This is a genomic window from Nocardia sp. NPDC050406, from assembly GCF_044459025.1.
In the GTDB taxonomy this organism is placed as follows: Bacteria; Actinomycetota; Actinomycetes; order Mycobacteriales; family Mycobacteriaceae; genus Nocardia.
On sequence record NZ_JBITIM010000002.1, the window covers coordinates 1,429,425 to 1,543,428 of the forward strand.

Consider the following 114,004-nt stretch of genomic DNA (forward strand, 5'->3'; position numbering starts at 1 on the left):
GGCGGTGCGCATCGGCGAACTCGACCTCGAGGTCATCCACCTGCGCGGCCACACGCCCGGCTCGGTGGCGCTCGCCCTCACCGACGGCGCGGGTCGCACCCACCTGTTCACCGGCGATTCCTTGTTCCCCGGTGGAGTAGGGAAGACGCACAGCCCGCAGGACTTCACCTCGCTGCTCGCCGACGTGGAGTCGAAACTGTTCGCCCGCTTCCCCGACGACACCGTCGTCTACCCGGGCCACGGCGACGACACCACCCTCGGTATCGAGCGCCCGGCCCTGCCCGAGTGGCGGCGACGCGGTTGGTGAAGACCCGACAGCGCGGCTACCCCGACCAGACCTGGATGGCAGCCGACAAAGCACCCGAGCGGCGCACACACGGCGTATGGCGCTGGACCGCGCGCCTGCTCATCGGCGCGGTCCTGGCCGGACTCGTGGTGGTGGGCGGCACCGCCGTGCGCGTCTGGCAGGTGGCGCGTATCACCGACTACTCGAAGGCCGACGCCATCGTGGTGCTCGGCGCCGCCCAATACGACGGCACTCCCTCCACGGTCTTCGAGGCGCGACTGGACCAGGCGTACAACCTCTTCCAGAAGGGCGTGGCGCCGCTCGTCGTCACCGTCGGCGGAAAACAGATGGGCGACAACTACACCGAGGCCGCCTCGGGCAAGAACTACCTGAAATCCCGCGGCATACCGGCCGATCGCATCCTCGCCGTCGAGACCGGTTCGGACACGCTGAAAAGCGTGGAGGCCGTCGCCCAGGCGCTCCAGGCCCGCGGCAAGACCTCCACGGTGCTGGTCAGCGACCCCTGGCATTCGCTACGCACCCGCACCATGGCCCGCGACGCCGGACTCGAGGCGTGGACCGCTCCCACCCGCACCGGCCCGGCCGTCTACACGCGGGAATCCCAGGCGCACGGCATCTTCCGTGAGACCTTCGCGCTGCTCTGGTACCGGATCTCGCACTACTCGGCCGATTTCGCGTACACGGCGGAGCAGTAGAGCCATGAGCGCCGACGCCTACGCCGAGCACGACCGGGAACGCCTGGTCCCCGAGTCCGCCAAGACGGCCGGACTCAGCTGGTCCTCGGCCCCGGCGCGCCGCACCGACTTCTCCCGCGACCGCGCCCGGGTGCTGCACTCCGCCGCGCTGCGCCGCCTGGCCGACAAGACCCAGGTCATGGGCCCGCGCGACGGCGACACCCCGCGCACCCGACTCACCCACTCGCTCGAGGTCGCCCAGATCGGCCGCAGTATCGCCGATGGTCTCGGCTGCGACCCCGACCTCGTCGACCTGGCCGGAATGGCGCACGACATCGGCCACCCGCCCTACGGCCACAATGGCGAGAAGGCCCTGGACGAATTCGCCGACGCCTACGGCGGATTCGAGGGCAATGCCCAGAACCTGCGCATCCTCACCCGCCTGGAGCCGAAGGTCATCGACCCCGACGGCCACAGCGCCGGGCTCAATCTGACCCGCGCCGCCCTCGACGCCGTCGTCAAATATCCGTGGGGGCGAAGCGGTTCCGGTACCAAGTTCGGCGCCTACGACGTGGACGTCGAGCGCCTCGACTGGGTGCGTGACGGAGCGCCCGCCCGCCGCCAATGCCTGGAATCGCAGATCATGGACTGGTCCGACGATGTGGCGTACTCGGTGCACGATGTGGAGGACGGCGTCATCGCCGGACGCATCGACCTGCGCGCGCTGGCCGATCCGCTCGAACAGTCCGCGCTCGCCGAACTCGGTTCCGCACAGCATCGTTCGCTCTCGGTGGGTGATCTCATCGCCGCCGCCCAGCGCCTGTCCGAACTACCGGTGGTCGCCGCCGCCTGCGACTACGACGGTTCACTCGCCGCCTCGGTCGCGCTCAAACGCCTCACCAGCGAACTCGTCGGACGCTTCGCCACGGCGGCGGTGGAGGCCACGCGCGAGGCGTGGGGCGGTCGCCAATTGTCGCGCTACGCCGCCGATCTCGAGGTGCCGCGCATAGTCGCCGCCGAGGTCGCCATGCTCAAGACCGTCGCCCTGCGCTACGTCATGTCCGATCCCATTCACAAGATCCGGCAGAGCTCGCAGCGCGAACGCATTCGGGCGGTGGCCGACCAGCTGCTCGCGACCGCCCCGCACGGGCTCGACGCGGTCCTGCTGCCGTGGTGGGACGCGGCCACCGACGACACCGCCCGCGTCCGGGTGATCGTGGACCAGATCGCCTCCTACACCGAGAGTCGTCTGGAGCGGGTGGCCGCCACCATCCCCTAACCGGCCCCCAACCCGCCGGAAAACGGTCGAACCACTCCGCGTCTGTGTCACCCTGGATGGTGAGAGACCGTCGCGCCCAACCTTTTTCGACCCAGCGGGCGTGACGGAATTCGGCGAGCAGGGGACCCGATGCCGATGGTGCTCGATTCCATTGTCGACCTGGAGCGATACCCGATGGACAGCCGTTCGTCCGCGTTCCGGAAAACCCTGATGGCGCACTGCCGCGCGCAATTCCTGATCACGGGTGCTGTCCTATTGCCCGAGTTCTTGAAAAAGGGATTCATTTTCGATATTGCCCGCACTGTTTCGGGCTCGGGAAAAATGAGCGAAGGGGCGCGAGCGTGCCACCTAGGTTCCAATACCCGAATCGTCCGGGCTGAAACTTCTCCCTTGTTGAGAGCCGCTGCTCGACGCCGCTTCCGGCGTGGTGGGGGCCTCGAAGCCGTCATGTTCCGCAATTCCCAATCCAGAGTTCGACGCAACAATCCGGAGGGTCGAACTCCATTTAATCTGGACGGTTGACCATATGTCTCGAGCCGTGAGATGCGAAGTTGTTGCCAGGGATTCGGCTGTGCGATCCTTCACCCGGAGACATTCCATCGGGGGGAATGCGACCGATAGGCAATTCTCGAATGGAATTTCTCTAGAGGGGGATCAGTCGCTCATGGGCGATCAATTCCGCGTGCCGACCCTGGATGCGGCCGGGCTACGAATGGACCGAGCGGGTTTCGGCATCCGTTTGCGGGATGCGCTGCACGACACGGGGGTCTGTTATCTCACCGGTGCCGAGATCCGGCGGCTACCCGTCGCCGACGTGCTCACGGCCACCCGCGAGTACTTCGCCGGTGCGCCCGAATCCGGCGTGGTGGACTTCTCGCGCCTGCGCGAGGACGCCACCACAAGCGCACTGCGCCAAGTGGTTTCGGAATGGGCATGGGGACTCGCCGAACTCTCCACCGAACTGCTGGGCGCGCTGGCCCAGGCGCTCGGGCAGCCGGAGGACTGGTTCGACCGCCGCGTCGGACGGGAAGTGCGGCCACAACTGCTGCACGCGAGACCGAATCCCGAGGGGGCCGTCCACGGCGACACCGGATTCCTGACCTTCCTGCTGCCGGACCTGTTGTGCGGCTTGCGGATCGGCGACGATCTCGAGGTCGCACCGCGCGAGAACGCCGTGCTGTTGACGCTCGGCCCGGCGGCCGAGTCCGCCACGGCGGGCTACCTGCGCGCGGTACCGCATCGGATGTGGTCCCCGCACGCGCACAAGAGCCGGGTAGGCGTGACCGTCGCCGTGGGACCGAGCGGCGACGCGCCGAACTAGCCGTGCATCGACGAGGGGGAACTGGTGGCGGGCGGCTCTCGCTGTTCGCCGCCACCACTGCCCCCTCGTGGGATCAGGTGTGCATGGCGAGGTAGTGGGGGATGGTTTCGGGTGGGGGGCCGTCGGCGACTATGCGGCCCTCGTCGAAGACGAGGACTCGGTCGAAGTCGGTGAGCAGGTCCAGGTCGTGGGAGATGGCTATGACCTGTTGGGGGATCGTGCGCAGGAGTTGGGCTATGCGGCGCTTGTTGCGCAGGTCCAGGAGGGTGGTCGGTTCGTCGAAGATGACGTAGCGGGGGCGGACGGCGAGGACCGCGGCGATGGCGAGCATTTGCTTCTGGCCGCCGGAGAGCAGATGCGCCGGGTGGTCGCGGAATTCGGTGAGGCCGTACTCGTCGAGCACCTCGGTGACGCGCTGTGCGATCTCCGGCTTGGCGAGGCCGTGGTGCTTGAGGCCGAAGGCCAGATCCTCGGCCACGGTGGGCATGACGATCTGGACATCCGGGTCCTGGAAGACGAAGCCGACCAGTCGGCGGATTTCCCGGCCCTTCTTGCGGGTGTCCAGGCCGTCCACGCGCACGTGTCCGGTGCTGGGAATCTGCAAGCCGTTGAGCAGGCGCGCGAAGGTGGATTTGCCCGAACCATTCGATCCGATCACGCCGATGCGGTGTTCGGTGAGCGTGAGATCGAGCGAGCGCAGCACCTCGCGCTCACCGAAGGTGTGGCCGACCGCCTCGAGCTCGATCACGCGCGGGCCGGAATGAGGGGATAGGCCCGGCGCACGGCGACCGCGGCCAGTGAACCGATGACGGTCTTGACGATATCGCCCGGAATGAAGGCCACCGAGGTGGTGAACGCCTTGGTCAGCGGGATGTGCGCGGCGGCCGCCATCCACGGAATGCCGATGGCGTACAGCACGATCGCGCCGCCGAGAAAGTTGATCGCCAGCGCGATGGGCAGGTTGTAGTGCTTCCACACGCGTTCGGTGAGCAATCCGATCACCAGTGCGCCGATCGGATAGGCGAGCACGAATCCGCCCGTCGGCCCGAAGATCACCGACAGGCCGCCGCGTCCGCCGGGCAGCACCGGCAGGCCGACCAGCACCAGTACGACGAAGAGCAGGATCGCCAGTGCGCCGCGCTTGGCGCCGAGAATCGATCCGGCGAGAATCACGCCCAGGGTTTGCGAGGTGAACGGCGCGAACGCACCCGGCAGTTGGATGAGCGGGAAGAACCCGAGCACCACCATGATTGCCGCGAACAGCGCTATCTGCGCCAAATCCCTACTACGCACCGGAGCATCGTAGGGGAGCGGTGGTCGGGCTCTGGTACAGCGGTCCCGGTCACTGCAGCCCGCGTGCGTCCAGGGCCTCGCCGAGATTGTCCGCCATGCGCAGTGTCCGAATGAGCAGCGGAACCAGGAAGGCCGTACTCCGCTCGATCCCCCGAGCCCGCTGCGCGGCCCGCACCAACTCGGCCTGCTCCCGAATCACCGGAATGAACCGAATCGTCATGGCGACCAGCAGCCCCACCCGCTCCGGCCGCACACCAAGCGGTTTCAACGGCCGCAACACCCGCTCGACGGTATCGATCATCGCTGTCGTCCGAGTGGTGAGCGTCACCAAATTCGCCAGCAGCACCAGCGCCAACACCCGCTCACTCACCAGCACCGCACTGACCCAGCCCGTGAACACCCACTGCGCCACCGCGATCAACCCCAAGAACGGCGCGATCCCCACCACCTGCCGTCCGGTAACCCGCCAAGGAATCCGCGCCACCGCATACCCGCCGAGCACAACCCCCAACGCCACAGCCAGCCACACCATGGACGGTACAAAGAACAGCGCACTCCCCGCCCCCGCCAATACGAACAACTTGACCCCCGCGGGCACGGCATGCACCGGAGTCTTCGCATCGTGATAGAGGCTGAGCACCGCTGAATCCTGACACGCCCCCACGGTGCAGCCGTCCTGGGATGCTTGGTGATCTCTGGTCGGGGGTCGGAGCAGCCCCCCGGGGTCGTCGGTGCGAGCCTTCTGCAGCTCCCGGGGTCGTCGGTGCGAGCCTTCTGCAGCTCCCGGGGTCGTCGGTGCGAGCCTTCTGCAGCCCCCGGGGTCATCGGCGCGAGCCTTCTGCAGCCCCCGACTTGCCAACTCGCTTTTGGGGGTTCGGGGGCGAAGCCCCTGAGAGCTCCCCCGAGAGTTGGGCCCCGGCCTGTCCGGGTCGAGCGTGTCGGGTGCACGCGGCTAGACTCGCGGCGTGGCCGGACGACTTCCTGATCGTGATATCGCAGCGATTCGTGAACGCGTCCGGATCGAGGATGTCGTCGGCGAGTATGTCGCGCTGAAAGCCGCCGGGCCGCTGTCGCTGAAGGGGCTGTGCCCGTTCCACGACGAGAAGTCGCCGTCGTTCCATGTGCGCCCGCAGCACGGTCACTTCCACTGCTTCGGCTGTGGCGAGGGCGGCGATGTCTTCGCCTTCCTGCAGAAGATCGAGCATGTCGGATTCGTCGAGGCCGTCGAGCAGATGGCCGACCGGATCGGCTACAAGATCAATTACGAGGGTGGCGGCACCTCGGTGCAGCGCGACCGCGGCACCCGTGCCCGCCTGGTCGCCGCCAATGCCGCCGCGCACGAGTTCTACGTCGCCCAGCTCAACGAGCCCGAGGCCGAGGCCGCGCGCAAATACCTCACCGACCGCAATTTCGATGCCGCCGCCGCCCGCCAGTTCGGCTGCGGCTACGCCCCCGGCGGTTGGGACGCGCTCACGAAACACCTGCTGCGCAAGGGTTTCGAGTTCAAGGAACTGGAGGCCGCGGGCCTGTCGAAGCAGGGCCGCCAGGGCCCCATCGACCGCTTCCACCGCCGCCTGCTGTGGCCCATCCGCAATCTCAGCGGCGATGTGATCGGCTTCGGCGCGCGCCGCCTCTACGACGACGACCAGATGACCGCCAAGTACATCAACACCCCGGAAACGGTGCTGTACAAGAAGTCTCAGGTCCTCTTCGGCCTCGACTACGCCAAGCGCGAGATTGCCAAGGGCCATCAGGCGGTCGTGGTCGAGGGCTACACCGACGTCATGGCCATGCACCTCGCGGGCGTGAAAACCGCTGTGGCGTCCTGCGGTACCGCCTTCGGCGACGAACACCTCGCGATTCTGCGAAGACTGCTGCACGACGACAATTTCTGGCGCGGCGAGATCATCTACACCTTCGACGGTGACGCCGCCGGTCAGGCCGCCGCCCTGAAGGCCTTCGGCGGCGATCAGAAACTGGCCGGACAGACCTACATCGCCGTCGCCCCCGACGGTATGGACCCGTGTGAGCTGCGCCAGAAATCCGGCGACGGCGCGGTCCGCGATCTGGTCGCCCGCCGAGTCCCGTTGTACGAGTTCGTGATTCGCGGCCTGCTCGCCGAACACAACCTCGACACCCCCGAGGGCCAGGTGGAGGCGCTGCGCCGCGCGGTCCCCGTCGTCGCCCAGATCAAGGACAACGCCCTGCGCAAGGCCTACGCCACCAAACTCTCCGGCTGGGTCGGCTGGGACGATATCCAGCTCGTGGTCCGCCGTGTCGGCGAGGAGGCCCGCAAAATGGCCCGCGGCGGCGGCGCCCGCCCCGGCATCCCCGAACGCGAAGCGGCGCAATCGGTTACCGAACACCCCGCCGCCCGCCCCAACCCGCACGACCCCGTGCTGCTCCCGCAGCGCCAATCCCTGGCCGTCGCCATCCAGTACCCCGCCCTGGCCGGACCCCCCTTCGACGCCCTCGAGCCCGAAGCCTTCACCCACCCCGCCTACGTGGCCGTGCGCGCCGCCATCGCCGAAGCGGGCGGCGTCTCCCGCGGCATAGGCGGCGCCGAATGGGTCAACCTGGTCGCCGACCACACCCCCGACCTCACCCTGCGCGCCATGGTCTCCGAACTAGCCGCCGAACCCATCCCCGTGAAGACCGCCAACGACGTCCCCCGCTTCATCACCGGCGTCCTGGCCCGCACCCAGGAAGCCTGGATCGGCCGCCAGATAGCCACCCTGAAATCCAAACTCCAGCGCATCTCCTCCACCGACCAGCCCGAGGACTACTACGCCCTCTTCGGCGACTTGGTCGCCCTGGAGCAATACCGCAAGAGCCTGCTCACCCAGGCCATGGGCAACTCGGACGATTTCGCGATCGGTAGCTGACCGGGTGACTCGGTAGCGAACCGGACGGTCGTTCGTCTTTCGGTAGGCTGATCCCGCACGATCTCAGCTGGATGATCTCGACCGATCCGAGACCGGTGACGGCGGAGGTGGCAGGTGACCGAGATTTTCGTGGAGAGCGAATTCGCGCCGCTGCGGACGGTGGTGGCCGCGCAGAGCGAGGTGGCCATCCCGGCCTCGGTACAAGATTCGCCCGATATGCGCTTTCTGCCCGAGGATTCGTTGCGGCTCAACCCGATCGGGCAGGACATGCGCGATGGAGCTCCCGAACGACAGGCCGCCTGGGAACGGGAGCGCGAGGCGTTGTGCGCCGTGCTGGCACGGCACGGGGTGCGAGTGCTCCGGCCGCGAATGCTGACCGAGGCGGAGAAGGCCGCCGCGGGCGACGACGGCTACGCCAACTTCTTTGCCCGCGACCCGTTCTTCACCATCGGAAACCACGTGATCGAAGCCTCGATGCGGTTCCGGCACCGGCGCACGGAAGTGCTGCCGATGCGCGACATCATGCGCGAGCAGGTGTACCCGGCCGACTGCGGCTACGTCGCGGTCCCCATGCCGGAGATCGCCGAGCCAGGCGACCCGACGCTGGGACCCGGCCCGTTCCTGGAAGGCGGTGACGTCCTCGTCCTCGGCGAGCAGGTCTTGGTCGGGGTGTCGGGGCTGGCCTCCAACGCTCTCGGCGCTCAATGGCTGGCGAAGTACCTCGCACCCCACGGCTACACCGTCGAGGTGGTCCGCCTGGACGAACGCATCCTGCACCTGGACTGCGCCCTCGGACTGATCCGGCCGGGACTGCTGGTGGTGTGCGAGCAAGCACTGCTCGACGGATTACCGGAGACCCTGCGCGACTGGCGCCGCATCACCGTCGATTTCGACGCGGCCACCCGGCTCGCGACCAACGGATTACCGCTCGGCCCCGACGTTTACGTGACAGACCCGGAGTTCGCCTTCCTCGGCGAGAAACTCGAAGACCACGGCGTCCGAGTGGAATACGTCGACTTCGCCATCACCCGCTCCCTGGGCGGTTCGTTCCGCTGCAGCACCCAACCCCTGCTCCGGCGCAACTGACGACGGCGCGGCCGAGCTCAGCCCCGCAGCTGATCGTGCGGAACCAACACGGTGGTCCGCTCGTCCAGCGGCACCATCGGCTCCAACTTCGGCTGCGTGCTCAACTTGTCCGACAGCTTCTGCCGCCCCACCAGCACCAGCTTCCGAGTGACAGGACTCTCATTGATCGCACGGGCGGTCTTGCTGATCTGCTCATACCGAGCCCGTCCGGCCTTCGCGCCCAACACATACCCAGCCGCGACACCGATGATCAACCGAAGCATTACTGAGAGCTCCTCCCGTTTGCCTGTCCGCGCCTACATCCTGCCCGACACCAACCCCCGCTGTCGATCCGGCACCCCGCCCCACTCCCCACACATGTCCGCAGGTAGAACGGCGATTTGGGATCTAGCCAAAACGTACGCTAAAGTTTCAATCCGTTCGGCCAGCCAAGCCGAACAGGATCAATCCCCTATAGCTCAATTGGCAGAGCAGCCGACTGTTAATCGGCAGGTTTCTGGTTCGAGTCCAGATGGGGGAGCAAGAACAAGCCCCTGACCAGGTAATTTGGTCAGGGGCTTGTTTGTTTTCTCCATTGTGCTGGACCATTTCCGAAAGCATCAAACGTTCAGCGTCACAACGGTCGTCAGTGGGTCGCGTCCCTGCTCGAGTACCGCCGATGAGTCCGGTGCCCGCTGAGGCGACGCGATGTTGTGCCGCTCGGCGGTTCCCCCGCGAGTCGCCAGCTGTTTGGCGGCGGTTTCCGAATCCGGCGTCTCGGCGATCTGTGTGACGACCGCTTTCCGGAACGTGTACCGAGTCACGTCCGAAGCGCCTCATCCCGCCCCAGGGAAGACGGGCGGGCCAGGGAAGACGGGCGGGGCTTCAATATCTGGATGGTGAACGGCGGCAATGCGACAATCCGTTGTCCAGCATCGGTTTTCGTCCATTTCCGCCGAAGCAGCCCTTCCTGCTCGGCCTCGCGACGGTCGCCGAGACCGTGAATGTTGCTGGCTCCGTGGCGAAGTCGAACTGGTCACAGCATGCGGCCAGCACGCGGGTGTTCCCGGAATCTCCTTCCCTGCCAGGCACTTCCGAAGCTGAATCACCGCAACTGCCGAATTCGGCTACTGGACTTGGACTTGGCATTCCGATCCCCTCCGTTGTGGTGGGGGATCAGATTGTGTATACCGTCCAATCTGTCGCATGTGGTCGCTATTCTCCGTTATGTTGTTGAGCCGCAACGGTCTTGGAGGGGTGCGATGGTAGAACAGCTCGACGTAGGCAACGCCAAGGAGGGCATCGGCAGGACCGTCGACAGTATCGGCAAGGCAGCATCTCAGTTCGCCGGGCAGGTCGGCAGTGTCAGGGACGTTGCCAGAGTCAGGGTCGAGAAGCTGACGACGAAAGGGCCGGACCCCTACGAAGTGGCCGTGGCGGAGTACAACGGCGCCTTCACGGCGATGGCCGACAGGGGCTTGTCTCTGTTGCGTCAACGCGAACGTTCGACGGACCTGATCGAGCTGGTCGAGCAGTTGGTGAACAGCATCGCCAACACCCCGAAATCATTCGACACCGACTTCGACGAGATCGAGGTACATCGGAAACGGTTCCTGCACGCGGAAGATTTCGCTCAGAAAGAGCTGGAAGCGGCGCGGGTCTCAGCTGCCGGTGCCGGTGCCGGGTTCGCGGCGGGCACCGCGGTAGCGGGCTTGGCGCCTTCGGCGGCGATGTGGGTCGCCACGACCTTCGGGACGGCTTCGACCGGCACTGCGATCTCGACCCTTTCCGGGGCGGCAGCCAGCCAGGCGGCCCTGGCGTGGCTCGGTGGTGGCGCGCTGGCCGCCGGTGGCGGCGGCACCGCGGCGGGCACCACATTGCTCGCGCTGGCCGGTCCGATCGGCTGGACCGTCGCGGGCGCAACCCTGCTCGCGTCGATCGCTCTGTTCGCGAAGAAGAGGTTCGAGAATCGAGAAGCGAAGCACGAGGCGCTGATTGCGATCAAGCGCAATGCCACCCTCGTCGAGGGCATGGATGCTCAGATCGAGGATCTCCTTCAGCGGACGACCTTGCTCCGCGAAGGGCTGGTAAAGAGTTACAGCGAAGCGCTGGTGCACTTCCGCGCTGATTTCCACCTGCTCACCCCTGCGGAGCGGTCGGCTCTTGCTGCGTTGGTGAACAACGCGAAGTCGTGCGCGACCATGCTGAGCATGCGCGTCCAGGATGCCGATAGTGAGTGACGCTGCCGAGTTCGTCACGAACATCCAGGAACAGGCCGTTGCTTCCTGGGTGAGCTACCTCAACCAGCTCCGCGTAGACAACCTTTTGAGCGCGCTCAGCCAGCGGGACGAGCATCTTCGGGATGCGCTCGCCAGCGTCGACGAAGCCGTCAGGAAGATCGACCTCGAGGTGGTCGCAACCAACCGCGGCGGACAGCACGGCATGCACGGCTTCATCGCTGAGATCGCCGAAGTCGGGATCGGCAACGCCCGCAAGCAGATCCTCGGCCACGAGGCCGTCTACCAGTGGGTCAACGACAACGGACCCGTCGACCTGATGCGCGGAAGTGTCGAGATCCAGCAGAAGTTCGTTGCCGCCGGTGGCCGCTTCTCGCTGGGCGCGATCGCCGAGCACCTCCAGAAGTATCCCGAATACGTACGCAACGGTGGGAAGTACCAGATCCCCCGTGATCACTTCGAGGTGATCCAGCGGCTCCATGGCTTGTCGCCCGAGGAAGTGAGCAAGCTGCTGTCACGCAGTGGCGACGGACCTTCCCTCAGAGACTGGCAGCGGGTCCAGGTGTTCTTCCAAGGCGGATCGGTCGGGTTCGAATCGCTCGAACCCTCGGCGCTCGAGTACAACGAGGTGCAGCGCGGTGTCTACACCTCGACCATGGCGGCGGAAAAGGACTCGCTCCGCGCCACGGACCGGTCTCTGCGCGACGACGCCCACCGGCGCAGCGGACCGACGCTGCGAGAAGGAGGTACGGCCGCACTCACGGCCGCCGCGACTGCGGGCGGGACCACGTTCGTACTGGCAGTGGTCGCCAAGCGTCGAGAAGGCAAGCGGCTCAATGAGTTCAGCGGCCGCGACTGGATCGAGATCGCAGGCGAGACCGGCTCAGGTTTCGGCAAGGGTGGCCTCCGAGGACTGAGCATCTACGCGCTCACGAATCTCACCGCGACCTCCGCGGCCGTCGCCAGCTCGATCGTCACCACATCCTTCAGCATCGCCGAGCAAGCGAACAAGCTGCGCCGCAACGACATCGACGAACTCGAGTTCATCGAAACCTGCGAGCTCATCACCTTGGAGGCCGCGGTACGCGCGCTGTCCTCTTTCATCGGCCAAGCGACCATCCCCATTCCCATCCTCGGCGCCGTCATCGGCACCACGGTCGGCACTGTGATGTACAAAGCCGTCGCGTCGTCGTTGACGAAACGAGAGGCGGTGCTGATCCAGCGGTACCTCGACGAGCAGCGCACACTCGACGAGCAACTCGCCGCCGAGTACCAGGCGATACTGGACAGGCTGGACCGGAGCATGTCGGACTATCTCGGACTGCTCGAACGAGCCTTCTCGCCCGACGTGCAGGTCGCGATCGTCGGATCAATTGAGCTAGCGGTGGAACTCGGCGTGGCTTCGGACGAGATCCTGGATTCCGATGAGAAGGTCGACGCCTACTTCCTCGATTAGTGAGAGTGGCCGCAGCCGACGTGGCACATATGGCGGTGGAGGTCTGTAGGCCGCGATGGCGGGTTATTCGGACGCGCGATTGCGACTTTTCCGTAGCCTGGATGCGTGGAGCGTGGAACCGGTTGGGATTTCGCGGTGAGCGATGCGGTGGGTGGTCCGGCGGTCATCGGGTATCGCGATGTCGGGGGTGTTGGGTTGGATCTGAGGGTCGCCGGGGCGGCGGTGGTGACGCTGGTGGTCGAGTTCGGGGGTGGTGGGGTGGTGATCGAGGATGCCGAGGGGGTGCGGGAGGTCGGTGGATTTGTCGCGGGGCTTCCGTTGGGGGCCATGCGGATTCGGGGGGAGGGGGTGCAGTGTGTCGAGGTGCGGATGGCGCCGGGGCGGGCTTATTCGCTATTGGGTATCAGCCCAACGGATTTGGGGCGGGGAGTCGTGACGGTGGAGGACATGTGGGGGGTGCGAGGGGGGGCCTTGCGGGAGCGGCTCGCCGCTGCGGAGGGCTGGGGTGAGCGGTTCGCGGTGACGAAATCGTTTCTGGCGCGGAATGAGACGCCGTGGAGCGCTGATCCCGAGGTGCGCGAGGGGTGGGAGCGGATTCTCGCGTCGCGGGGGCAGGTGCGGATCGGGGAGCTCGCCGACATGGTCGGGTGGAGCCGTAAGCGGTTGTTGGCGCGGTTCGAAGCGCAGATTGGGTTGACGCCCAAGCGGGCGGCGATGCTGGTGCGGTTTCGGCATGCGGTCGACGAGTTGTTGGCGGGGCGGCCTGCGGCGGAGGTCGCGGTGGAGTGTGGGTATACCGATCAGGCGCACCTGTGTCGGGATGTCTCGATATTCACGAATGGGACGCCGGGGGCCGTGGCGGAGCGGCATTTGCCTGCCATTGCTCGGCAGCGATACCGGGCGTGGGGGAAATTTTTCCAATACCGGCCGGGGGTCGCCGCTCGATAGTGGGGCTATGCGCGACACCCTCGATTCGAGCAAGCTACAGACCGCACTCGACACTGTTCATCAGGCGGGTATGCCTGGGATTTTCGCGGAGGTGCGGGACGGCGCGGACTGCTGGCGCGGGGCGGCCGGGGTCGCCGATCTCGCCACTGGCCGCCCGGTCACACCCGATATGCGGCACCGCGTCGGGAGCATTACCAAGCCGTTCACGGCGGCCGCCGTGCTGCACCGTGTCGACCAGGGCGATATCGGGCTCGATACTCCGATCGGCCACTATCTGCCGCGGCTGGTTCCCGGCGAGCGGGGCGCGGCGATCACGGTCCGGATGTTGATCAACCACACCAGCGGCCTCGCCGAATACCTGCCGTACGCGTATCCGTCGCTCGCGGGATTTCCCGCCGTGGGCAAGACGACGCCGGAGAGCCTCGAAGCTCACCGATTCACCAAATTCGACGCGATCGAGCTGATCGAGATGGGCGTCGCGGCCCCTGCCGTCGGCGCACCGGGCGGCACGCCCGGGGTCTACTCCAATACGAATTACCTTCTCCTGGGCCAACTTCTGGAAGCCGTCACCGGCATCTCCGCCGAGAAGTGCATCACCCGTGACGTCATCGAACGCGCCGGACTGCGCGACACCGAACTCCCCTCCACACCGGAGATCGACGGACCGCATTCGCGGCACTACGAGGCGTGGTTCGGCATGATCGACCCGCCGCGCGACTACAGCGTCTTCGACATGTCGTGGGTGAGCCCGGCGGCCTCGCTGATATCCACCGTCACGGACCTGAACCGCTTCTTCGACCTGCTGTTCTCCGGCGAGCTCATCAGCCCGTCGGCGCTGGCCCAGATGCGCGGCACCGTCCCGGTCGTCTCCTTCGAGGGCGAAATCCTGGATTACGGTCTCGGCCTACAGAAGTCGACGCTGCCCGGGCTCGGCACCTACTGGGGGCACGAGGGCTCCGCCTGGGGCAGCGGTGCGATGTCGTGGACCAGCGCCGACGGCAGGCGGCAACTGTCCGTCGCGGTGAACCTCCAGCGCTGGCACCGCCTCGACGCCTCGCAGCGCCCGCTGCCCCACCCCATCGACGCCGCGCTGGCGGCTTTCGTTCGACTGGCCTTGGGCGGCTGAGGATTACGCGGAGGCCTGCATATCCGCCACGATCGCCGCGACCCGGTCGCTGGCCTGCGGCGCCCAGTGCGGGTGAGTGGTGACGTAGAGCCGATCCGCCTCCACGGCCGCCAAGATCATCTCGGCGGCGCGGGCCGCCGGGATGGCCTCGGCCGCGAGCTGTCCGACCGCGCCGAGGGCGGGTGCGAAACGCGCCCACTGGTCGGGAGCCAGCGAGGCCAACCAGCCTTCGGTGGGCTGCGGGGGAGTGGAATCACCGTCCGCGAGAAGGGGTTCGATGCCCTCGGTGATGGAACGCAGCATTCGGGTGTCGACCGGGCCGGGGCAGACCACCGTGGCCCCGATCCCCGGAGCCAGGACGCTCAACTCGCCGTGCAGCGTCTCGGTGAGGGAGACGACGGCGTGCTTGGTGGCGGCGTAGGGGGCATTGAACATGCCCGTGGTGACGCCCGCGAGCGACGAGGTATTGACCACGTGGCCGCGCCCGGCGGCGATCATGAGCGGCACAAAGGCGCGTATCCCATTGACGACGCCTTGAACATTGACGCCCCAAACCCGTTGCCACTCCTCGGGTTCCACCGCCCACACCGGTCCTCCTGCCGCCGTCCCGGCATTGTTGAACACCAGATCGACGCGACCGAAACGCTCCATCGTGGTGTCGGCGAGCCGCCGCACCTGCGCGGCATCGGCGACATCGATGGGAACCGACAGGGTGTCGGGGCCGAGCGCGGCGGCGACCTCGGCTACCGCGTCAGCCTCGAGATCGGCGAGCACCACCCGAATGTCGCGGGCGCGCAACGCCTCCGCGACGGCGCGCCCGATCCCATTGGCGGCACCTGTGACCACCGCGACCTGTCCACTGTGCAGTTTCATCTGTCTTCCCTTCCCTCCGAAGCGGTCGCGCGGTCGAACAGCGTGACCAGTTGTGTCGCATAGAAATTCACGTCGATCGTCGGATCCACGGCGTACCGAATACCGATGGTCTCGATGGCGGCGCGCAGCGTGACCGCCAGGACATGGGCATCGACATCGCCCAATTCCTCGGCACTCTGGCCCTCGCGTAGCGCCTGCTCGAGTGCGGTCAGCGGCGAGTCCGCGCCGGTGTCGTCCAGGAACGGCTCGCCGACGGCCGCGCGGGCATTGCTGTTGAGTTCGATGAGGGCGCGCAGCACGGCCGTCCGCTCCCGCATGAACTCCATATTCGCGGTGATGTAGGTCGCCAGCCATTCCCGGCGGTCGCTCGTGGCCGACAGCCGCGGCGCGATGAACTCCATCGCGGCGTCCTTCGCTGCCACCACCACCGCGCGCATCAACTCGTCCTTGCCGCTGAAGTGATAGGAGATCAGCCTCGTACTGCTGAGCCCGGCATGCTGGGCGATCTTCGCGAAAGAGGTGTGCGCGTACCCGTTTTCGGCCAACACCTCGATCGTCGCGGCCACGATCTGCTCGCGTCGCTGTGCCGCCGTCGGCGACAGCGCACCTGTTACTCGCATGAGTAACAAGTTACTTGTATGAGTAACTCCGTGCAACCGTGCCCCGCGACGATTCCATCCGATCGCCCGCGCGTGGCAGGATCGTGCGGCACAGCGGTTTTCACGACGAGTACGGGAGGTGGTTGTCATCCGTCTCCGATACGCGCACTACCGCAGGCGACGTCGGAACCTGATCGAGGTGCAGCGACAGGCCGCCCGATTGCGGCCGTTCACCATGGTCGAATTCGGTCGGATACTGGCCGAGGCGAGCGGGACTCCGGTTCGGATCGTGTCCACGACGAGCCTGCCCTCGGCCGTCGCGGGCCGGTGGTCACGCATCGGCGCGGGCGATCTCATCGAATACGACGCCGAGCTGCCCGAGATGGCGCGCATCAATACCGTGCTGCACGAGGCGGGGCATATTCTGCACGGCCACACCGGCGTCGAGCACCGGCTCGACGCCGGGCAGGCGCTGTGTTCGGTGCTCGGACCCGCCGCCATCGGGAATTTCGCGCGGGTCAGGTATCGGTCGGCGTACGACACCCGCAGTGAGCGCGAGGCCGAGAACTTCGCACGGCAGACCTTGCGCACCATCCTGTGGAGTGACGGCGACACCGGCCATACCGCCGAAATCCGTGCGGCGCTGGGTTTTCCGCGCACGAGGATCGAGTAGCCGTGGCGGGATTCCACACGGCGGTCGCGGCGCTGATCCTGGTCGGCGTCCTCGCGATGATGTGGCAGCTGCCACCGCAGGGAGCGCGGGGCGAGCGCGTCCCGGTGATCGTCCTCGCGCTGATCTCGATCAGCAACCTCCTGCTCACACCCGCCGCCGAGGCGCTGTTCGCGGGCGTCCGAGACAACACCTCCTACCTGCTGAGCCATCTGTGCGTGCTCACGGCGGTGGCCCTGACCACGGTGTATTGGGGTGACTACCTCGCGTCCGCATCGAGTGGCCGCCGCGCGCTGACCACCTGCGCCGGTTACGGATTCGTGCTCGTCGCCCTGGTGGTGCTGTTCGCGACCTCGCCGCAGCGGCCGCACGGCCTGGGGTTCGGCCGGGAATTCGCCGAGAGCCCGGGCATGCAGCTCTACTGGATTCTCCAGGCCATCATGATGATTCACGCGCTGTCCGCACTGGCAGGCGTGGCGGCCCGTGCCCGCGCGCGGGAACGCCACTGGCGGCGCGGGCTTTTGAGCGTTCTGACCGGCGTCGCCGTGCTGTTCGCCGTCTACGAGGTATGGGTGATCGTCGTCGTCACCGTCTGGCCCACCGTGCCGCCGCTATGGGCGCAATGGATCACCAGCACGTTCCAGATCGGGGCGACCATGCTGCTGGTCGCGGGCGCGATCGCCCCCGCGGTGCTGGGGGTGCTGCGCAGCGCCCGTCTGGCCCGGTCCTATATCGAACAACTTGCGCCCCTGCACGATTGGCTGACACGGCGCTACCCGCAGGTGCGGTTCCGCACGCGGCTCGTCCGGCGGGCCGAAACGCGCGTCACCGATATGCTCATCGAGATCAGCGATGCCCTACGGCTCCTGCAACGCGATGCGCCGACGGTGGCGGCCGCCTACGGCCTGGACCACGACACCCTCCGTGCCGCCGCCGACGGCAGCTCCCAGCACGCCGCCTACGAGCTCGGCGCGGCCCGCCTGTTCCGCTCCCGAAACCGACTGCCCCACACAGAGAATTTGATGCTGTAGCATGGCCGCGACATCGAAGGCGATCTCAGGGGGCGTGGTATGAGCGGGTCTGCCTTCTCGGACCGACTCGAATATCTGTTCCGAACGCTGCCCAATCCCAAGGGCCGCCGCTACACCGCCGACGAGATCGCGCGCCGATCCACCGAACTCGGCTACCCGATCTCGGCAGTCTATGTCGCACAACTGCGTTCGGGCCTGAAACAGAACCCCTCGCTCAAGCACGCCACCGGTCTGGCCGCCGCCTTCGGTGTGGACATCCGCCTGTTCACCGACGACGACGTCTGGCAGCGCGGCCGCGAGGAGATCGAGTACCTGCGCCTCAGCACCGCCCCGGGCCTGGAAGCCGTGGCATTCCGGGCCGTGGACCTGTCCCAGCAGTCCCTGGCCTCGCTGATCGACTACCTGAAGTTCCTGCGCGTCCAAGAGGGCCTGCCCGCTGACCCGCCGGACCTCCCCGAAACCTCATCGTGAACGGCTGACGTTCACACCGAACCGGTCACCGACGACGTCACATTCCATTCGTTCGGGTGGCCGTGTACCGACGGGTCGTAGAGGACCACGAACCAGAACTGCTGCGGCGACGACAGCGGGAACGGCCCTACGGCCAGTTCCTCGGAGGTGTAGCGGTCGTCGCTGACGGTACGGACCCATTTGGGAGTGCGGTCCTGTTGATCGAGCCACTTCTGATAGACCGAGCGGGATGGCTTGGCGGCCATGATCACCGACAGCAGGGGCAGTGCTTCGAGGTCCGCGGTCGTCGAGACGAACCGAAGCTCGCCCGTCATAGCTCTCGCCTCACCGGATCGGCCTGAGGGGGCAGCGTTCGATCCTCGGTATCGATATCGGCCATGGGTGCAATCCTGCCTTGTTCGGGACCGGTCGTTCCGGTGAATCGCGACGATCGTTGGGGGCCAGGCTCGTCGCGCCCATTGACGGCCCCGAATCCCGGGCGTACCGTCGGTTTTGACAAATAGTCGAAATTCGTCAAAGTGATGTGAGTATGGGCGTCAACGAGCTCGAGCGGGAACAGGCGATTCTGGACGCGGCGGCGGAGCTGCTGCTGCGGCTGGGATACAACAAGGTGACCATGGGCGATGTCGCGGAGAATGTCGCGCTGCATCGCGGGTTGGTGTATCTGCGGTTCCGGACGAAGGACGAACTCGTCGAGGCGCTGGTGCTGCGGGAGACCAATCGCTACGCCGACCGCTGGCAACAGCATCTGGAGGCGGACGCGCTGGGCGGCAGCGTGGCCAGCGTGTACCGGGCCATGGTGCGGGCGCTGCGGGAGCTGCCCTTGGCGGCGGCCATCGTGGGCCGCGACGAGACGGTGTTCGGGAAGTATCTGCGCAAGCCCGGCAATGTGTTCGAGCGCTTGCGCAACCCCATGGGAACGCAGCACTTTCTGGACGCCATGCGGGAGGTCGGGGCGGTGCGCGACGATATCGACACGCGCGCCGTGGCTTTCGTGCTCGACACGCTGACACCCGCACTGCGACAGACGTTTCCGGACGCGCGGGCCGGTGATACCGAACGCCCCTCGACCGAGGAGCTGGTCGACGCGCTCTCCGACATGCTCGAGCGCAGCCTGAACCCCTCGGCCGGACCGGATCTCGCGGCGGGCAAGCGCGTGCTGATCGAGAGCCTCACGCGCATTCGCGGCGATTTCGACGCCTCCTCGAACCGATCGGAAGGAGCGGCATCGTGACAGACACCGGTGCCCAGGAAGATCTACTGGTTCTGGAACTCCACGACCCGGCCGCGACGCTCGAACGCGCCGGTGGCAAGGGAGCCTCGCTGGCGCGCATGGCGGGCGCGGGCCTGCCGGTGCCGCCCGGATTCCATGTGACCACGGCGGCCTACCGGCGCTTCGCCGCCGCGAACGGATTGCGCGAGCGCCTGCTGGCCCAGACCGCGAACGTCTCGGCGGACGAACCCGCCACCTGGGAGGACGCCGCCGCGAAAATCGGTGCGCTGCTCGCCGACCAGCCGGTGCCCGAGGAGATCGACGCAGCCATCGCCGCCGCCTACGCGCGGATGGGTGAGGACGTGCCGGTCGCGGTCCGGTCCTCGGCCACCGCGGAGGATCTACCGGATATGTCCTTCGCGGGGCAGCAGGAGACCTATCTCGACATCCGCGGGCGGGCGGCGGTCGCGGATGCGGTGCGCCGCTGCTGGGCGTCGCTGTGGACGGCGCGGGCCATCGGATACCGTGCGCGACAAGGCATTGCGTCCGAGGATGTGGAACTGGCGGTGGTCGTCCAGGAATTGGTGCCCGCCGAGGCCGCTGGGATCGCGTTCACCGCCGATCCGGTCACCGGCGCGCGGGATCGGATCGTCATCAATGCCGCCTGGGGGTTGGGCGAGGCCATCGTCGGCGGTCAGGTCACCCCCGACACCTTCGTCGTCAGCAAGGCCGACCAGGCCGTTGTGTCCAGGGAGATCGGGGACAAGCGGGTCATGACGGTGCGTACCGGCGCGGGCACCGAGGAGCGCGATGTGCCCGCGGACCAGCGCACCCGGCCCGCGCTGGAGTCGCGACAGGCGGCGGAGCTGGCGCGCGTCGCGGTCCGTATCGAGGAGTTCTACCAGCAGCCCATGGATATCGAATGGGCGCTGCACGACGACCGGATCTTCATTGTGCAGGCGCGTCCGATCACCGCGCTGCCGGAGCCGAAAGCGCCTGCCCCGCAGTGGGAGTTGCCCGATCCGCACGGGAAGTACGTTCGTGGCAGCGTCATGGAGCTGTTGCCGAATCCCTTGTCGCCCTTGTTCGAGACGCTGGGGATTCCGGCGTGGTCGAAGGCGACCGTCGAGTACTACCACCGGATTCACCTGCCGTACTTCGATGATCCGCTCGCGGTCATCAATGGGTACGGGTACTACAACGTCGACTACACGCCGGGGCTGCTGGCGCGCATGGCCGTGGCGCAGCCGCGATTCCTGGCGGTCACGCTGCCGCGCAGATTGCGTGCGGCGCCGGAGATCTGGCACGCGGCCCATACGCGGTATCAGGAACTCGCGGCCCGGTGGGGAGCTCTCGACCCGGAGGCCGAATCGGCGTCGACGCTGTTGACGGGTGTGCGGGAGCTGGTCGCCGAAGCCGCCGAATACTACTTGGCCATTCAGGGCGGCATACTGCCCGCCGCGTACTTCAGCGAGTCGGCTTTCACCAAGGCGTACAACGCGATTCGCCGCGACGACGACCCACCCGCACTGGACTTCCTGCTCGGCTTCGACAGCAAACCGGTGCGAGCGGAGCAGTCGCTCTACGACCTGGCGCGCTGGGTGCGTACCCAGCCCGGGCTCGCCGACCGCGTCGCCGAGGCCGAGACCGCCGAATTGACGGGCCCGCCCGAGGGGGATGCGGCCTGGCGGGAGTTCCGCGACCGCTTCGCCGAACACCTGCGGACTTTCGGCGATATGGTCTACGACCTCGACTTCGCCGCGGCCGTGCCGATGGAGGATCCGGGCGCGCCCTTGCGCACGCTCGCCTACTTCCTCACCGAAGATGCCGCGAATCCCCATGCGCGCCAACGCACCGCCGAGCGCAAACGCGCGGCCGCCGAGGGAGCACTGGATCGTCGCGGTCTGCGCGCCGGACTGGTTCGACCGCTGCTGCACTGGGCGCAGGCCATGGCACCCATGCGGGAGGACGCACTGGCGGATGTGGGGCTGGGCTGGCCGGTGGTGCGGCGACTGCTGCGCGAGCTCGGGCGGCGGCTGGTCGCGGCGGACGCGCTCGTCGACGCAGGCGAGGTCTACCTGCTGCGGCTCGATGAACTCGACGCGGCGGTGCGAGCGCTGGACGCCGGTCGCGCACCGGAGGATTCACGCGCGATGGTCGCCGATCGACGGGAGACTCAACGGCAGCGCCGCGCCGTTGCCCCGCCGCATGTACTGCCTGTGGAGGGCGGCACGACATTTCTCGGGATGGATATCTCCCGCTTCCTGGGCGCGCACGCCGAGGAGACGGAGGACGCGATCAAGGGCACGCCCGGCAGCCCGGGGCAGGTCACCGCGCCCGCGCGAATCATCCACGGCCCAGAGGAATTCGATCAGATGCGCCGCGGCGATGTGCTGGTCGCCCGCATCACCACGCCCGCGTGGACACCGCTGTTCTCGTTGGCCTCGGCCGTGGTCACCGATGTCGGCGGCGCGTTGAGCCACAGTTCGATCGTGGCGCGCGAATACCATATTCCGGCCGTGCTCGGCACGGGGGCGGCCACCGAACGCCTGCGCACCGGGCAGCGCGTTACCGTCGACGGTGACGCCGGTCTGGTCACCATTGCCGAGCGGTGAGAGGCATGTCGACACCAGCGAACGAACTGCTGCCGGTCTGGCCGGATTCACCTGCGCCGCACCAGGACCCGCGACCGTACGGGCAGTTCACGAGTATCCCCGAAGTCCAGGGACACCACGACCTGCGCGTGTATCGCAATGTCACCCGTCCGGCGCTGGCCGTCCACCGGCCCGAGCGACCGAATGGGGCGGCCGTAATCCTCTGCCCTGGCGGAAGTTTCGTCACACTCACCGACAGCAGTACCGATATCGCGAAGAGCCTTGCCGCGCAGGGTGTCACGGCTCTTGTGCTCCGGTACCGGCTGTTACCCACTCCCGTGGACGACGCCGAATTCCTCAGCCATTGGGGTGATTACACCGAGAAGGACCGCATTGCCCAGTCACGTTCGGCGGCGCGGGATGCGATCGACGCGGTTCGGACTGTCCGCGGCCGAGCGGCCGAGCTCGAGATAGCCGAGGACCGTATCGGCATTCTGGGGTTCTCCGCCGGAGGGCTCCTGGCCGCGACCGCGGCCACCGGCTACGACGCGGACAGCCGCCCCGATTTCGCGGCCTCCCTGTACGGGGCCGCCTGGCACGACCACACCGTCCCGGCCGACGCGCCGCCGCTGTTCCTGTGCTTCGCCGCCGACGACGAGGGCCCGGGTGTGGTGGCGGGGAATCTGACCCTGCACCGTGACTGGCTCGCCGCGGGGCGGTCGGTCGAAATGCACGTCTACGCGCAGGGCCGCCACGGTTTCGCCGAGGGGCCGCGCGGGCTGCCCTGCGACACCTGGTTGGACCGCTACCTGGATTGGATGCGCGCGCTGGCTGCGCTCAGGGCCTGACCGGTGTCGGAGGGGCGCGCTAGCCTCGAATTATGTGCCGAAACATCACCGCCTTGCGGGGGCTGGAACCCGCGGCGACGCCCGAGGAGATCAACGCGGCCGCCTTGCAGTACGTGCGCAAGGTGGGTGGGTTGTCGAGTATTTCCGATACCAACCGTGCGGCCGTCGATGCGGCGGTGGCCGATATCGCGGCCGCCACCACGCGACTATTGGAGGCGCTGCCCGAACGCCGGGTGCCGCCCAAGACCATCCCGCCGCTGCGACGGCCCGAGGTGCGGGCTCGGATGCACGCGCACGACTGAGGGGGCCGTCATGGTGGAGCGGAAGCCACCGGAGCTGGATTTCGAAACCTGGATCGACAAGCAGATTCGGGAAGCCACCGAACGGGGCGAATTCGAGAACCTGCCCGGGGCGGGAAAACCGATCCCGGGGGCGGGAGCGCCGGTCGACGAGAACTGGTGGCTGCACGATTACGTGCGACGCGAGGGTGCGACCAGCGATGTGCTGCTACCCCCGTCGCTGCTGCTCCGACGCGATATCGAGCGATTGCCGCAGACCGTGCGGGAGATGAAATCCGAGGAACGCGTCCGGGACACGGTCAGCGAGCTCAACGAGCGGATCGTGCGATGGCTGCGCATGCCCGAGGGGCCGATGGTGCCCATGCGACCGGTCGACGCCGATGAGGTGGTCGCGCGGTGGCGGGAGGAACGGTCGGCGGCCGCGGCTGCGAGCAGTACGGCGCGTCAGGAACAGGCGGTGAAGGCTGTCGAGGCCGAGCCCGCGGAACATCCGGCGCGGTCTCGCCGGTGGTGGCGCTGGCGAAGCGGGCGCGCCTGATTGTGGCGCTGCGGGTGCCCAGCGTGGACACCGGCCAATCGCACGCCGGAATGGCGGTGGTGCGGTGTGTGATGGATTGACCCAGTGACGCGGGCGGGGGCGCAGTCAGGCGCGGGGGCGGTGGTGCCAGCAATCTCGGACGATTGCGTCGAGGTCGGAATTCTCTGGTGCCCAATGTAATTCATCGCGAGCCCGGGTTGGGTCGCTGATCAAGGCTTGGGGTTCGGGGGCGGCCGGGCCGTGGGTCAGGGGGACGGGGTGGCCGGTTACGCGTTCGACGGATGCCGCTACGTCCAGGACGCTGGAACCATTGCCGGTGCCGATGTTGTAGCGGCGGGCCGTACCCGGTGCGGGCGGGTGGGCGAGGCTCGCGGTGAAAGCCTTGGCGGCATCGGTGACGTGAAGGTAGTCGCGTACGGCGGTGCCGTCGCCGTTGATGGTCAGCGGGGTGCCGTTCGCGGCGGCGGAGAGGGCGCGGGGGATGAGGCGGGTCGGGTCCGGGTCGGCACCACCGGCGATGTTCAACAGGCGCAGGATGGTCGCGCTCATGCCCGCGGCCCGCGCCTGCGCCGCGATGGCGTACTCGGCGGCCAGCTTGCTGCTCGCGTAGGGATGCGGTGGATCATCAGGGCACGACTCGTCCATCGGCTGTCGCTCAGGTGTGCCGTAGATGGAACCCGTTGAGGCGAAGACCATTCGTCTGACACCGGCGTCGGCCATGGCCGCGAGTAGCGCGACGGTTCCCCCGGTATTCACGCGGAAGTACCGCAGCGGCTCGCTCAACGATTCGCGTGCGCGCCCCAGACCCGCAAGGTGGCAAACAGCGTCGACCCCATCCACGGCCCGGCGCAGCGACCCGGGGTCCAGGAGATCCGCGACCCGCACCTCCACCGCCCGCGAATCCACCGCTCTCGCGCTGGAAGCCATGCCCGTCGCTCCCGAAACCTCTGTACGCGCGCCGGAAGTCACGCTCGCCGCTCCTGAATCGACGGCACTCGCGCTGGAAGCCGAGCCCGTCGCTCCCGAAACCTCTGTACGCGCGCCGGAAGTCACGCCCGTCGCTCCTGAATCGACGGCACGCGTGCCGGAAGTCGCGCCCGTCGGTCCCGAATCCACTGTGCTCGCGCTGGAAGTCACGCTCGCCGCTTCCGAAACCTCCGCGCTCGCGCCGGAAACCAAGCTCGCCGCGCCCGAAGCGGCGGTATCCGCCTCCGAAGCCACCTCGGCCGCACTGGAATCCGCTGCGGCCGTCCTCGAAACGACCCCATTCTCACCGAGCGCCACCCCGGTCGCCCCGAGGGGCCCGGCACCGCCGGAGACCATCGCGACCGGCTCGTGCCCCGCCTCCAGCAGGGCCGCGACGACCGCCTGCCCCACATACCCATTCGCTCCGGTGACTAGGACGCGCATGCCAGTACCCCCGCGGCGACCGTATCGGCGATCGAATCCAGTTGTGCTGCTTCGAGTTCGAGGTGGAAGCCGAAGATGGCGTAGAACTGGGGGCCCGAGAGTAGGCAGTTCAGGATGAGGGGGTCGGGGCGGGTGGTCAGTTCGCCGCGGGCCGTCGCGCGATCGAGGATGATTCCTACCTGGTCGAGTTCCGCCGACAGGATGAGATCCCGGAAGCGTTCGGACAGTTCGGGGTTGGTCGCCACCTCCGCCATGATGTGCGGCCCGACCTCCCGTGTCGGCCCGCTGGACAGCACCCGGTACACCTCGTGCACCATGGCGCGCAGATCCGCGCGCAGCGATCCATGGTCCGGCGGCTCCGCGAACTCGGGCGGATGCACCACCGCCGCGAAGACCAGCGCCGCCTTGGACGGGAACCGCCGATAGATCGCGGGCTTCCCGACGCCCGCCGCAGCCGCCACCGCGTCGACCGTGAGCCCCGTGTACCCGTGGCGCGCGAGCAGCGTGCGGGTCGCCTCGAGCACGCTGTGATCTATACGGCTGTCCCGGGGCCGCCCACCCCGTTGCTTTCCAGTGGTCACCAGCGCATGATACGGAACATGAGTAACGTAACTACGGTATCGAAACCGCTTCCGGACCTTCCCGCCCTGGTGGACGCGCGTGCGGCCACGCTCTACGTGTGGGCGGGGCGCGCGCTGACGGCCATTGCCACACTGCATATCGCCTTCTTCGTCGTCGATACCAACGACCATTGGTCGGAGTGGGCCACCGGCGAGCTGTGGGGTGCGCAGGCCACTACCCGCTACGAATCCCTGGCCGACTTCTGGGCACTGCCGGGCGGCTTCGCCGCGCCGCTGATCGTGCTCGGACTGCTGATCACCCGCCTCGCGCGGGCCGGGCGCGCGGTACCTGCCTACGTCGGCTGGACGCTCACGGCCTGGGTCGTGCTCTGCGCACTGATCCTCATGCCCTCGGGATTCCTGCTGGGCCTCATCCCGGCGGGCATGCTCCTCACCGCCTCCTGGCGCAATTCCCGAGCCGTCGACGCCTAGCGCGCCACCGCGCTCATTCCAGAGCTCGGGCGTAAAGCCGCTGTGCCTCTTCGCGTTCGGCCGCTATCCGAGATCGCCGCACCGTCATGGCGGCCGCCGGATCGTCACCGGTCAGAATGGCGCGGTGCAGGGCATCCACATCGTCGATGGCCTCGCACGCACCTCGCCCCGCGGCGGGCGTGATGGCGTGATCGGCGTCGCCGCAGAGGATTACGGGCGGCTGCGGCGGCTTCGCGGAGTGCAGCGGCACGCTGCGCGCATTGGAGACGTGCAGGGTGTCGGTGTGCGCGAGCAGGGTGTCGATGATGTCGGTACTCGGCGCGGCCGAGCAGATCTCATCGGCCCATCCGGCGACGGCGTGGAATCCGGTGTGCTGCCTCGGCACCGGCGGCCGGGTGAGGCGGGCGAACCAGAACGCGGTGTCCTCGCTCCACAGATGTCCGAAACTGCTGACCGGTAGCAACCCCGCGCCGAGACGGCCGTCGAAGTGCAATGTATCCGGATCCGTAGGCAGCTCAACGGGTTTCGAGGTGGTGCCGTAGAAGATGACCTGCCCCGCGTATTCGGCGGCCCGCTCGGGCTCCAGGGCGGTCCGCGCCACGGAGTCGATACCGTCCGCCGCGACGATCAGATCGTCCACGGCCACAGCCTCTTCGCCGCCGAAGACCGTGCCGGTCACCGGATCCACCTCGGTGACCGGTGTCTCGTAGCGAATATCGGCCCCCGCCTCGCTGGCGAAATCGGTCAGCGCCCGCATGAGACCGGCCCGCGGATACAGCCGGTGCCCGCGGCTGCGCATCGTCCGCCGATCCCGGCTCAAATAGTGAAATCGAAAGCCCGACACCGGATATGACGCCGATTCCAGCGCGTCGAGCGGAACCTCGAGTTCGCCGAGCACATCGTGCGCGTGCCGATCCAACACCACGAAAGCCCCGTCGCGTCCGGCCGCGCGCCGCTCGAAGACGGTGGCGGGCCGCTCATGGCAGGCCAGCGCCCCGGCGAGGACCGTCCCGGCGATGCCGCCGCCGATGATCGTGACCATCGCTCCTCCTCACCGTCGCCGTACCGAACGCCTTGCCTCCGACCATAGCCGATTCAAATAACCAGGCGAATGCCCAGCTCACCCGGGGTGTCCCTGTCGAGCGTAGGCGGAATCGAACCGAGGGCTGGCGCACTCCGCGCATGTTGTCGGCTATGCGGCATACGCTCCGATTGTTCGGAAGGAGTGCGGTGATGGGTGAACGGGCGGCACGATGAGCAAGCGCGGATGGCTGCTGTTCCTGGCCATGGGTGTGATCTGGGGCGTGCCCTACGCCATGATCCGGGTGGCGGTCGAGGATTTCGATCCGGTGGTGGTGGCCTTCGGCCGCACTTTCCTCGGCGCGCTGGTCCTGCTGCCGATCGCCTTGTGGACCAAGGCGTTGGGCCCGGTACTGCGGCGCTGGAAGTGGGTGCTGGCCTACACCCTCGCCGAGATCACCGGCCCGTGGCTGTTGATCGGTCAGGCGGAGACCACGCTGAACAGCTCCACCGTGGGCCTGCTCATCGCGGCGGTGCCGTTGATCGCGGTGCTCATCGTGACGCGGCTCGGGCACGAACGGCTCGACGCGCGCCGGATCGTCGGCCTGGTCATCGGTTTCGCGGGGGTGGCGGCGCTGGTCGGTCTGGATATCGACGTCATGCATGTCGGCGCGCTGGCGGCCCTCGCGGTGACGGTGGTCGGCTACGCGATCGGGCCGATCCTCATCAACCGCAAGCTCGCCGATCTGCCGCCGATGGGCGTGGTGACCGGATCGCTGATGCTCGCCGCGCTGCTCTACGCGCCCTTCGCCGCCTGGCAGTGGCCGACGCGGATCACCGCGGATGCGACCTGGTCGGTGGTGGGCCTCGGACTGCTCTGCACCGCAGTGGCTTTCGTGGTGTTCTTCGCGCTGGTCGGCGAGGTCGGGCCTGCGCGCTCGACCGTCATCACCTACATCAATCCGGCGGTGGCGCTGCTGCTGGGCGTGAGCCTGCTCGGCGAGCCGCTGACCGCCGGTATGGCCATCGGCTTCCCGCTGGTGATTCTGGGCTCGATTCTCGGAACCGCCAAGGCGAGGGTGCCCGCCGAATCGGAACTCGTACGCGAATCCGGACAGACCACTCGATAGCGAATCGGTGGCAAACCGTCCGGGCGGTGTGAAATGCCATGTCCGGCGCGCCGGGCCGTCGTCGGTGCGCGGAATCCGGTTACCGTGGCTAGGTGGTAGCGCTCGTCATCGGCTTGGTCATGCTCGGTCTGTTCACCGTCATGGTCGTCAGGGAACCTCGGCGGTTGGCCAATGGGGTGGTGCTGCTCATCGCCCTGTGCTTCAGCCTGGTCGGACTCGTCCATGTGGACAGCGACCGGATTCTGAACCTGCTGGCCTCGCTCATCATTCTGCTGTCGCCGCTGCTGGTCCTGGTGCTGGCGGGGCTGCTCATGGCCAATGGCGTGCAGATGGTGCGCCGGGAGGGGCGGCGCGTCGCGAATCTGCTGTCGTTCGGGCTCGGTCTCGCATTGCTCACGCCGTATGTGCTTTTCGTCGTGGCGGTGCTCGGCGGTATCGGGTGGATCGCGGTCACGCTGGCTTCGATCACCCTGGTGATCAGCTATATCGGCTTTCTGCTGGTGGCCTTTCTGCTGTATTCGTTCTTCTATCTGTGTCTGCCGTATCGGCGGGGGATGGGCGCGATCGTGGTGCACGGCTCCGGGTTGATCGGCGCGCGCGTCCCGCCGCTGCTGGCGAGTCGACTGGATCGGGCGCTGGCGGTGTATCAGCGCGAGGTCGCGGCGGGATACCGGCCGCTCGTGATCACCAGTGGCGGTAAGGGTTCCGACGAGGCGCTGGCCGAGGCCGATGCCATGGCCGCGTATCTCGTCGACCGCGGCCTGCCCGAGCAGGCGATCCTGCGCGAGGACCGTTCCACCACCACGCGCGAGAATCTGCTGTTCACAAGGCAATTGCTGGCCGAGCACGGTATCGCCACCCGAATGCTGCTGGTCACCAGCAACTTCCACGCGCTGCGCACGGCGATTCTCGCGCGCCGCATGGGTTTGGACGCGGAGGTGGTCGGCTCACGGACGGCGTTCTACTATCTGCCCAGCGCCATTCTGCGTGAGTTCGTGGGGATTCTGTTCGAGCACCGGTGGGCCTATCTGGTGGCGTGCCTGGTGTTGGCGGCCATGCCGCCGCTGCTGGTACTGGCCGTGGCGCTCATTCCGGGCGAGCAGTAGCCCGGCGAAGTGCTCGTCGAGCAGCGGCACCGGATCGAGTTCGGACACAGCGTGTCCGGCATCGCAGTGGTCGGTGAGGTCCTTGCCGTCGCGGGCCTGGACGATGTGTATCCGCTCGACGGCGCCGAGCAGGGTGGCGGCCACGCGGGCGGCGCGGCGGTATCCGGGTGCGTCGCGGTCGGCGACAATGATCACCCGCCGCGCACCGCGCAGCCAGTTCGCGTGTTCGGGGTGCCAACCCAGTGCGCCACCGGCATTGCAGGTGGCGTAGCGGCCACAGTGTCGGGCGGTGAGCGCGTCGCGTTCGCCCTCGCAGACGAAGATGTCCGCGCCGGACTCGACGGCGGTGACGATATCCGGTAGTAGGAATGGGACGGGCGCGAATCCGCCTCGCCGCCAACCGCTTTCGGTCATGCGCTGCTGCCAGAAGCTCTTGGCGTGCCCGTATTCGTGCGGGATGCGCATGCGGTGTACTCGCCCCACGGGTCGACCGTCGGGGTCCTGGTACACGTAGACGGCGACGCGTCGCGGTGGGCCGATCTGGTGTCCCAGGTCGGGTTTGTGCGCGGCGAGGGGTAGCCCGGCGGCCAGTATGGCGCGGTCGGCCAGTGACGGTTCGGGTCGGCGCCGCGGCGCTGTCGCGGCGTGGGCGTGCGGGTGGTCGAAGAGATCCCGTACCCGCAGTCCGAGGCGTTCCAGGACGCGTTCGTCGGGGCATCCGGCGAAGCAGCGCACCACGGTCCGGCTCCGTCGCCGGTCGTAGAGGACTCCGAGGGAGGGGTGATGGCGGCGGCCGTCGGCCTCGTGGACGGGGCAGAGGTAGCGAATCCAGTCGCCGCTGCGGCGGCCGGGGCCGGTGGTTCGGTCCAGTGCGTCGGTAATGGTGTCCAAGGATCGGTGGGTGCCCATGGCCCGCTCCCTGTGGTGGTGACGGCCTTCACTTCCGGTGTACCCCGTCGCGAGGGGTGGCGCGACCGTCGCTTGCGAATGCACGTACCAGGGGTTTCGGGTGGCGATCCGACCCGATTTCGTGACCAACGGCAGATTTCGTGACCAACGGCAGATTTCGTGACCAACGACAAAGGCCCCCGGTCAAAGTGACTGGGGGCCTTGCGTTGTAGTCCCGACGGGATTTGAACCCGCGCTACCGCCTTGAGAGGGCGGCGTCCTAGGCCGCTAGACGACGGGACCAGGACATTCCTTCGATCTCTCGATCGGGGAAGCTCGGATAGCTTAACCGATCGTTCGCCCAATGCGAAATCGGCGCTCGCGGCTTGACCTCAACAGTACTTCGGGTTCGAGGGTGGAGGGGTCACAAGCTGGGCGAAACCGATAGGGAGACAAGACGATGCGTGCGGTACAGGTCAAGGAGTTCGGTGGTCCCGAGGTGCTGTCGGTGACCGAGATCGCGGATCCGGTGGCGGGTCCGGGGGAGGTCGTGGTCGACGTGGCGGCGGCCGATGTGATGTTCCTGGACGTGCGGCTGCGCGCGGGGTTGGGGACCGATTTCTTCCCCGTGTGGCCGCCGTACGTGCCGGGCGGTGCGGTGGCGGGAGTGGTGAGTGCGGTCGGCGAGGGCGTGGACGCCAGCTGGATCGGGCGGCGGGTGGCCACGGGTACGGCGGCGAGCGGGGTCGGCGGCGGTCTGCCGATCGGCGGATACGCGGAGCGGGCGCTCGCCAAGGCGGACGCGCTCACCGCGATTCCGGACGGAGTGAGCGCGACGCAGGCCGCCGCGCTGGTGCACGACGGCCGTACCGCCCTCGGCGTGATGGGGCGCGCCGCCGTTCAACCGGGGGAGCGGGTGTTGGTCACCGCCGCCGCGGGCGGCCTGGGCACCTTGTTCATCCAATTGGCCCGCGCGGCGGGCGCGACCGTGATCGCCGCCGCGCGCGGTGCGGCGAAACTCGCACTGGCACAACGCCTCGGCGCACACGCCGTGATCGATTACACCGACGCCGACTGGCTCGACCAGGTGCGCACCGCCACCGACGGCCACGGTGTGGACGTGGTGCTCGATGGCGCGGGCGGCGATCTCGGCGGGTCCACGCTGGCTGTCATGGCCCCCGGTGGTCGCCTCATCGGATACGGCAATGCCGCAGGCGGATTCGCGAATGTCGACCCGGAGGCCGCGACGGCCGCGAATGTCACCGTCGTCACCCTGATGGAGTTGACGGCGGCGGTGGTGGACTGGACCGCCCATTTCACCCGAGCCTTGGCCGAGGTGGCGGCGGGCCGACTCGAAGTCGTCATCGGTCAGACCTTCCCGCTGTCCGAGGCCCCGGCGGCACATGCGGCGATCGAATCGCGAACCGCCGTGGGGAGGACCTTGCTGACGGTGGAGTGACTAGCCGACGCGGGACGGCAGGGCGGCGAGGATCTGGTTGACGAGTTCGCCGGGTGGGAGGGTGGCGTCGAGGGTTATGCCGTTCTCGTCGTCGGTGAGTGGGCGCAGCAGTGCGAGCTGCGAGTCCAGCATGGCTACGCCCATGTAGTGGCCTTTGCGGGAGGTGAGGCGGCGCTCCAATTCCTCGCGCGGGGCCGCCAGGTGGACGAAGTAGAGGTCGGGGGCGGCTTCGCGGAGGCGGTCGCGGTACCCGTGTTTCAGCGCCGAACAGGTGAGTACCGCGGTGTCGCGCGCGGCCAGCCACCGGCCCAGGGCATCGAGCCAGGGAGCGCGATCGTCGTCGTCGAGCGGGGTTCCGGAGGCCATTTTGGCGACGTTCGCGGGTGGGTGGAAGTCGTCGCCCTCCCCGAACTCCACCCCCAGGGCTTCGGCCAGCAGGGTGCCGACGGTCGACTTGCCGGAGCCCGCCACTCCCATCACCACGATCAGCGGAGGTTGCGTGGTCACACTACGACCCTAGTGGGTCGTGGCCGCTATCTCTTCGCGGAGCCGTCGCGCGGTGTCCGCCGCGTGACTATCCGGTGCAGTAGTCGGGCGGCGGTGCGCGCGGTGCGATTGTCCAGGTCGAGGGTCGGATTGAGTTCCGCCACATCGCATATGGCGAGTTTCCCGCTGGCGGCGACCCGATCGCATACCGCCTGGACGACCTCCAGCGGGACACCGAAGGCCGCGGGTGCGCTCACCCCGGGCGCGACGGCGGCGGGCAGGACGTCCAGGTCGATGGTGAGATGGACGAGGTCCACGTCGGTCAGGAAGTCGTCGACGAAGCGTGCCGCGGCGGTGTGACCGCAGTCGTCGTCGAGGAGGTAGCGCACCCCGAATCGCTCGGCGGTGTCGAACAGCGCACGGGTATTACTGGGCTGACTGATGCCGAGGACGCCGTAGCGCAGCGCGCCCTGTTCGGCGTCGAGCATCTGCCGAAAGGGCGTGCCGGAGCTGGGAATCGGATCGGAGCGCAGGTCGAAGTGCGCGTCGAGGTTGAGCACGCCGACGCGAAGTCCCGCGCGCAGCGCGGATGTCGACCAGCCCAGATAGCTCGCGTAGGCGACCTCGTGGCCGCCGCCCAACACCACCGGGAAGTGTCCGGCGTCGAGTATCGCCGAAACCGCCGCGCCGACGGCCTGCTGACCCGCCTCGAGGTTGTCGTCGGTCACCGCCACGGTGCCCGCGTCGAAGGCGTCGAGGGGTGCGGCCAAAGCCATGGGCGACAACGCGTTACGCAATGCGTCCGGCCCCGCCGCCGCACCTGGACGACCCTTGTTGCGCCGCACCCCGGCATCGCTCGCGAAACCGAGGAAGACACACGACCCGATGGGGGCGTCGGCCCGATAAGGCCGGACAGCCTGATGCCATCGCAGGTGCTCGACGGTGTCGCCATCGACACGACCACCCCAGCCCGGAATCTGTGCCGCGCCACTCATGCGTGCACCATCCCGGACACGTGAAACCCTGCCCGCCAGACGTTTTCGACAAGTGGAACGCCCGGCCGATACGCGAGATGCAGATGTGAAGGCGCGGCCAAGGCGATCGCATCGGCCCGTGCGCCGAGACCCAATGTCCCGATATCACTGCGCCGCAGCGCCTTCGCGCCACCCGCCGTCGCCGCGTACACCGCCTCATCGGGTGTTATCCCCATCTCCCGCACCGCCAGCGCGATGCAGAACGGCATGCTGGTGGTGTAGCTGGTCCCCGGATTGCAGTCCGCGCCCAAGGCTACCGTCACCCCGGCATCGAGCAGCGCGCGACCGTCCGCATAGCGGCTGCGGGTACAGAACTCCGCACCCGGCAAGAGCGTTGCCACCGTGGAACTCTGGGCCAGCAGGTCGATATCCGATGCGCTCACGTAGGTGACGTGATCGACCGACGCCGCACCCAACTCCACCGCGAGGGCGACACCCGGCCCCTCCCGCAGCTGATTGCCATGCAGCCGGGGCACGAGCCCGTGCGCCATGCCCGCGCGCAGCACGGCCCGCGCCTGGTCGCCGTCGAAAGCTCCATGCTCACAGAACACATCGACCCACTTGGCCTGCCCCGCGCAGGCCGGAATCATCTCCTCGACCACCATGCGCACGTAATCGTCGGTGCGCCCGGCGTATTCGGGCGGAGTCACGTGCGCGGCCAGCAAGGTCACCTCCTCGGTGACCGCCGCCGCCACGGCAGCACTGCGCGATTCGTCGGCGACGGACTGCCCGTAGCCGGTCTTGCATTCGACCGTGGTACTGCCCGCGCGCAGCGATTCGTCCATGAGCCGCCGCGCATTCGCCAGCAGTTCGGTGTCGGAGGCTTTCCGGGTGGCCTCGATGGTGGTGCGGATACCACCCGCCGCGTACGACTCGCCCGCCATGCGCGCCGCGAACTCCTCCGCGCGCTCACCGGCGAACACCAGGTGCGCGTGGCTCTCCACGAACCCGGGCAGTACGGCCCGCCCGTCCAGGCTGTGACCGATATCCGCGCTCGGCGCGTCGGCGCTGTCGCCGACCCACACCACCGACCCGCCGTCGAAGACGAGAGCGGCATTGCGACGGATTCCTAGGGCCCCCTCGCCCAGTCCGGGGTCATTGGTGACCAGCGTGCCGATATCGGTCAGCACGGTGGAGCGTGCGGTCACGCGGTACTCCTTCCTCGCTCGGGAAATCACGCTTCCGACATGGGGATTCGCACACCGCGCTCGCGGGCGACGTCCCGGGCGTGCTGGTATCCGGCGTCCACGTGCCGGATCACGCCCATGCCCGGATCATTGGTGAGCACCGTCTCCAGCTTGCGCGCGGCCAGGTCGGTGCCATCGGCGATGCACACCTGCCCGGCGTGGATCGACCGTCCCATACCTACCCCGCCGCCGTGGTGAATGGAGACCCACGACGCGCCGGAGGCGGTGTTCAACAGGGCATTGAGCAGCGGCCAGTCCGCGATGGCGTCGGAGCCGTCGAGCATGCCCTCGGTCTCGCGATAGGGCGAGGCGACCGATCCGGAGTCGAGGTGATCACGCCCGATGGCGAGGGGTGCGGAGAGCTCGCCCGAGGCCACCATCTCGTTGAATTTCAGTCCGGCTCGGTGCCTTTCGCCGTAGCCGAGCCAGCAGATGCGCGCGGGCAGACCCTCGAAGGCGACCTTCTTGCCCGCCATGGTGATCCAGCGCTTCAAATGCTCGTTCTCCGGGAAGAGTTCGAGAATGGCGCGGTCGGTGGCCTCGATATCCTTCGGGTCGCCCGAGAGCGCGGCCCAGCGGAACGGGCCCAGCCCCTCCTCGAACAGCGGCCGAATGTAGGCGGGAACGAAGCCGGGGAAGCGGAAAGCCTTCTCGTATCCGCCCTTTCGTGCCTCGTCGCGAATGGAGTTGCCGTAGTCGAACACCTCCGCCCCGCGGTCGAGGAAGCCGACCATGGCCTCCACATGCTGGGCCATGGACCGCCGTGCCGCGCGGGTGAACCACTCCGGATCCGCCGCGGCGCGCTCCTTCATCTCGGAGAACTCCACGCCCACCGGCAGATACGCGAGGGGGTCGTGCGCCGAGGTCTGGTCGGTGACGATATCGATGGGCGCTTCGCGGGCGAGCAGCTCCGGGAAGATCTCGGCGGCATTGCCGTGCACGCCGATGGACAGGGGCCGCCGCGCATCCCGCGCCTCGATCGCCAGACGCAGCGCCTCATCCAGGTTCTCGGCCTCGATATCGAGGAATTTGCGTTCGATCCGCCGTTCGATCCGGGTGCGGTCGCAATCGACGCACAGGGCCACGCCCTCGTTCATGGTCACCGCGAGGGGTTGCGCGCCACCCATGCCACCGAGACCCGCGGTGAGCGTGATGGTTCCGGCCAGGCTGCCGTCGAAGCGCTTGCGGGCGATAGCGCCGAAGGTCTCGTAGGTGCCCTGGAGAATGCCCTGGGTACCGATGTAGATCCACGATCCGGCGGTCATCTGCCCGTACATGGTCAGTCCCAGCGCCTCCAGACGCCGGAACTCCTCCCAATTGGCCCAATCGCCAACAAGATTCGAATTGGCGAGCAGGACCCGCGGGGCCCATTCGTTGGTGCGGAACACCCCGACCGGCTTACCGGACTGCACCAGCATCGTCTCGTCGTCACGCAACGTCTTCAGCGTGCGCACCATGGCGTCGAAGGCTTCCCAACTGCGCGCCGCCCGCCCCGTTCCGCCGTAGACGACCAGGTTGTCGGGGTGTTCGGCCACCTCGGCGTCGAGGTTGTTCATGAGCATGCGCAGCGCACCCTCCTGCTGCCAGCCCAGCGTGGTGAGTTCGCTGCCGCGCGGCGCGCGCACCGGGCGGGCACCCGGCAGGGCGTCGGTCCGATCGTTCATGAGAGTGCTCCTTGTCTGTTCGAGTTGTCAGGGCCGCACGGGCTGTGTCACGCGGTCGGGGTAGATCATCTGCGCGGGCGGGTTGCTGGTTCGGCGCGCCAGCGGGTAGTAGATCGCGGCGGTCACCGCGATGCCGACGATCCACGAGATATCCGCGCCGCCAAGCGTTTCCGCGATCGGCCCGGTGTAGAGCTTCTGCGCCAGGAAGGGAATCTGCGCCAGCACGCCGACGGTGTAGGCCCCCAGCGCCGCCCAATTCCACCGCCCGTAACGTCCATCGGGGTCGTACAGCGCCGGAATGTCCACGCGCTCTCGGGAAATCAGGTAGTAGTCGACCAGGTTCACCACACTCCACGGCGTGAACACCATGAGCAGCACCAGGACGAAATTCTTGAAGTTGTCGAGGAAGTCGGCGCTGGCGGCAATGGCGACCATCACCGAGACACCGGTGAACGCCACGATATAGGCCGTGCGCACGCCGGTGGAGATGCGCGACTGCCCGCTGAAGGCGGTGACCGTGGTCAGCATGGACATGAACCCGCCATAGGCGTTGAGGCAGTTGACCGTCAGCTTGCCCATGACGATGACGAAGTAGATGAGCATGGCGATCCACGCGGGCCCCGCCAGCGCACCGACGAAGCCGACCTGATCGCCCAGGAACGCCTTTCCGGCACACGCGGCGATGAGCGCACCCAAGGTCATGGCCCACTGCGAACCGATCACGCTGCCCGCGAAGGTGGACCAGAAGGTCGCCCGCTCACTGGTCTCGCGCGGGAGATACCGCGAGTAGTCGGCCACATACGGCCCGAAGGTGAGCTGCCAACCCGCGCCGAGAGAGATGGCCAGCACGAACGTGGTCGCGTCGAAACCCTTCACGCCGACGAACGAGGAGACGTCGTATTCGGTGAACAGCCGGATGGCCAGATAGGTGAAGCCGAGAATGCCCACCACCGTGGCGATGCGGCCGATGGTGTGAATGAGCCGGTAGCCCGTCACCGCGATCACCGCCGTGAGCGCGCCGAACACCAGAATCCCGACCGTGGTGCTGTCGATGTGCAGGATCTTGCTGACCGCCTGCCCCGCCAGCACGCTGCCGGTGGCCGCGAAGCCGAGGTACATGAGAATGACAAGCAGCAGCGGGATCACCGCGCCGTAGACGCCGAATTGCGCTCGGCTGGAGATCATCTGGGGCAGTCCCAGGCGCGGTCCCTGCGCCGAGTGCAGCGCCATGACCGCGCCGCCGACCACATTGCCGATCAGCAGGCCGAGGATCGCCCACAGCGCGTCCGCGCCGAACACCACCGCGAGCGCACCGTCGACAATCGCCGTGATCTGCATATTCGCGCCGAACCAGAGGGTGAACTGACTGCGCGGGGTGCCGTGGCGCTCACCATCGGGAATGACATCGATGGTGCGTCGCTCGATGGCCAGACCGTCGGCCGGTTGCTCATATGTCATGGGCCTGTACTTCCGTGTGGGTGGTCAGCGACCGGCAGTGACGTGGAACGGTCCCGCCTATCGAGTGTGCGCTGAGTCACCAGATCCGAGATTGGATGTATAGTCCTGTATATACAGGTGGGTGTCAAGAGGTCGGATACCATCTCGGGTCGGCGGGTGGTCCGCTTCGCGGAGGGATGGACTTTCAATGGGGCAGGTCGCGGTGGTCGACACCGAACTCGCGGCGCTGTACGCGCGGGCCGGGGCCGAATCCGCGCCCGCGTACGAGCGCATCAAGCGAATGGTGTTGGCCCAGATCGAATCCGGCGACTGGACCGAGGGTGATCAACTGCCCTCGGAGAGCCAATTCGTCGCCGCGCTGGGCATTTCGCGCATGACCGTCAATCGGGCGCTGCGGGAACTGGCCGCCGAGGGCGTGGTCAATCGGCTCATGGGTGTCGGCACCTTCGTCGCGCCCACCAAGAAGCCCAGTGCGCTGTTCGAGGTGCGCAATATCGCCGACGAAGTGCAGCAGCGCGGGCATCGGCACCGCACCGAGGTGATCTTCCTGCGCCGCGAACCGGCCGATCTGGCCGCGACGCCGCTGCTGCGAGAAATGACCCGCGACACCGTTTTTCACTCGCTGCTGGTGCATTTCGAGGACGATGTGCCCATTCAGGTCGAGGACCGCTTCGTGGACCCGGCCGAAGCGCCCGGCTACCTGGAGCAGGATTTCACGCTGCGCACGCCCAACAGCTACCTCAGCGAGGTCGCGCCGCTGGTGCGCGGTGAGCATGTGGTGGAGGCCGTGCTCGGCACCCCCGAGGAGTGCCGCCTGCTGGTCATCCCGCCCGCCGAACCGTGCCTGCTGATTCGGCGTCGCACCTGGTCGGCGCGCGGATTGGTGAGTGCGGCGCGGCTGGTGCATCCCGGGTCGCGCAATCGGTTGGAGGGCGCGTTCGGCGCGTAGTCGCCTACGGTGGTTGTCGTGCGACAGCGACGGATGCGGACTCTGGCGGTCGTCTGCGGGGTGCTCGCGCTGGCCGGGTGCGCGCGGGAATCGACTCCGAGAGCGACGGGAACGACGACCGCTGCCCCGACTTCGAGCGTGGGGGAGCCGGTAGCGCTGCCCGCGCGGGAGTTTCCGGGGTTCCAACGCGTGGTGGTGCTCGACCCCGGCCACAATGGCGGCAACGCGGCCAATCCCGACATCATCAACAGCCCGGTGCCGGACGGTCGCGGAAATACCAAGGCGTGCAATACCACCGGCACCAGCGGCAATGACGGGTACACCGAACACGAATTCACCTGGGACGTGGCATCGCGTGTACGAGAACTGCTCTCCGCCCGAGGTATTCGCGTCGAGATGACCCGCGACAGCGATACCGGTGTCGGTCCCTGCGTCGACCAGCGCGCCGCCTTCGCCAATGGCACGGGTGCCGCCGCCATCGTCTCCATTCACGCCGACGGCGCGACCGGTGCGAACGCGCGTGGATTCCATGTGGCGCACTCCTCGCCGCCGCTCAACGACGCCCAGGGCGAACCCTCGGCACGGCTGGCCGCGACCTTGCGCGACACCTTGGTGAATTCCGGTTTCACGCCCTCCACCTATATCGGCGACAACGGCTTGAATCCGCGCGCCGATCTGGCGGGCCTGAATTTCGCCGAACGCCCGGCGGCGCTGGTGGAGTGCGGCAATATGCGCCATCCCGAGGACGCCGCGATACTCGAATCCCCGGACGGCCGAGCCGGACTCGCCGTCGCGATCGCCGCGGCCATCACCGCCTATCTCGGCTGAGTTCGACCCCGCGCGTCGCCCCGAGGGCCAGCGATTCTCGGCGTTAGATTAGCTCTGACGTTGCCGACGACCCGGTCCAACCGGCGGGCTTGGGAGGATTGTTGACCACGACCGAGAAGCGGCCGCGTTCTCGATTCACCGGTTGGCTCCTGGAGGACACGGGCGAGCAGTACGCCCAATTGCCCGGGCCGATGGTGCGCAAGCGCCCCAAAGAGCATCAACACTCCTGGTGGAAGGTCATGTGCCTGACCGGCGTCGACTACTTCTCGACCCTGGGATATCAGCCCGGCATCGCGGCGCTGGCGGCCGGTGTGCTGTCGCCGCTGGCCACCCTGGTGCTCGTGGCGCTCACCCTGTTCGGGGCTTTGCCGGTCTATCGCCGGGTGGCCCGGGAGAGTCCCCACGGCGGCGGCTCCATCGCCATGCTCTCCAGTTTTCTGCCGCGCTGGACCGGCAAGATCTGCATTCTCGTCCTGCTCGGATTCGCGGCCACCGATTTCACCATCACCATGACGCTGTCGGCGGCCGACGGCGCGGCGCACGTGGTCGAAAACCCTTTCGCGCCAGAGTTTCTGGACGGGCACCACCTCGCCATCACCCTGGTGCTGCTGGCCCTGTTGGCGGCGGTATTCCTGAAGGGCTTCAGCGAGGCCATCGGGATAGCGGTGGCGCTGGTCGCGGTGTACCTGTCGCTGAATATCGTGGTCGCGGTCGTCGGCATCGTCGAAATCGCGAAAGCGCCGCACCTGGTGAGTGATTGGACGACCGTACTCACCACCGAACACAGCAATCCGATCGCCATGATCGGGGTCGCCCTGCTCGTCTTTCCCAAACTCGCGCTGGGCCTTTCCGGTTTCGAAACCGGGGTGGCCGTCATGCCGCAGATCAAGGGCGGTGCGGGCGATACCCCGCGATATCCGCGCCAGCGCATTGTCGGCACCCGCAAACTGCTCACCACCGCGGCGCTCATCATGAGCTGCTTTCTCATCGTCTCCAGTGTCATTACCACCGTGCTCATTCCGGAGGCGGCCTTCCAACCCGGCGGGGAGGCGAACGGGCGCGCGCTGGCCTATCTGGCACACAAATACCTCGGTGACGCCTTCGGCACCGTGTACGACGTCAGCACCATCGCCATTCTGTGGTTCGCGGGCGCGTCGGCCATGGCGGGCCTGCTGAATCTGGTGCCGCGTTATCTGCCGCGCTACGGCATGGCCCCGGAGTGGGCGCGCCAGATTCGGCCGCTGGTACTGGTTTTCGCGACCGTCTCCTTCGGCATCACCTGGTACTTCGACGCCAGCGTGGACGCCCAGGGCGCGGCCTACGCCACCGGCGTCCTGGTGTTGATCACCTCGGCGGCGGTGGCGGTGACGCTGTCGGCCCATCGCAAGCGCCAGCGCGGGCGGATGCTCGGATTCGGGCTGGTGTCACTGGTTTTCGTGTACACCACCATCGACAACATCATCGAGAAGCCCGAGGGCATGCACCTGGCGATCCTGTTCGTACTGGCGATTCTGGTCGTCTCGTTCGTCTCCCGCACCCGCCGCGCCTTCGAACTGCGCGCCATCGAGGTGAGCTTCGACGCGGAGTCGGCGCGGGTGATCGACGAGCTGGCCGCGCGCGGCGAGATTCGCGTCGTCACCCACGAGGTCGGTCGGCGGCAGCCGCAGGAGTACCTCGAGAAAGAGGCCGACCAGCGGCGCGAGAGCCATATTCCGGACAGTGATCCGATCGTGTTCCTCGAAGTGATCGTCAAGGACCCTTCCGAATTCAGCACCGACCTGAGGGTGACCGCCGTCGAGGTGGAGGACTACAACATCCTCAGCGTCGAGGCGTCGGCCGTGCCCAACTCCATCGCGGCCATCCTGCTCGCCATCCAAGAGCGCACCGGCCAGTGTCCGCACGTGTATTTCGAATGGTCGGAGGGGAATCCGGTGGTGAATCTGCTGCGCTTCCTGTTCTTCGGCGAGGGCGAGGTCGCGCCGGTGACCCGGGAGATTCTGCGCCGCGCGGTACCGCGGCGATCGCAGCGCCCGCACGTGCACGTGGACTCCTGAAGCCACAGAAAACTAGCTGTTACTCCTAGTCGCATCAACGGCTACACTATTGCTACGCTCACGTAGCAACGATGGCTGCGGTGCTCGCGCAGCCGACGGGTTACAACGATGACCAGGAGTATCGATGAAGCTACTTCCGACTTTGGGCCGCCGCCAATCGGTGACCGATCCCGGTGAAGTGGCCCTGAACGCGCGCAATGTCCAGTTCGACTGGACGCAGACCCCGCCGGTCTGGATGACGGCCGAACCGATCGCCTCCCATGTGCTCAACGCGCTGAGCATGTTGCTGCCCGAGGGCGAGCGCATGTTCCTGGTGACCTTCGGCGAAGCGCTGCCGCTGGTGCGGGACGAGAAGCTGCGCGAGGCCATGATCGGCTTCATCGGCCAGGAGTCCATGCACGCCGAGAGCCACAACGGCGTCCTCGAGGACGTGCTGAAATCGCACGGTATCGATGTGGAGCCGTACGTGCGGCAGGCCGAGTATCTCTTCCGCAAGACCCTCGGCCCGCGTGAGATGGCCACCGAGGCCGCCCAGCAACAGCATCTGGTGGAGCGGCTCGGCTTCATCGCGACGCTCGAGCACTTCTTCGCCTTCCTCGGCGACTGGGTGATCAATGCCGATCTGGAGCAGTTCGACGCCGACCCGCAGATGCTGGACCTGTTCCGCTGGCACGGGGCCGAGGAGGTCGAACACCGCATGGTCGCGCACGAGGTGGCCGAGTACTTCGGCATCGGGTACGTGCGGCGCGGCGCGCTCATGGTGATCGTGTTCCCGATCTTCATCGCGCTGCTGCTGCGCGGCACCAAATACCTTGTGCACCAAGACGAAACGCTGCCCAACCACCGCTATCCCATGCTGGTGGCCAAGGTCTTCGGCTCGATGTGGCGCGGTGCGCTGCCGGGCATCCCGTCGCTGCTCAAGAGCGCGCTGTCGACCTTCAAGCCCGGGTACAGCCCGGAGACCGTCGGCTCCACCGCCCAGGCCATCGCCTACCTGGCGCAGTCGCCCGCGGCTCGCCGCGCCGCCTCGTGACGACCGTGCGGGAGATCCCTGCCGAACGCCCGCTCGACCTCTTCGGCAAGGGGCGCGGCGACCGTGCCACCCGGGTTCTCGAGGCCATCGCCGAGGCCCGGCTGCGCTGGACCACGGTGGTCAACCGGAAGGCTCCGGACGGCCGCGTCGACGACCGACGGATACCGCTGATCGTCACCGAGCGGCGGGTCGAGGCGCACGACACCGACGTCGTCAGCGTCATGTTCACCGCACCCGACGGGCGCGCGCTGCCCGAGTGGCGGCCGGGCGCGCACCTGGATCTGGAGTTGCCGTCGGGACGGGTGCGCCAGTACTCGCTGTGCGGGGATCCCGCCGACCGGCATGCCTACCGAATCGCGGTGCGGCGCATACCCGATGGCGGCGGCGGTTCGCTCGAGGTGCACGAAGCCCTCGCGGTCGGGACGCCGGTGACGGTGAAGGGGCCGCGCAACGCCTTCCCGTTCGTGCTGCCCGGCCACGGATCATCGGCCGCCCGAGTGCATTTCGTGGCGGGCGGTATCGGCATCACGCCGATTCTGCCCATGGTGCGCATGGCGCATCGGCTCGGCGTGGAGTGGACGATGGTGTACGTCGGGCGCAGCCGCGACACCATTCCCTTCCTCGACGAGGTGGAATCCTTCGGCGGCCGCGTCACCGTGCGCACCGATGACGAGCACGGATTGCCCACCGCCGCAGACCTTTTGCGTGGAGTCGGCACCGACACCTCGGTGTACTGCTGCGGGCCGGTGGTGATGACCCAGGTCATCGCCGACGCGGTGCGCGATATCGCGGGCGTGGAGCTGTACTCCGAACGCTTCTCGGCGCCGCCCGTGGTGAACGGCACCGCCTTCGAGGTCGAACTCGCCCGTGGCGGTGAGGTGATCGAGGTGCCCGCCGACAAGACGGTGCTCGAGGAAGTGCTGAAAGTCCGCCCGGGGCTGGCGTATTCGTGCCGCCAGGGCTTCTGCCGGACCTGCCGGGTGCGGTCGCTCTCCGGCGAGATCGACCATCGCGACACCGTCCTCACCGCCGACGAGCGTGCCGCCGGTGAACTGCTCATCTGTGTATCCCGCTGCGGCGGTGAACGACTGGTGCTGGACCTCTAGCACCTCATTTAGGAGACGATCGTGACCGATCAACCGACCATCATCCCCGCGTCCGACCGCATCGTCCGCAATGGCGAATTCGAGATCGCCGTCTACGAATACGGCGAACCGTCGGCCGAGACCGTCGTCCTGGTGCACGGCTGGCCCGACGACAATCACCTGTGGGATCGCGTGGTGCCGCTGCTGGCCCAGCGCTTTCACGTCGTCACCTACGACACTCGAGGGCACGGTCGCTCGACGCGTACCGACCGGACCGAGGACTACCAGCTGGAGCGGTTCGCCTCGGACTTCTTCGCGGTCGCCGACGCGGTGAGCCCGGACGCGCCGGTGCACGTGCTGGCCCACGACTGGGGTTCGGTGCAGGTGTGGGAGGCCGTGTGCGAGCCCCGCGCCGTCGAGCGGATCGCCTCGTTCACCTCCGTCTCCGGACCGAACCTCGACCACCTGGGTCAGTGGGTGCGCGGGGAGCTCTCGCGCGGCAAGGTGTGGGGGCCGTTCACGCAGCTGCTCTCCTCCGCCTACACGGGCCTGTTCATGACGCCGGGCGTGCCGCGCGTGGTGCTCAAACCCCTTGGCACCGAGAAGATGTGGTCGCGGTTCGTGGGGCTCATGAACGAGACCTCGCCACAGAACATCACTTTGGGACCGGAGTTCCGGCGGGACTTCTTCGACGGGATGCGCATCTACCGCGCGAATATCCTGCGCCGCATGACCGGACCGCGCGAGCGCCGCACCGAGGTGCCGGTGCAGCTGATCATCGCGCGCCGCGATGTGGCGGTGCGGCCCGCAGGCTACGACGACACCCAGGAATACGCGCCGAACCTGTACCGCCGGGAAGTCGGCGGTGGGCACTGGCTGCCGTTCTCGCATCCGGAACTACTGGCCACCTCGACCACCGAACTCATCGACTCGCTGCGCGGCGGGGAGACCACGCGCGGGCTGCGCCGCGCCGAAGTCGGCCGGACGCGACGGGAATTCGAGGATCAGCTGCTGGTGATCACCGGCGGCGGCAGCGGTATCGGGCGCGAGACCGCGCTGGCCTTCGCGCGCAAGGGCGCGGAGGTGGTGCTCTCCGACGTCAATCTGGACTCGGCCAAGGAGACCGCCGAACTCATTGCCCGCGAAGGCGGTTCGGCGCACGCCTATCAGCTCGACGTCGCGGACGAGGCCGCCGTGGCCGCGCATGCCGCCGCCGTGATCGCCGAGCACGGCGTGCCGGATATCCTCGTCAACAATGCGGGCATCGGCCAGGCGGGCGACTTCTTCGACACTCCCGCAGCGGAATTCGACCGAGTGCTCAATATCAATCTGCACGGCGTGATCAATGGCTGCCGTGCCTTCGGCAAGGCCATGGCCGATCGCGGGCTCGGCGGGCATATCGTGAATCTGTCGAGTATGGCCGCCTATACGCCGCAGCGCGGGTTCAGTGCGTACTCGACCAGCAAGTCGGCGGTCTTCATGTTCAGCGACTGCCTGCGTGCCGAACTGGCGGGCAAGGGAATCGGCGTGCACACTATCTGCCCGGGCATCGTGCACACCAATATCGTTGCCACCACTCGGTTCTCGGGTGTCTCCGCCGCCGAGGAAGCGCAGAAGCAGGCGCGCTATGACAAGCTCTACGCCGCCCGGCGCTACGGTCCGGAGAAGGTGGCGGCGCGGATCGTCAAGGCGGTCGAGAAGGATCGCGCCGTGGTGCCGGTGACGCCGGAAGCGCATCTGCAGTACCACTTCAGCCGCCTCGCACCGGCCGTCGCGCGCTTCGTCGCGGCGCGAGTCAAGTTGACCTAGGCGGTTTTTCAGCTCCCCGGTGGGTGTCCGGGGATACGGCCGGTTCGTCGCCACGGCGGCGGACCGGCCGTTTTGCTGTGCGGGTGCGGACTGGCGTCGGTGACGCAGGTGTGGCGGCGCTGCTTCGTTCGGCGCATCGGGGCCGCGGATCGTTCGGGGCGGGCGACGGCCTATCCGGAATAGTCGGTACCCAGTATCAGCGCTGCTCAATCACCCAGGATTGCGGGTCTGTCGAGTTCTCGTGCGCGCCGGTAGCTTTCGGCCATGGACACCATCTTGCAAGTCATCGTGACCGCCGCGGGCATCGGAGTCGTTGTCGCGGTGGTTGCCGTAATCATTCGGACCTTCGCCACGAGCGCGGAGGAGGATCGGGCTAATCGGTCGCGCAATCGGCGTAGAGGTTCATGGGCGGCCGGGGGCGGCGGCAGCAGCAGCGGTGTCGACAGCGGGGCCTCCGGTTGTGGCGGCGGGTCGAGCTGCGGTGGGGGAGGAGGCTGTGGTGGCGGTGGCGGAGGGAGCTGAGCCATGGAGAGTTACGTGACGTTCGTCTTTCCCGCGGTATGGATAGCGATCTTCGTGGCGATCGTGATCAGTGCCAGGCGGCGGGAACGGCGGCTGCGACGGTGGCGCGCCCAGTATGGCGGGGACGGGTACACCGGGAGTGGCCAGGTCGGCGGCGGGTTCGTCGACGGCGGTGGTGGTTGGGGTGACTCCGGCACCGGTTCGAGCTGCGGCGGGGGCAGCTCGAGCTGCGGTGGTGGTGGCGGTGCCAGTGGTTGTGGGGGCGGTGGGGGAGGAGGCGGGTGTTGACGGACTCCAGCTGTGGCGGGGGCGGCGCTCGGGGGTATCAAGCTCCCGAGCGCAGCGTCTCCTCGATGAGGCCGACCCGCTCGGCGGGAATGCCCCACGGCTTCGCTACGCCGACGCGGGTATCCAGATCCCACAGCACGCAGGTCTCTTCCGGTCGCGCCACCATCGACCAGGCCACCACGGTGCGGCCCAGCTGATCCGCCATCGGGTCCGCCGAACCGTTCGACCCCTCGCCGTCGGGGAAGTGGTGCAGGAATCGGCCGTAGGCGGCATCGCAGAAGCGCTGGTAGCGCATGGTGCACAGGATCAAGCCGTGCCAGGCCTCGTCCACCGCGTGCGAGGGCATGCCGATCACCTGATCGTCACGCAGCGCGGCTCCGCAACAGCGCAGCCACTGTCGCAATCCGGTCTCCACCAGGTCACGAGGTTGCCACGGACAGGTCTTGAAGACGGCCTCCGGAAGCGCCAGCGCATCGACCGCGCTGTTGATTCGGTCGATTCGGGAGCGGCTCAGGCGTTCACGCAACACAATTCACCGTACGGCGGCGCGGGCGAGTCGATCAAACCTCAGTTTCGGGGGCGAGCGTCGAAGGGACAGGAGCGGTTATGGGCGGATTCTTCTCGCAGATAGTGGTACCGGTGATCGGGGTGCTCGGCCTGGTCGTGGTCATCGGCATCTTCGCGGTCCTGCTGTGCGGATCGATGGAGTGGTTGGACACGGCGATGGAACGGGCCAAACGGCGCAGGCGCGGGGAAGTGGTGCGGCCTCGGGAACGGTGGGCGGTCTGGAAGCGGGCCTTCAACGATTTCCGGCGGCACCCCTACGAGGGGCAGGGCTCGGGTGCTGGACCGGGGCTCGGCCTCGGTCTGTGATGCGGGGTGTGGGACGGGAGGCCTCGTCCCACACCCGATCGATCAGCTCGCGACCGTGGCCTTGTCGTCGCGCGTGGCGCGCAGGCTGGTGAGCGTCACGGTCACCAGCACCACCACGATCACGCCCAGCGAGGCCAGCGTCGGAATGGTCGGCACCGAGCTCCAGACCCCGTGCGCCCAGTGCAGCACCAGCTTCACGCCGATGAAGGCGAGGATGATCGCCAGGCCGTAGACCAGGTGCACCAGTCGCGCCAGGGCGGCGTGCAGGACGAAATACAGTGCGCGCAAACCGAGTAGCGCGAAAGCGTTGGTGGCGAACACCAGGAACGGGTCACCGGTCACGCCGTAGACGGCGGGCACCGAGTCGACCGCGAAGACCAGGTCGGTGGCCATGACGGCGGCGACCACCAGGGCGAGCGGAGTCAGGGCGCGGCGGCCCTTCTCGATGACGGTCATCTTGGTGCCGCGGTAGTCGTCGGTGACCGGCATGAACCTGCGCAGCAGCCGCACCGACTTCATGGAGCTCACATCGACTTCGTTCTCGTGCCCGCCCAGCGCGTCGACGATCAGCTTGATCGCGGTGACCAGCAGGATCGCGCCGAACAGCAGGAACGCCCAGTCGAGGGTCGCCAGCGCGGCCGCGCCCAGCGCGATGAAGATGGCCCGCAGCACCAGCGCGCCGACGATGCCGTACAGCAGCACCCGCTGCGCCAGCGCCGCGGGCACCGCGAACGCCGAGAGCAGCAGCATGAACACGAACAGGTTGTCGACCGACAGCGACTTCTCCAGCAAATAGCCGGTGAAGAACTCCACCCCCGGTGTGGAACCCTTACTGGCCCACAGGTATACGCCGAACGCCACCGGCAACGCGATATAGAAGACCGTCCACCCCAACGCCTCCCGCATCGACACCTCGTGCGGGCGACGGGTGAGCACGAAATCGAGCACCACCAGACCCATCACACCGATGATCGTCACCGCCCACAAACCGGGCGTACCGACGGATTCGATAGCAGTGGAACTCGCGAGATGCGATACGGCGAGACTCATAGGACCTCCTCGGACATGGATAACCAGCCGAGGTCTCCTTCGCCCACCAGACCGCGGGCGATCATCCGGGGACCACGACCGCGTGATCCGTATTGACCGGAGTGATGCTTGAGAAGTACTCCCCTCGCGAGCCAGGGTAGTCGACCCTTAACTCACCTGTCCAGTTTGCCGCCCTCAGCGTGGCGTGCACACCACCACCGCGATAGGCCGCGACGTCTGCTTCTGATAAGCCGAATACCGCCCCCCATTCACCTTGTCCACCAACCCCCACCGCCGCGCATACCCCTCATCATCCGGATAGGTAGCCCGAGCCCGCACCGGAATCCGCCTCCTCTCCACCTGCACCTCACACTCCCCCTGAGCCTTCACATTGGCCAACCACCCCGGCGCCCGAGCCGACCCCCCATTCGACGCCGTAACCAAAAAATCCTTCCCATCCCGCGCATAGGTCAACGCATTGACCCGCTCCTTCCCCGTCTTCCGCCCCACAGTCCGCAACAACAACGTCGGATTCCCCAACAACAACCGATGCCCCACCAACCCCCCACTCTTCTCATAAACCCACTGATGCCCCCGCAACACCTTCACGAACAGCCCCGCCATAGGTCCTCCCACTCAGTCGCTTCCCGTCCCCTGGATCCTAGGCGCGCGCGTCGCCTGTTTCGCGGTGCAGTGTCGCGGATGCCTCGCTAGCTGAAGAATTGGGCCGCTTCGCCTTCCGGTGGGTGGTGCGTACTCCGGATCAGGTGTGCGCCTCCCGTGAACGGCGGTAGCTCAGTCGGGTTATCGGTCCAGCTCAGAGCCATGCGTGGGCTGAATGCGCGACGTCGGGTTTCGGTTAGTTTCGACAGCCTGGAACTGATAAAGTCTCGGGCCGACGCCCCTGTAGCTCAATGGGTTAGAGCTGCGGACTCATAATCCGTCGGTTGCCGGTTCGAGCCCGGCCGGGGGCACTCACAGCATCTGTAACGCCGCGCCCGGTCTATGACCGGGCGTTCCTCTTATGGCGGCGTCGAGTGAACCCTATGGCGTAGGTCACTCTCGGGCATGTCATGTTTCGGGGGTGGGTGGTGTCTTGAGGGCATGACGGAACGTAATGCGGGGTATCAGGTTGTTGTTGTGGGCGGCGGGTATGCGGGGGTGGTTGCGGCCAATCGGTTGCGGAAGCGGGGGGATGTGGGGATCACGGTGGTGAATCCTCGGGGGGAGTTTGTCGATCGGATTCGGTTGCATCAGTTCGTGGCTGGGACGGGGGGTGCGGTTATCGACTATGGGTCGTTGTTGGGGGAGGGGGTTCGGTTGGTGGTGGATACGGCTACTGGGATCGATGTTGGGGGGCGGGTGGTGCGGTTGGGGTCGGGGCGTGAGGTGGGGTATGACTACCTCGTTTATGCGGTGGGGAGTACGGCGGGGAGGGCCGGGGTGCGGGGCGTGGAGGAGTTCGCGTACTCGGTGGGGGAGATCGAGGGGGCGCGGCGGTTGCGGGATCGGTTGGGGGAGTTGGGGGTTGGGGAGCCGGTGGTCGTGGTGGGCGGTGGGCCTACGGGGATCGAGGTGGCCGCGGAGTTGGCGGAGCGGGGGCGGGGGGTCACGGTGGTGAGTGGTGTGGGGTTGATGCCCTCGCTGAGTGAACGCGGGCGGCGGTATGTCGCGAAGTGGTTGTCGCGCAACGGGGTCGAGGTGGCGGCGGGGGAAGTGGTTGAGGTGCGGGCGGATTCGGTGGTGCTCGCGGACGGGGGTGTGTTGCCGAGCGCGGTCACCGTGTGGGCCACGGGATTCGGGGTACCGGGGCTGGCGGCGGACAGTGGGCTGCGCACCGATTCGATCGGTCGAATGCTCACCGATGAGACGCTGACCAGTGTGGACGATGACCGGATCGTGGCTACGGGCGATGCCGCGGCGCCGTCGGGGCAGCCGCTGCGGATGAGCAGTCAGGCCGCGGGAGCCCTGGGGGCGCGGGCCGCCGACACCGTGTTGAGTCGGATCGCGGGGACCGAGCCCGCGGTGATCGACCTCGCCCTGACGGGAACGTGCGTCAGCCTCGGTCGGCGCGACGGTATCCGGCAGCTCGCCCGCAAGGACGATACGGCGGTGAACATCTATATCGGCGGTTGGATGGGCGCGCGGATCAAAGAGGGGACCTGCAAGCTCGGGGTGTGGAAGATGCGCCGGGAGGCCCGCAAACCGGGGTCGCTGTTCTGGCCCAAGGGCGGCCCGCGGCCCTCGATCGCCGCGTCGAAGGTCATCTCCGCATGAGCACCGACGAGCATGTCGAGCGGTTCACGTTGTTGCGGCCGCTGTTGTTCACGATCGTGTACGAGATCCTCGGGTCGGCGATCGAGGCCGATGATGTGTTGCAGGACAGCTATTTGCGGTGGGCCGAGGTGGATTTGGGGGCGGTGCGGGATACCAAGTCGTATCTGGCGCGGTTGGTTACTCGGCAGGCGTTGAACGCGTTGCGGGCCAGTTCTCGGCGGCGTGAGGACTATGTGGGGCCATGGTTGCCTGAGCCGTTGTTGCTGGATGAGCGGGATGCGGCGGCGGATGTGGTGTTGGCCGAATCGGTGTCCATGGCGATGTTGGTGCTGCTCGAGACGCTGAGTCCGGATGAGCGGGCGGTGTTCGTGTTGCGCGAGGTATTCGGTTTCGAGTACGGCGATATCGCCGCCGCGGTGGGTAAGTCCGTGATGACGGTGCGGCAGGTGGCGCATCGTGCTCGCGAACATGTGCGGGCGCGACGTAAGCGGTTCGAACCCGCGGATTCGGCTCAGGTCACCCGGGTCACCGAGCAGTTTCTGGCGGCGGCGGCCAGCGGTGACACCGAGGGGCTGCTCGCGCTGCTGGCTCCCGACGCGGCGTGGATCGCGGACAGTGGCGGCAAGGTCACCGCCGCCCGCCGACCCGTGGTGGGCGCGGAGCGGGTCGTCCGGTTCTTTCTCGAGCTCTTTCACAAAGCGATGGCGACACCGACTCTGCGGTTCGAGACGGCTCACTGCAACAGCACACCCGCCTTCACGGTCTACCGCGATGACCAGTTGGAAGGCGTCTTCCTCTTCGATGTCGTCGACGGCAAGATCGCCACCTTCTACGCCATCCGCAACCCCGACAAGCTTGCCGCAGTGACCATTCCGCGCACTATCACGCGCGGCCTGGACGCGGCGCACTGACAGGAGTGACCATGTCTTCCCGCACCATCGCCTACTGGGCCACCACTCTGACCATCGTCACCGAACTGGCCTCCGGATCGGTGTGGAACCTGGTGCCCATCGACTGGATCGAAATCCAATTGCACCACTTGGGATTTCCGCACTTCTTCGCCTACCTCATGGGCGCGTGGCAGGTCGCCGCGGCCATCGTGATCATCGCCCCCGGGCTCCCACTGCTCAAGGAATGGGCGTACGCGGGGTCGTTTCTGCTCTGGTCGGGTGCGGTGGTGTCGCATCTGGCGGTCGGCGACGGCCTCCAATCATGGGGCGTGCCACTGGTATTCGCGACCCTGGCGGTCGCGTCATGGCTGCTGCGCCCAGCCGACCGCCGCCTCCCACAGACGTATCGGCGGGGGACGACCGGCCAGGTCGACACGACGGCCACTCCGCGCGCCTGGGCCCTCACCCTCGGAGTGCTCGCCGTGCTCTACATCGGATCCATCGTCACCCTGCCCGCGGTCGACGACGTCATGCGTCAGAACGCGGTCGACCTCGGCTGGATCGACGAGTAGCCGAGCCCCTCACAGATCGAAGCGGGCACTCAGCCCCGAGCGAATGCGCTCCAGGATCTCCGGCGGCACCGTACCGAGGTACTCGGCGAACGTCGCGCGGTGGGCGACGGTGAGATCGTAGAGCGCGATGATCTCGGTGCTGCCGGGCAGCGGAATCGAGAGCAGCTCGTATTGTGTTGGCACTTCCCGTGATTCGCGCAGCGGAGCGACAATGATCTGCTGCCGGAACCGCGCCATCAGATCACCGTCCACGACGATGACGCGCGCCTCACGCCCGGAGAGCGGGCTGACGGTTTTCCAGAGATGACCTTGCTGCGGTGAGCTAGTCGGCATTGCCGAACAGGACTCGCTCGGTGAGATGCGCGGCATCGGCGTGGCTGGTGATGTCGGGCCCGCCGTGTTCGGATTCCCACCGGGCCAGCGCGCGCAACTCGTCCTCGACCATGCGCTGCCGGATGGCGCGGGCGACGTAATCGCTCATCTTGCCCTCGCCCGCGATCTCACGCAGCCGCGTGGCCAGATCGTCGGGGAGGACGATGCTCATCTTCGTGGCCATGCGCATGATGGTACGGCCGAATGGCTGCCGATATGGGCGGTTTCAGGGGCGGACCTCGGCATTCACCGCGGGCGGCGCGAGCGCTTCGGCATGCGGCGCGTCGGGGGAGAGCTCCGCGATCTCGGGCCGACCGCGGCGGTGGAACCAGTGCAGCACCGTGATACCGATCAGTCCGATCAGCCCGGTGGCAATGCCGACCTGATAGCCCGGCGGCCGCCAGCTCAGCACCAGATCGGCATTGTGGGTACCGGCGGGGATATTCGCCGCCACGAAGGTTCCCGCCACGGTGCGCACCGGAATCTCCTTGCCGTTCAGCGTGATCCGGTACCCCGGCCAGGACAGCCGGGAGAACACCAGGCGACCGCCGCCGTCCGAGGTCACCTTCACATGGCTGGTGTAGTCGTTGGCGGAGGTCGACGACGCGATGACATCGTCGGCGTCGGCGACAATGCCATTGCGGGTCGAGATGGGTCCGGATTCGCGCTCCAACACCCAGATATAGCGTTCGTGCCCGGGATAGTCGACGAACTTCCACCCCGCCGGAGCGGGCTGATTGCGGGCATCCGGATACTGCGCCCGTTGCAGCACAACGCGATCCACCTTCATGAGATCGACAATCGTGCGGCCCGTGGCCGGTTCGGTCGCGAAGGCCCGGCGATAGGCGTCCGCGCAGGTGCTGCCCGACCAGTCCATGCACAACATGCCCGCGAAGGCCGCATGGCCGATGGGCGTGTAGCCGTTGACGTAATCCAGGCCGAGGTCCTTGGCGTAATTGCCGATGGCGATGGACCCGTACACGCCCGAGAGGCTGCGCTCGTCGGGATGCACCAGCACCCGATCCGCGAGTTGCAGTGTGGTGCCGTGGAAGTCGGGGAACGCCGCGGTCATCTCGGAGCGGCGTTCGGCGAAGTTGTAGGACATCGGCGTGGACGGCGCGACCGCCACCTGCGCGAAGGCGATCGGGAAGATGGACGCGACCAGCGCCGCGCAGGCGACCGCCACGCCTCGACGCCGGGCCAGCCACAACACGCCCGCGCCCAGCGCGAGCACCGCCAGCACGGCGACGATGTGCCGCACGGCGATCAGCGGCGCGGCCGACAGCGAGCGCACGAACAGCACCCCGATCAGCCCGAGCGCCGCCATCGTTCGGCGGCGCGAGGAGGTGAAAACCCCGTAGCGGCTGAGCAGTACGCACACCAGCACGAGCAGCGCGATGGCCAGCATGGGCAGCACCCGCGCGGGCCACCGCAGCGGACCGATCGCCCCCGGCCCCGCCGTCCACATGAGCACCACCCCGGCGAACAGCCACACCCCGCTCAGCTCGCGCGCCGCCGCCCGCGCCGCCTTCCAATCGATGAAAGCCAGTGCCGGAACGAGGAACCAGACGATGTACACCATGGGCAGCGGCTGCACATGCCCCCACCACGCCGTGAACGCGGGCGTCGTACTCGGCAGGCTCGCGTTCAGCGACTCCGACCACGGCACCGTCAGGAACGGGTCGTTGTGGATCATGACGCTGCCGCGCCACGTCACCTGCGACGACAGCACCCCGGGCAGATTCGCGATCATGGCCGCCGACAGCGCGCACGCCGCCGCCAACGCCAGCCGGGCCGACGGCTGCCAGCGCCGCTGGTAGATCACCTCCCCGATCAGCACCATGGCGATCACCAGCGCGGCCTCCACCGCGGGAAAGGCGTACTGGACGGTCAGCGCCAGGTACAGGAAGACGAAGACCGACACCGGCCCGCCGCGCCCGCGCGCGTACAGCACCGCCGACGCCCAGGCGTGCACGATCCACGCGGTGCCCGTCTGCGAGGTGACCCAGCTGGCCTCGTCGAAGAACAGGAACCAGCCGCTGAACGGAAACGCCACGCCCGCCACCGCCGCCCAGGGCGCGGCCGCCCCGTAGGCCCGGCAGATCCGAAATACGCCCAACGCCGCGATGATCGCGAACACCAGCTTCACCAGTGTCGCGAAGATCGCCAGATTGTCCATGGACGGCGCGAGCAGGTAGATCAGCAGCTGCGGCGGATTGAACAGCCCGGCTTCCTCCAGGGTGTAGTTGCCCGCCATCCACTCCCACGGGACCAGCGCCGGAAAACGCCCCTCCCGCAACTGCGTTCCGAGCAGCACCCACATGCCGGTGTACTGGGCCTCGGTGTCATCGGTGTAGAAGTGCCGTGGATCCGCCAGCAACACCGCAGCGAATCCAATGGCAACGCCGATCGCGGTGAGCGCTCCCCACCGCCATCCATCGTTTCGCGATTCGGTTGTCGCACTGGTCCTCACGAACGCTGCATCGTAACCGGCGATCGTGAGCGAAGCATGACCAAGAGTGTCTGAATTGTCCGAATAGCCGGGAACATGTCCGAGACTGTCAGTGCTGGGCCGAATTTGTCATATCCCGCGGTACGAACCGGCGGCCGTCCCGCGCCGAACCACCGATGCGAGATTCCCACCCGCCTTACGATCGTGGCAGATCCGTCGGTGCCAGCGATTCGCGAAGGAGCGAACGATGAGCAGTCAGCCGCACGATCCCGCGCGCCTCCCGCCCGCCTGGCGCGGCGAACCCACCAGACACCGCCGCAAGCCGCTGCGGTGGCTGCGCGGACGCGTCACCCCCGCCGGGGATTACGGCTTCTTCGGCCCGGACGCGGTGGCGTGGCGGGTCTGGATGTACCCGACCAGCGCGGTCTGCGGCTTCTCCCGCTCGGTGGTGATCGAGGAGCTGGACCCGTTCCTGGTGGCCGCCGTGGACCGCACCGGCAAGATCTACCGGGATCCTCGGGCGCGCTACGACCACACCCTCGCCTACTTCTCGACGGTCATCGTCGGCGACAGCGAGACGGTGGTGAAATCCGCCGAGGTGCTGGTGAAGATCCACGCCACCCAGGGGCGCGGCATCGAACCGGTGTCGGGTCTGCCCTACGACGCCAACAACCCCGACAGTCAACTGTGGATCCTGTTGACCGCCTGGCACTCCATCCTCTACTGCTACGAGAACCTCGGCCCCGGACCGCTCACCGACGAAGAGGATCGGGAGTACTGGGCGCAGTGCGCCATCGCCGCCCAGTTGCAGACCTGCGATCCGGCCAAGGTGCCGCGCAGCCGTGACGGGGTGCGCGCCTATTTCGAGGAGGTGCGCCCGCGCTTGGCCGCCTCGGAGACGACCCAGGCCGCCATGCGCTACCTGCTCGAGCCCCGCCACATCTACCCGCCGTACCCGCGCATCCTGCGCCCGGGCGGCTGGGCACTGAACCGAATCTTCCGCGCCGCAAACCTTTCCACCATCCCGCACTGGCAGCGCGACTTGGCCGACCTGCGCCAGTCCTGGCTCGTCGATGTGCTGGTGCGGCCCCTGGCCAGGCTGATCTTCCGCCTCGTCGCCGCGAACGACCGCGTGAAATTGGTACTGCTCGCGTGGATTTCACCCTCCGCCGCACCCGTGCTCGCTCCGGCGCTGCGGCACGTGCCTCCGGAGCGGCCCGAAACCACCACCCCCGCAGCGGCTTTCGCCCGCTGGGCCGTGCCGACGCCGCTGGAGGTGCGCGCCGCGGTGGAGGCGGGCACGGCTCGACACCTCACTCTGGGGGATTGAGGGGCGCAGCGCCTCGGCCCGCGAGTCCGACCGCGGTCCCGCTACACCCGCACCGCCGCACGCCCTCGGTGGGCGCGCGCGAAGTGCCCGGGGGACTGGCCCTTCCACGACCGGAACGCGGAACCGAAGGCGGAGACGCTGGAGTACCCCAGCCGGTCGGCCACCTGCTCGACGGTCAGCCCGGCGACCAGCAGCTCCTCGGCCAGCATGCCGACCGTCTCATTGCTGAGCTCGCGGAAGGTGGTGCCCTCGTCGGCCAGACGGCGGCGCAGCGTGCGGACGCTGACGTCGAGATCGGCCGCGATATGGGTCTGATCGGTGACGCCGCCGCGGCGAATGAGCAGATTGCGGACCTGCCCGGCCACCCCGATGCGGCTGCGGCGGCGCTGCAGCAACTCCTCGCACTGCTGCTCGTAGTAGCGCGCCACCGCGATATTCGCCTGCGGCAGTGGGGTTTCCAGGGCGCTCGCCGCGAAGACCATCACACTGGTGTCGGCGTCGAAGCGCACGTCGTCGACACCGATCACCGCACCGAACATCTCGTAGATGGGATGCGGCGGCAGCGTCACGTGCACGCGCAGCACGGGCGGGCGCGTGGACATCAGATCCTGTTGCACGGTCGAGATGGCGCCGAGGTCGCGTTCCAGGGCGAAGGCGCGGATCTCCTCGGGTAGCGCGTGATCGTCGCGCACCACCCAGGCCTCGTCGCCCACCATGCGCATGGTGTGCTGCGCGACGGTGTAGGTGAGATCGGCATGGCGCAGCGCGATATCCATGGCGTGCCCGAGCGTGGGACTGCTCATGATGGCGAAACCGAGGACGCCGAGACTGGTGGTGTGGCACATGAGTCCGGCGAGCAAACCCTGTCCGGGTTCGTCGTCCACGCCGCGCACGATATTGCGAATGAGCGCGATCTCTTGGGCGTGCGTGATCTCGGCGGTCTGCTCGTGCAGGTCCGATTCGCGAATTCCGGTGTCGCGCAGGGCATCGGCCGCCGTCATACCCCTGGTGCTCGCGAAATCCACGAGCAGGGCGGCGCTGCCGATCGAACGCAAGCGCATCGTCGCATCGGCTCGGTCGGTGTCCATGCGCAAATCGTCCCAGAATCCGCCGCGTCGGTGGTTCGGATTCGATGACGATTCGGCCTTCGGTACGGCCGATATTCGCCGGTTCCTGGCCCATTGTGTGCTGTCGAGACGTTTCCGGCGAACGTACGGTAACTGTATGCCGCACCGCGAGCGGCGGCTCGGCCGTCCGGGTAGTCGCCCATCGTGTGCCCCCCGACTTCACCCGATCGCGGTGCGGTACTTCCATTCCCGATTCGTCTGAAGTGAGCTGGAATGCCGCATACGAGAACTGTCCGGGAATCCGCTCTCACCGTGCTCGCACCCACCGACGGCCGACCGGTCGGCACGGTCGCGGTGCACTCGCCCGAGCAGGTGGGAGCCACGGTGAGTAGCCTGCGCGAGGCGCAGACCCCCTGGCGTGCAATGGGTGTCGTCGGACGTCTGCACTGGGTGACGCGATTTCGCGACTGGCTCCTCGACCACGAGGACGACCTCTGCGCGTTGCTGGCGAGTGAAACCGGCAAATCGGTCGGCTCCGCGCGCAAGGAGTTCGCGCTCGCACTCGAAGCCATCGACTACCACCGCGGCCACGGCGCGGAATACCTTGGCGTACAACGCCCGCGGGCGCACAGCCTGCCCTCGCTCGCCGTGGGGCTGTCGGTCTCCTACCGCCGGTGCGCGGTGGTAGGGGTGATCGCCCCGTGGACCTATCCGCTGGCACTCGCCCTGTTCGACGCGGTCCCGGCGCTGCTGTCCGGATGCGCCGTGGTGGTCAAACCCTCCAGCGTGACACCGCTGACCGTGCACGAGATCGTGGCGGGCTGGGGTCGGATCGGCGCACCGGCGGTGCTCGCCAGCGCCATCGGCCCGGAGGCGGGCCCGGCGGTCCTCGACACGGTGGACCACCTGCATTTCACCGGCTCGGCGGATACCGGCAAGGTGGTCGCGCTGCGCGCCGCGAGCCGATTGATTCCGTGCCGTCTCGGCCTCGGCGGCAAATCCACGGCGATCGTCCTCGCCGACGCCGATCTCGACCGCGCCGCGGCGGCCATCGCATTGGGCGGGCTGGCCGAATGCGGGCAGGGGTATCACAGCATCGAGCGCGTCCTCGTCGAATCCAGCGTCTACCCAACGTTCGTCGACAAACTCGCCACCGAGGTCGCCGCGTTCGGGGCCGAGGATCCGGAGGACACCGATCCCTACGTCATGACCTCCGCCTCCCATGCGCGGTTCGTCGCCGACCAGGTTCGAGACGCTCTCGACAAGGGCGCGAGCCTGCGCATCGGCGGGGTGAATTCGGGAAACACCTTCGCGCCCACCGTGCTCGCCGATATCGATCCGACCATGTCGATCATGAACCAGCAGACCTTGGGTCCGGTGCTGCCGGTCATGCGCGTCGACACCGTCGCCGAGGCGATCGAGCGTGCCCTCACGCCCTGGTGTGGACCGAGCGTCAGCGTCTGGACCACCGACGACGCGACCGGCGGCTGGGTCACCGGGCGCCTCGACGCCCCGGAGACCGGGGTGAACGATGTGTCCGTGCATCTCACTCCGCCCGGCTTCGCCTAGGCCACGCGCGCTACCTCGGGTGACAGCAATTGCTACACTCGTGTATAAATCTGGTCGGCTGGTTTTCGAGCGATCTTGTGCAAAGGAGCACGCGATGACCACACAGACCGAGCGTCCGCAGTTCAACGCCCCGGTACGGAAGATCCGCGAGGTCGACTACGGCTTCTTCGGACCGGATTCGCCCACCTGGAGGGTGTGGACCGCGCCCACAGCGGTCCTGGGTTTCCAGCGCTCGGTCACCCTCGAGCACTTCGATCCGGATCTGACCGCGGCCGTCGCCGATGTCGGCGGCATCTACAGCGATCCGCGCGGACGGCTCGACCACACCTTCGCGTACTTCCTCATCGCGGCGGTCGGCGACAGCCGCATGGCCGTCGAATCCGCCGAACACCTCATGAAGGTGCACGCCAAGGCCACCGGAATCGAGCCGATCACCGGAAAGCGCTACAGCGCCAACAATCCCGACTCGCAGCTGTGGATCCACGTCACCGGCTGGCATTCGGTGCTCAAGTGCTACGAGATGTTCGGACCCGGCCCGCTCAGCCCCGCCGAGGAGCGTCGCTACTGGGCCGAATGCGTCGTCGCCGCGGAATTGCAGACCTGCAAACCGTCGGATGTGCCGACCTCGCGGGCCGAGGTGCGCGAGTACTTCGCGGCCGTGCGGCCGCGGCTGTGTAGCTCCGAGCGGGCCCATCGGGCCATGCACTACCTGCTGCACACGCCGATGGAAAAGGGCGTTCGACTATGGGGCGGAAGCCGTCTCATCGCTCCGGCCGTGATCGCGACACTGCCCAAGTGGATGCGCGAGACCGGCGGATTCGACCAGCCCGGCCTGGTGGACGCCGGTATTCGCCCGGCCGCCAAACTCGCCATCGCCGCCCTCGGCGGTGACAGCGCCAAGCTCAGGACGCTGCGCTCGGCCATCGGCCCGATGACGGCCCGGCTCTACCGCGAGCACCTCGAAGCCGGGATCCCGGAGAACCCGGTGACGGTGACCCCGGCCGAGGCCCGCGCCCGCTACGGCTCGGCCGGACGCCGCGCCAGTCGAAGCGCCTGAGCGAAACCGCAGCGCGCCTGAGCGAAACCGCAGCGCGCCTGAGCGAAACATCCAGCGCGCCCGGACTCTTCGCTCAGAGCACCGCCTGCGTCTGCGTCACCTTGGCGACGAGCTTGCCCGCATCGTCGTGGATCTCGGTCTCCACCACGATCACGGTGCGCCCCACATGCAGCGGGCGCGCGCTGGCGGTGGCGTAGCCGGAGCGCACGGCGCGCAGGAAATTCGTCTTGGACTCCACCGTGGTGGTGCCGACCTTGCCCTCCGGCAGGTTCAGGTACGCGCAGACCGCGCCGGTGGAATCGGCCAGCGCCATGAGGGTGCCGCCGTGCATGACTCCGCCCAGGGTGCACAGGGTTTCGTCCCAGGCCAAGCGGCTGCGCACGAGTTCGGGCCCGTGCTCGAGCACCTGCACGCCGAGGCGTTCGGTGAACGGCATGGACTGGTGGAACAGGGCGGTACCGGTGGTGTCGATCGTCGCGGTCATGGCATCGAGCCTGCCGCACGGCGCGCACCCGGTCGATTACCCGCGAGGTAAAGCGCGAACGCCCGGACACCTCGATACGACGTGCGGACCTGCGCCCAGCCCCCGTGATCGGATACGATTCGGATGCCTTTTCGGTCCAGAAACCGGCCGTGGAGTTGGATTTCGCGCGCCTATTTTCCCTCCGGGGAGATGGAACGGAGGCAGTCTTGTTGTCCCGCACTAACCGTCGGATCCCCCGGCAGCTCTCGAAACTCCCGCTGTACGCCGCTGACGGCGGTGCCCGTGCGGCGTGAAGCCTTCGACGACCGGGCCCGGACCCTGGCCGCGAACGCCGACCGGGCCTGGCCCGAGCCGCGGGTGCTGCTGATCGAGGACGATCCCGGCGACGCGCTGCTGGTCGAGGAATTGGCCATCGACGGCGCGCCCGGCTGGCAGCTGCACTGGGTGCGCTCGCTCGCCGAGGCGGCCGACTACCTGCGCACCGGCAGCCCCAATTGCATTCTGCTCGACCTTCATCTCCCGGACGCGCAGGGTCTCGAGGCCCTGGCCCGGGTACGCGGCCTCGCCGATGTGGCGATCGTGGTACTCACCGGACTCGACGAGGAGCACACCGGGATGGCCGCGGTCGCCGAGGGAGCACAGGACTACCTGATCAAGGGACGCGTCGAACCCGAATTGTTCGGGCGCGCGGTGCGTTACGCCATTCAACGCAAACAGGCCGAACGCACCAGCGCGGCGCTACAGGCCAGCCAGATGCGCGCCCAGGAGAACGCGCGCCTGGAACGCGGCCTGCTGCCCACGCCGCTGCTGCCCGCCGACAGCGGCGTCGCGGCCGTCACGCGCTACCGGCCGGGCCGCGCGCACGCCCTGCTCGGCGGCGACTTCTACGATGTGGTCCAGGACGGCGACGGCGTCGTCCACGTGGTCATCGGCGATGTCTCCGGCCATGGGCCCGATGCGGCGGCCGCCGGTGTCGCGCTCCGATTGGCGTGGCGCACTTTGGTTCTCAGCGGCATCACCGGCGAGCGGCAGCTGCGGCTGCTGGAACAGGTGCTCTTGGCCGAACGCGTCGACGTCGCGACCTTCGCCACCGCCACCTGCCTGGAACTGCATCCTGAGGACCGCTCGGTGCGTGTCCTGCGCGCGGGCCACCCGGGCATGCTCATGCGCTGCGACGGCGAGATCTCCTGGGTGGAGGTGCCCGGCGGCCCGGCCCTGGGCTTCCTGCCCGGCCGCGCCGGATGGCCCACCCACCGCCTCGCACTGCCCGCCGACTGTGGTCTGATGCTGCTCACCGACGGTCTCTTCGAAGGCCGTGTCGACGACAGCGGCGACCGCCTCGGCGAGGACGGGCTGCTGAAGGTGGCGCGCGAAGTGCGCGCCGAGAGCCCGGACAGCTTCCTCGACACCTTGATCACCGAGGTCGAGGCGCTCGCCGCCGGAACCGGCGGGCTCGACGACGATGTCGCGATTCTGTATCTGCACTGGACGAACGACGGGGAGAGTTGATGGCGTTGCTCGGCGGACTGATCGCCGGAATCCTGCTGGGGACGATGGTGACGACGGTGGTGGTGCGGCGGTCGTTCGTGGGCCCGCTGCGCGCTCTCACCGAATCGACGCAGCGGGTGGCGGCCGGGGATTTCACCCACCGCATCGATCCGCGCGGCCGGGCCGATATGGCGGAGCTGGCGGCGGCGATCGACCTCATGCGCCGACAGATCCTCGCCGAACTGGACTCCTCACGCGTGCAACAGGCGCAGGTCGAGGAGCAGCGGGCGGATCTGGACAGCCAGGCCCTGGAATTGCGGCGCTCCAATGCCGAACTCGAGCAGTTCGCCTATGTGGCCTCGCACGATCTGCAGGAGCCGCTGCGCAAGGTGGCCTCGTTCTGCCAGTTGCTGGAGAAGCGCTACGGCGATGTCCTCGACGAGCGCGGCAAACAGTACGTGCACTTCGCGGTGGACGGGGCCAAGCGGATGCAGGTGCTGATCAACGATCTGCTCACCTTCTCCCGGGTCGGCCGGGTGATCACCGGCCACGAACCGACCCCGCTGGACGAGCCGCTGGACCGGGCATTGAGCAACCTGTCCGAGATCGTCGAGGAGAGCGGGGCGAAAATCGTTCGCCCGGAACGGCTTCCCGAGTTGGAGGGGGAGCCGGTGCTGCTGACCATGCTGTGGCAGAACCTGATCGGCAATGCCCTCAAGTTCCGCAGCCCGGATATCGCTCCGGTCATCACCATTTCGTGTGACGAGACCGGCGACGGCTGGCTGTTCTCGGTGTCGGACAATGGAATCGGCATCGAACCCGAATTCGCCGAGAAGGTGTTCGTCATCTTCCAGCGGCTGCACGGCCGCGGCGAATACGGCGGCACCGGAATCGGTTTGGCGATCTGCAAGAAGATCGTCGAACATCACGGCGGCCACATCTGGATCGACACCGACTACACCGACGGCACGTGTTTCCGCTTCACCCTCGCCGCCCCCACCGACACCGCGGTCGGCGCCATGCCGATCGCCGAAGGAGCTCAGTCGTGACCACACCCGGCCAGCCGATCAACATCCTGTTGGTGGAGGACGATCCCGCCGATGAACTCATGACGCGGGAAGCCTTCGAGGACAACAAGATTGGCAACAACCTCCATGTCGCCCACGACGGGCAGGAGGCGCTGGACTTCCTCTACCGCGTCGGACCGCACGCCGACGCGCCGCGTCCGGATCTGATTCTGCTCGACCTCAACCTGCCCAAATACGATGGGCGCGAGGTGCTCGGCAAGATCAAGGCCGATGCCGAACTGGCGCATATTCCGGTGGTGGTGCTCACCACCTCCGCGGCCGAGGAAGACATTCTGCGCAGTTACCAGCTGCATGCCAATGCCTATGTGACCAAGCCGGTGGATCTGGACCAGTTCATGGCCGCCATCAAGCAGATCGACGAATTCTTCGTCCAGGTGGTGCGGTTGCCGCGGCAGTGACTCGGAAGCCCTGCCGCGGCAGGGCACTCAGTGCGAGGCGTTGAGCTCGTCGGCGGCCAACGCCTCGTCCAGGGTTTCGAACAGGGTGACCGCCTCGTCGAGACCGGTCACCTCGATGGGGCGGCGCACCTGCGGGGAGGCGGCGATGCGCAGCGGTCGCGGTGCGGCGGCCTGCGCGGCCGTCATGAGGGCGCTCAGACCCACCGAACCCATGAACCCGACCGTCGTCATATCGATGACGGGGACTCGGCCCCCGGCCAGCGTCTCTTCCAGCGCGGCCTGCAGCTGCGGGGCCGAGGCGATATCGATCTCGCCGGTCGCGGTCACCACCATCGTGCCGCCCCGCTCCGTCACCGCCACGCTCAGAGTTCGCGAAGTCCCGTTGTCGGTCACCATCGAGTCCTTTCGTTCGCGTCCATTGCTCCAGTCCATCATGTGCGGCCGTTTCCGGCCGCGCACACACCGCAGCGAACGGCCCGGAGTTGGTCGTCATAGGGCGTCTACCCGGTGATCGAGATTTCAATCGTGTGAGTTGCGACTCGAATACCTCACGGGTGCACGGGTATTGCTAAGAGCAAGAACGTGAGCAGGTGGCGAACGCGCCGCGAGCACCGTGCGGCAGGAGGGCGGCGAAGTCGATGACGACCCCGCAAGTGCGACAGAGGGAGATGCCAGCGCCACTACGCATGGGGCTGCCCGCCGTGGCCGCGAGCCTGGCCACGGTGCGGCGCTTCCTGCGAGAGTGGTTGCCGCGCTCGGGACTCGGGCCGGTCGAGGTGGAGGATGTGGTGCTGGCCGTCTCCGAGGCGTGTACCAACGCCGTCGAGCACGGCTACCGCGATCGGCCGGGCACGGTGTTCGTCGAGGCCGAGGCCACCGAATCCGATATCCACATTCTGGTGCGGGACCGCGGCCGGTGGGTGCCGCCGCACCCGGAGGTGAATTCACTCCGGGGGCGGGGGTTGGCGCTCATGCGGGCCCTGGTGCCGAAGGTGACGGTGCACACGGGGAATTCGGGGACCTCGGTGGAGTTGTGGGTTCCGCTGCCCGGCTGATCACCGGCTCAGCGTGAAACCCGGGTAGCCGCCCTCGCGTTCGGCGTCGCAGCGGCGGCGGTAATTGCCGAAGCCGCCGATGTAGGGCATGAACACTCGCTTCTTGCCGTCCACGTTCGCACCCAGGTACCAGGAGTTGGCACGCACGAACAGGGTGCCCTCGGCGACCTCGGTGAGGTGGTCGGTCCACTCCTCGGCGGCCTCGGGGCGGGCCTCGACACGGGTGATGCCGTTGGCGCGGCAGTGCTCGATGAGCGCGAGCACCCAGTCCAGCTGCTGTTCGGAGTGCAGCGCCATATTCGCCATGACCGACGGGGTGCCGACGCTGTTGACGCTGAACATATTGGGGAAGCCGGGGATGCCGAAGCCCAGGTAGGTGACCGGTCCGTCGGCGAAGGCATCGTGTAGTCGAATGCCGTTGGCGCCCTGGGGGTCGATGCGCAGCAGCGCGCCGGTCATGGCGTCGAAGCCGGTGGCGTAGACGATGACGTCGAAGTCCAGGAGGCGGTCGGCGGTGCGGATGCCGGTCGGGGTGATCTCCTCGATGGGTTCGCGGCGCAGGTTCACCAGCGAGACGTGGTCCTGGTTGAACATCTCGTAGTAGCCGACATCGGTGCAGATGCGTTTGGTGCCGATGGGGTGGTCGGTGGGAATGAGATCGGCGGCGACGGCCGCGTCGGCGACCTTGGCGCGAATCTTGGCCTCGGCGAATTCCCGCACGATGTCATTGGCCGCCATATCGCTGTTCTGGTCGGGGAAGACCTTGTTGAACAGCACGCCGCCCTCGTTCCAGCGCTGCTCCATGGCGGCGAGGCGCTCGTCCTCGGGCAGCTCGAGGGCCTTGGTCTGAATGCTCGGGTGCGGGGTGGCGGCGGGGGCGTAGTAGGACTTCTCGCGGCGCTGCGAATACGTCTCGCGGATGGTCTGCTGTTCTTCCTCGGTCCAGGGCCGGTTCGGCATGGGCACGCTGTAGTTGGGCGAACGCTGAAAGACGGTGAGGGCGGCGGCATCCCGCGCCAGTAGCGGCGAGACCTGGATGCCCGAGGAGCCCGTGCCGATCACGGCGACGCGCTTGCCGGTGACGTCCACGCCCTCCTCGGGCCAGCGCGCGGTGAACAGCTCGGTCCCCGAGAAGGTGTCCGCACCAGGGATATTCGGTCGAATGGGCTCGGACAGGCAGCCGGTGGCGAAGACGACGAAGCGTGATTCGACGGCGTCGCCGCGATCGGTCCGCACGGTCCACAGGGCGGTGTCCTCGTCGAATTCGGCGGCCGTGACCCGTGTTTCGAACCGGTAGTGCTCGCGCACCGCGAACCGATCCGCCACGTGCCGCAGGTAGGCGTGGATCTCCGGTTGGGCCGCGAACCGCTCCGTCCACGTCCAACTCCGCTGCAACTCCGGATCGAACGAGTACGAGTAGTCCACGCTCTCCACATCGCATCGGGCTCCCGGATACCGGTTCCAGTACCAGGTTCCGCCGACATCCGCGCCCGCCTCGATGCCGAGTACCCGCAACCCCGCTCGCGCCGCGTGATGGACGCCGTAGAGCCCCGCGAATCCGGCCCCGACCACCACCACGTCGTACCGGTTGACCCCGCTGTTGGACCGCATGCTCGCCCTCTCACCCATTCGTCCAGAGATATTTCGAATAGGCATATGGTCGAGGGCCGCGCGCCTGGCCGCGACCCTCTGTCTCACTGATCAGGAGCGCCCGCGAGGCGCGATTCGGAGGCGGGCCGAGTGGTGCTGGAGGCTATTCGTGCGGAGGTTCGCCGGTGACCACGTGGTCGGCGTGGTTGAGGCCCTCGCGGACCAGGCGGGCGAGGTGGCCGTCGCGCAGGCGGTAGATGATGCGGCGGCCCTCGCGGCGGGTGTGCACCAGGCCGGTGAAGCGCAGTTTCGCGAGATGTTGGCTGACCGCGGTGCGGGAGCCGCCGACCGCCTCGGTGAGGGCGGTGACATCGGCTTCGGCGTCGGCGAGGAGCCACAGGATGTGCAGGCGGGTGGGGTCGGACAGCATGCGGAAGGTGGCGGTGGCGGCATCGAGGTGCGCCTGGTCGGGGGCGATGGGGTGGACGAGGCTGGCGGCCGGTGTCGGAGTGCCTTCGCGCGCCATCGCTCACCTCTCTGCCGAAACCACCTCGCGGCCCGCCGGTGCGGACGCGGGCCACACCCGGGCGGCCGTCGTAGCCGCAAGTGTAGCGAGCACGGCCAGCGTCGCCGCCGAGGCGAAGAGCCCGGCGAACGCGCCCAACCATCCGGCAATGGGGTAGGTGACCAGGAACGCCGCGTGCGAGAGCGAGAACTGCGCCGTGAAAACCGGTGCGCGCGTGTCGGGGGTGGAGTGGGCGCGCAACAGCCGGGCGGAGGGGGTGCTGATCATGGAGGTGCCCGCGCCGAGCGCGAACCAGGTGAGCGCCAGGAGCGGCCAATTCGCGAGCGGGGCGAGCGCCGCCGCCGCGACCAATCCGAGGGGCAGCACACGGCTTCCGGTGAGCATGAGCCGTCGGTCGCCGATCGCCCGGAGCGCGCGCGGCGCGGCCAGTGCGACCGCCATGGATCCGAAACCGAAGCAGCCCAAGGCCGAGGCCACCTCGGTCGCGGACCCGCCGAGCAGATCGCCCACGTACACCACGGTATTCACGATGACCAGCGCCGATGCCGAGGCCACCGCGACATTCAGGGCGAGCAGACCGCGCAGCGGGGGATGGGTGAGCATGACGCGCGCGCCGTCGGTAATGCGCCGCGGCAGCGGTTGCGACCGGTCGGGTGTGGGCTGAGGCGGGAGCCGGGTGCCGAGCACCAGCATCGCCGACACCGCGAAACCCGCTGCGGTACCGACGAACAGCAGGTTGTAGCTCATGACCGTCAACAATGCGGCCGCGACCACCGGGCTCAACAGTGACTCCAGGTCGTAGGCCAGGCGCGAGAGCGACAGCCCGCGCGTGTAGTCCTCCTCGTCGACCAGCACGGAGGGAATCACCGACTGGAACGCGGGCGTGAATGTCGCCGACGCCGACTGCAGGACGAAGATGAGCACATAGACCTGCCACGTCTGGGTGACGAATGGCAGCAGCATCGCGACCAGCACCCGCACCGCGTCGGCCGACACCAGCAACGCGCGGCGCGGCACCCGATCCGTGAGCGCCGAAATCGCGGGGGCCCCACCGACATACGCCACCATCTTGATGGCCAAGGCGGTGCCGAGCACGGCACCGGCCCGATCGCCCGCGATGTCGAAGGCCAACAACCCGAGTGCGACCGTCAGCAGCCCGGTCCCGACCAGGGCGACCACCTGCGCGGTGAACAACCGGCGGAACTGGTTGTGGCGCAAGGGGTGGGTCATGGGGACCACGATAGGTGATTAGGTGCGCAGATGTGCACTTATTGTCTTGGCCTGAACGGTCGCACATCGCGAACAGACGCCAGTTTTCGCCCCCTCACCTCGAATATTGACCGCCTAGGCCAACTTTCACTCGGCGGGCGTCACCAAGCGCCGCGCCGCCTGAACCGTCGCCTCCCGCCGCGCCGCCATCCGACCCGGTGAATGCCGCGCATGAGTCGCCGCGGTGCGCGCCAGATCGGTGAGCATGGTCAACAATGTGGCGGGCTGGAACTCGCCGGTCACCACCCCCAGCTCCTGGGCCCGACGGATCTCGGCGAGCTTGGGGGCCACCACCCGGCGGATCACCTCCTGTGTGGCGGCATCGGGCGCGGGTTCGAGGTCCGCCCACGCCTGGAGTCGGGCATGGTCGGGGTGGGCGAGGTAGTGGTCGAACAGGCGGCCGACATACGCGGGGAGGTCATCGGCGGTCATGGCGGTCTCGACGGTGGTGCGGGTCATCCAGTGATCGGTGACGGCGGTGTAGAGCTCCTCTTTGCTCGCGAAGTACGCGTAGAGGCGGTCCTTGCTCGCGCGGGCCGCCGCCGCGATGCGATTGATCCGTGCTCCGGCACGCCCGTATTCGGCGAATTCGGCCTGCGCGGCCGCGAGAATCCGCTCCCTGGTGGCATGTCCGGCCGCGCGCATGGCGTCGATAGTAGCTTGCCGAACCAGTTGGTTCGGCACTAGAGTCGCGAACCAATTGGTTCGGCAAGAAATGGGAGGTGCGAACCATGGACGCGGTCGATCGGTTCGGCGAATTGCGGTCACGGGAGGCGGTCACGCCCGAGGAACTCGACGCGGTGTGGGCGGCCCTGCCCATCGTGCGCGCGGAAGACATTCTGGGCGGATGGGTCGGCGCGGCCTTCCAGACCGGGCATCCGCTGTGCCGGGCGCTGCCCGCCAGCCGCTGGCACGGCAAGCACTTCCACTCGGTGCTCGAGGCCCAGCCGCTCATCTGCCGCGCCGAGGACGGCACGCTGTTCTCCAATACCGAACTCGGCAATGGTGAAGCGAGCCTGTGGAATATCGAATTCCGCGGCGAGGTCACGGCCACCATGGTCTACGACGGCAAACCGGTCTTCGACCACTTCAAGCGCGTGGACGAGCGCACCCTCATGGGCATCATGAACGGCAAACCCGACCAGGTGCTGTGGCGCGGACAGCACTTCTACTTCCTGCTCGAACGGGACGCCGCATGAGAATCGAGGCGCTGCTGTCACGAGATCCGCTGTCGCCCTTCGCCGTCGAACACGTCGAGATCGACGCGCCGCGCGCTGGCGAGATTCTGGTGCGCATCGAGGCCAGCGGTATCTGCCACACCGATCTGGTGAGTCGCGCCGCGGGCAGCGCCGAGCGGCCGGTGCTGCTCGGGCACGAGGGCGTCGGCGTGGTCGAATCCCTCGGCGCGGGAGTCGATTCGGTCCGTGTCGGGGACCGGGTGGTGCTGACCTTCCGCAGCTGCGGAACCTGCGTCAACTGTGTGGCGGCGCGTCCCGCCCACTGCGTGAAATCGGTGCGGCTCAATCAGTTCGGGCCGCGGGCCGACAGGTCGCCGCGCATCACCGTCCATGGTGGGCCGGTGCTCGACGGCTTCTTCGGGCAGTCCAGTTTGGCGCGCTACGCGCTGGTGACGCCCGACAATGTGGTGGTCGTCGACCCGTGGCTGGACCCGGTGGTCGCGGCTCCGCTGGGCTGCGGATTCCAGACCGGCGCGGGTGCGGTGCTGAATGTGCTGCGGCCCGAGGCCAGCGAGGCGTTCGTCATCTACGGTGCCGGTGCGGTCGGGTTGGCCGCGCTGCTGGCGGCCCGCGCGGTCGGCGTGACCCGGATCGTGGTGGTGGAAACCGCTGCGGGGCGGCGGGATACGGCGTTGCGGTTGGGTGCGGCCGCGGTCATCGACCCGACCACCATCGATCTGGTGTCGGCGGTCCGCGAGGCCGGGGGCGCGGCGCGTCATGCGCTCGACACCACCGGTCAGCCGCAGGTGCTGGCCGCCGCCGTGCGGGCGCTGGCTCCCGGCGGCACCGTGGTGGCCGTGGGCTTGGGGCGAGGTGTGGCGGACCTCGATGTGAACGAGATCGTCTTGCCCGGCAAGACGATTCGCGGCTGCCTGGAGGGTGACAGTGTGCCGCGCACCTTCATTCCACGGCTGGTGGAGCTGTATCGCGCGGGGCGATTCCCCATGGACGAACTGGTGACGGCCTACCCGTACACCGATATCGAGGCCGCACTGGAGGACCAACGCGCCGGGAAGATCGTCAAACCGGTGCTGACCTGGTGATTACCAGCCCGTGTCGAAATGTGGCACGGGCGGTGCGGCGGCGGGCCTATCCTCGCCGGTATGGGGAGGAACCGCGCAGCCTGGCTCCTGGTCGCCGCCTCGGTGGCCGGTGGTTGTGCCGTCGGCGGTGACCCGCGGCCGACCCCCGGCCCGCTGGACTCGGTGGTGCGCGAGACCACCGCGCCGGGGCCGACCACCTCTCGGTCGGCGACCGATCCGCTGCCGCTCTGCGGCGAAATCGGCTCCGGCACAACACCTCGCGACTGTCGGCTGCAATCCCACGATGCCGTCGGCGTGACCTTCGAAGTGCGGCGCGGGGCGGCATCGACCATCACCATCGATGTGCTCGCCGACGGCGCTCGGGTGCAGACGCTCACCGAGCGCGATGTGCGGCACCCGTCCGATCCCTCGCTGCGCGATGTGGATGGCGACGGCCGCGACGAATTGCTGGTGCCGATCCAGTTGGCGACCGCGAACACCCGCTTCGCCGTGTACCGCGCGACCGAGTCCGCTACCGAGTTCCATCGGTCGGGGGAACTCACCGGCGTAGGAATCGACACCACGGAGGACGGCTACGTCGTGACGCCCGCGCGCGTCGACTACGCAAGTTGGGATATCGCATTCTTGCGTTTCACCGACGACACGTTGGATCCGGTGGTCACCGCTCAGGTCCGGTTGCTGCCCAGCGAGGGCGGGGCGCCGCCGGTCAGCGAGTGCACCCTCGTCGACGCGGGAGGTTTGCACAGCACCGGTCTGACCTCGCTGGAAGCGGCCCGCGAGCGCTTCTGCGCGGAACCCTCGGTACAACGGGTCATGCGTCGCTGAATATCCGGGGCGCAATCGGTAATTCCCCCGATGTCACTATCGTCGCCACCGGCGAGGATAGAGCGCGACAACAGAATCTGGCCGATTCGGCACACCGCCGACGCGGCCGCTCCGGGTAGTCGACCGACACTGCCTCGCCAATGACGTCGAGGTACAGCACAACGGCGTGCGACAGTCCAACGACCCCCGAGCGGAAGCAACGCCCCGGCTGCCGAATACGCCCGACCGAAAGTTTGTCGGGCCCACCCCGCCCATCGGGACGCGCACCCCCGATCGGGTGGGTTGGCTCGATCCCCGGGCACGGCATCCTCGTGATGCCGTCCCGTCGGCGATCGTTCGTCCTGCGTGTGTACCCCGCGGCGAACGATCCCGCGGGTGCGGCGGCCGACCACCGCACCCGCGTAGCCGCCGAGTCCACGAACCTTGCGTAGTCGCGTCGATGACCGCTTGGCGGCTCGCGCAACGAGTGTTGCCGCGCGGCGGTTGCCGTCGACGAGCGTTTCCTGGCACCGCCCACGGGTATTCGTCACATCGCTACCGCGACAGGCACCACCCCGACAGCTGCTGGCGGTTCGTTGCGCTCGCGGCGGCGAGATCGGTTGCGGCGGGGTCAGATTCGCGCGCCCTTCACGCGATTGCAGGCGCGGCAAAGGATTTGGAGGTTTGCCGCGCTGGTCGCGCCGCCGCGGCTGAGGGGGATGATGTGGTCGAATTCCAGGTAGTGGCTGTCGCCGCACTCCACGCATTTGCCGCCGTCGCGCTGCCAGACCTCGGCTTTGACCTCCTGGGGGATGCTGCGGGTATCGCGCTGGCCCGGGGTGAGGGCGAGGCGCTTCGCCACTCGGAGCGCGCCCTCGAGCAGGGCTGCCGTGTAGTCCGGGTCGGCGACGTCGAAGACCGCGCCGCCACGGGCCGAGGTGGCGGCGAGTGCTACGCGGCCGCGCTCCGAGGTCACCGAAACCACTCGGCCCCAAGGCATTTCGATACCGGTGTCCACGCCGACGAAGCGCAGCTTCTTGTTGCTGCCGATCAGCCGCCCTTCGGTGAGCTTCGGTCCGCGCGCCAGCTGTCGGATGTGAATGGCGGCGACGTCGAGGTGCACCTTCTCCTCCGGATCGAGGTGCAGCCCCACCGCCCGGATGACCGGCAGTTCGCCGCTGCGCAACCGTGACAGCGTCCGCCCCCGGTGCATGCGCCGCCGCAGATCCTCGATGAGCGGTCCGCTCAACTCCAGTTCGTTCACGGCCACGTCGAAGGCGTCCATCTCCGCCTGCTCGATGGTGCCGTCCGCGAAGGCGAAGGCCACCAACCGCTCCACGTGATCGTGCCCGATCGCCCGCAGCCGCTCGAGCCCCCGACCGCGCTCGATGCGCTGATACCGCAGCGCGGTCCACACGCCCTCCCAGTCGTCCCCACTCGCCCCGACCGTCCGCAACACCCGCTCGGCCCGCCCCACCCAGCCGATCAGATACTCGTCGATCTCCTCCGCGCACTCCCGACACCGCGTCGGCCGCCCGAACAGCCGCCACCGCCGCGCCCGCCCACACCGCGGGCAATGCCGTGCGTCCGCCGACGGCACCGGCCGCCGCGCATCACTCCACGCCTGCCCGTCCCACCACCGCAGCTGACTCGAATCCTCCGGATCCACATGCCAATTCGCCCGCTCCGCATCCGGCGGCGCGGGCACCGGCGCCGGAACCTCCCGCGACTCCCGCTCGAGGGAAAACCCCCGCCGAGCACGCCGCTCCCACGGAGCCGAACCAGACGCCCCACCCCGCGCGCCCCCACGCCCCTCCTCGTCGTCCGCGCCGCGTCGGTCGGCTCCTGTAGCGCCTTCGCTGGGACCCGAGGCCCTCCTGCGCCGGTCGGCTCCTGTCGCGCTTTCGCTGGGACCTGAGGCCCTCCCACTCTGTGGCGGTCCCGGTTCGTCCTCGCGTGCGCCGGATGTCCTGCCGCGCCGCGCCGTGCCTGCGCGCTCCGCATCCGGCTCTTCCAGGCCCGAGCGAGTAGCCCTACGCCATACCTGGTCGTCGCCACCCTCCCCGGCCTCATTCACATCCGGTTCGTCGGTATCGAGTTGATCGACCCCGCCCATTTCCCGCCGGTCGCCCGCACCCCGCCGACCAACGGCCTGTCCGCCCCGCCTCGCCCCGGCCCCGGGTTCCCGCTCCTCGCCCGGATCATCCACCGCCACCCCGAATTCGGTGACGATCCCGGCCAACCCGCTCGCCCACCCCTGCGCGACCGCGCGGAAGCGCCACTGCCCGTCGCGGCGGTAGAACTCGCCGAACATCATGGCCGCCACCGCATCCGAGTCGGCGATCTCGAACCATGCGACCGGGCGGTTGTGGTCGAAGACGGTGAGGATGAGGCCGGGGATATCGGTGAAGGACGCGCCCTCGACCGACCCGGTCACCACGATTCGCGCGATCTCGGATTCGGTGCGCGGCAGCGAGACCGAGAGCCGCGCCGTGCCGGGCGCGGGTTCCTGATCGAGCGTGACCGCCTGCGAGATGTGCCGGGGCGCGTTGAAGAACACGAAGTCCCGGTCCGACCGCACCTGCCCGTCCGCACCCAACAGCAGCGCGTGCGCGTCCACCTCGTGATCCGATTGCCACGAAAGGACAACGGTCAGAAGCGAAGTCGGCACGGGCGCATGGCCACCCTTGGTCAGTTTCATCAGCGTCGAACTATGCCATGTGCCTCCGACACGCCACGCCGAGAGACAAGACCGGTCGGTCTGATCCAGCGCGTGGTGGCGCGAGCCCGTGCTGACAGCTCGATATCGGCACGGGACTCGCACCATATTCGAGGCGCTCAATTCGGACATGGGGCCGCTATCTCGGGCACAGTGGACTCATGAGCAATCCCAAGGGAAGCGGCCGCAAGGGCCAGCCGGAGGGGACCGGCCGCCGGGGCCAGCCGCGCGCCAATCCCGGCGACCTCATCGCCGCCGCGCAGGCGGCCGTGGAGGCGGCGCAGAACGCCGCCGGTCAGGTCCTCGACGCCGCCCAGCTCACCGCCGGAACCGCCTTCGACACCGCCGTACGGCTACCGCCCTCCACGGTCCAACTCGCCGCCCAGCTTCCGGATCTCATCGACAATCTCTCCACCGCCATCGACCGCCTCAATCAAACGGTCGACCGCCTGGACCGCACCCTCGCCCTGGCCGACCCGGCCTTCCAGGCCTACGACCGTCTGCTCCCGCGCCTCGAGGCCATGGTCTCCTTCGGCGAAGAGGTCTTCAACCGCCTCGCCCGCCTGCCCGGCGTCTCGCTGTTGGGCCGCCTGGGCGTCCGCGACGAACCCGAACAACCGGAACCGAAATCCCGCCGCGACCGCCGAAAGTAACGCCCCAGCTCAGGCCGACGGCAGCGGACTGCGGGGTGCGACGCCGAGGCCCGGGAGTGCGCGCAATGCGGTGGCGGCCTTCCAGACCATCTCGTGATACTCGTCCTCGGGATCCGAATCGAGCACCACCGCGCCGCCCGCCCCGACGCGCCACCGATCGCCATGGCGGACGGCGGTGCGAATAACGATATTGAGGTCGGCCGTACCGCCCAGCCCGAGGAATCCGATGGCGCCCGAATAGATCCCGCGCGCTTCGGTCTCCAACGTGTCGATGATCTCCATGGTGCGCAGCTTCGGCGCGCCGGTCATGGATCCACCCGGGAAACAGGCTCGGACGCAGTCGATCACGTCGAGGTCGGCGCGCAGGGTGCCGCGCACGGTCGAAACCAGTTGGTGCAGTGTCGTATACGTTTCGACCGCCATGAGCTTGGGCACGTGTACGGTGCCGATCTCGCAGACCCGACCGAGATCGTTGCGCAGCAGGTCCACGATCATGAGGTTCTCGGCCCGGGTCTTCGGGCTGCTGGCCAGCTCCGCCGCGAGCCGTTCGTCCTCGGCGGCGGTGTGTCCGCGTGGCGCGGTGCCCTTGATGGGTTTGGACTCCACCGTGCGCGACCGGTCGATCTTCAGGAAACGCTCGGGGGAGGAGCACGCCACCTCGACCTCCCCGAATCGCAGAAACGCCGCGTAGGGAGCAGGATTGCAGCGGCGCAGCGTGCGGTAGACATCCAGGCCGTCGGTGTCGACGGGCGCGTACGCGCTGTCGGTCACACAGATTTCGTAGGACTCCCCGGCCCGCAATTGCTCCTGGCACGCCGCGACATCGGCGATGTACTGTTCGCGACCTCGGGTCAGCAGCGGCGCGACGGTCCGCTCGGTGGTGGCCAATTCCAGGGGACGCGGATTCTCCCACGTCGGAAGGGCTTCCACGGCCAGCCGTGTGGCGGTGAGCCAATCCCGCGCGGCCGCAAGGGATTCCGGATTCGGCTCCGCTAGCGCCAGCACATGCGTACGCCCCGCCTCGTGATCGACGACGACGAGGCGGTCGGCGAAGATCCACTGCGCGTCCGGCGTGACCGCGCGATGCGCGGCGGTGGCTCCGCAGTCCGCCTTCATCTCATAGCCGAAATACCCCACGTACCCGCCGACGAAATCGAAAGGCACCTCCGGGAATTCGATTCGCCGCCGAGATAGCTCCCCGGATAGGTACTCGAGTACCCCGCCCGCGACCTCGCGCCGCCCCGCAGCCGATTCCACCTCGACGCTGCCGCTCCCCACCCGATAGCGCACCACCTCGGCCAGCGGCCCCGACGCGTCCCCCAGGAACGAGAACCGGTCCAAGCCCGGCTCCACATGCTCACTGTCGAGCCAGAACGCGCTGGACGAATCGCGATGCAGGCGCAGGAACACCTCCTCGGCGTCCACGGCCCGATCCAGCACCACCTGCTCGACACGATACTCGACGTCACCCGAGACCGGTTGTGGGCGAACCGATTCCCCGCCCGCCGTGTCGGTCGCGCCGAGCAAGGCAGCTCCCTCCCGGTCGCTGCGCGCGGCCTTTCCCTCCCCGCCGCGCTCGGCCCACCACGCCGCCGTCAACTCCGCGAAATTCCGCAGCAGCGTCCGACCCTGTTCGCTCGCAATGGATTCCGGATGGAACTGCACCCCCCACTGCGGCCGGGTGCGGTGCCGCACCCCCATGATCACCCCGTCCGGCGTCGTCGCCGTGACCTCCAGCGCGTCCGGCAGCGGCCGGGCGGCGCAGAGCGAGTGATAGCGCACGGCGGTGAAATCCTGTGGCACACAGGCGAACAGGTCGCGCCCGTCGTGAGTGATGCGATCGGGATACCCGTGCCGGGCCTCGGGCGCGCGGGTCACTATCCCGCCCGCCGCGACCACAATGCCCTGATGCCCCAGGCAAACTCCCAGCAGCGGCACCTCCGCGCGGGCGATCACGGCCGCGGAGATTCCGACATCGCGCGGCACGTCCGGGCGGCCGGGCCCGGGGGAGATGACGATATTGTCGAACGAGTCGAGCGCCAGTGCGTCCGGATCGGCGATCTCGTCATTGCGCACGACCACGGGTTCGACCCCGTTCACCTCACTGATCAGCTGATACAGGTTGTAGGTGAACGAGTCGTAGTTGTCGATCAACAGCGTGCGCATTTGCCTGGCAGACTACGCCGTCGCATCCGGTGGGCCGCACTCCGACCTGCGTGAACATGGCCCGCGCCACTTCTGCTGGCATATGCCTTCAGTTCCACTGGACGGCTGCGGCACAATGTGGAACATGTCTGAAGCGCAGCCGGTCGAAGTGGATCGTGACGTCGTCGATTTCGCGATCGTCGGGAAATGGATGGATGAGCAGGGCTTGCCCGGCGGGGAATTCGAGGATGTGACCCCGCTCGGCGGCGGCACCCAGAACATCATGCTGCGCTTCCGCCGAGGCGGCGGCGAGTACGTGCTGCGGCGCGGACCCAAGCATCTGCGGGCCGCCAGCAACAATGTCATCAAGCGCGAATCCCGCATTCTCGCCGCCCTCGACGGCACCGGCATTCGCGCGCCCAAGGTCATCGCGGCCTGCCCGGACGAGTCGGTGATCGGCGCGTCCTTCTATCTCATGGAGCCCATCGTCGGGTTCAATCCGCAGAACGAACTGCCCGAGCTGCACGCGGGCGATCCGGAAGTGCGTCGTCAGATGGGTCTGTCGGCGGTCGAGGCCATTGCCCGGCTGGGCTCGCTCGACCACGAGGCGCTCGGGTTGGCCGACTACGGCAAGCCGGAGGGCTTCCTGGAACGCCAGGTTCCGCGCTGGCTCAAGGAGCTCGACTCCTACAGCGCCAACGAGGGGTACCCCGGGCCCGAGATCCCCGGCGTGCAGCGCGTCGGCGACTGGCTGGATCGCCATCGCCCCGCCGACTGGACCCCCGGCATCCTGCACGGTGACTGCCATCTCGCGAACATGATGTTCTCCTACGACGGTCCCGAGGTGGTCGCCATGGTCGATTGGGAGATGTCCACCATCGGCGACCCGCTGCTCGACCTCGGCTGGCAGATCGCCACCCGGCCCGAGCCCGGCACCACCGGCGCGGCGCTGGTCGGCACCCTCGGCGCGGTCGGCGGGGTGCCCACCGTCGAGGAGATGATCGCCCACTACGGCAAGTTCTCCGATCGCGACCTGAGCAATGTCACCTGGTACTCGGTGCTGGCCTGCTTCAAGCTCGGCATCGTCCTGGAGGGCACCTACGCGCGCGCGTTCGCGGGCAAGGCTCCGAAGCAGGTCGGCGATTTCCTGCACGCCATCACCTTGGAGCTGTTCGACAAGGCGCAGCGCTGGATGGAATGAGCTGAAGCCCTTGCCTTCTCCGCCCCCGTCCACCTCCGTGGGCGGGGGTGGAGGCGTTGGCGGGGGAACTTGTCGCGATATCGATGAGCGATGGCAGAATATTTATTGCCGCGTAGTATCTGCCATCGTAGGGTGTGGGCCATGCCGATCGTTCCCGACACCAAAGACTGGACCTGGGTCCTCGAACGCGCCTGCGCCGACTGCGGGTTCGACCCCGAGGCCACCACCTACGAGGCCGTACCCGGGCTGGTTCGCGACAGCGCCGTCCGCTTCGCCGAGGTGCTGCGGCGCGCCGGTGTCGAGGATCGGCCGGACGAATCGACTTGGTCGCCGGTGGAATACGCCGCACACGTGCGTGACGTGTGCCTGATCATGACCCACCGTCTCGATATCGCGCTGTCGGCCGCCGAGGTCCCCGGCCCGGCGATCGGCGGCTACGACACCGCGGTCACCGTGGACGACGGCATCCCCATGTTCGCCAACTGGGATCAGGACGTCACCGCCAGCCTGGAGAACTACGCCGCCCAGCCGAGCGCTGACGTCGCCGCCCAGCTGACCACCGCCGCCGAAACCGCCGCTCGCGCTTTCGAATCCGTCCCGCTCGCCGACCGCGCGCGAGTAGCCCGCCGCAGCAACGGTTCCCAATTCACCGTCGACACCCTGGCCCGCTACTTCGCGCACGACCTCGTGCACCACGTACACGACGTCCGAGGCTGATCACCAACGCGCGTCAGATGCAGCGGCGCAAGGCGTTTCGGAGATTGCGGGCGCGGGCGTCGTCGAGGACCGCGAGACCCAAGCGGTTCATGGCGTAACCGAACCCCAGACCTGTCGCGGGATCGGCGAAGCCGAAGGAGCCGCCGAGTCCGGTGGTGCCGTAGGCGCGCTTGTCGGTGCCGAAACGGAAGCCGCCGCACGACTTTCGGAAGCCGAGATGGTAGCGGCTGCGGGTGAACAGGACCAGGTCGTCGGCGGGGACATCGTTGGCGGTATCGGCGGCGGCCAGCCGGTCGATGAGGTCCAAGTCGATGGGTAGTTCGCCGGTGCGAGCCGCGGCCGCGCCGTACACCCGCGCCAGCGAACGCGCGGTGCCCACGCCGCTGGACCCGGGCAACTCCTTGGAGAGGAACTCGCGCCGCGCCGCGCGCTCGGGAGCGCCCGTGCGCGGGCTGCTGAGCGCGCGGTACGACAGCCCGCGCTTGGCCGCGAGCTGCGCGCCGATACGCACCGGCAGATCCCGCTCGTAGCGCAGAATGTCGAGGCCCGTGGTGCCCGACAGCACGGCGATATTGTCCAGCGACACCTCGTCGGGCAGTCCGATGTAGAAATCGAGCCCCAAGGGCGCGGCGAACTCCTCGGCGAACACCCGGCCCAGCGTGCGCCCCTGCGGATCGACCCGGCGAATCAGCTCGGTCTGATACAGACCCGCCGTGATGGGGTGGTACCCGTGCCGAGTTCCCGGCCGCCACAAGGGTTTCTGATCGGCCAGAATGCTCGCGACCCGATCCAGGTCGTCCAGCTCCCGCAGGCGCACCGTCCGATCCAGCGCCGCCAGCCCCGCCTGATGGTCGATCAGCTGCCGGACGGTGATCGACTCCTTGCCGTGCGCCGCGAACTCCGGCCAGTAGCTCGCCACCGGCGCCTCGTAGTCGAGCAGCCCCTTCGATACCGCCGACGCGACGACGAAGGCCGCCATGCCCTTGGTCGAGGAGAACACCGGGGCCATGGTGTCGCGCTCCCACGCCACCGTGCGCTTGCGATCCCGGTGCCCGGCCCACAGATCCACCACCGGACGGTCACCGGCGTACACCGACACCGCCGCGCCGATCTCGCCGTGCCGGGTGAAATTGCGTCGGAAGGCGTCGGCGACGGGGCCGAAACCGGTCTCCACATCGCCGTGGATCTGCGGGTGCTCACTCATGGTGCAACCGATGGTAACCGGACTGTTCGGACGGTTCCCCGGCGCGACGGCCGAGGCGCCCGCCGCATGGTCGCTGCCGCGGCGGGCCTGGATGCCGCCAGGTAGCGGGAGCTGGCGTGCCCGTGTCGACACGAGACCCTGCTACGCAAAAGGCCATCCCCACCGGGTAGCGTGCAGGCACGTGCCCGGACTCACTCGATTCACCGCGTCGTTGCTGCGCACCAAGCCCGTCGAGCAGCTCGAAGCCGACGGTGAGCACACCCCCTTGAAGCGCAGCCTCGGGCTCACCTCCCTGATCGCCCTCTCCGTGGGCGCGACCCTGGGCACCGGCATCTTCGTGGTGCTCGGCGCGGCCTCGCCGCTCGCGGGTCCCGCGGTGGTCGTGTCCTTCGCCCTCGCGGCGCTCGCCGCACTGTTCTCGGCGCTGTCGTACGCCGAATTGGCCGGTGCCGTACCGGTATCCGGCTCGGCGTACTCCTACACCTACGCCACCCTCGGCGAGATCGTCGCCTGGGTCTGCGGCTGGTGCCTGCTGCTCGAATACGGTGTCTCGGTCGCGGCGGTGGCGGTCGGCTGGGGTGCGTATCTCAACGAATTCCTCAGCGGCACAATCGGTTGGCGCATCCCCGACGCGCTCGCCTCCGCGCCCAGCGACGGCGGCATCATCAATCTGCCCGCCGCCATCGTGGTGCTCATCGCCATGGCCGTACTGCTGGACGGCATCAAGGAGAGCGCCCGCGTCACGACCTTCACCACCCTGCTCAAGATCTGCGTGATGATCTTCTTCGTGGTCGTCGCGGTCACCGCCTTCGACGCCGACAACCTGCACCCGTTCGCCCCCGCCGGAATCGCGGGCATCACCTCGGCGGCGTCCATGGTGTTCTTCTCCTTCATCGGCTTCGACGCCGCCTCCACCGCGGGCGAGGAGGCCAAGAATCCGCAGCGGGATCTGCCGCGCGCCATTGTGATTTCACTCGGCATCGTCACCGTGGTGTACGTCCTGGTGGCGTTGACCGCCGTCGGCGCGGTGGGCGTCGACGAGGTCGGCGGCTCCGGGGCGTCGCTGGCCACCGTGCTCGAACAGGTGACCGGCGCGGGCTGGCCCGCCACCATCCTGGCCGCCGGTGCCGTGGTCGCCATCGCGTCGGTCGTGCTGACCGTGCTCTACGGACAGACCCGCATCCTGGTCGCCATGTCCCGCGACGGCCTCATGCCCAAGGTGCTGTCCCAGGTCGGCCGCAAACGTATCCCCACCATCAACACGTTGATCGTCGGCGGCGTCGTGGCCCTGCTCGCGGCGCTCATCCCCCTCGGAGAGTTGGTGAACGCCACCAATATCGGCACCCTCGTCTCCTTCGGCCTCGTGAACATCGGCGTCCTCGTTCTACGCCGCACCAAACCCGACCTTCCCCGCACCTTCCGAACCCTGGTGCCCTTGGTCCCGGTCCTCGGCGTGGGCATGTGCGTCTGGCTGTTGACCCGCCTGCCGGGGGTTACCTGGCTGGCGTTCCTGCTGTGGTCGGGCTTCGGGCTGGTGGTGTACTTCGGCTATGGGCGGCGGCGGGCGGCGCTGGGGCGGAAGCGGGTCGACGAGCCGGTGGGGTTGGCCTGAGCGGTCATTATTCGGGCCGGGAGAGTGGATTTCGCTGTGTTGTCGCGAATTTCGACCGTTCAGGCTTAGACCCCCACCCGAACGACGATGACAGGCTAGACCCATGCTGAACCGTGGTGTGTTGGTAACAGGAGCCTCGAGAGGAATCGGTCGAGCCGTCGCGCTGGCCTTCGCCGAGAGCGGGGACCGGGTGGCGGTCCATTACGCGGCGGCTCGGGAGGACGCAGAAGAGACCCTGCGGCTGTTGCCGGGGGACGGGCATGTGCTGGTCGGTGGCGATATCGGCGTGCCGGAGGAGGCGGAGGCGATGGTGGCGGCGGCCGTCGCGGGACTCGGTGCCGTCCATGTACTGGTCAACAACGCGGCGGTGAACCTGCCACATCCGTTGGCGGAGACCTCCTATGCCGACTGGCAGCAGGCGTGGCGAAAGACCATGGAGGTCAATCTGTTCGGTACCGCCAACATCTCCTACTGTGCTGCCCGCCACATGATCGACCAGGGCATTCCCGGCCGCATCGTCAATATCGGCTCGCGGGGTGCCTTCCGCGGCGAACCCGACCACCCCGCCTACGGCGCAACCAAGGCCGGAGTCCACGCGCTCGGCCAATCCCTGGCGGTCCACCTGGCCCCTCACGGCATCGCCGTCGCCTCGGTGGCCCCTGGTTTCGTCGCCACCGAACGCGTCGCCAATCGCGTCACGGACGAGGTCCGCGCCCAAAGCCCCTTCCACCGAGTAGCCGAACCCGAGGAAATAGCCTCCGCGGTCCACCACCTCGCCTCCCCCCAAGCCACCTGGACCTCCGGCGCGATCCTCAACGTCAACGGTGCCTCCTACCTCCACTAGCGGGTTCAAGGTCACCAGTACCCGGTCGCGGAGCTCGTGGCGGGTCGATGGCGGGCGGGCGGTTCTCGTAGGCTCGGGGGGTGCGAGCGCTGGAGCAGATTCGACAGTGGCCGGTCCGGAACGCGGCGGCGGGGGTTGTGGTGGCCGGTAAGGGGGTGGTGGATGCCGAGGGGGAGCTCGAGCGGGTGTTCGCGTTGGCTTCGGTGACGAAACCTCTTGTGGCGTACGGGGTTCTCGTCGCGGTGGAGGAGGGGGCGGTGGAGCTCGATCAGGCGGCGGGGCCGCCGGGGGCGACCGTTCGACATCTGCTCGCGCATACGGCGGGGTACGCGTTCGACAGTCGGCAGGTGTTGGCCGAGCCGGGGGCGCGGCGGATCTACTCGAGCGCCGGGTTCGAGGTGCTCGCGGAATTCGTGGCCGAGCAGAGCGGGATCGCGTTCGACCGGTATCTGCACGAGGCGGTATTCGAGCCGCTCGGGATGCGTAATTCCGTACTCGCCGGACCGGCCGGACATGCCGGGCGCTCCACGGTCGCAGACCTCCTGCGGTTCGCTGAGGAATTGCTGAATCCGCGTTTGGTGAGCGCGGAACTGCTTTCCGAAGCAACCACAGTGCAATTCTCGGATCGCAATGGCATTCTCCCCGGTTACGGGTCACAGCGCCCCAACGACTGGGGTCTGGGATTCGAAATCCGCGATCACAAGATCCCGCATTGGACCGGCGGCGCGAATTCGCCTCGTACTTATGGGCATTTCGGGCAGGCAGGCACCTTCCTGTGGGTGGATCCGGAGATCCGCATGGCGTGTCTCGCGCTGGCGGACGAGAATTTCGGAGACTGGGCGCGCACGGCGTGGCCGACCCTCAGCGACGCCGTGATCGCCGAGTTCGCCTGATCGATTCCAGTGGTTCGCCCGGTCACGGGCGGGGGAGTGCGCGGAGTTGCGACACGTAGGGTAAGTAACACCCGTAACATCGGGCACTCCAGTAAACTCGGGCAACGCCCGGCTTGGAGGGTCGTTGGGGAAGACGTCCCCGTCGAAGCCGGAGGTGTTAGTGGTGCGTGCATCGAGTCAGTTCGCCGACGCGACGTCTGGTGTGGTGTACATACATTCGTCGCCAGCCGCGCTGTGCCCGCACATCGAATGGACGCTCACCTCCACCCTCAAGGCGCCCGCCAAACTGCGGTGGACCGCCCAACCCGCGGCCGGTGGCCAGTTGCGCGCGACCACCGACTGGTACGGACCGGTTGGCACCGCCAGTAGATTAGCCAGAGCATTGCGAGATTGGCCGGTGCTCTATTTCGAAGTCACCGAGAACCCCAGCGAGGGCGTCGACGGCGAACGCTATTGCTTCGTCCCCGGCCTCGGCCTCTGGAATGGCGCGACCAGCGCCAGCGGCGATGTCATCGTCGGCGAAATGCGCCTGCGCGCGATCGTCGCCGAGGCCCGCGAACAAGGCCGCTACTCGGCCAACGATATCGCCGCCGAGATCGACCGCGCCCTCGGCACCGCCTGGGACGACGCCCTGGAACCCTTCCGCCTCGGCGGCGAAGGAGCCGAGGTCACCTGGCTCCGCCGCGACGTCGGCTGACCCACCCACCGCCCGCACCAGCCACTCGACGCGCCTGCGAGCGCCACTAGGCCCGCCCATCACATCCGGCTAGCCCCCACTCGCTTAAGGCGCGCTCACCCGCTCACCCGCGCCACTGCGTCCGCTCACCGCGCCACTGCGTCTGCTCGCTCTCGCCCACTGCGTCTGCTCGCTCTCGCGCGCTCGGCCTGCACGCCCTTGCTCGCTAGGTCCGCTCGCCCTCGCCCGCTAGGTCCGCTCACCCTCGCCCGCTAGGTCTGCTTGCCCGCACCCGCTCGGTCCTTTCGCCCGCGCCCGCTGCGTCTGCTCGTCCGCACTTGCTGGACCCGCTCGCGTGGTCCGCTGGGCCCCTCGTGCCCGTGACATTCGTTCGCGGACCCACTGGCGGGCTTCCATCCCGCTTTGCGCCTGTGCGACCTGCGTCCGTTATGTTCGCGTCAGCGGCCACGTTGGTCTCGCGTCCGTTGGCGGCGGACCGCACGCAACACTTCCGCGCCCACTAAGTCGCTGTGGCAGCCGGAACCGACTCGCTTCCTACCGTCGAATTCGGCTCTGCTGTAAGGGTTTTCCCCGCAGCGCTCCCCGCGCCCATGGGATCCGGCTCCTCGAGCGGCTCTACGCTCTCGCCAGCGAGCACCCGCCGCATACGGTCCTTGTCGAGCTGGCCCTCCCAGTTGGCGACGACCAGGGCGGCGACGCAGTTGCCCAGGATGTTCACCGAGACCCGCATGGAATCCATGATGCGGTCCGCGCCAAGCAGGATTGCCACGGCGGCGACGGGGATCGAGCCGTGGCCGATGGCGGAAATGGTCGCCGACAGTGCCAGGAACGATGAACCGGGCACCCCGGCCATGCCCTTGGAGGTGAGCATGAGCACCAGGACGGCTGTGATCTGCTCGCCCAGGCTGAGATTCACGTCGAGTGCCTGTGCCAGGAACAGGACGCAGATCGACAGGTAGAGCGTGGCGCCGTCGAGGTTGAACGAATAGCCGGTCGGCACAACGAGTCCCGTGGTGGTGCGGGAGCAGCCCGCGTCGACGAGCTTGGTCATGATGCGGGGGAGGACCACCTCGCTGGAGGCGGTGCCGAGTGCCAGGAACAGTTCGTCCTTGATGTACTTCACGAACTTCCACAGATTCACCCCGGCGAAAACCCATGCGACAGCGCCCAATACGAGCAGAAACAGCGCCGCCGCGCCGTAGCAGCACGCGATGAGCTTGCCGTAGCTGCGCAGCGCCCCCAACCCGTACTGGCCGACGATATAGGCCATCGCCCCGAAGGCCCCCAGCGGTGCGAGTCGCATGATCCACCCGATGATCACGAAGAAGATCCGGCCGATATGGTCGACGAACTCCAGCACCACCGGCGGCCCGTGCTCACCGAACTTGGCCAGCGCCAATCCGAACAGCACCGCGAAGAACAGCACCTGCAACAGCGCGTTCTCCGCGAAGGCCGATATGACCGACGTCGGAATGATGTTCAGCAGGAATTCGACGGTATGCGGCAACTCCCCGTTCCCGGTCTTGGCGGCGATCCGCTCGGATCCGTGCGCCAGCGTCTCGGCATCGATGCGGAAACCCGCCCCGGGCTCGACGAGATTGCCGACCAGCAACCCGAACAGCAGCGCGAAGGTGGTGACGACCTCGAAGTAGATCAGCGCCTTCACGCCGATCCGCCCCACCGATTTCAGGTCGCCGACATGGGCGATGCCGAGCACGACCGTGCAGAACACGATCGGCGCGATCACCATCTTGATCAGCTTGATGAACCCGTCCGCCAGCGGTTTCAGATCCGCGCCCACCCCCGGCCACAGCCGCCCGACCACGATTCCAGCCACGATGGCGACCAGCAATTGCACGAAAAGCGAGCGGTACCAAGGCGATCGGGCCTGGCCCGCACCCGTCGCGGGTGGACTGGATGTGTCGATCATGACTAGCAACCTAGGGGTCGGGTATGCCGTCTCCATGACACCCGAGTTACCGCCGCGCTACCCGACAACGTCGCCCGCGCCATGTGCCGACCGCGCATCCGACGCACAATTCCGGACTATTCGGACGAACCGAGCGCGTCGCTGGCAGGATTCGCGCGCACAGCGACGACAATCTCCTACCGAGGATGACGCGACGAGAGGAGTGCTTGTGCGGCGTGCGATCGAATCACTGGTGTTCATCGGTCTCGTCGGTGCCGTTGCCCTCACCGCGGGCTGCGGCGACGACTCGAAGCCCCAGGCCGCCGACACCACGACCGCGGCCCCGACCTCCGCGAAACCAGCCCCGGCCGTCCTGCCCGGCGAGCCGGTCGACTGCGGCACCGGCCCGAACGGCTTGGCCGTCATCGCCCACACCACCAAGGGCGTCGACTTCTGCTCGCACGCCGTGGCCGTCGTGGATGCCTATGCGGCACAACGCGAAAAGCAACCCGACGGCGATATCGCCGTCACCGTCGACAATATGCGCTGGGTCTGCGGCGAACGCCAGGGCGACCCCAACCCCTACCAGGAGTGCGCCAGCCAGAACGAGTCCGCCGATATAGTCCGCCTAGCCTCCTGACCCGGCGCGCACCGCCCAGCGGGGCCGAACCTGTTCCGCCCCAGGCCAATAGCGTGTCACCACGGCTGCCTAGTCTGTACGGGTCGATGTCGGTACCAGCGATGGTGGCCGAGAGTTCCAGAGATCCGAGAGCATGACTACCCACACCGCCTTTCCCCTGCCGTTTCACACCTCCCACTCGTGGCCAGCCGTCCCGCCCCGAACGCTGCGGGAACTGGACATGATGCGCCTGAGCGCCCAGATCCGCGCCAAGCCACAGTGGTTCGTCAAAATGCGCGACGAGGACATTGTCGCCAGGTGGACGCGGGAGGCGACCGCCGCGGGACTGACCGAGGCCCAAATCCGTTATGTGCTGGCGGAATTGGAGTACTACGCGCAACTGCGCGACGAGCGCACCGGCCTCGAGGTGGCCGCTGTCGACGGGGTGTGGCAGTCGGACACGGTGATCGACGAGGAGCTGAGATCTAGCCTGCGCGAGGCGGTTCGGGTGTTGGAGGAGGTGCCCGAGGCGGAGCTGGACTGGCATCCGGGCTCGGACGGGCAGGTGCTCGACCTGGTGCATCCCTCCCTGTTCTGCCTGGTGCGCGGCGTGAGCCCCGTGGATGACTCCGTATGGCAGAACCCGAATACCCGAGTCGGCCGCTATTCGTTCTCGGAGAAATTCCAATGGCTGCCCGCCGATGTCGAGGTCGACGCGCAGGGCAATGCCGTCTTCGCCTCCTACGTCAACAATGTCCACCCCGTGGACCATCGCGAGCTCGAATCCGTCCTGCCGATCCTCTTCGCCCGCATGCTCCCGCTGTTCGAGAAGGTCCTCACCGACCTGCGCAATCCCCGGCCGCCGCGCATCGAGGCCGACCCCTGGTCCTGGTACGACAACGACCCGAACAAGCCGGTCGAACCCACCGAGGACGACGACGAAGCCGAGAGCGCTTGGGAGGACGCCATGGACCAGTGGTGGGAAGACCGCCGCCCGGTCCTCCCGGACGCCCCCGAATTCACCGCCCCGCCGCCGCCCGACGACTCCGCCCGCGTGGACCTGCGCGACCACCGCCTCCAGGTGATCGTCAAGGTCGCCGCCATCCACCTGACCCCCGACAAGCCCGAATACCCCGGTGGCAGTTGGCATGTCGAGGGCATGCTGAACGAGCGCATCGTCTCGACCGGCATCTACTACTGGGACAGCGAGAACATCACCGACAGTCAGCTGAGCTTCCGGGCGGCGATCGACGATCCGCACTACGAGCAGAACGACAGCACCGGCATGAGCGACGTCTACGGCCTCGACGACGAGGACCCGCTGAACCAGGTGCTGGGCTCGGTCGACACCACCGCGGGCCGCTGCGTGGCCTTCCCGAATATCCTCCAGCACCGCGTGGCCCCGTTCCAGCTGGCCGATCCCACCCGGCCGGGCCACCGCAAGATCCTGGCGTTCTTCCTGGTCGACCCGTCCACCAGAATCGTCTCGACCGCAGACGTACCGCCCCAGCAGCCCTGGGCCGAGACCACGACCATGACCCGGGAACAGGCCGAGCAGTTCCGCGAGGCGCTCATGCGGGAACGCAAGTACTTCGTCGACGAACACAACGAAGAGCTCTACGAACGCGAGTTCTCCCTGTGCGAGCACTGACATAGCGAAGGGGCGGCCTCCGTGGAGACCGCCCCAATACGCTTGCCGCGCAGTGCTCTACAGCGGAATGTTCTTGTTGTGCTGCGGCCGAGCCGGAGCCGCGGCCAGCGCCGCCGCAATGGTGGAGCGCGTCTTGGCCGGGTCGATGACCTCGTCCACGACACCGATGGCGACAGCGCGCTGCACGCCACCCGCGATGGCCTCGTGCTCCGCGGTCAACCGGTCGAGCAGCGCCTCGCGCTCCTCCTCCGGCGCCGCCGCGATGGCCTTCTTGTGCAGGATGCCGACGGCTGCCTTGGCGCCCATGACGGCCACTTCGGACCCCGGCCACGCGTAGACGGCCGTGGCGCCCAGCGAGCGAGCGTTCATGGCGATGTACGCGCCGCCGTAGATCTTGCGGGTCACCAGCGTGACGCGCGGAACCCGGGCTTCGGCGAAGGCGTGCAACAGCTTCGCGCCGCGACGCACCACGCCCTCCCACTCCATGGAGACGCCGGGCAGGTAGCCGGGAACATCGGTGACGACGATCATCGGAATGCCGAAGGCATTGCACAGGCGCACGAAACGCGCTGCCTTCTCGGCACTTTCGGAGTTCAGGCAGCCGCCGAGGCGAATCGGATTGTTCGCCAGCACACCCACGGTGCGGCCGCCGAGGCGACCCAGACCGGTGATGATGCTGCGCGCGTAGCCGCCCTGCAACTCCTCGAACGAGGATTCGCCGTCCACATTGTCGAGCAGTTCGTGGATGATCGGCTTCACGTCGTAGGCGCGCTTGGCCGACTCCGGCATCATGGCCTTGAGATCGACATCGCCGTGCGCCGCCGCGGCCAGATCGAATTCGCCCTGTTCGGCGAACATGGAGACCAGGCGACGGCCACGGTGCATGGCATCGGATTCGTCATCGGCCACGATATGGCAGACGCCGGACTTCTTGCCGTGGGTGACGGGCCCGCCGAGGGTCGCCATATCCACGTTCTCGCCGGTCACGCTGCGCACCACATCGGGTCCGGTCACGAAGACGCGGCCCTCGGGAGCCATGATCACGATATCGGTCAGCGCCGGACCGTAGGCAGCGCCACCGGCCGCGAAGCCGAGCACGACGGAGATCTGCGGGATCTGGCCGGACGCGCGGACCATGGCCTCGAAGACCAGTCCGACCGCGTGCAGCGCCTCGACGCCCTCGGCGAGCCGAGCGCCGCCGGAGTGCCACAGACCGACAATGGGAAGTTTCGAGTCGATGGCGGTATCGATCGCATCGACGATGTGCTTGCAGCCCTCGACACCCATCGCGCCGCCCATGACGGTCGCGTCGGAGCAGTAGGCGACGGTGCGAACGCCGTCGACCTCGCCGATCGCGGCGAGCACGCCGGACTTGTCGCGGGGGTGGAGGGGCAGAACGGTTCCGGGATCGAAGAAGCGCTGCAACCGTCCCAGCGGATCACGGGGATCGGTCGTGGTATCCGCGTGCGCGGGGGCCATGATGGTCATCGCAAACTCTCCTCTGAAGGAAGGTGCGGTCGCTGAGAGCGGCTGCGAATGTCGAAGTCCCGGTGGATCTTCGGGTGCGGGATCTCCCCTCCGGAGAGCCACCGGGACCGCTTGTCTAACGACCGGCGGAAGCGCTGGGCACGGCTCGTCCCCGCCGTAGCGGGGACTCGTGCCGCTTCCGAACCCTGGTGTCAGTACCGGCCGAAGGCGAGCGCGACATTGTGCCCACCGAAACCGAAAGAGTTGTTGATCGCGTACTCGATGTCCTGACGGCGAGCCTCGCCGTGCACGACATCCAGGTCGATCTCCGGATCCTGGTTCTCCAGGTTCAGCGTGGGCGGCACGATGCCGTCGCGAATGCTGAGGACCGTGAGTACCGACTCGAGCGCGCCGACGGCGCCGATCGAGTGGCCCAGGGCGGACTTGGGTGCGTAGACCGAGGCGTGCTGAACGCCCGCCTTGTGAATCGCGTTCTTCTCCGCGGTGTCACCGATGGGGGTGGCAGTCGCGTGCGCGTTGACGTGGGTGATGTCCTTGGCGGACACACCCGCGGTCTGCATGGCGCGCTGCATCGCACGCGCCGCGCCGGAACCTTCCGGATCCGGGGCGACCAGGTGGAACCCGTCCGAGGTGATACCCGCGCCCATGAGCCGGGCGTGGATGGTGGCACCACGGGCCTTGGCGTGCTCCTCGGTCTCGACGACCATGAGCGCACCTGCCTCACCGAAGACGAAGCCGTCGCGGTCCTTGTCGAACGGCCGCGAGGCGCCCTTCGGATCGTCGTTGCGGGTGCTCATCGCCCGCATCATGGAGAACGCCGCGATCGGCACCGAGTCGATGAAGCCCTCGACACCGCCGGTGACGACCATGTCGGCGTCACCCATCACGATCATGCGCCACGCGTTGGCGATGGCCTCCGAACCCGACGAACACGCCGAGACCGGAGTGACCACTCCCGCCCTGGCCTGGAGTTCGAGACCGACGACAGCGGACGGACCATTCGGCATGACCATCTGAACGGCCAGTGGCGAGATCTTGCGGTAGCCACCGTTCTTCAGCTTGTCGACCGAGTCGATCAGCGCGTCGCCGCCGCCGAGACCGGTACCGATGGCCACACCCAGCCGCAGCGGGTCGACCTCGGGAGAACCGGCGTTCTTCCACACCTCGCGACCGAGTACGGTCGCCAGCCGCTCGACATACGCCATCCGGCGGATCTCGACCCGGCTGAGCAGGGTGTCCGGCGAAACCTTCAGGTGGCCGCCGATGCGGACCGGAAGGTCGTACTCCGCGACGAAGTCGTCCTCGAGGACGTCGATGCCGCTTTCGCCGTTGAGCAGGCCCTTCCAGGTCGCATCAACGTCGCCTGCGATCGATGTGGTCGCCGCCATGGAGGTGACGACGACGTTGGGGAAATTCCCGTTTCGGGTGGAAGGAGTGGTCACGATGTCGGCCTTTACTCGCTGCCGAACTTCGACTTGAGCTCAGCGGCGGCCTCGGAGTTCTCGGCCTCGAGCTTCTGGATGTAAGCCACGGCGTCGCCGACGGTCTTCAGGCTGGCGAGATCCTCGTCGGGGATCTTCACGCCGTACTTGTCCTCGGTCTGCACGGCGATCTCAACCATCGACAGGGAGTCGATGTCCAGGTCGTCGACGAAGGACTTCTCGATGGTCACCTCGGAGGGCTCGATACCGGTCACCTCTTCGATGATCTTGCCGAGCTCTTCGACGATCTGTTCCTGGGTCAGAGCGGCCACTGTGTGGCTCCCTTCTTGTTCTTGTTGTGGGGTCCGATGGATTTTCTTGCGTTCGCGGCTGTAGACCGATGTCGCCGTTGACATTCGGGCCGAGGGCCGCAGGCCAAGCTAGTCCTTGGTGGTGAGTTCGGCCAGCGCGGGGAGATCGGCCGGGGTCTTGAGCGCCAGATTCGGCGTACCCTTCAGCTCCCGCTTGGCGATACCCACCAGCGTGCCCGCGGGCGGCAATTCCGCCACTGCGGAAACACCGTTCGCGCGGACGGTTTCGTTACACAGGTCCCACCGCACGGGGCGGGTGACCTGGGCAGCGAGCTTGTCGATCGCATCCTGGCCGGAGGCGACCGGCTGGCCGTCGAAGTTCGACAGCAGCACCCGGGTCGGTTCGCCCGGGGTGATCTTGGAGATGGCTTCCGTCACCGCGTCCTGGGCCGGAGCCATGAACGAGGTGTGGAAGGCACCGGCCACGGGCAACGCGCGAATCCGGGCCTTTTCGGGCGGATTCGCGGCGAGCTCCGCGAGGGCGTCCAACCGGCCCGCCGCCACGATCTGACCCACCGCGTTGCGGTTGGCCGGAACGAGCTCCAGCTCTTCGAGCCGGGCGAGCACGGCGGCTTCGTCACCGCCGAGCACCGCGGACATACCGGTCGCAACGAGTGCGCAAGCCTTGGCCATCTCCGCACCGCGGAGGGCGGCCAGTGCCACCGCGTCATCGGCGGAGAGCACTCCGGCGACGGCGGCGGCGGCGAGTTCGCCGACCGAATGACCGGCGACGATCGTATCCGCGGGAAGCAGTTCCTGCGGGATTTCCGTGAAGGCCAAAAGGGCGGCCGCCACGACGAGCGGTTGGGTCACCGCGGTATCGGTGATCTCCTCGGCCGTCGCGGTGGTGCCCAACCGCAGCAGGTCCAGACCCGAGGCCTTCGACCAGAGCTCGATGCGGTCCACCGCACCGGGCAGTTCGAGCCACGGGGTGAGCATGCCGGGTGTCTGAGAGCCCTGTCCTGGGGCGAACAACGCGATCACGCCTCTAAGAGAACACTGTGAGGGCGGTCTCGAGAGATGTCGGCGCGAATGAAGGTTTAGGGGTGCTTTTGTGTGGTGTCCACAAAAGCGCAAGTGAGTTGCCCGGATCGCCCGATTCCCGAATGTCGTTACATCCCATCTTTCGGATCTGTGACGGGAGCAACATCTGGGGCTGAAGTAGGTGATTCGTTACGGGTTCGTGTCAGACGACCTATGGTGGCGGCGATTCTGAGCACGTAGGCATCCCGCGGATTCATCGGATCCCGTCCCGTGATATCGGCGATTCGCTTCAACCGATAGCGGACGGTATTTGGATGAACGTACAGCTGGCGGGCGCAAGTCTCGACGGCTCCACCGCAGTCCAGGTAGGCGTCCAAGGTGTCGGACAGCGCTGCCCCGGCGGCGGCCAACGGTAGCACAAGAATCTCGTTGAGGGCGTCCACGGCCGCCCGATCTCCGAGCAGTGCGCGTTCGGGGAGAAGTTCGGAGGCGTGCACCGGGCGGGGAGCGCCGCGCCAGCCCACGACGGCCTCCATTCCGGCCATGGCCTCCACCGCACTCACGTGGGCCGCGGAGAGGGTGCGGGTGGTCGGTCCGATCACCACCGGGCCTTCGGAGAAGACCTCGGTGAGCAGATCCGCCAGGAAGGGGGACGGGTACATGGTGTCGCCCAGATGGCCGCTGACGACCATCACCAGGCGCGAACCCTGGACGACGGCGAGCGCGGCGCGGCCGTGCCGTCCGGCGATACCGTGCACCGAACCCACCACGGTCATCTGGTCATTGGGCGGCGTGCCCACCAGCACCGTGGCGGGGGCGGTGGCGTCCCAGTTCAAAGTGGCGGCGCGGGAAAGCATTTCGGGGCCGGTGTCGCCGCGCACCACGGCGTCCACGACGAGCGCCTCGAGGCGGGTGTCCCACGCGCCGCGCGATTCCGCGGCGCTGGCGTACACCGAGGCGGCCGCGAAACCGAGCTCACGCCCGTATCGCAGCACCGCCTCGGTGAGCGCCACCAGCTGCCGGTCGTTGCGCGCCAACGCGGGCAGCCACTGTTCGAAGAACTCCATGGCCACGCGGACCATGTCCACGGTCTGGCGCAGCGTGAGCCGCCGCGCCAGATCGTCCGGGATCACCTGGAAGGCGTCCAGGCTGAAGCGGATATCGCTCTCGGGATCCTGCAGCCATTCGAGGAAGTTCACCACCGCCGTCTGCACCAGCATCTGCACCCCGGCCCGTTGGGCGGCATCCAGATTGGCGAAGAACGGCAACCGCTCCTGCATGGACGCGACAGCCTCGGTCGACAGGCGACCGGAGAACTGCTTCACCCGCTTGAGGAGCGTGTCCGGGAGCGGGTCGCGGGTCTGCCGGTTCGGGGAGAGCGCGCCGGTGGGGAGATACACCTCGTGTTCGGAGGAACTCTCGGAAATCCGGCGCGGTCTCGGCGGTTTACGTTCCACGATGCCTATCGTCCGTTATGCGTCGCCGCCCTCGGAACCCGGTGCCGCCTTCGGCGCGGCGTTCACATCGGCGATGGCGTACTTGCTGGCCGCCTCGGCGACCTTGGCCTGATCGATCTTGCCCTGGGTGGCCAGACCCTGCAGGGCCGCGACCACGATCGACGCGGCATCCACATTGAACACGCGCCGGGCGGCCGGACGGGTGTCGGAGAAGCCGAAACCGTCCGTGCCCAGGGTGATGTACTCGCCCGGCACCCACTGGCGGATCTGATCCGGGACCGCGCGCATCCAGTCCGAGGCCGCCACGAACGGGCCCTGTGCCTTGGACAGCACCTGGGTCACGTACGGGACGGTCGGCTCGGTGCCGGGATCGCGCAGCTTGGCGATCTCGGCGGCGAGCGCCTCCTTGCGCAGCTCGCCCCACGAGGTCACCGACCAGACATCGGCCTGCACACCCCACTCGTCGGCCAGCATCTGCTGGGCGCGCAGACCGTCGGGCATGGTCACGCCCGCCACCAGGATCTGCGCCCGCAGCTCACCCTCGCCGCCCGGCTTGTAGAGGTAGATGCCCTTGAGCAGGCCCTCCACATCCAGGTTCTCCGGCTCCGCGGGCTGTTGCTGCGGCTCGTTGTAGAGGGTGATGTAGTAGAAGATGTCCTCGCCACCGAATTCGTGGTGCTGGGACTGCGCCTCCGGATCGGTGCCCGGCAGCGCCTCCTGATAGCCGTTCGAGGTGACGCCGCCGCCGTACATGCGCCGCATGCCGTCGCGGACGATATGGGCGATCTCGAAGGCGAACGCCGGATCGTAGGGCACGCACGCCGGGTTGGTGGAGGCCAGCAGCAGCGAATGACCGTCGTTGTGCTGCAAGCCCTCACCGGTCAGCGTGGTTCGCCCGGCGGTTGCTCCGAGTACGAAACCGCGGGCCATCTGATCCGCTGCCGCCCAGAGCCCGTCGCCGGTGCGCTGGAATCCGAACATCGAGTAGAAGATGTAGAGCGGGATCATCGGCTCGCCGTGGGTGGCGTAGGAGGTGCCCACCGCGGTGAACGACGCCGTCGAACCGGCCTCGTTGATGCCCTCGTGCAGGATCTGCCCGACCGAGCTCTCCTTGTAGGCAAGCATCAACTCGGCGTCGACCGATGTGTACAGCTGGCCGTTGCGGTTGTAGATCTTCAACGAAGGGAACCACGAGTCCATACCGAAGGTGCGGGCCTCGTCGGGGATGATCGGCACGATGCGCTTGCCGATCTCCTTGTCGCGCAAGAGCTCCTTCATCAGGCGCACGAAGGCCATGGTGGTGGCCACGCTCTGCTTGCCCGAACCCTTGCGGATCGAGCGGTAGGGCTCGTCGCCCGGAAGTTGCAGGGGCTTTGCTGTCGTGCGCCGTTCGGGCAGGAAACCGCCGAGGGTGCGGCGGCGATCCAGCATGTACTGGATGGCCGGATCGTCCTTGCCGGGGTGGTAGTACGGCGGCAGGTAGGGGTTCTCCTCGAGCTCCTTGTCGGTGACCGGGATGCGCTGCACATCGCGGAACGCCTTCAGATCGTCGAGGGTCATCTTCTTCATCTGGTGCGTGGCGTTGCGCGCCTCGAAGTGCTTGCCCAGGCCGTAACCCTTGATGGTCTTGGCCAGGATGACCGTCGGCTGCCCCTTGTGCGCCAGCGCCGCCGCGTAGGCCGCGTAGATCTTGCGGTAATCGTGGCCGCCGCGCTTGAGGTTCCAGATATCGCCGTCGGACAGGCCCTTCACCAATTCCTTGGTGCGCGGGTCGCGGCCGAAGAAGTGCTCGCGCACGTACGCGCCGTCATTGGCCTTGTAGGTCTGGAAGTCGCCGTCGGGCGTGGTGTTCATGAGGTTCACCAGCGCGCCGTCGCGGTCGGCCTGCAGCAGCGAGTCCCACTCGCGGCCCCAGACGACCTTGATGACATTCCAGCCCGCGCCGCGGAAGAACGACTCCAGCTCCTGCACGATCTTGCCGTTGCCGCGCACGGGACCGTCGAGGCGCTGCAGATTGCAGTTGATCACGAAGGTGAGGTTGTCCAGGCCCTCGTTCGCGGCGACCTGGATGAGGCCGCGCGATTCCGGCTCGTCCATCTCGCCGTCGCCGAGGAACGCCCACACATGCTGATCCGAGGTGTCCTTGATGCCGCGATCGTTCAGGTAGTGGTTGAACCGCGCCTGGTAGATGGCGTTCATCGGGCCCAAACCCATGGAGACCGTGGGGAATTCCCAGAAGTCGGGCATGAGGCGCGGATGCGGGTAGGACGAGAGGCCGTGGCCCGGGCCGCCGTGCGAGTACTCCTGCCGGAAGCCGTCCATCTGGTCTTCGGTGAGGCGGCCTTCCAGGAAGGCGCGGGCGTAGATGCCGGGGGAGGCGTGGCCCTGGATGAACACGTGGTCGCCGCCGCCGGAGTGGTCCTTGCCCCGGAAGAAGTGGTTGAAGCCCACCTCGTAGAGCGCCGCCGAGGACGCGTAGGTCGAAATGTGGCCGCCCACACCGATTCCGGGGCGCTGCGCGCGGTGCACCATGACGGCGGCGTTCCAGCGGATCCACGCCCGGTAGCGGCGCTCGACCTCTTCGTCGCCGGGGAACCAGGGCTCGTTCTCGGTGGGGATGGTGTTGACGTAGTCGGTGGAGGTGAGCGCCGGAATGGCGACGCGCTTCTCACCGGCGCGTTCGAGCAGCCGCAGCATGAGGTAGCGGGCGCGGCCGGGGCCCTCCCGATCGAGCATTTCGTCGAAGGACTCGAGCCATTCGCTGGTCTCTTCCGGATCGATGTCCGGCAGGTATGACGCCACCCCCTCGCGGATCACTCGAACCCGGCCCCCGGCCGGGCTTTTTCGGGCCGGGCCGTTGGTGGGGCTCGGCGAAGATGTGGGGTGCATCAGGTCGGTCAAGACATTTGCTCCTCGTACATGGGGTGGGACAACTGATAGGCGTCATTACCCCGGGCAACCCGCTTGGTTCCGCGGCATACCCGTTCACGATGGTTTGGGGCGCATCTCACATCCTCCAGCACGATGCGTCCCCGGTCATCATGTCAGTTGGGAATCCAGTACGGTTCGGTAGGGAACCGTCTAGGCAGTGGAACGGGGAGGATCGATGAAGCTGCTGAGCCCGCGCGGGTTCGGTGTGACATGTGCGAGCCTGGCCGTAGCCGCTGGTCTAGCCGTTGCGGGCTGTGCCGACAGCATCGACGGCACACCGACGGCCAACCAAGCCGAGGCTACGTCCTACAAGGCGGAGGCGGCATCCTCTTCGGCCGCGGCGACCTCGTCGAGGAGGGCTGCCGCGGAGGCGAAGGCGATCGCCGACAACTGCGATCCGTTCCGCGACACCACCGGTCCGGCGGTGAGCCGCTACAACGAATTCGTGGACGCGCACGACGCCAACGCGGGCGACTACGCGGCCAAGCGCGACACCGCGGTGAACACCATCGAGGACGCCGCGAAGACCGTCGAGACTCGGGTGGCCACCGCGGGCGACACGCTGCCGCCGGATCTGGCGCAGAAATTCAACGACTACGTCACAGCGGCTCGGGCGCTGGCCGCCGAGGCGCGCAAAATGAGCTATACCTCCCCGGTCGGGCCGCTCAACGATGCCAGCAAGAAGGTGAACGACGCCCTCAACGCGGTCCGCAACGCGTGCCCCGCGCGATAACGGCCTCGAGAATTTCGGCGGCGATTTCGGCCCATCGGCTTGCGCTGAGGGCCTCGACCATGTTCGCTTGCAACTACCTATTGTCTGGAATTGAGGAGGGCACCACCGTGGTCGCCGCGGCGGACGCGCACAACTACGCTCAGAAACTTGGCATTTCGCACGGCATGGCCGTTCAAGAACTGGGCTGGGACGAAGATACCGACGACGACTTGCGGGCCTCCATCGAGGACACCATCGGATCCGAACTGCTGGACGAGGATACCGATGAGGTCGTCGATGTGGTGCTGCTGTGGTGGCGGGACAGCGACGGCGACCTGGTCGACGAGCTGCTCAACGTGATCACGCCGCTCGCCGACGACGGCATCGTCTGGGTCCTGACCCCGAAGACCGGACAGCCCGGCCATGTCGATCCTGCCGAGATCGCCGAATCAGCGCCGCCCGCCGGATTGACCCAGACCTCCTCGGTGGCTCTGGGCGATTGGTTGGGCAGCCGCCTGGTGCAACCCAAGACGCCCTCGAAGCAGCGCTGAAACAGCCGTCGCATAAGGTTTTCGACTGGCGGACAACCTTGCCGCCCGCCAGAGAGCCCGACTCCGATGGAGGTTTCATCGCATGCCGCTAGAGGTCGGCACGGTCGCCCCGGACTTCACCCTGAAGGACCAGAACAACCAAGCCGTCACCCTGTCGGACTACCGGGGCCGGAAGAACGTGCTCATCGTCTTCTACCCCCTCGCCTTCACCGGCATCTGCCAGGGCGAGCTGTGCAAGGTGCGCGACGAACTCCCGAAGTTCCAGAACGACAACGCCGAGATCCTCGCCATCTCGGTGGGCCCCCCACCCACCCACAAGATCTGGGCCGCCGAACAGGGCTACACCTTCCCCCTGCTCTCCGACTTCTGGCCGCACGGCGAGGTAGCCCAGTCCTACGGCGTCTTCAACGACAAATCCGGCTACCCCAACCGCGGCACCTTCGTAGTAGACAAGGACGGCATCATCCGATTCTCCGAAATGAACGGCCCCGGAGAGCCCCGTGACCAGCAGGCTTGGGAGAAAGCCCTCGCCGCGCTAGATTCATAACCCGTCGCGCCGGTTTTCCGGTGCGGAAGGGCGTATAGCTCAGCGGTAGAGCACTGGTTTTACACACCAGCGGTCGGGGGTTCGATCCCCTCTGCGCCCACAGTCGAAAGCCCAGGCCATGTCTGGGTTTTCGTGTATCAGCTTCGATCTTGGGAGCGATTCGTGTTGGCATCCATGTAGCACCGGTAGTTGGCTATTTGTTGGCTGTAGCGGCCGATCCGCCCACGACGATGACGATGTTGTGAGGATTGGCGTCGGCGTGGGGTTTCTCGGAGTCCGGATTGGCGTGTCCAATCGTGGATTCGGTGGCGGCGTCGGTCCCTTCTCGATCGGTGGTTCGGCTGGTCGACGACGTAAGCGAAGGCGATCTCGCTCGCCTCGACCTTCGCACCGCTCGACTCGAATCGCGCCCCGCAGTTCCGCGCAGCCTGTTAGAGAAGATCGAAAGCTCGTCTGGATTGTGTTGCTCATCCTGTGGGTCCCTCTCGGTTTGCTGTTGATTCGGATCCAGCGTCAGGAATGGCCAGCGCGTATTGTTCGCGGAACACATGATTCGATCGCGAAGTCTTGGAAGCCTATGACTGCTTCGGCTGGCACCGCGTTCGGCGTGGCTGCGTGTGTGAACAATGCCGTGAACGGCAGGTATCCAGCGGCCATGCCAGGCGCTGTGATGGCCGCTGTGTCCCTTGGTTTGTTGGTGTGGTTCCGCTGGAAGGATCGTGCTGTCACAGCGACCGAAGGCCGGGCTATTTGGCTTCCCGCGCAGCCGGTCATCAACCTTTGCGGAGAGGACCTCGGAACCTTGGGTGATCCGGCGGGGCTCTCCGGAGCTGGTGATGTGCCACGGTTTCCATGGAGATGGGATCGTCGACTCTAGTTGAGCGCTCGCCGTACCTGGTCCTGTTGGCTGTTACCCACCTTGGCGTAGCGCTGAGTGGTTCGAAGTGACGCATGGCCGAGGTTCTTGCGTTTGTTGTAGCGAGACGCCTGCTCGCACGAGGCGGCCAGCGTAGGTATGTCGAAGGTCGTGCGGGCGGACTGGACCCCATCTCCACTTGATTTCGCTGTCTTCAACCAAAGCAAACTCATGTGGCGGCTACGAATCGTCCCTGAAGTTTGTCATGGTCGAACGGGCGATTGTCGTTGTGCGCCAGCAGCAAACCGCCGCGAACGGTTCGACATCCACAGGGGCGGGTCCGCCGAGATCGCTCTTGTTGATCGCCGTCGCGAGAACCTTCGTCAAGTCCTCTCCGACGGGTATTCCGCGCTGCTCATAGTCTTTGGGAGACTTCATTCGCTTGGCAGCCTTGTCCCCCATGCCCACTCGATGCTGATTGTCTTGCTCTTGAGGTCGATGTGTTCGCGATGTAGGCCCTGGGCTTCGCCCATCCGCATGCCGGTACCGATGAGGAATCCAGGACGAGTTGATCAAACTCTTCGCGTGGGGCTCTGAGAGCGGCGGATTCCGCATCCTCTCGCGCGGTGAAGTTCTACCCGAGTGGGGGGCACATGGCGCGGGGAGGGGTGATGGTCATGCTGGCCGATGCTCACGTCATCGACCGATCGGCGCTGTACGCGGTGATCGGACCGCGCTCGCGGACCTGCGGGATGTCGGGGTGATCGTGGGTGACATCGACGTGGCCGACGAGCAGATCGTGTCCGCGATCAACACCCGCTGGGCTGCGGTGTTGACCGACACCGAACAGGACGCGGCTGACACGTCGGAGTGTCAGCACGTGTTCCGGCTGACGATGGACAGATTCAGTGACGAATGCGTGTATTGCGGTCTACGCGTCGCAGGTTGATGAACCGGACTTCACCGATCGGGGAGTCGACCATGACCCGCAGTGAGAAACCGGTCACGCGTGAGGAATTGGCGATCAGCCGGGAGATCCAGGAACAGTAGGACCACGGCAGCAGCTTGCGGAATCTGCGAAATGAAATTCACTGAGTGAACCTGTCGAAGTGGTGGATGCACACGGACCGTCAAGGCTTCCACATCCGGCTGTGTGGATGCCTCGGCGGGCCGACAGGCAGTGCCGCGAACTCGACCAAGACGTGCTCGCACTTAACGCACCCGGCTCGAAAACCTCTGAGCCAGTGGCAGCTTGGCCCTGCAGGCTGCTGACACGGAAATCCCCTGAACCACCCGCCCTGTTCGAAATCCCGCTACTATCAACGCGTTTCGCATGAACGAGCGGCTGCCCATCACCGTCGCAGGCTGGTGTTAGAGCAGCCGCGGAGCTGGCTGAGCCTGCGGCCGGACGTGGAGTGCGATCCGTTTTCGAGCATTGAGGGGCGACATTGGAAATAACAAGGGGGTGGTGAAATGCAAACTACTGACATAGCTTTTTGGGTTCCGCTCGCGATTCTCGCAACTTTCCTCACACTCTGGTTGTCAAACAGTATTCGACGCCAGCGGGATCGAAGTTTCGCCGTGGACCCCGCAAGGGAATATCGCGGATTTAGATACGAACGGCAGTCCGCTGCGCTGCATGAAGCGTTGGAACTGAACTCTTACGATCCGAAGATGCATTCAAATCCCGCTGTGCACCTCAGTTCTATTGTTCGCTTCGCCCCCAGCGCCTTTCGCGTTTCCGCTCGCGATATCGCTTGTCAATACCGACAAGGGCGAGTGATATCCATCGATATCGGATATATGGACGGTGAGCAATCGGCACGCATAATTGACTTCTGCAGTGGGATTGCTGCTGGATCCGGGGGATGGTTGGTGCAAATTTCCGACGACGTTGTTGTATTAACGCCGCAGGTATAGTTGTTTGGCTAGAACTAGGTGGACTAATAGTGACTGCTGAAATCAGCGACAGAGATTTTGCTCAATCGAAGATTCTACTGAATCATCGAATTCGGAGAAATCAACGAGATCTTGCGATAGCGAAGCCGAGGAGGTCTTGGTCTAACTACTCCATTGCGCTAGGCCCGATCCTGGCCTTGATTCTCTATTCAATGTGGTGGGTCCCTCAGATGAGCCCTGCGCTTCTTAAGGCAATCTACATCCCCGCAATACCGGTATCGATTGCATTCTGTGTTGCATCTTACTATTTGAAGACCCATCCGGGTGGGCCGAAGGAGGTCGCCGATTCGGATGAGTTTACGGAGGAGGCCGAACCTAATCAGAATGCACGCGTGTCGAATCTTGGTGATTCCGCAGGGCGGCGCTCGCCATTCTTTCGGCGTATATTCTCGAATGACGGGAGAAGAACTATTGATCAAATAGAGCTAGCTCTTGACAGAGCTCTAGATGCTCGAAAATCCTTATACTCGCTAGCGTCCGTTCCGATTGATACTCGGCGATCCTCCTACAAAGAGGATGCGCGTGCCGATGTTGACGAATTTCGAGAGGACAGTTCCAGATATCGTAGGATAAACAATAATCTGCAGGTGGTGTTAATTGTAGGATCCTTGGCTGCGACAGCGGCATCAGGAGCCTCCGGCGAGTTCGGGTTTCTTAGGTGGGTGGTTCTTGCTGTTACGTTCATGGTCGGAGTTGCAAGCGGCCTTATGGCCTATTTCAAGTTCAAAGAACGCAGCTTCTATCTGCAGCAAACCGCAGACGATATCGAATATGAAATAGACGCCTTGGATATTGGTGTTGGCCGCTACAAGCACATCGAGGATCCACACGAGGCTCTCAAGGAGTTTTCTTCTGAGGTGCATCGACTAAAGGCAGAGCAAAGAAAGAGAGAGCAGAATCTTGAGCAACCGCCAGATCTCAACAGTCCGACGGAATAGTCCGCTACCAGTCGACGAGGCGATCCGGTGGTGGATTCTGCAGGTATCGATGGTGCGGACTTCACCATGTTTGCCGGATAGGTGACTCCCGGTCGCTACAATCCCTTATGTGAGCAACAGTGCACTGCTTGGTCCCCTCCTTAGTGGAGCATTTGCCTTCATCGGAGTGGTGTTGGCTCAATCCGTTGTTATTTGGGCGCAGAAGGATAAGTTTGAGCGCGAGGATTTTCGCCGTTTTCATTCTGATAAGAGAAGGCTGTATGGCGATTTCTTGGTACGTATTCGCCGAAGCAAAATGCAAGTCAGTCGCGCTATAGATGACGACGATGTTACCAGGCTACCAGATCCGCACGCTGATGAAGTCGATACGGAACTATTAGTTGAGGAGATTCGACTGATAGGCACTGGTGCCACCGTCGAAGCTGCATTAAAAGTGGAGGCAAGCTATCTCGCCTTTATGCTCAATGTATGGAAATCTGCCATGGACAATGGGGGTGACATTATTATCGATTCGGAGGAGATCGATGAGTACGAGGAGCTTATTCGGAATAGCGAGATGGAGTTTATTGAAGTTGCGCGCCGAGAACTTCTTGTGGCCCCGCAGAAGCTTCGGGTCCGAAGTTTTTCTCCGCCGAATCTTTTCGGTCGATTGTTGATGCGGAGCTCGCGGCGCGGTGGATGAGTCCGACGCCGATGTCACGCCGCACGTGGAGCCGGTTGGGCACGGTAGAAACCCGTTCTGTTCAGCGTTGACAGGGTGGGCTTCGAGTTTGATGGGCAAGCCATCGCGGTTCTATGCGCTGGTCTCCGCGGCGGGTTTCCGGGCTGAGTGCTTCCGCAATTGAATCCGTGCGGGGGCTCTGCGGCCTCACCTTGTCGTGCTTGCGATACGACGCGGGTTGTGGCAGCTTCGCCTCGTTTGAGAGTAGTTCTCGATGCAAAACGTGGTGGCAGAAGGTTCCCTGGCGTAGGGAAACATAGGGGGAGACAGTTGTCTAGACAAGAGTTCTTGTGACCATACTTGTCCTCAGCTATGACACTGCAAGACAGCTGATCTGCAGGGACGTTCTGTTGTGAACGGGCAGGCTGCGGCGGTTTCAGGAGACTCGACACTAAACTGGTTTTACACACCAGCGGTCGGGGGTTCGATCCCCTCCGCGCCCACAATTGAAAATGCAGTTCAGGCACCATGTTCCGGTGGGGCAGTTTCCATCCGGAACTAATTCCGTGGGGCAAACGTGGGGGGCGAACCGTCAGCCCAGCGCCTGCCGCTGACTTTCGCCCAGACTGGCATAGCGCTGAGTGGTCCGAATCGAGGCGTGCCCCAAGAGCTTCTGCACCTGTAGGGGCACCGGGAACCCGGACAGCGGCTCAGCTGCTACGCCGCCATCTGTTGAAGGTTCTGCAACCCGCTGGAAACTGACGCCGAATACGGCTCGGAGCCACCCGAGGTCGCACCCCGACCCCGGCCGGATAGGCGACATAGAGCCCATCGGCTTCACCGGCGGCACGGACCATCAACCGCCTCAACATGCTGTCACTGAGAAAGCCGGTATCGGTGCGCGCATCCGCGTCCAGCGCGGGCTCACCAATTCCGTGCACCCCCAACGTGACCAGATCGGGGCGGCCGACACCTTCGGTCGGTCCTCTCCGCAGCCGCACCCGCGGCGATACTTGCGATCACCAGCGCGCCGTTCCTCACGGTCTGAGCGCAGCCACCGCGGGGACGTTGGCTATCCCAGGCTTCCGCAAATGCGCTCGTACGCGCGTGCTCTGTGCGGACATCCTCCGGTCGCTTCGTCCAGCCGTAGGCTTCGGTGATCATCGATCAGCCAGACCAGATGCTCAGGAGTGGATCCGGCACTTGCACGTGCCTCCGGGATTGGTCCTATCGAGAAGTGAATGAAAACCGGTACATTCGCGAGGAAACATGCAGGTGAAGAAGTGTGCTCCCCGCGCGTGCGGGGATGAGCCCTGGTGGGGGTATATCGTCGGTCGCCACAACTGGTGCTCCCCGCGCGTGCGGGGATGAGCCCATGCCCGGCCAGTTCGCCACCAGCTCGAAGATGTGCTCCCCGCGCGTGCGGGGATGAGCCCACCAACCTGGCCCGCGAGCAACGCGCCACCGAGTGCTCCCCGCGCGTGCGGGGATGAGCCCTCTCGACCGCACCGGCCAACCGATCGAGGAGACGTGCTCCCCGCGCGTGCGGGGATGAGCCCCGCAAGGGGCGTCAGCCAAAGATCACGACGCTCTGCTCCCCACGCGTGCGGGACAGGACAATAGGTTCGCCACAGCCCATGCCGCGACCTCCAACGAACTCGCCATGACTGCCGACGTGGCTCCCGCAACGTCGACGAAACAACTGGACACCAGCGGTAGCCGATGCCGGAGAAGTCATCAATCATGAACGTGTCATTTGGTGCGCCATGCACACCGATTAGCCGTAGCCGCCGTCAGAGGCGGAATCGTCAAAATCGCTGCCTTGCAACCAATTCTGTCAATGCACGGTGCAAGTGTTGGGGGAGGCTGATCGAGTTTCTCGTTTAGATGTAGAACCAGTGGATGCGGCGGCAAGCCCAGCAGACGTAGCAGGTTGCATCGCGGTTGGCCCAGTCCATGCCCATAGCGGTCATGCCCGTGGTTTGCAGTTTCCATTGGCGTTGCTCGAACGTGGTGTGCCCGCAGGTGTCGCAGGTCAGCAGCTGGCCGTTGAGGAGAGGGACGGGCTGTGGGTCGGACATATCGGCGATCCTAACTAGGGTAGGAAACTCTTGTTCTGGCGCATTGAACCGGATACTTCAACCACGATTCGGGAACAACCGGTTTACTGCCCATCGAATTCTCGTGACCTTCGGGCATCGGCTCGCCGGTTTCGTCACGGCCTATTTGCCGCCGAGGATGTCACCACGGTGGTGCTGCAATTCGTGACCCACGGGTCTCCTCGACCCAATCCTCATAACTTACCTCGTCAGACTCGGCCGCACCTCCCGTTGTCAGGCCGTCGCTCTGTAGAGCGAACTCCACCTCGGCCGCAGCCCGTTGTTCTTCTTCGGCTCGCGCCCACATCTCTCGATATTCATGCGGAAGTTCATGGCCGCCGAAATCGCTCAAGTTCAATCCTCAGCTTAATGGCATGTCAGGGGTTTGTTCCCTCGCCGCACTGCCTATCTCGGTTTTCGAAGTAATCGTTTCGAATCTGCTTCCCCGTATTTGCATCTCCGTCGACCATGTCCAATAGTGACGTCACGTCGGCTCGGTTCTGTTCAGCTTCACTGAGCGGTATCCCGCCGACGAGAGAAGTCCAGGGTTTGAGAGAACCGTTTTCGAATAGGTTCGGGAATTGTTTCCGAAAATCGGCGGGAATCTCCATTCGGCTCAGAGCTTCGTAATTCAACTTATTGAAGTCTGGTCGTTGTTCGGTGCATATCGCGGGCTCCGGACTCACTTCCTCGTTTTCGGTACAGGAAGCCGTAATCGCGGCGATTATCACGATAACTGCTACAGCCCAAGTGTGGCGGCGGGTTGGTGCGGTTGTGCTCATCGTCCTCACTTCTTCGGCCGTCCAGGCAAACCTTCGGCGGTGTCTTCATAAGCTTCCCCCATCCGGTCGCCGCTATCGATAGTTCCATCCAAGTTGTCAAGCAAGTTCACGAGAGATTCCTTCCTGGTGTTGACCTCGCCAAGCGGTCCAGTGACGATAGACTCCCACGATTTAAGTGAACCGTTCTCGAACAACTGAGGGTACTGTCGCTGCGTTTCCAGCGGCACGTCCGCCTGACTGATTACGTTGTGAATCCGGAACACTTCATCGCGCCGGGTCAGTTGAGGTTCAGGGCTCGGATCTGGACTTTGTCCGATCATCGATTCTTTGACGGGGTCCATTTGACCATCCATGAGGTCCCACATTATATCGCCAGCGTAAGGTATTCTCTTGACAGCGATGGCCGTAACAGATTTGCCGGTATTGAACCATCGCTCCTTATCCTGATACGCATCCTTGGCAGCCTGATCCGCAGCTTTACCGTCGTCTTTTGCTTCCTCCAGTAATCCGGCATCGATAAGTCCGTCTATCCGTCCGGCGGTGATCAAATTAGCTACCGAGCTTTGATTTCCGATGTTATTCGCAAATTCCACTTCGTTGGCCCGCGCGAGGATCGCGGCCTCGCGAGCGAAAATCTGGCCAGCTTCGTCGTTTGTGTTCATCACCGAGAAGATGTGCCGCGCTCCACGATACGACAAGTTGTCCTTATCGGGGTTGACCCAGCTGGTGCCGTCGGGATTTGATTCGATGTTGAAGCCCACCGTGTTTGGCCGGTCCCCACCCGCTAGTTCCTCGATGAACGGGCTCATGCTTGTCGCTAATTGCTGGACCAGCCGAGGGTTTCGTTCCCCGACAGACTCGCTGTTCTCACCCTCCAGATTCATCAGCGTCTTCCAGCGCTCATCGTCGGCCATATATTGGCCCACCGCGCTCATGATGTTGCCAGCGCGTTCGGCCGTGGCGACATCGACCTTGTTGTTTGGGTCTTCGACGGTGGTATCGGTCAAGTCAGTGAACGCGAAGAGTTTGGCGGCGACGCTGTCGTCTGGCCAGTCCGTGGTGAGGACATTGCCGATGAAGCGCTCGCCCTTCTCTCCCTCGGTGACGACATCGCGCAGTGCAATCTTGTCGTCGCCAACGGCGTCAAAAATGCTCTGTGCTGCAAGGGAAGTGCCGTCGAGCCCCTGCGCCAGCGGGTATTGCTTGGTGATCTCGTCGCGGGCTTCCATATATAGGCCCGCCTTCTGCAACAGCGACCTGTCCAAGTCGCTGCCCTGTCGAAGCGCGCTGTCGCTGGCTCCGGCGATCTGCGCCAACGCCACGGTCTGGGCAAGATCGTCGGTCGAGGCCACCGAATTTGGGGAGATAGCGAACAGATCGGAGTTGCGGTTCAACGAGTTTCGCATCTGAGCCGGAAGCTGGCTGAACCCGCCGACACCGCCGTTGGGCAGATCTTTGTCGTCACCCTGCACCGGCCCTGCCGCGACTCCCTTGGTGGACACCAGTTGCAGGGAGTTGGCCAAGCCGTCTCGCGCCGAGGACGGCAGTTGATTCATGATCTGCAGAATCTCTTGCGGGCTCTTGCCATCAAGCGACCGCGCGATCTGATTGAGGTACTCCATTTGCGAGGCCGGGATGACAGCGGTGTCGCCCGCACGCAGGGCATCGATCTGCTCCTGCGTCAACCGACCCGCTTCGACCAGTCGCATCAGTGCCGCGTCACTCAGCTGGGCGGGGTCATCGGCCAGGACTTTACCGTCCCCGGCCCCCTGGTCCGCGCCCAAGGCCCCAGCCGATGCGAAGGCCACCGCCAACGAGCCACGGGCGGCCTCCAGCGCGTCGCGAACCGCTCCGTCAGCTGTCATTGCCGCCAGCGTGTAGTCCTTCAAGTCGCGGGCCAGGTTGTCCACCGCTGTTTGATCGGCGTCGGAGGGCGCGGTCACCGCGAGGGTAGGACCAACCTCCCAACCGAGACTTTCAGCCTCGAGCAGCAGGTTTCGCGCCCGCTGCAACGGCTCGTTGATCTCGCTGTAGCCCTGCCGGGCACGGGTCGCCACGGCGTCGAGCTTGTCGCTCAGAGTCTGCATGGTCGTCAGGTCGCCGGTCGCCCGGGCTTGCGCGGCCTCGGCGGCCTTGCCTTCCCAATGGGCTCCGTTCACCTGAGTGACCGCGTTGCGATACTTGGTGAACGTGGCTTCCAGGTTGTCGCCGATCCAAACCCAAGTGGAGGCAAACCGATTGAGCACTTGCGGATCGACGGTACGCAACCACTCCAGCGGATCCTTCGCGGTCACGCCGTAGTCTCCACCGTCCAGTCACCGGTAGCTTTCCGGTACAGGTCGACGAAGGCGTCGGCCGCAGATTCGTCCATGTTGGCGAACTGCTTGGCGGCGTTGATCATGACGTCGCCGGTTTCGCTCAACCGCTCCTTCGCGGTCGGAATCAGGGCATTGTCGATGAGCTCGGTCATGATCTGCGCGGCCGCCACACCGGAGAGCAACGGCTCGTCCAACCACACAGTCGCGGCGTTCTTCGGCTTCGCATTCGCCGCCTCAGCCGCCAAACCGTGCAGCGTATTGCCTAGGTTCCCGAGAATCTCCAGATCGGTTTTGAACGTCACAGAACCCCCTTGCCCCCCTAGACCGGCAAGATCTCCCCCGGGGCGGAAAGTTATACGAGGTGACCAGATCGGTCAAACCGGTCGAAAGTGCTCGGCCATTCGAATCAGCCATTCGCGCATTGTCTGCAGCGAGGGCGGGTCCTTCGACTGCCCCTTTCCTCGCCGACAGTCGTCAAGCGGGAGGTCTGCCGACGCATACTCATGCTGCGGTTAGGAGCGCTCTTGGTTTGGCTCAGACGAGACTTCGAGCCAGAGCGTTGCGACGGCCGCAACTCGGTCAGGTCGGCTCGTGTGACAACGGCCGCGTCTGGTCGACATCGGTAGCGTGGCCCAGGGGTAGACCGCCGAGTTTGTGTGGCGAGTATCGGAAGGTGAATGAAAAACTGTACATTCGCCTGGAAACATGCAGGTGAAGAAGTGTGCTCCCCGCGTGTGCGGGGATGAGCCCAGATCCAGGGACGCGTGGTCGGGCCACTGCCCGTGCTCCCCGCGTGTGCGGGGATGAGCCCATGCTGAGCTGCCACGACATTCCGGTACCCGAGTGCTCCCCGCGTGTGCGGGGATGAGCCCATGTGCCCGTAGACGGTGGAGTAGAGGCCTTCGTGCTCCCCGCGTGTGCGGGGATGAGCCCCCGATCGGCCTCGTGGTCGTCGCTATCGCCGCGTGCTCGCCGCGTGTGGGGGGATGAGCCCTGCGAATTGAACTCGCCCGCAGCGTCGCTCAGGTGCTCCCCGCGTGTGCGGGGATGAGCCTCAGGAGACCGAGACTTTCGCCGTGAAGTCGATCTGCTCCCCGCGCGTGCAGGGTGAGCCCGACTGACCGATCTGTCCCAGCAGCCCACCGAAGTGCTCCCGCGCGAGCGGGATGAGCCCATTGATGGGCCGAAAGTGACGGTCGAGGTGGTGCGCTCCACGCGCCGTGCGGGGATGAGTGGTGGCCGAGCTCGCGCACCATCTTCTCCGACTGGTATGCCTCGCAACGCCCGTCACATAACTGCCGATAGGAAAGCGACTTTGCGCGGCATCGAGTTCTGGGTCGGCTTCATTCATGGCTCGATCGTCTTCGAGGCCGCCACCGACCCGTCCGCCGCCCGCATCGACCCACGCACATTGGTGTTCCGCCAGATGCCCATTCCGCACGGCCACGCCTTGGCGTTGGTAGATCCGCCCAGCGGATTCGTCCACGAGTGGCTCGCCGAAGAACGCACCGCAATCGCGGGCTGGTGTCACCACCAACCGGAATTCGACTACGCCAGAGGGCTTCTCGCCGCAGAACCCTGCTTCGCGCTCGCCTCCGGTGCGCGCAGCGAAGCGAAAACCCAGTCACGCCTGCGCTTCTCACCGACTGACGAATGGATGGTGGTGGATGCCAGGTGGACCCGCATCAAAGGACGCGGCCGCCCGCAAGCCCTCATCGATAGCACCCCAGTCGCCCCGAACCCCGTGCCGCTGATCAGAGGATGCCGCATCTGCCAGGATCTCGTGCACCGTCCGACGCCTGCGGCCTGGGGAAGCGAGTTCGATGAGCCGCCTCCAGAGCCTGGACAATCGTGACGCGATGTATCACGACGGATGCAGAGAGCACCGATCACCCACAGAACACGTTGCGGATGAGATGGGAACCCCCGCGCACGCGGGGAGGACCAGACGCAGTCGGGACAGGCCCGCCTGGACGCGGGCTCACCCCCGCGCACGCGGGGAGGACGCCACCTCCCGCACACCGGCGGGCGGGGGGAACGGCTCACCCTCGCGCACGCGGGGAGGACACACCGTTATCGAGTGTCAGCACCAAGCCGTGCGGCTCATCCCCGCGCACGCGGGGAGGACCTGGACTTGGACTTGTTCGCCGATTCCAGCGAGGGCTCACCCCCGCGCACGCGGGGAGGACTGATCAGCGGGCGAGTGATCACCGGCCACACCGGGCTCACCCCCGCGCACGCGGGGAGGACGGTGATGACGACCAGGAGGGCCGTGAGTGCTCGGGCTCACCCCCGCGCACGCGGGGAGGACGAGATGCGAAGACCGATGTCTCGGGCGGTCTTGGGCTCACCCCCGCGCACGCGGGGAGGACGTTCGAATCCTGACGAGAGAACTCATCCCGAAGGGCTCACCCCCGCGCACGCGGGGAGGACTCCAGGCAGACGTGTAATCCGTTGGCCGCCTTGGGCTCACCCCCGCGCACGCGGGGAGGACGACATGGCCAGTGTTCCCGCGCACGTTCGGCGGGGCTCACCCCCGCGCACGCGGGGAGGACGAACTCCGTGCGCTGCGCCGAATCGGCCAGGAGGGCTCACCCCCGCGCACGCGGGGAGGACTCGATCACACCCATCGGTGCGCGGATCTCGGAGCGCTCACCCCCGCGCACGCGGGGAGGACACTTCTTGACCAGCGGTTCTACATGCCGATTGGGCGTTTTTCATTCACTCTCGGTCGATGGATCGCGATTGCTGCGCGGGCGGCCTGCTTTGCGGTATCTGCTGGCTTTGCTCCATCCGCCGCGGGTGCCAGTTGGTTGGGAGGTGTTGGTGTGGGGACGGCGTATGAGGTGGATGCCGTCGATGTCGACGGGTTCCCATTCGTGGCGGTGGACCTTGAACGCGAGTCGTTGTTTGGAGCGGGTGGAGTAGATCATGATGGCGCGGCCATCTCGGGACAGCTCGATCACTCGCTGCCATGCCAGGTCTCGCACACGGGTGTTCAGGAAACCGACGAAGACGCCTGGGCTGATTTCGAGGAGCCAGCGGGTGAGGTGTCTGCGTAGTCCGGCCGGACAGTCAAGCGGTGCCGCCAGTGACGTTGCTTTCCCGGCCGACCGGCCGAGCTCTGTCACCGCATTGCGGAAGCAGACTTCTCAACCGTTCGTGGGTACGCGAGTTGTTCAGTTGTCAATGTGCCTTACGAAGATTGACCGCACCCGTCCGGGCTCTGTTGCCGCAGCCTCCCATGGAGTCCGATCGTCGAGTCGATCATAGGGTCGGCGCGGCTGCAATAGTCCTGCCGCGCTTAGGGCTCCGGCTAGGTGCCGCATTCCATCGCGTGGTGATGGCGGCGAATACGCCTGGGAAGACGTACGGCGGGCAGCGCTCGGTGCCGGGCCGTGGGTCGATTGTCGGTTGTGTCGGGTAAGTCCGCAAAAGCTCTGTACAGCAACAGGTTTCGGCCATACCCTGGGACGCGTGCCTGAACTGTGGGGGAAGTGGAGTGGCCTGCCGGGGCGGTATCCACTGAGGTGGCATCTCTTGGATACTGCGGCGGCCGCCCATGTTTTGTGGGAAGCGCATTTGTCCGAGGGGGTACGTGCGTGGATCGGTGCCCAGCTTCGCCTGGGGCCGGAACAGACTCGTCGGTTCGTTACATTTCTGGCTGGTCTGCACGATGTGGGTAAGGCATGTCCCTGCTTTCAGAATCAGTCGCCTAAGCCTGGTGAGGCCAATTGGATTCACCATGCGGAGGTGTCATATCTGACGCTGACGGAGCTGTTGCGGGAGCCTGGTCGCGAATACCGGATCCTGATGCTGTCGAGTCCGTACCGTATGGCGGAGTTGCTCGGCGGGCATCATGGATTCTTTTGGTCGTCTGATAGGAGGACGGTTCGTAATCCGGCTGTGCACCGAGTGAATCAACTGGGTGATTCACATTGGCAAAATGAGCGGCGGCGATTGGTTGAGGATCTCAGATCGCTGTTGGGGCATCCCGAGTTGCCTGCTGAGATCAGCGGTCAGGTCGCTGCGGTATTGGCTGGTCTGGTGATTCTCGCGGATTGGGTGGCTAGCGATGGGGAATGGATCAGTACCTCGCAATGGCGTGCCAGCCGCGACCCTTTTGCGCGCTGGGACCATACCGTACGTGGGTTGCGAGATCGCCTGCCTGCCTTGGGATTATCAGTTCCTGAACTGGCGGACATAGTGACTACCGACATGATATTGGGCAAGCAGCCCAACGCGCTGCAAGCATCGATTGAGAGGGATTTTCGTCCAGACGCTCCTGGGCTGCTGGTGATCACCGCCAGTACGGGATATGGCAAAACGGAGGCGGCGTTCGTTGGAGTTCACCGTTTCGGCGCGGTCACCGGTCGTCCGGGCATGGTGGTTTGTTTGCCTACGCAGGCGACGACGAATGCCATGTGGGGCCGCGGGACTGCGTTCGCAGGAAGAGTTGCGGCATCGGATCGGCCTGTGACGCTGGCGCATACGATGAGTGCCTTCTATCAGCCGTACCGGGACTATTGTGCGGACGATGAAGTACTGGAGTGGCTCAATGGCCGACACAAGCCGCTACTAGCGGGCATGTCGGTGGTGACAATCGACCAGGTGTTGATCGCGGCATTGGCCACCAAGTTCAACATGTTGCGGCTGTGGGGGCTTCTAGGCAAGACCCTGGTGGTGGACGAGGTACACGCTGCGGATCCCTACATGCAGGCACTGTTGGCTCGTCTGCTGTCGTGGTGCGGGCATCTGGGCATCAGCGTGATCCTGATCTCGGCGACGTTGCCGCAGCACATCACTCGTGCAATGACCGCTGCGTATCTCACAGGAGCGGACCCTGTTCCGGAGAATCCGCCCGTCATTGAAACACCGTCCTATCCCGGGTGGTTGTTCACCTCATGCCAGAGGAATGTGCAGCGTCCCAGCGCTGCCTCGGTGGAAGAAATGCGTGAGCACAGTAGGCGAGACGCGCGGATCAAACGTTTGGAGTACAGGCGTGGTACGCGGATCGATCGGATTCTTCGATACATCGGATTCGCCGTAGACGGTGGCGGATGTGTGTCGGTGGTGTGTTCCACCGTGGCCTCTGCGCAGCACACCTTCGAACGGGTACGGGCATTCTTGAGCGCGCGGCCCTCCTCTGCAGAGCTGGTGCCGTTGTGGCTGCTGCATGCACGGTTTCCTTACCACCAACGACGCAGGATCGAAGGCGAGGTCATCACCCGGTTCGGTAAGTACCCCACCGAAGACCACTCTCGGCCGAGGACCGGCATCGTCATCACGACCTCGATCCTCGAACAATCCCTCGATGTCGACTTCGATTTGGTGATCAGCGATCTGGTACCCATCGCGCACTTGCTCCAAAGGCTGGGGCGAGTATGGCGGCACCCCCACACTCGACCGAGCTGGATCCCGAAACCCGCACTGGTGGTGTTGGATCCGGCTCTCGAACGCTTCCCTGAGGAGTGGACGAGCATATATCCCGAATACGAACTCGCGGCGACCCGTCGGATGCTGGAAGGGGATGGGCTCGATCTCGTGGTGCCGCATGATGTCGACAAGCTGGTCCAGCATGTCCATAACCACGATCTGCCGCCGATCGATGACGAAGCCAAAGCCGCATGGGCCGAGCGCCAGTCGACCACCACGCTGCACAAGGCGCTGGCTGGCTACGTCACCATTCCTGCGCCCCACATGGTGGGAGGGCTGCACGAACTGACGAACCGGCAAGTGAAAGAAAAAGACGTGACGACTCGCCTCGGGGTGGACAACATCTGGTTGATCCCGCGTTACACCAGCGATGACGGCCGCTATTGGCTCGATCCCGAACACAGCACACCTTTTCCGAGTCACAAACCCGGTCACTCGGAAGTGATGTCGATGATCGATGCCTCGACACGCTGTCCCGCCAACTGGGTGCAGGGTTGGGGCAACCCCTACGCGGAGTTCTGGAGGCGCACACCGCTGTTCGATGCTTTACCTTTCCCTGCTCCGGCCCACGGTGGCCTTCGTTTGGACTCCGCACTCGGTCTGGTAAACGAGGCTCAACATGACTATCTGTGATCTCCGAAGCGAGCCCATCCTTCCGGTGCTCACCTCCGGCGAAGACACTGCTCCGTCCAGAGTAGTCGTCAGTGTGGGTCTGCGTGAGCTCATGGTGAACGCGCACACCTACACCGATCTGGCGATCACGATCTCACCTGCCGCGGCGGGCATGCTGCGCGTTCTATATGTCATCGCGGCACGTGTCACCGGAATCGACAAGGCGCGCACCCGAGTTCAATTCGAAACCTTGCGAGCCGACGCAGCGGAGCGGGGACGGTTCTCGCCTGAGCGGATCGACGCCTACCTGTATCGAAGCGATCTCGACGGTCGATGGAATCTATTCGATCCGGTATC

General features: G+C 66.6%; 105 protein-coding genes, 5 tRNA genes, 1 pseudogene and 2 CRISPR repeat arrays (2 of these 113 only partly in view). Of the genes and pseudogenes, 66 read left to right on the forward strand and 45 right to left on the reverse strand.

Annotated elements, in window-relative coordinates; all coding sequences use genetic code 11:
• The 5 genes from ACIBH2_RS19770 to ACIBH2_RS19790 all read left to right on the forward strand — a co-directional run.
• A protein-coding gene (locus tag ACIBH2_RS19770; RefSeq protein WP_397119335.1) for an MBL fold metallo-hydrolase crosses the window boundary here: on the forward strand, positions 1-307 show its 3' portion. Its footprint begins 389 nt before the window's first position; only the last 307 of its 696 coding nucleotides appear in the window; its start codon lies off the left edge, out of view; its stop codon occupies positions 305-307.
• Between the two features lie 35 nt (positions 308-342).
• Positions 343-1,002: a YdcF family protein gene (locus tag ACIBH2_RS19775; RefSeq protein ID WP_397120907.1), complete on the forward strand. Its 660-nt coding sequence runs from the start codon at positions 343-345 to the stop codon at positions 1,000-1,002.
• A gap of 4 nt (positions 1,003-1,006) precedes the next feature.
• Positions 1,007-2,260, forward strand: coding sequence for a deoxyguanosinetriphosphate triphosphohydrolase (locus tag ACIBH2_RS19780; RefSeq protein ID WP_397119337.1), 1,254 nt, complete (start codon positions 1,007-1,009; stop codon positions 2,258-2,260).
• Positions 2,261-2,389: 129 nt separating this feature from the next.
• Positions 2,390-2,782 (forward strand): hypothetical protein, encoded by a 393-nt coding sequence (locus tag ACIBH2_RS19785; RefSeq protein WP_397119339.1) that lies wholly within the window; start codon positions 2,390-2,392, stop codon positions 2,780-2,782.
• A 142-nt stretch (positions 2,783-2,924) separates the two neighbouring features.
• On the forward strand, positions 2,925-3,581 hold the full coding sequence (locus ACIBH2_RS19790) for a 2OG-Fe(II) oxygenase family protein (protein ID WP_397119341.1): 657 nt from the start codon (positions 2,925-2,927) through the stop codon (positions 3,579-3,581).
• 73 nt (positions 3,582-3,654) lie between these two features.
• Here the strand turns inward: ACIBH2_RS19790 and ACIBH2_RS19795 are convergent, their stop codons facing one another.
• Genes ACIBH2_RS19795 through ACIBH2_RS19805 form a run of 3 tightly spaced genes read right to left on the reverse strand, consistent with a single transcriptional unit; the run spans position 3,655 to position 5,514 of the window.
• On the reverse strand, positions 3,655-4,329 hold the full coding sequence (locus ACIBH2_RS19795) for an energy-coupling factor ABC transporter ATP-binding protein (RefSeq protein ID WP_397119342.1): 675 nt from the start codon (positions 4,327-4,329) through the stop codon (positions 3,655-3,657).
• Positions 4,326-4,874: a biotin transporter BioY gene (locus ACIBH2_RS19800; RefSeq protein ID WP_397119343.1), complete on the reverse strand. Its 549-nt coding sequence runs from the start codon at positions 4,872-4,874 to the stop codon at positions 4,326-4,328. The genes ACIBH2_RS19795 and ACIBH2_RS19800 overlap by 4 nt, the downstream gene beginning before the upstream one ends.
• A 49-nt stretch (positions 4,875-4,923) precedes the next feature.
• Positions 4,924-5,514 carry an energy-coupling factor transporter transmembrane component T family protein gene (locus ACIBH2_RS19805; protein WP_397119344.1) on the reverse strand — a complete coding sequence of 197 codons (591 nt, stop codon included), beginning with the start codon at positions 5,512-5,514 and terminating at the stop codon, positions 4,924-4,926.
• 325 nt (positions 5,515-5,839) lie between these two features.
• Here ACIBH2_RS19805 and dnaG point away from each other — a divergent pair, with 325 nt between their 5' ends.
• The gene (gene dnaG / locus ACIBH2_RS19810; RefSeq protein ID WP_397119345.1) at positions 5,840-7,759 is read left to right on the forward strand and encodes a DNA primase; all 1,920 of its coding nucleotides are present in this window, start codon (positions 5,840-5,842) and stop codon (positions 7,757-7,759) included.
• A gap of 114 nt (positions 7,760-7,873) precedes the next feature.
• Positions 7,874-8,845 (forward strand): dimethylarginine dimethylaminohydrolase family protein, encoded by a 972-nt coding sequence (locus tag ACIBH2_RS19815; protein WP_397119347.1) that lies wholly within the window; start codon positions 7,874-7,876, stop codon positions 8,843-8,845.
• Between the two features lie 17 nt (positions 8,846-8,862).
• Here ACIBH2_RS19815 and ACIBH2_RS19820 read toward each other — a convergent pair whose 3' ends face one another.
• Complete coding sequence (locus ACIBH2_RS19820; RefSeq protein ID WP_397119349.1) at positions 8,863-9,108, reverse strand: hypothetical protein; 246 nt, start codon at positions 9,106-9,108, stop codon at positions 8,863-8,865.
• Between the two features lie 184 nt (positions 9,109-9,292).
• Between ACIBH2_RS19820 and ACIBH2_RS19825 the strand changes: the two genes are divergently transcribed.
• The 5 genes from ACIBH2_RS19825 to ACIBH2_RS19845 all read left to right on the forward strand — a co-directional run bounded on the left by ACIBH2_RS19825 (position 9,293) and on the right by ACIBH2_RS19845 (position 14,591).
• Positions 9,293-9,365 (forward strand) — tRNA-Asn (locus ACIBH2_RS19825).
• Positions 9,366-10,086: 721 nt separating this feature from the next.
• Positions 10,087-11,064, forward strand: coding sequence for a hypothetical protein (locus ACIBH2_RS19830; RefSeq protein ID WP_397119351.1), 978 nt, complete (start codon positions 10,087-10,089; stop codon positions 11,062-11,064).
• The gene (locus ACIBH2_RS19835; protein ID WP_397119353.1) at positions 11,048-12,517 is read left to right on the forward strand and encodes a hypothetical protein; all 1,470 of its coding nucleotides are present in this window, start codon (positions 11,048-11,050) and stop codon (positions 12,515-12,517) included. The genes ACIBH2_RS19830 and ACIBH2_RS19835 overlap by 17 nt, the downstream gene beginning before the upstream one ends.
• Positions 12,518-12,742: 225 nt before the next feature.
• Complete coding sequence (locus tag ACIBH2_RS19840; protein WP_397119355.1) at positions 12,743-13,465, forward strand: helix-turn-helix domain-containing protein; 723 nt, start codon at positions 12,743-12,745, stop codon at positions 13,463-13,465.
• A 7-nt stretch (positions 13,466-13,472) separates the two neighbouring features.
• Positions 13,473-14,591, forward strand: coding sequence for a serine hydrolase domain-containing protein (locus tag ACIBH2_RS19845; RefSeq protein WP_397119357.1), 1,119 nt, complete (start codon positions 13,473-13,475; stop codon positions 14,589-14,591).
• Between the two features lie 3 nt (positions 14,592-14,594).
• Here ACIBH2_RS19845 and ACIBH2_RS19850 read toward each other — a convergent pair whose 3' ends face one another.
• Entirely contained in the window at positions 14,595-15,464 is an 870-nt protein-coding gene (locus tag ACIBH2_RS19850) for an SDR family NAD(P)-dependent oxidoreductase (RefSeq protein ID WP_397119359.1), read from the reverse strand.
• Positions 15,461-16,084 (reverse strand): TetR/AcrR family transcriptional regulator, encoded by a 624-nt coding sequence (locus tag ACIBH2_RS19855; protein ID WP_397119361.1) that lies wholly within the window; start codon positions 16,082-16,084, stop codon positions 15,461-15,463. The genes ACIBH2_RS19850 and ACIBH2_RS19855 overlap by 4 nt, the downstream gene beginning before the upstream one ends.
• 178 nt (positions 16,085-16,262) lie before the next feature.
• Between ACIBH2_RS19855 and ACIBH2_RS19860 the strand changes: the two genes are divergently transcribed.
• The 3 genes from ACIBH2_RS19860 to ACIBH2_RS19870 are packed head-to-tail and all read left to right on the forward strand — an operon-like array spanning position 16,263 to position 18,235.
• Positions 16,263-16,736, forward strand: coding sequence for a hypothetical protein (locus ACIBH2_RS19860; protein ID WP_397119363.1), 474 nt, complete (start codon positions 16,263-16,265; stop codon positions 16,734-16,736).
• Between the two features lie 2 nt (positions 16,737-16,738).
• Positions 16,739-17,764 carry a hypothetical protein gene (locus ACIBH2_RS19865; protein ID WP_397119365.1) on the forward strand — a complete coding sequence of 342 codons (1,026 nt, stop codon included), beginning with the start codon at positions 16,739-16,741 and terminating at the stop codon, positions 17,762-17,764.
• A gap of 39 nt (positions 17,765-17,803) precedes the next feature.
• Positions 17,804-18,235: an XRE family transcriptional regulator gene (locus ACIBH2_RS19870; RefSeq protein ID WP_397119367.1), complete on the forward strand. Its 432-nt coding sequence runs from the start codon at positions 17,804-17,806 to the stop codon at positions 18,233-18,235.
• A gap of 11 nt (positions 18,236-18,246) precedes the next feature.
• Here the strand turns inward: ACIBH2_RS19870 and ACIBH2_RS19875 are convergent, their stop codons facing one another.
• The gene (locus ACIBH2_RS19875) at positions 18,247-18,549 is read right to left on the reverse strand and encodes a hypothetical protein (protein ID WP_397119369.1); all 303 of its coding nucleotides are present in this window, start codon (positions 18,547-18,549) and stop codon (positions 18,247-18,249) included.
• A 215-nt stretch (positions 18,550-18,764) separates the two neighbouring features.
• Here ACIBH2_RS19875 and ACIBH2_RS19880 point away from each other — a divergent pair, with 215 nt between their 5' ends.
• The 5 genes from ACIBH2_RS19880 to ACIBH2_RS19900 are packed head-to-tail and all read left to right on the forward strand — an operon-like array spanning position 18,765 to position 23,727.
• Positions 18,765-19,469, forward strand: a complete 705-nt coding sequence (locus ACIBH2_RS19880; RefSeq protein WP_397119371.1) for a TetR/AcrR family transcriptional regulator — start codon at positions 18,765-18,767, stop codon at positions 19,467-19,469.
• Positions 19,466-22,063: a PEP/pyruvate-binding domain-containing protein gene (locus tag ACIBH2_RS19885; RefSeq protein ID WP_397119373.1), complete on the forward strand. Its 2,598-nt coding sequence runs from the start codon at positions 19,466-19,468 to the stop codon at positions 22,061-22,063. Before ACIBH2_RS19880 ends, ACIBH2_RS19885 begins: the two co-directional genes overlap by 4 nt.
• 5 nt (positions 22,064-22,068) lie before the next feature.
• Positions 22,069-22,890 carry an alpha/beta hydrolase gene (locus tag ACIBH2_RS19890; protein ID WP_397119375.1) on the forward strand — a complete coding sequence of 274 codons (822 nt, stop codon included), beginning with the start codon at positions 22,069-22,071 and terminating at the stop codon, positions 22,888-22,890.
• Positions 22,891-22,922: 32 nt separating this feature from the next.
• Positions 22,923-23,192, forward strand: coding sequence for a DUF2277 domain-containing protein (locus ACIBH2_RS19895; protein WP_397119377.1), 270 nt, complete (start codon positions 22,923-22,925; stop codon positions 23,190-23,192).
• 10 nt (positions 23,193-23,202) lie between these two features.
• A complete protein-coding gene (locus tag ACIBH2_RS19900) occupies positions 23,203-23,727 on the forward strand; it encodes a DUF1992 domain-containing protein (RefSeq protein WP_397119379.1) in 525 nt (174 codons plus the stop codon).
• 105 nt (positions 23,728-23,832) lie between these two features.
• On the opposite strand, the gene ACIBH2_RS19905 is transcribed toward ACIBH2_RS19900, so the two are convergent.
• Together ACIBH2_RS19905 and ACIBH2_RS19910 are read right to left on the reverse strand one after the other, a co-directional pair.
• A complete protein-coding gene (locus ACIBH2_RS19905; RefSeq protein ID WP_397119381.1) occupies positions 23,833-25,137 on the reverse strand; it encodes an NAD-dependent epimerase/dehydratase family protein in 1,305 nt (434 codons plus the stop codon).
• Positions 25,125-25,718, reverse strand: coding sequence for a TetR/AcrR family transcriptional regulator (locus ACIBH2_RS19910; protein WP_397119383.1), 594 nt, complete (start codon positions 25,716-25,718; stop codon positions 25,125-25,127). The genes ACIBH2_RS19905 and ACIBH2_RS19910 overlap by 13 nt, the downstream gene beginning before the upstream one ends.
• Positions 25,719-25,736: 18 nt before the next feature.
• Here ACIBH2_RS19910 and ACIBH2_RS19915 point away from each other — a divergent pair, with 18 nt between their 5' ends.
• Positions 25,737-26,189: a DUF6463 family protein gene (locus tag ACIBH2_RS19915; protein WP_397119385.1), complete on the forward strand. Its 453-nt coding sequence runs from the start codon at positions 25,737-25,739 to the stop codon at positions 26,187-26,189.
• Between the two features lie 13 nt (positions 26,190-26,202).
• Here the strand turns inward: ACIBH2_RS19915 and ACIBH2_RS19920 are convergent, their stop codons facing one another.
• On the reverse strand, positions 26,203-27,231 hold the full coding sequence (locus ACIBH2_RS19920; RefSeq protein WP_397119387.1) for an FAD-dependent oxidoreductase: 1,029 nt from the start codon (positions 27,229-27,231) through the stop codon (positions 26,203-26,205).
• A 211-nt stretch (positions 27,232-27,442) separates the two neighbouring features.
• Between ACIBH2_RS19920 and ACIBH2_RS19925 the strand changes: the two genes are divergently transcribed.
• Entirely contained in the window at positions 27,443-28,339 is an 897-nt protein-coding gene (locus tag ACIBH2_RS19925; protein ID WP_397119389.1) for a DMT family transporter, read from the forward strand.
• A 92-nt stretch (positions 28,340-28,431) separates the two neighbouring features.
• Positions 28,432-29,445: a YdcF family protein gene (locus ACIBH2_RS19930; protein WP_397119391.1), complete on the forward strand. Its 1,014-nt coding sequence runs from the start codon at positions 28,432-28,434 to the stop codon at positions 29,443-29,445.
• A gap of 81 nt (positions 29,446-29,526) precedes the next feature.
• On the opposite strand, the pseudogene ACIBH2_RS19935 reads toward ACIBH2_RS19930, so the two are convergent.
• Both ACIBH2_RS19935 and ACIBH2_RS19940 read right to left on the reverse strand, forming a co-directional pair.
• Positions 29,527-30,354, reverse strand: a pseudogene (locus ACIBH2_RS19935) (hypothetical protein); the annotation flags it as partial.
• Between the two features lie 209 nt (positions 30,355-30,563).
• A tRNA-Glu gene (locus ACIBH2_RS19940) sits at positions 30,564-30,636 on the reverse strand.
• A gap of 157 nt (positions 30,637-30,793) precedes the next feature.
• On the opposite strand from ACIBH2_RS19940, the gene ACIBH2_RS19945 reads away from it, so the two are divergent.
• The gene (locus tag ACIBH2_RS19945; RefSeq protein ID WP_397119393.1) at positions 30,794-31,792 is read left to right on the forward strand and encodes a zinc-binding dehydrogenase; all 999 of its coding nucleotides are present in this window, start codon (positions 30,794-30,796) and stop codon (positions 31,790-31,792) included.
• On the opposite strand, the gene ACIBH2_RS19950 is transcribed toward ACIBH2_RS19945, so the two are convergent.
• Genes ACIBH2_RS19950 through ACIBH2_RS19970 form a run of 5 tightly spaced genes read right to left on the reverse strand, consistent with a single transcriptional unit; the run spans position 31,793 to position 37,621 of the window.
• A complete protein-coding gene (locus tag ACIBH2_RS19950) occupies positions 31,793-32,269 on the reverse strand; it encodes a gluconokinase (RefSeq protein WP_397120909.1) in 477 nt (158 codons plus the stop codon).
• 56 nt (positions 32,270-32,325) lie between these two features.
• Positions 32,326-33,273, reverse strand: coding sequence for a formimidoylglutamase (hutG, locus tag ACIBH2_RS19955; RefSeq protein WP_397119395.1), 948 nt, complete (start codon positions 33,271-33,273; stop codon positions 32,326-32,328).
• Positions 33,270-34,460: an imidazolonepropionase gene (hutI, locus tag ACIBH2_RS19960; protein WP_397119397.1), complete on the reverse strand. Its 1,191-nt coding sequence runs from the start codon at positions 34,458-34,460 to the stop codon at positions 33,270-33,272. The genes hutG and hutI overlap by 4 nt, the downstream gene beginning before the upstream one ends.
• A gap of 26 nt (positions 34,461-34,486) precedes the next feature.
• Entirely contained in the window at positions 34,487-36,163 is a 1,677-nt protein-coding gene (gene hutU, locus ACIBH2_RS19965; protein WP_397119399.1) for a urocanate hydratase, read from the reverse strand.
• A gap of 27 nt (positions 36,164-36,190) precedes the next feature.
• Positions 36,191-37,621, reverse strand: coding sequence for a purine-cytosine permease family protein (locus ACIBH2_RS19970; RefSeq protein WP_397119401.1), 1,431 nt, complete (start codon positions 37,619-37,621; stop codon positions 36,191-36,193).
• 187 nt (positions 37,622-37,808) lie between these two features.
• Between ACIBH2_RS19970 and hutC the strand changes: the two genes are divergently transcribed.
• The 6 genes from hutC (at position 37,809) to ACIBH2_RS20000 (ending at position 45,379) form a co-directional block, all read left to right on the forward strand.
• On the forward strand, positions 37,809-38,570 hold the full coding sequence (gene hutC / locus ACIBH2_RS19975; protein ID WP_397119403.1) for a histidine utilization repressor: 762 nt from the start codon (positions 37,809-37,811) through the stop codon (positions 38,568-38,570).
• Between the two features lie 138 nt (positions 38,571-38,708).
• A complete protein-coding gene (locus ACIBH2_RS19980; protein WP_397119405.1) occupies positions 38,709-39,398 on the forward strand; it encodes an N-acetylmuramoyl-L-alanine amidase in 690 nt (229 codons plus the stop codon).
• A gap of 191 nt (positions 39,399-39,589) precedes the next feature.
• On the forward strand, positions 39,590-41,452 hold the full coding sequence (locus ACIBH2_RS19985; protein ID WP_397120911.1) for an amino acid transporter: 1,863 nt from the start codon (positions 39,590-39,592) through the stop codon (positions 41,450-41,452).
• Positions 41,453-41,576: 124 nt separating this feature from the next.
• Positions 41,577-42,485, forward strand: a complete 909-nt coding sequence (locus ACIBH2_RS19990) for a metal-dependent hydrolase (RefSeq protein ID WP_397119407.1) — start codon at positions 41,577-41,579, stop codon at positions 42,483-42,485.
• On the forward strand, positions 42,482-43,591 hold the full coding sequence (locus ACIBH2_RS19995) for a PDR/VanB family oxidoreductase (protein WP_397119409.1): 1,110 nt from the start codon (positions 42,482-42,484) through the stop codon (positions 43,589-43,591). Before ACIBH2_RS19990 ends, ACIBH2_RS19995 begins: the two co-directional genes overlap by 4 nt.
• A gap of 18 nt (positions 43,592-43,609) precedes the next feature.
• A complete protein-coding gene (locus ACIBH2_RS20000) occupies positions 43,610-45,379 on the forward strand; it encodes an SDR family oxidoreductase (RefSeq protein WP_397120913.1) in 1,770 nt (589 codons plus the stop codon).
• A gap of 847 nt (positions 45,380-46,226) precedes the next feature.
• Here the strand turns inward: ACIBH2_RS20000 and ACIBH2_RS20005 are convergent.
• Positions 46,227-46,715 (reverse strand): hypothetical protein, encoded by a 489-nt coding sequence (locus ACIBH2_RS20005; RefSeq protein WP_397119411.1) that lies wholly within the window; start codon positions 46,713-46,715, stop codon positions 46,227-46,229.
• Positions 46,716-46,795: 80 nt separating this feature from the next.
• On the opposite strand from ACIBH2_RS20005, the gene ACIBH2_RS20010 reads away from it, so the two are divergent.
• The gene (locus ACIBH2_RS20010) at positions 46,796-47,062 is read left to right on the forward strand and encodes a hypothetical protein (protein WP_397119413.1); all 267 of its coding nucleotides are present in this window, start codon (positions 46,796-46,798) and stop codon (positions 47,060-47,062) included.
• Between the two features lie 42 nt (positions 47,063-47,104).
• Here the strand turns inward: ACIBH2_RS20010 and ACIBH2_RS20015 are convergent, their stop codons facing one another.
• Entirely contained in the window at positions 47,105-48,112 is a 1,008-nt protein-coding gene (locus tag ACIBH2_RS20015) for a TerC/Alx family metal homeostasis membrane protein (protein ID WP_397119415.1), read from the reverse strand.
• A 174-nt stretch (positions 48,113-48,286) separates the two neighbouring features.
• On the reverse strand, positions 48,287-48,715 hold the full coding sequence (locus ACIBH2_RS20020; protein WP_397119417.1) for a nitroreductase/quinone reductase family protein: 429 nt from the start codon (positions 48,713-48,715) through the stop codon (positions 48,287-48,289).
• 276 nt (positions 48,716-48,991) lie between these two features.
• On the opposite strand from ACIBH2_RS20020, the gene ACIBH2_RS20025 reads away from it, so the two are divergent.
• The 4 genes from ACIBH2_RS20025 (at position 48,992) to ACIBH2_RS20040 (ending at position 51,830) form a co-directional block, all read left to right on the forward strand.
• Positions 48,992-49,065 (forward strand) — tRNA-Ile (locus tag ACIBH2_RS20025).
• Between the two features lie 130 nt (positions 49,066-49,195).
• The gene (locus ACIBH2_RS20030) at positions 49,196-50,368 is read left to right on the forward strand and encodes an NAD(P)/FAD-dependent oxidoreductase (protein ID WP_397119419.1); all 1,173 of its coding nucleotides are present in this window, start codon (positions 49,196-49,198) and stop codon (positions 50,366-50,368) included.
• The gene (gene sigJ, locus ACIBH2_RS20035) at positions 50,365-51,279 is read left to right on the forward strand and encodes an RNA polymerase sigma factor SigJ (protein ID WP_397119421.1); all 915 of its coding nucleotides are present in this window, start codon (positions 50,365-50,367) and stop codon (positions 51,277-51,279) included. Before ACIBH2_RS20030 ends, sigJ begins: the two co-directional genes overlap by 4 nt.
• A gap of 11 nt (positions 51,280-51,290) precedes the next feature.
• Complete coding sequence (locus ACIBH2_RS20040; protein WP_397119423.1) at positions 51,291-51,830, forward strand: DoxX family protein; 540 nt, start codon at positions 51,291-51,293, stop codon at positions 51,828-51,830.
• Between the two features lie 9 nt (positions 51,831-51,839).
• On the opposite strand, the gene ACIBH2_RS20045 is transcribed toward ACIBH2_RS20040, so the two are convergent.
• Genes ACIBH2_RS20045 through ACIBH2_RS20055 form a run of 3 tightly spaced genes read right to left on the reverse strand, consistent with a single transcriptional unit; the run spans position 51,840 to position 54,585 of the window.
• A complete protein-coding gene (locus ACIBH2_RS20045) occupies positions 51,840-52,163 on the reverse strand; it encodes a hypothetical protein (protein WP_397119425.1) in 324 nt (107 codons plus the stop codon).
• Positions 52,153-52,386 carry a hypothetical protein gene (locus ACIBH2_RS20050; protein WP_397119427.1) on the reverse strand — a complete coding sequence of 78 codons (234 nt, stop codon included), beginning with the start codon at positions 52,384-52,386 and terminating at the stop codon, positions 52,153-52,155. The genes ACIBH2_RS20045 and ACIBH2_RS20050 overlap by 11 nt, the downstream gene beginning before the upstream one ends.
• A gap of 42 nt (positions 52,387-52,428) precedes the next feature.
• Positions 52,429-54,585 (reverse strand): hypothetical protein, encoded by a 2,157-nt coding sequence (locus ACIBH2_RS20055; protein WP_397119429.1) that lies wholly within the window; start codon positions 54,583-54,585, stop codon positions 52,429-52,431.
• Between the two features lie 316 nt (positions 54,586-54,901).
• Between ACIBH2_RS20055 and ACIBH2_RS20060 the strand changes: the two genes are divergently transcribed.
• Positions 54,902-55,984: an oxygenase MpaB family protein gene (locus tag ACIBH2_RS20060; RefSeq protein WP_397119431.1), complete on the forward strand. Its 1,083-nt coding sequence runs from the start codon at positions 54,902-54,904 to the stop codon at positions 55,982-55,984.
• Positions 55,985-56,025: 41 nt separating this feature from the next.
• Here ACIBH2_RS20060 and ACIBH2_RS20065 read toward each other — a convergent pair whose 3' ends face one another.
• On the reverse strand, positions 56,026-57,072 hold the full coding sequence (locus ACIBH2_RS20065; protein WP_397119433.1) for an AraC family transcriptional regulator: 1,047 nt from the start codon (positions 57,070-57,072) through the stop codon (positions 56,026-56,028).
• Positions 57,073-57,324: 252 nt separating this feature from the next.
• Here ACIBH2_RS20065 and ACIBH2_RS20070 point away from each other — a divergent pair, with 252 nt between their 5' ends.
• Positions 57,325-58,620 carry an aldehyde dehydrogenase family protein gene (locus ACIBH2_RS20070; protein ID WP_397119435.1) on the forward strand — a complete coding sequence of 432 codons (1,296 nt, stop codon included), beginning with the start codon at positions 57,325-57,327 and terminating at the stop codon, positions 58,618-58,620.
• Positions 58,621-58,714: 94 nt separating this feature from the next.
• Positions 58,715-59,677, forward strand: a complete 963-nt coding sequence (locus tag ACIBH2_RS20075; protein ID WP_397119437.1) for an oxygenase MpaB family protein — start codon at positions 58,715-58,717, stop codon at positions 59,675-59,677.
• 73 nt (positions 59,678-59,750) lie between these two features.
• On the opposite strand, the gene ACIBH2_RS20080 is transcribed toward ACIBH2_RS20075, so the two are convergent.
• The gene (locus tag ACIBH2_RS20080; protein WP_397119439.1) at positions 59,751-60,161 is read right to left on the reverse strand and encodes a PaaI family thioesterase; all 411 of its coding nucleotides are present in this window, start codon (positions 60,159-60,161) and stop codon (positions 59,751-59,753) included.
• 276 nt (positions 60,162-60,437) lie between these two features.
• On the opposite strand from ACIBH2_RS20080, the gene ACIBH2_RS20085 reads away from it, so the two are divergent.
• From ACIBH2_RS20085 to ACIBH2_RS20095, 3 genes are read left to right on the forward strand one after another with little or no spacing between them, the layout of a single operon-like run.
• Entirely contained in the window at positions 60,438-61,670 is a 1,233-nt protein-coding gene (locus ACIBH2_RS20085; protein WP_397119441.1) for a PP2C family protein-serine/threonine phosphatase, read from the forward strand.
• Positions 61,670-62,698, forward strand: a complete 1,029-nt coding sequence (locus ACIBH2_RS20090) for an ATP-binding protein (protein WP_397119443.1) — start codon at positions 61,670-61,672, stop codon at positions 62,696-62,698. Before ACIBH2_RS20085 ends, ACIBH2_RS20090 begins: the two co-directional genes overlap by 1 nt.
• Positions 62,695-63,135 carry a response regulator gene (locus tag ACIBH2_RS20095; RefSeq protein ID WP_397119445.1) on the forward strand — a complete coding sequence of 147 codons (441 nt, stop codon included), beginning with the start codon at positions 62,695-62,697 and terminating at the stop codon, positions 63,133-63,135. The genes ACIBH2_RS20090 and ACIBH2_RS20095 overlap by 4 nt, the downstream gene beginning before the upstream one ends.
• Positions 63,136-63,162: 27 nt before the next feature.
• Here the strand turns inward: ACIBH2_RS20095 and ACIBH2_RS20100 are convergent, their stop codons facing one another.
• Positions 63,163-63,528: an STAS domain-containing protein gene (locus ACIBH2_RS20100; protein WP_397119447.1), complete on the reverse strand. Its 366-nt coding sequence runs from the start codon at positions 63,526-63,528 to the stop codon at positions 63,163-63,165.
• 275 nt (positions 63,529-63,803) lie between these two features.
• Between ACIBH2_RS20100 and ACIBH2_RS20105 the strand changes: the two genes are divergently transcribed.
• Positions 63,804-64,190: an ATP-binding protein gene (locus ACIBH2_RS20105; RefSeq protein ID WP_397119449.1), complete on the forward strand. Its 387-nt coding sequence runs from the start codon at positions 63,804-63,806 to the stop codon at positions 64,188-64,190.
• On the opposite strand, the gene ACIBH2_RS20110 is transcribed toward ACIBH2_RS20105, so the two are convergent.
• From ACIBH2_RS20110 to ACIBH2_RS20125, 4 genes are all read right to left on the reverse strand, one after another.
• Complete coding sequence (locus tag ACIBH2_RS20110) at positions 64,191-65,801, reverse strand: flavin-containing monooxygenase (protein WP_397119451.1); 1,611 nt, start codon at positions 65,799-65,801, stop codon at positions 64,191-64,193. It abuts the gene before it with no gap.
• 142 nt (positions 65,802-65,943) lie between these two features.
• Positions 65,944-66,306: an ArsR/SmtB family transcription factor gene (locus ACIBH2_RS20115; RefSeq protein WP_397119453.1), complete on the reverse strand. Its 363-nt coding sequence runs from the start codon at positions 66,304-66,306 to the stop codon at positions 65,944-65,946.
• A gap of 3 nt (positions 66,307-66,309) precedes the next feature.
• Positions 66,310-67,536 carry an MFS transporter gene (locus tag ACIBH2_RS20120; protein WP_397119455.1) on the reverse strand — a complete coding sequence of 409 codons (1,227 nt, stop codon included), beginning with the start codon at positions 67,534-67,536 and terminating at the stop codon, positions 66,310-66,312.
• A gap of 126 nt (positions 67,537-67,662) precedes the next feature.
• The gene (locus ACIBH2_RS20125; protein ID WP_397119457.1) at positions 67,663-68,220 is read right to left on the reverse strand and encodes a TetR family transcriptional regulator; all 558 of its coding nucleotides are present in this window, start codon (positions 68,218-68,220) and stop codon (positions 67,663-67,665) included.
• 86 nt (positions 68,221-68,306) lie between these two features.
• Between ACIBH2_RS20125 and ACIBH2_RS20130 the strand changes: the two genes are divergently transcribed.
• From ACIBH2_RS20130 to ACIBH2_RS20140, 3 genes are read left to right on the forward strand one after another with little or no spacing between them, the layout of a single operon-like run.
• Positions 68,307-68,774, forward strand: coding sequence for a DUF4334 domain-containing protein (locus ACIBH2_RS20130; protein WP_397119459.1), 468 nt, complete (start codon positions 68,307-68,309; stop codon positions 68,772-68,774).
• Entirely contained in the window at positions 68,771-69,856 is a 1,086-nt protein-coding gene (locus tag ACIBH2_RS20135; RefSeq protein WP_397119461.1) for an NAD(P)-dependent alcohol dehydrogenase, read from the forward strand. The genes ACIBH2_RS20130 and ACIBH2_RS20135 overlap by 4 nt, the downstream gene beginning before the upstream one ends.
• Before the next feature lie 60 nt (positions 69,857-69,916).
• Positions 69,917-70,681, forward strand: a complete 765-nt coding sequence (locus tag ACIBH2_RS20140; RefSeq protein WP_397119463.1) for a hypothetical protein — start codon at positions 69,917-69,919, stop codon at positions 70,679-70,681.
• A gap of 610 nt (positions 70,682-71,291) precedes the next feature.
• Here the strand turns inward: ACIBH2_RS20140 and ACIBH2_RS20145 are convergent.
• Complete coding sequence (locus tag ACIBH2_RS20145; protein WP_397119465.1) at positions 71,292-73,511, reverse strand: TerD family protein; 2,220 nt, start codon at positions 73,509-73,511, stop codon at positions 71,292-71,294.
• A gap of 29 nt (positions 73,512-73,540) precedes the next feature.
• Between ACIBH2_RS20145 and ACIBH2_RS20150 the strand changes: the two genes are divergently transcribed.
• Positions 73,541-74,032: a hypothetical protein gene (locus ACIBH2_RS20150; protein WP_397119467.1), complete on the forward strand. Its 492-nt coding sequence runs from the start codon at positions 73,541-73,543 to the stop codon at positions 74,030-74,032.
• 9 nt (positions 74,033-74,041) lie between these two features.
• On the opposite strand, the gene pabB is transcribed toward ACIBH2_RS20150, so the two are convergent.
• Positions 74,042-76,198 carry an aminodeoxychorismate synthase gene (gene pabB / locus ACIBH2_RS20155; protein WP_397119469.1) on the reverse strand — a complete coding sequence of 719 codons (2,157 nt, stop codon included), beginning with the start codon at positions 76,196-76,198 and terminating at the stop codon, positions 74,042-74,044.
• Between the two features lie 124 nt (positions 76,199-76,322).
• Between pabB and ACIBH2_RS20160 the strand changes: the two genes are divergently transcribed.
• Together ACIBH2_RS20160 and ACIBH2_RS20165 are read left to right on the forward strand one after the other, a co-directional pair.
• Positions 76,323-77,378: a phosphotransferase family protein gene (locus ACIBH2_RS20160; protein WP_397119471.1), complete on the forward strand. Its 1,056-nt coding sequence runs from the start codon at positions 76,323-76,325 to the stop codon at positions 77,376-77,378.
• 141 nt (positions 77,379-77,519) lie between these two features.
• On the forward strand, positions 77,520-78,095 hold the full coding sequence (locus ACIBH2_RS20165; protein WP_397119473.1) for a DinB family protein: 576 nt from the start codon (positions 77,520-77,522) through the stop codon (positions 78,093-78,095).
• 13 nt (positions 78,096-78,108) lie between these two features.
• Here ACIBH2_RS20165 and ACIBH2_RS20170 read toward each other — a convergent pair whose 3' ends face one another.
• Complete coding sequence (locus tag ACIBH2_RS20170) at positions 78,109-79,299, reverse strand: serine hydrolase domain-containing protein (RefSeq protein ID WP_397119475.1); 1,191 nt, start codon at positions 79,297-79,299, stop codon at positions 78,109-78,111.
• A 181-nt stretch (positions 79,300-79,480) separates the two neighbouring features.
• Between ACIBH2_RS20170 and ACIBH2_RS20175 the strand changes: the two genes are divergently transcribed.
• The 4 genes from ACIBH2_RS20175 (at position 79,481) to ACIBH2_RS20190 (ending at position 83,345) form a co-directional block, all read left to right on the forward strand.
• The gene (locus ACIBH2_RS20175) at positions 79,481-80,911 is read left to right on the forward strand and encodes an amino acid permease (protein ID WP_397119477.1); all 1,431 of its coding nucleotides are present in this window, start codon (positions 79,481-79,483) and stop codon (positions 80,909-80,911) included.
• Between the two features lie 103 nt (positions 80,912-81,014).
• Entirely contained in the window at positions 81,015-81,755 is a 741-nt protein-coding gene (locus ACIBH2_RS20180) for an SDR family NAD(P)-dependent oxidoreductase (protein ID WP_397119479.1), read from the forward strand.
• Positions 81,756-81,835: 80 nt separating this feature from the next.
• Positions 81,836-82,648 (forward strand): serine hydrolase domain-containing protein, encoded by an 813-nt coding sequence (locus ACIBH2_RS20185; RefSeq protein ID WP_397119481.1) that lies wholly within the window; start codon positions 81,836-81,838, stop codon positions 82,646-82,648.
• A 163-nt stretch (positions 82,649-82,811) separates the two neighbouring features.
• Positions 82,812-83,345 carry a DUF3145 domain-containing protein gene (locus ACIBH2_RS20190; protein ID WP_397119483.1) on the forward strand — a complete coding sequence of 178 codons (534 nt, stop codon included), beginning with the start codon at positions 82,812-82,814 and terminating at the stop codon, positions 83,343-83,345.
• A 499-nt stretch (positions 83,346-83,844) separates the two neighbouring features.
• Here the strand turns inward: ACIBH2_RS20190 and dctA are convergent, their stop codons facing one another.
• Positions 83,845-85,275, reverse strand: a complete 1,431-nt coding sequence (gene dctA / locus ACIBH2_RS20195) for a C4-dicarboxylate transporter DctA (RefSeq protein ID WP_397119485.1) — start codon at positions 85,273-85,275, stop codon at positions 83,845-83,847.
• Positions 85,276-85,483: 208 nt separating this feature from the next.
• Between dctA and ACIBH2_RS20200 the strand changes: the two genes are divergently transcribed.
• Entirely contained in the window at positions 85,484-85,894 is a 411-nt protein-coding gene (locus tag ACIBH2_RS20200) for a hypothetical protein (protein WP_397119487.1), read from the forward strand.
• 133 nt (positions 85,895-86,027) lie between these two features.
• Complete coding sequence (locus ACIBH2_RS20205; protein ID WP_397119489.1) at positions 86,028-87,524, forward strand: DUF4246 domain-containing protein; 1,497 nt, start codon at positions 86,028-86,030, stop codon at positions 87,522-87,524.
• Between the two features lie 57 nt (positions 87,525-87,581).
• Here the strand turns inward: ACIBH2_RS20205 and ACIBH2_RS20210 are convergent, their stop codons facing one another.
• From ACIBH2_RS20210 to aceE, 6 genes are all read right to left on the reverse strand, one after another.
• Complete coding sequence (locus ACIBH2_RS20210; protein ID WP_397119491.1) at positions 87,582-89,012, reverse strand: acyl-CoA carboxylase subunit beta; 1,431 nt, start codon at positions 89,010-89,012, stop codon at positions 87,582-87,584.
• Positions 89,013-89,203: 191 nt separating this feature from the next.
• Positions 89,204-90,454: a KasA/KasB family beta-ketoacyl-ACP synthase gene (locus tag ACIBH2_RS20215; protein ID WP_397119493.1), complete on the reverse strand. Its 1,251-nt coding sequence runs from the start codon at positions 90,452-90,454 to the stop codon at positions 89,204-89,206.
• 11 nt (positions 90,455-90,465) lie between these two features.
• Positions 90,466-90,765: a meromycolate extension acyl carrier protein AcpM gene (acpM, locus tag ACIBH2_RS20220; RefSeq protein WP_397119495.1), complete on the reverse strand. Its 300-nt coding sequence runs from the start codon at positions 90,763-90,765 to the stop codon at positions 90,466-90,468.
• A gap of 108 nt (positions 90,766-90,873) precedes the next feature.
• The gene (locus ACIBH2_RS20225; protein WP_397119497.1) at positions 90,874-91,788 is read right to left on the reverse strand and encodes an ACP S-malonyltransferase; all 915 of its coding nucleotides are present in this window, start codon (positions 91,786-91,788) and stop codon (positions 90,874-90,876) included.
• Positions 91,789-91,916: 128 nt separating this feature from the next.
• Complete coding sequence (locus tag ACIBH2_RS20230; RefSeq protein ID WP_397120915.1) at positions 91,917-93,215, reverse strand: PucR family transcriptional regulator; 1,299 nt, start codon at positions 93,213-93,215, stop codon at positions 91,917-91,919.
• Positions 93,216-93,260: 45 nt separating this feature from the next.
• Entirely contained in the window at positions 93,261-96,134 is a 2,874-nt protein-coding gene (gene aceE / locus ACIBH2_RS20235; protein ID WP_397120917.1) for a pyruvate dehydrogenase (acetyl-transferring), homodimeric type, read from the reverse strand.
• Between the two features lie 217 nt (positions 96,135-96,351).
• On the opposite strand from aceE, the gene ACIBH2_RS20240 reads away from it, so the two are divergent.
• The 9 genes from ACIBH2_RS20240 (at position 96,352) to ACIBH2_RS20280 (ending at position 102,903) form a co-directional block, all read left to right on the forward strand.
• The gene (locus tag ACIBH2_RS20240) at positions 96,352-96,909 is read left to right on the forward strand and encodes a hypothetical protein (RefSeq protein WP_397119499.1); all 558 of its coding nucleotides are present in this window, start codon (positions 96,352-96,354) and stop codon (positions 96,907-96,909) included.
• Between the two features lie 107 nt (positions 96,910-97,016).
• Positions 97,017-97,439, forward strand: coding sequence for a DUF3052 domain-containing protein (locus ACIBH2_RS20245; protein WP_397120919.1), 423 nt, complete (start codon positions 97,017-97,019; stop codon positions 97,437-97,439).
• A gap of 82 nt (positions 97,440-97,521) precedes the next feature.
• Entirely contained in the window at positions 97,522-97,986 is a 465-nt protein-coding gene (locus ACIBH2_RS20250) for a peroxiredoxin (protein ID WP_397119501.1), read from the forward strand.
• 28 nt (positions 97,987-98,014) lie between these two features.
• Positions 98,015-98,086: transfer RNA gene (locus ACIBH2_RS20255), tRNA-Val, on the forward strand.
• Positions 98,087-99,608: 1,522 nt separating this feature from the next.
• Positions 99,609-99,791, forward strand: a complete 183-nt coding sequence (locus ACIBH2_RS20260) for a hypothetical protein (protein WP_397119503.1) — start codon at positions 99,609-99,611, stop codon at positions 99,789-99,791.
• A gap of 725 nt (positions 99,792-100,516) precedes the next feature.
• Positions 100,517-100,762 carry a cell division protein SepF gene (locus ACIBH2_RS20265; RefSeq protein ID WP_397120921.1) on the forward strand — a complete coding sequence of 82 codons (246 nt, stop codon included), beginning with the start codon at positions 100,517-100,519 and terminating at the stop codon, positions 100,760-100,762.
• Between the two features lie 29 nt (positions 100,763-100,791).
• The gene (locus ACIBH2_RS20270; protein ID WP_397119505.1) at positions 100,792-101,739 is read left to right on the forward strand and encodes an SLATT domain-containing protein; all 948 of its coding nucleotides are present in this window, start codon (positions 100,792-100,794) and stop codon (positions 101,737-101,739) included.
• A 109-nt stretch (positions 101,740-101,848) separates the two neighbouring features.
• Positions 101,849-102,421 (forward strand): hypothetical protein, encoded by a 573-nt coding sequence (locus ACIBH2_RS20275; RefSeq protein ID WP_397119507.1) that lies wholly within the window; start codon positions 101,849-101,851, stop codon positions 102,419-102,421.
• A 391-nt stretch (positions 102,422-102,812) separates the two neighbouring features.
• Positions 102,813-102,903, forward strand: a tRNA-OTHER gene (locus tag ACIBH2_RS20280).
• A gap of 782 nt (positions 102,904-103,685) precedes the next feature.
• Positions 103,686-104,020: a CRISPR direct-repeat array (repeat unit 29 nt; unit sequence GTGCTCCCCGCGCGTGCGGGGATGAGCCC).
• Between the two features lie 263 nt (positions 104,021-104,283).
• On the opposite strand, the gene ACIBH2_RS20285 is transcribed toward ACIBH2_RS20280, so the two are convergent.
• From ACIBH2_RS20285 to ACIBH2_RS20300, 4 genes are all read right to left on the reverse strand, one after another.
• Complete coding sequence (locus ACIBH2_RS20285; protein WP_397119509.1) at positions 104,284-104,481, reverse strand: hypothetical protein; 198 nt, start codon at positions 104,479-104,481, stop codon at positions 104,284-104,286.
• 395 nt (positions 104,482-104,876) lie between these two features.
• Positions 104,877-105,281 carry a hypothetical protein gene (locus ACIBH2_RS20290; RefSeq protein WP_397119511.1) on the reverse strand — a complete coding sequence of 135 codons (405 nt, stop codon included), beginning with the start codon at positions 105,279-105,281 and terminating at the stop codon, positions 104,877-104,879.
• A gap of 5 nt (positions 105,282-105,286) precedes the next feature.
• On the reverse strand, positions 105,287-107,575 hold the full coding sequence (locus ACIBH2_RS20295; RefSeq protein ID WP_397119513.1) for a hypothetical protein: 2,289 nt from the start codon (positions 107,573-107,575) through the stop codon (positions 105,287-105,289).
• Entirely contained in the window at positions 107,572-107,901 is a 330-nt protein-coding gene (locus ACIBH2_RS20300) for a hypothetical protein (protein WP_397119515.1), read from the reverse strand. The genes ACIBH2_RS20295 and ACIBH2_RS20300 overlap by 4 nt, the downstream gene beginning before the upstream one ends.
• Before the next feature lie 1,013 nt (positions 107,902-108,914).
• Between ACIBH2_RS20300 and ACIBH2_RS20305 the strand changes: the two genes are divergently transcribed.
• Complete coding sequence (locus tag ACIBH2_RS20305) at positions 108,915-109,454, forward strand: hypothetical protein (protein WP_397119517.1); 540 nt, start codon at positions 108,915-108,917, stop codon at positions 109,452-109,454.
• A gap of 61 nt (positions 109,455-109,515) precedes the next feature.
• Positions 109,516-110,276: a CRISPR direct-repeat array (repeat unit 29 nt; unit sequence GGGCTCACCCCCGCGCACGCGGGGAGGAC).
• A 40-nt stretch (positions 110,277-110,316) separates the two neighbouring features.
• Here the strand turns inward: ACIBH2_RS20305 and cas2e are convergent.
• Complete coding sequence (gene cas2e / locus ACIBH2_RS20310; RefSeq protein WP_397119519.1) at positions 110,317-110,730, reverse strand: type I-E CRISPR-associated endoribonuclease Cas2e; 414 nt, start codon at positions 110,728-110,730, stop codon at positions 110,317-110,319.
• A gap of 346 nt (positions 110,731-111,076) precedes the next feature.
• Between cas2e and cas3 the strand changes: the two genes are divergently transcribed.
• Both cas3 and casA read left to right on the forward strand, forming a co-directional pair.
• Positions 111,077-113,668, forward strand: coding sequence for a CRISPR-associated helicase Cas3' (gene cas3 / locus ACIBH2_RS20315; protein WP_397119521.1), 2,592 nt, complete (start codon positions 111,077-111,079; stop codon positions 113,666-113,668).
• Positions 113,655-114,004 carry the start of a type I-E CRISPR-associated protein Cse1/CasA gene (gene casA, locus ACIBH2_RS20320; protein ID WP_397119523.1) on the forward strand. Its footprint extends 1,189 nt past the window's final position, so the window shows 350 of its 1,539 coding nt (coding positions 1-350); it begins with the start codon at positions 113,655-113,657; its stop codon lies off the right edge, out of view. The genes cas3 and casA overlap by 14 nt, the downstream gene beginning before the upstream one ends.

What these genes read in the sequence shown, in the direction of transcription:
- ACIBH2_RS19985 (WP_397120911.1), top strand. Translation starts at nt 39,590, where the DNA reads ATGGTGCGCAAGCGCCCCAAAGAGCATCAACACTCCTGGTGGAAGGTC.
- ACIBH2_RS19820 (WP_397119349.1), bottom strand. Translation starts at nt 9,108, where the DNA reads ATGCTTCGGTTGATCATCGGTGTCGCGGCTGGGTATGTGTTGGGCGCG.
- ACIBH2_RS19890 (WP_397119375.1), top strand. Translation starts at nt 22,069, where the DNA reads ATGTCGACACCAGCGAACGAACTGCTGCCGGTCTGGCCGGATTCACCT.
- ACIBH2_RS19945 (WP_397119393.1), top strand. Translation starts at nt 30,794, where the DNA reads ATGCGTGCGGTACAGGTCAAGGAGTTCGGTGGTCCCGAGGTGCTGTCG.
- ACIBH2_RS20060 (WP_397119431.1), top strand. Translation starts at nt 54,902, where the DNA reads ATGAGCAGTCAGCCGCACGATCCCGCGCGCCTCCCGCCCGCCTGGCGC.
- ACIBH2_RS20180 (WP_397119479.1), top strand. Translation starts at nt 81,015, where the DNA reads ATGCTGAACCGTGGTGTGTTGGTAACAGGAGCCTCGAGAGGAATCGGT.
- ACIBH2_RS20265 (WP_397120921.1), top strand. Translation starts at nt 100,517, where the DNA reads ATGCATTCAAATCCCGCTGTGCACCTCAGTTCTATTGTTCGCTTCGCC.
- ACIBH2_RS20010 (WP_397119413.1), top strand. Translation starts at nt 46,796, where the DNA reads ATGGGCGGATTCTTCTCGCAGATAGTGGTACCGGTGATCGGGGTGCTC.
- ACIBH2_RS20050 (WP_397119427.1), bottom strand. Translation starts at nt 52,386, where the DNA reads ATGGCCACGAAGATGAGCATCGTCCTCCCCGACGATCTGGCCACGCGG.
- ACIBH2_RS19780 (WP_397119337.1), top strand. Translation starts at nt 1,007, where the DNA reads ATGAGCGCCGACGCCTACGCCGAGCACGACCGGGAACGCCTGGTCCCC.
- ACIBH2_RS19845 (WP_397119357.1), top strand. Translation starts at nt 13,473, where the DNA reads ATGCGCGACACCCTCGATTCGAGCAAGCTACAGACCGCACTCGACACT.
- ACIBH2_RS20145 (WP_397119465.1), bottom strand. Translation starts at nt 73,511, where the DNA reads ATGTCCGAATTGAGCGCCTCGAATATGGTGCGAGTCCCGTGCCGATAT.
- ACIBH2_RS20125 (WP_397119457.1), bottom strand. Translation starts at nt 68,220, where the DNA reads ATGCGCGCGGCCGGACATGCCACCAGGGAGCGGATTCTCGCGGCCGCG.
- ACIBH2_RS20075 (WP_397119437.1), top strand. Translation starts at nt 58,715, where the DNA reads ATGACCACACAGACCGAGCGTCCGCAGTTCAACGCCCCGGTACGGAAG.
- ACIBH2_RS20090 (WP_397119443.1), top strand. Translation starts at nt 61,670, where the DNA reads ATGGCGTTGCTCGGCGGACTGATCGCCGGAATCCTGCTGGGGACGATG.
- ACIBH2_RS20080 (WP_397119439.1), bottom strand. Translation starts at nt 60,161, where the DNA reads ATGACCGCGACGATCGACACCACCGGTACCGCCCTGTTCCACCAGTCC.
- pabB (WP_397119469.1), bottom strand. Translation starts at nt 76,198, where the DNA reads ATGCGCACGCTGTTGATCGACAACTACGACTCGTTCACCTACAACCTG.
- ACIBH2_RS19855 (WP_397119361.1), bottom strand. Translation starts at nt 16,084, where the DNA reads ATGCGAGTAACAGGTGCGCTGTCGCCGACGGCGGCACAGCGACGCGAG.
- ACIBH2_RS20240 (WP_397119499.1), top strand. Translation starts at nt 96,352, where the DNA reads ATGAAGCTGCTGAGCCCGCGCGGGTTCGGTGTGACATGTGCGAGCCTG.
- ACIBH2_RS19850 (WP_397119359.1), bottom strand. Translation starts at nt 15,464, where the DNA reads ATGAAACTGCACAGTGGACAGGTCGCGGTGGTCACAGGTGCCGCCAAT.
- ACIBH2_RS19990 (WP_397119407.1), top strand. Translation starts at nt 41,577, where the DNA reads ATGAAGCTACTTCCGACTTTGGGCCGCCGCCAATCGGTGACCGATCCC.
- ACIBH2_RS20110 (WP_397119451.1), bottom strand. Translation starts at nt 65,801, where the DNA reads ATGCGGTCCAACAGCGGGGTCAACCGGTACGACGTGGTGGTGGTCGGG.
- ACIBH2_RS19920 (WP_397119387.1), bottom strand. Translation starts at nt 27,231, where the DNA reads ATGGTCACGATCATCGGCGGCGGCATCGCCGGGACGGTCCTCGCCGGG.
- ACIBH2_RS19915 (WP_397119385.1), top strand. Translation starts at nt 25,737, where the DNA reads ATGAGTAACGTAACTACGGTATCGAAACCGCTTCCGGACCTTCCCGCC.
- ACIBH2_RS19905 (WP_397119381.1), bottom strand. Translation starts at nt 25,137, where the DNA reads ATGCGCGTCCTAGTCACCGGAGCGAATGGGTATGTGGGGCAGGCGGTC.
- aceE (WP_397120917.1), bottom strand. Translation starts at nt 96,134, where the DNA reads ATGCACCCCACATCTTCGCCGAGCCCCACCAACGGCCCGGCCCGAAAA.
- ACIBH2_RS19880 (WP_397119371.1), top strand. Translation starts at nt 18,765, where the DNA reads ATGGGCGTCAACGAGCTCGAGCGGGAACAGGCGATTCTGGACGCGGCG.
- ACIBH2_RS19925 (WP_397119389.1), top strand. Translation starts at nt 27,443, where the DNA reads ATGAGCAAGCGCGGATGGCTGCTGTTCCTGGCCATGGGTGTGATCTGG.
- ACIBH2_RS20290 (WP_397119511.1), bottom strand. Translation starts at nt 105,281, where the DNA reads ATGAGCACAACCGCACCAACCCGCCGCCACACTTGGGCTGTAGCAGTT.
- ACIBH2_RS19900 (WP_397119379.1), top strand. Translation starts at nt 23,203, where the DNA reads ATGGTGGAGCGGAAGCCACCGGAGCTGGATTTCGAAACCTGGATCGAC.
- ACIBH2_RS20205 (WP_397119489.1), top strand. Translation starts at nt 86,028, where the DNA reads ATGACTACCCACACCGCCTTTCCCCTGCCGTTTCACACCTCCCACTCG.
- ACIBH2_RS20045 (WP_397119425.1), bottom strand. Translation starts at nt 52,163, where the DNA reads ATGCCGACTAGCTCACCGCAGCAAGGTCATCTCTGGAAAACCGTCAGC.
- ACIBH2_RS19830 (WP_397119351.1), top strand. Translation starts at nt 10,087, where the DNA reads ATGGTAGAACAGCTCGACGTAGGCAACGCCAAGGAGGGCATCGGCAGG.
- ACIBH2_RS20170 (WP_397119475.1), bottom strand. Translation starts at nt 79,299, where the DNA reads ATGAGTGAGCACCCGCAGATCCACGGCGATGTGGAGACCGGTTTCGGC.
- ACIBH2_RS20105 (WP_397119449.1), top strand. Translation starts at nt 63,804, where the DNA reads ATGCCAGCGCCACTACGCATGGGGCTGCCCGCCGTGGCCGCGAGCCTG.
- ACIBH2_RS19870 (WP_397119367.1), top strand. Translation starts at nt 17,804, where the DNA reads ATGAGCGGGTCTGCCTTCTCGGACCGACTCGAATATCTGTTCCGAACG.
- sigJ (WP_397119421.1), top strand. Translation starts at nt 50,365, where the DNA reads ATGAGCACCGACGAGCATGTCGAGCGGTTCACGTTGTTGCGGCCGCTG.
- ACIBH2_RS20120 (WP_397119455.1), bottom strand. Translation starts at nt 67,536, where the DNA reads ATGACCCACCCCTTGCGCCACAACCAGTTCCGCCGGTTGTTCACCGCG.
- ACIBH2_RS19950 (WP_397120909.1), bottom strand. Translation starts at nt 32,269, where the DNA reads ATGGGAGTGGCGGGCTCCGGCAAGTCGACCGTCGGCACCCTGCTGGCC.
- ACIBH2_RS20250 (WP_397119501.1), top strand. Translation starts at nt 97,522, where the DNA reads ATGCCGCTAGAGGTCGGCACGGTCGCCCCGGACTTCACCCTGAAGGAC.
- ACIBH2_RS20130 (WP_397119459.1), top strand. Translation starts at nt 68,307, where the DNA reads ATGGACGCGGTCGATCGGTTCGGCGAATTGCGGTCACGGGAGGCGGTC.
- ACIBH2_RS19875 (WP_397119369.1), bottom strand. Translation starts at nt 18,549, where the DNA reads ATGACGGGCGAGCTTCGGTTCGTCTCGACGACCGCGGACCTCGAAGCA.
- ACIBH2_RS19970 (WP_397119401.1), bottom strand. Translation starts at nt 37,621, where the DNA reads ATGACATATGAGCAACCGGCCGACGGTCTGGCCATCGAGCGACGCACC.
- ACIBH2_RS20115 (WP_397119453.1), bottom strand. Translation starts at nt 66,306, where the DNA reads ATGGCGCGCGAAGGCACTCCGACACCGGCCGCCAGCCTCGTCCACCCC.
- ACIBH2_RS19785 (WP_397119339.1), top strand. Translation starts at nt 2,390, where the DNA reads ATGCCGATGGTGCTCGATTCCATTGTCGACCTGGAGCGATACCCGATG.
- ACIBH2_RS20040 (WP_397119423.1), top strand. Translation starts at nt 51,291, where the DNA reads ATGTCTTCCCGCACCATCGCCTACTGGGCCACCACTCTGACCATCGTC.
- dctA (WP_397119485.1), bottom strand. Translation starts at nt 85,275, where the DNA reads ATGATCGACACATCCAGTCCACCCGCGACGGGTGCGGGCCAGGCCCGA.
- ACIBH2_RS20160 (WP_397119471.1), top strand. Translation starts at nt 76,323, where the DNA reads ATGTCTGAAGCGCAGCCGGTCGAAGTGGATCGTGACGTCGTCGATTTC.
- ACIBH2_RS20070 (WP_397119435.1), top strand. Translation starts at nt 57,325, where the DNA reads ATGCCGCATACGAGAACTGTCCGGGAATCCGCTCTCACCGTGCTCGCA.
- ACIBH2_RS20165 (WP_397119473.1), top strand. Translation starts at nt 77,520, where the DNA reads ATGCCGATCGTTCCCGACACCAAAGACTGGACCTGGGTCCTCGAACGC.
- hutU (WP_397119399.1), bottom strand. Translation starts at nt 36,163, where the DNA reads ATGAACGATCGGACCGACGCCCTGCCGGGTGCCCGCCCGGTGCGCGCG.
- hutG (WP_397119395.1), bottom strand. Translation starts at nt 33,273, where the DNA reads ATGAGTGGCGCGGCACAGATTCCGGGCTGGGGTGGTCGTGTCGATGGC.
- ACIBH2_RS20020 (WP_397119417.1), bottom strand. Translation starts at nt 48,715, where the DNA reads ATGGCGGGGCTGTTCGTGAAGGTGTTGCGGGGGCATCAGTGGGTTTAT.
- ACIBH2_RS20140 (WP_397119463.1), top strand. Translation starts at nt 69,917, where the DNA reads ATGGGGAGGAACCGCGCAGCCTGGCTCCTGGTCGCCGCCTCGGTGGCC.
- ACIBH2_RS20015 (WP_397119415.1), bottom strand. Translation starts at nt 48,112, where the DNA reads ATGAGTCTCGCCGTATCGCATCTCGCGAGTTCCACTGCTATCGAATCC.
- ACIBH2_RS20030 (WP_397119419.1), top strand. Translation starts at nt 49,196, where the DNA reads ATGACGGAACGTAATGCGGGGTATCAGGTTGTTGTTGTGGGCGGCGGG.
- ACIBH2_RS19775 (WP_397120907.1), top strand. Translation starts at nt 343, where the DNA reads ATGGCAGCCGACAAAGCACCCGAGCGGCGCACACACGGCGTATGGCGC.
- ACIBH2_RS20210 (WP_397119491.1), bottom strand. Translation starts at nt 89,012, where the DNA reads ATGACCATCATGGCCCCCGCGCACGCGGATACCACGACCGATCCCCGT.
- hutC (WP_397119403.1), top strand. Translation starts at nt 37,809, where the DNA reads ATGGGGCAGGTCGCGGTGGTCGACACCGAACTCGCGGCGCTGTACGCG.
- ACIBH2_RS20285 (WP_397119509.1), bottom strand. Translation starts at nt 104,481, where the DNA reads ATGTCCGACCCACAGCCCGTCCCTCTCCTCAACGGCCAGCTGCTGACC.
- ACIBH2_RS19895 (WP_397119377.1), top strand. Translation starts at nt 22,923, where the DNA reads ATGTGCCGAAACATCACCGCCTTGCGGGGGCTGGAACCCGCGGCGACG.
- ACIBH2_RS20135 (WP_397119461.1), top strand. Translation starts at nt 68,771, where the DNA reads ATGAGAATCGAGGCGCTGCTGTCACGAGATCCGCTGTCGCCCTTCGCC.
- ACIBH2_RS19790 (WP_397119341.1), top strand. Translation starts at nt 2,925, where the DNA reads ATGGGCGATCAATTCCGCGTGCCGACCCTGGATGCGGCCGGGCTACGA.
- ACIBH2_RS19835 (WP_397119353.1), top strand. Translation starts at nt 11,048, where the DNA reads ATGCCGATAGTGAGTGACGCTGCCGAGTTCGTCACGAACATCCAGGAA.
- ACIBH2_RS20150 (WP_397119467.1), top strand. Translation starts at nt 73,541, where the DNA reads ATGAGCAATCCCAAGGGAAGCGGCCGCAAGGGCCAGCCGGAGGGGACC.
- ACIBH2_RS20065 (WP_397119433.1), bottom strand. Translation starts at nt 57,072, where the DNA reads ATGGACACCGACCGAGCCGATGCGACGATGCGCTTGCGTTCGATCGGC.